Origin of the sequence: Pseudomonas sp. BIGb0381 (assembly GCF_024809815.1) — a bacterium.
Lineage (GTDB): Bacteria > Pseudomonadota > Gammaproteobacteria > Pseudomonadales > Pseudomonadaceae > Aquipseudomonas.
Genome location: NZ_JANUEN010000002.1, coordinates 574,917 through 690,259 on the forward strand (window position 1 = coordinate 574,917; position 115,343 = coordinate 690,259).

Annotated in this window: 91 protein-coding genes and 2 pseudogenes (2 of these 93 cut by a window edge); 48 read left to right on the plus strand and 45 right to left on the minus strand. The window is 62.3% G+C overall.

The genetic code is table 11. The annotated features are described in order from the left end of the window. On the plus strand, positions 1 to 235 hold the final stretch of the coding sequence (locus M2397_RS08955; protein WP_259242678.1) for an EAL domain-containing protein. The gene continues 2,375 nt to the left of window position 1, outside the view; 235 of the gene's 2,610 nt are visible here — the last part of the coding sequence; the start codon falls outside the window, past its left edge; the stop codon is at positions 233 to 235. Here the strand turns inward: M2397_RS08955 and M2397_RS08960 are convergent. Continuing rightward, complete coding sequence (locus tag M2397_RS08960) at positions 192 to 1,013, minus strand: helix-turn-helix domain-containing protein (protein ID WP_259242679.1); 822 nt, start codon at positions 1,011 to 1,013, stop codon at positions 192 to 194. The genes M2397_RS08955 and M2397_RS08960 overlap by 44 nt on opposite strands. 97 nt (positions 1,014 to 1,110) lie before the next feature. On the opposite strand from M2397_RS08960, the gene M2397_RS08965 reads away from it, so the two are divergent. Together M2397_RS08965 and M2397_RS08970 are read left to right on the plus strand one after the other, a co-directional pair. Continuing rightward, on the plus strand, positions 1,111 to 2,322 hold the full coding sequence (locus M2397_RS08965) for an MFS transporter (RefSeq protein ID WP_131696090.1): 1,212 nt from the start codon (positions 1,111 to 1,113) through the stop codon (positions 2,320 to 2,322). A gap of 109 nt (positions 2,323 to 2,431) precedes the next feature. Then, the gene (locus tag M2397_RS08970) at positions 2,432 to 3,607 is read left to right on the plus strand and encodes a GGDEF domain-containing protein (RefSeq protein WP_145337584.1); all 1,176 of its coding nucleotides are present in this window, start codon (positions 2,432 to 2,434) and stop codon (positions 3,605 to 3,607) included. Here M2397_RS08970 and M2397_RS08975 read toward each other — a convergent pair. Further along, complete coding sequence (locus M2397_RS08975) at positions 3,589 to 4,032, minus strand: MAPEG family protein (RefSeq protein ID WP_131696088.1); 444 nt, start codon at positions 4,030 to 4,032, stop codon at positions 3,589 to 3,591. The two genes, M2397_RS08970 and M2397_RS08975, sit on opposite strands and share 19 nt — an antisense overlap. Then, positions 4,025 to 4,330 (minus strand): DUF2834 domain-containing protein, encoded by a 306-nt coding sequence (locus M2397_RS08980; protein WP_145337582.1) that lies wholly within the window; start codon positions 4,328 to 4,330, stop codon positions 4,025 to 4,027. The genes M2397_RS08975 and M2397_RS08980 overlap by 8 nt, the downstream gene beginning before the upstream one ends. A gap of 83 nt (positions 4,331 to 4,413) precedes the next feature. Between M2397_RS08980 and M2397_RS08985 the strand changes: the two genes are divergently transcribed. Both M2397_RS08985 and M2397_RS08990 read left to right on the plus strand, forming a co-directional pair. After that, positions 4,414 to 5,199, plus strand: a complete 786-nt coding sequence (locus M2397_RS08985) for a helix-turn-helix transcriptional regulator (protein WP_259242680.1) — start codon at positions 4,414 to 4,416, stop codon at positions 5,197 to 5,199. Between the two features lie 56 nt (positions 5,200 to 5,255). Continuing rightward, the gene (locus tag M2397_RS08990) at positions 5,256 to 6,962 is read left to right on the plus strand and encodes an amidase (protein WP_259242681.1); all 1,707 of its coding nucleotides are present in this window, start codon (positions 5,256 to 5,258) and stop codon (positions 6,960 to 6,962) included. 304 nt (positions 6,963 to 7,266) lie between these two features. Here the strand turns inward: M2397_RS08990 and M2397_RS08995 are convergent. The 4 genes and pseudogenes from M2397_RS08995 to M2397_RS09010 form a co-directional block, all read right to left on the minus strand. Beyond that, positions 7,267 to 7,465, minus strand: a pseudogene (locus M2397_RS08995) (CPBP family intramembrane glutamate endopeptidase); the annotation flags it as partial. Further along, the gene (locus tag M2397_RS09000) at positions 7,465 to 7,935 is read right to left on the minus strand and encodes a RidA family protein (protein WP_167655848.1); all 471 of its coding nucleotides are present in this window, start codon (positions 7,933 to 7,935) and stop codon (positions 7,465 to 7,467) included. The gene M2397_RS09000 and the pseudogene M2397_RS08995, both read right to left, overlap by 1 nt. Further along, a complete protein-coding gene (locus M2397_RS09005) occupies positions 7,932 to 8,150 on the minus strand; it encodes a DUF6434 domain-containing protein (protein ID WP_259242682.1) in 219 nt (72 codons plus the stop codon). The genes M2397_RS09000 and M2397_RS09005 overlap by 4 nt, the downstream gene beginning before the upstream one ends. A gap of 102 nt (positions 8,151 to 8,252) precedes the next feature. After that, complete coding sequence (locus M2397_RS09010) at positions 8,253 to 9,347, minus strand: SMP-30/gluconolactonase/LRE family protein (RefSeq protein WP_145337578.1); 1,095 nt, start codon at positions 9,345 to 9,347, stop codon at positions 8,253 to 8,255. 222 nt (positions 9,348 to 9,569) lie between these two features. On the opposite strand from M2397_RS09010, the gene M2397_RS09015 reads away from it, so the two are divergent. Beyond that, a complete protein-coding gene (locus M2397_RS09015; RefSeq protein ID WP_259242683.1) occupies positions 9,570 to 9,998 on the plus strand; it encodes a nuclear transport factor 2 family protein in 429 nt (142 codons plus the stop codon). A gap of 23 nt (positions 9,999 to 10,021) precedes the next feature. Here the strand turns inward: M2397_RS09015 and M2397_RS09020 are convergent, their stop codons facing one another. Next, positions 10,022 to 11,347: a PLP-dependent aminotransferase family protein gene (locus M2397_RS09020; RefSeq protein WP_259242684.1), complete on the minus strand. Its 1,326-nt coding sequence runs from the start codon at positions 11,345 to 11,347 to the stop codon at positions 10,022 to 10,024. Between the two features lie 89 nt (positions 11,348 to 11,436). Here M2397_RS09020 and M2397_RS09025 point away from each other — a divergent pair, with 89 nt between their 5' ends. Further along, a complete protein-coding gene (locus M2397_RS09025; protein ID WP_259242685.1) occupies positions 11,437 to 12,327 on the plus strand; it encodes a DMT family transporter in 891 nt (296 codons plus the stop codon). On the opposite strand, the gene M2397_RS09030 is transcribed toward M2397_RS09025, so the two are convergent. Next, complete coding sequence (locus M2397_RS09030; RefSeq protein WP_259242686.1) at positions 12,324 to 12,881, minus strand: YceI family protein; 558 nt, start codon at positions 12,879 to 12,881, stop codon at positions 12,324 to 12,326. The genes M2397_RS09025 and M2397_RS09030 overlap by 4 nt on opposite strands. A gap of 87 nt (positions 12,882 to 12,968) precedes the next feature. Between M2397_RS09030 and M2397_RS09035 the strand changes: the two genes are divergently transcribed. Both M2397_RS09035 and yghX read left to right on the plus strand, forming a co-directional pair. Continuing rightward, positions 12,969 to 13,463 carry a PaaI family thioesterase gene (locus tag M2397_RS09035; RefSeq protein WP_131696078.1) on the plus strand — a complete coding sequence of 165 codons (495 nt, stop codon included), beginning with the start codon at positions 12,969 to 12,971 and terminating at the stop codon, positions 13,461 to 13,463. Positions 13,464 to 13,507: 44 nt separating this feature from the next. After that, positions 13,508 to 14,395, plus strand: a complete 888-nt coding sequence (gene yghX, locus M2397_RS09040; protein WP_131696077.1) for a YghX family hydrolase — start codon at positions 13,508 to 13,510, stop codon at positions 14,393 to 14,395. A 6-nt stretch (positions 14,396 to 14,401) separates the two neighbouring features. Here the strand turns inward: yghX and M2397_RS09045 are convergent, their stop codons facing one another. Next, complete coding sequence (locus M2397_RS09045) at positions 14,402 to 15,313, minus strand: LysR family transcriptional regulator (RefSeq protein ID WP_259242687.1); 912 nt, start codon at positions 15,311 to 15,313, stop codon at positions 14,402 to 14,404. Positions 15,314 to 15,440: 127 nt separating this feature from the next. On the opposite strand from M2397_RS09045, the gene ampC reads away from it, so the two are divergent. From ampC to M2397_RS09070, 5 genes and pseudogenes are all read left to right on the plus strand, one after another. Then, a complete protein-coding gene (ampC, locus tag M2397_RS09050; RefSeq protein WP_259242688.1) occupies positions 15,441 to 16,595 on the plus strand; it encodes a class C beta-lactamase in 1,155 nt (384 codons plus the stop codon). 53 nt (positions 16,596 to 16,648) lie between these two features. Further along, a pseudogene (locus M2397_RS30490) lies at positions 16,649 to 16,807 on the plus strand (hypothetical protein); the annotation flags it as partial. A 33-nt stretch (positions 16,808 to 16,840) separates the two neighbouring features. Next, entirely contained in the window at positions 16,841 to 17,329 is a 489-nt protein-coding gene (locus M2397_RS09060) for a GFA family protein (protein ID WP_259242689.1), read from the plus strand. A 94-nt stretch (positions 17,330 to 17,423) separates the two neighbouring features. Continuing rightward, positions 17,424 to 19,247, plus strand: a complete 1,824-nt coding sequence (locus tag M2397_RS09065; protein ID WP_259242690.1) for a serine hydrolase — start codon at positions 17,424 to 17,426, stop codon at positions 19,245 to 19,247. A gap of 18 nt (positions 19,248 to 19,265) precedes the next feature. After that, entirely contained in the window at positions 19,266 to 20,057 is a 792-nt protein-coding gene (locus M2397_RS09070; protein ID WP_145337569.1) for a MipA/OmpV family protein, read from the plus strand. A gap of 75 nt (positions 20,058 to 20,132) precedes the next feature. Here M2397_RS09070 and M2397_RS09075 read toward each other — a convergent pair whose 3' ends face one another. Then, complete coding sequence (locus M2397_RS09075; protein WP_259242691.1) at positions 20,133 to 21,410, minus strand: ATP-binding protein; 1,278 nt, start codon at positions 21,408 to 21,410, stop codon at positions 20,133 to 20,135. Beyond that, a complete protein-coding gene (locus tag M2397_RS09080; protein ID WP_259242692.1) occupies positions 21,411 to 22,118 on the minus strand; it encodes a winged helix-turn-helix domain-containing protein in 708 nt (235 codons plus the stop codon). It abuts the gene before it with no gap. 157 nt (positions 22,119 to 22,275) lie between these two features. Between M2397_RS09080 and M2397_RS09085 the strand changes: the two genes are divergently transcribed. Beyond that, on the plus strand, positions 22,276 to 23,475 hold the full coding sequence (locus tag M2397_RS09085; protein ID WP_259242693.1) for an MFS transporter: 1,200 nt from the start codon (positions 22,276 to 22,278) through the stop codon (positions 23,473 to 23,475). On the opposite strand, the gene M2397_RS09090 is transcribed toward M2397_RS09085, so the two are convergent. Continuing rightward, positions 23,431 to 24,033, minus strand: a complete 603-nt coding sequence (locus M2397_RS09090) for a tRNA-(ms[2]io[6]A)-hydroxylase (protein ID WP_131696068.1) — start codon at positions 24,031 to 24,033, stop codon at positions 23,431 to 23,433. The genes M2397_RS09085 and M2397_RS09090 overlap by 45 nt on opposite strands. Positions 24,034 to 24,181: 148 nt before the next feature. Here M2397_RS09090 and M2397_RS09095 point away from each other — a divergent pair, with 148 nt between their 5' ends. After that, positions 24,182 to 25,045 carry a universal stress protein gene (locus tag M2397_RS09095; protein ID WP_131696067.1) on the plus strand — a complete coding sequence of 288 codons (864 nt, stop codon included), beginning with the start codon at positions 24,182 to 24,184 and terminating at the stop codon, positions 25,043 to 25,045. Between the two features lie 70 nt (positions 25,046 to 25,115). Here the strand turns inward: M2397_RS09095 and M2397_RS09100 are convergent, their stop codons facing one another. Next, a complete protein-coding gene (locus M2397_RS09100; protein ID WP_259242694.1) occupies positions 25,116 to 25,586 on the minus strand; it encodes a DUF1289 domain-containing protein in 471 nt (156 codons plus the stop codon). A 396-nt stretch (positions 25,587 to 25,982) separates the two neighbouring features. Here M2397_RS09100 and acnB point away from each other — a divergent pair, with 396 nt between their 5' ends. Beyond that, positions 25,983 to 28,592, plus strand: coding sequence for a bifunctional aconitate hydratase 2/2-methylisocitrate dehydratase (gene acnB, locus M2397_RS09105; protein WP_131696636.1), 2,610 nt, complete (start codon positions 25,983 to 25,985; stop codon positions 28,590 to 28,592). A 120-nt stretch (positions 28,593 to 28,712) separates the two neighbouring features. On the opposite strand, the gene M2397_RS09110 is transcribed toward acnB, so the two are convergent. Then, positions 28,713 to 30,362, minus strand: a complete 1,650-nt coding sequence (locus tag M2397_RS09110; RefSeq protein ID WP_259242695.1) for a SulP family inorganic anion transporter — start codon at positions 30,360 to 30,362, stop codon at positions 28,713 to 28,715. A 144-nt stretch (positions 30,363 to 30,506) separates the two neighbouring features. After that, a complete protein-coding gene (locus M2397_RS09115) occupies positions 30,507 to 31,784 on the minus strand; it encodes a serine/threonine transporter (RefSeq protein WP_259242696.1) in 1,278 nt (425 codons plus the stop codon). Positions 31,785 to 32,229: 445 nt separating this feature from the next. Between M2397_RS09115 and M2397_RS09120 the strand changes: the two genes are divergently transcribed. The 9 genes from M2397_RS09120 (at position 32,230) to M2397_RS09160 (ending at position 39,331) form a co-directional block, all read left to right on the plus strand. Further along, positions 32,230 to 32,730 (plus strand): DUF4822 domain-containing protein, encoded by a 501-nt coding sequence (locus tag M2397_RS09120; protein ID WP_131700597.1) that lies wholly within the window; start codon positions 32,230 to 32,232, stop codon positions 32,728 to 32,730. Between the two features lie 52 nt (positions 32,731 to 32,782). Next, on the plus strand, positions 32,783 to 33,202 hold the full coding sequence (locus M2397_RS09125) for a hypothetical protein (protein WP_259242697.1): 420 nt from the start codon (positions 32,783 to 32,785) through the stop codon (positions 33,200 to 33,202). A gap of 260 nt (positions 33,203 to 33,462) precedes the next feature. Next, positions 33,463 to 33,987, plus strand: a complete 525-nt coding sequence (locus M2397_RS09130; RefSeq protein ID WP_131700595.1) for a cysteine hydrolase family protein — start codon at positions 33,463 to 33,465, stop codon at positions 33,985 to 33,987. 90 nt (positions 33,988 to 34,077) lie between these two features. Next, a complete protein-coding gene (locus M2397_RS09135) occupies positions 34,078 to 34,272 on the plus strand; it encodes a hypothetical protein (protein ID WP_131700594.1) in 195 nt (64 codons plus the stop codon). A gap of 140 nt (positions 34,273 to 34,412) precedes the next feature. After that, positions 34,413 to 35,366, plus strand: a complete 954-nt coding sequence (locus M2397_RS09140) for a 2-hydroxyacid dehydrogenase (protein ID WP_184742492.1) — start codon at positions 34,413 to 34,415, stop codon at positions 35,364 to 35,366. 129 nt (positions 35,367 to 35,495) lie between these two features. After that, a complete protein-coding gene (locus tag M2397_RS09145; protein ID WP_259242699.1) occupies positions 35,496 to 36,563 on the plus strand; it encodes a phosphotransferase family protein in 1,068 nt (355 codons plus the stop codon). Positions 36,564 to 36,573: 10 nt separating this feature from the next. After that, positions 36,574 to 37,341 (plus strand): SDR family oxidoreductase, encoded by a 768-nt coding sequence (locus M2397_RS09150; RefSeq protein ID WP_027608558.1) that lies wholly within the window; start codon positions 36,574 to 36,576, stop codon positions 37,339 to 37,341. 70 nt (positions 37,342 to 37,411) lie between these two features. Beyond that, positions 37,412 to 38,845 carry a PLP-dependent aminotransferase family protein gene (locus M2397_RS09155; RefSeq protein WP_259242700.1) on the plus strand — a complete coding sequence of 478 codons (1,434 nt, stop codon included), beginning with the start codon at positions 37,412 to 37,414 and terminating at the stop codon, positions 38,843 to 38,845. Between the two features lie 84 nt (positions 38,846 to 38,929). Beyond that, entirely contained in the window at positions 38,930 to 39,331 is a 402-nt protein-coding gene (locus tag M2397_RS09160) for a cupin domain-containing protein (protein WP_259242701.1), read from the plus strand. A gap of 81 nt (positions 39,332 to 39,412) precedes the next feature. Here the strand turns inward: M2397_RS09160 and M2397_RS09165 are convergent, their stop codons facing one another. Further along, positions 39,413 to 40,042 carry a DNA-3-methyladenine glycosylase I gene (locus tag M2397_RS09165; RefSeq protein WP_259242702.1) on the minus strand — a complete coding sequence of 210 codons (630 nt, stop codon included), beginning with the start codon at positions 40,040 to 40,042 and terminating at the stop codon, positions 39,413 to 39,415. Positions 40,043 to 40,274: 232 nt separating this feature from the next. Here M2397_RS09165 and M2397_RS09170 point away from each other — a divergent pair, with 232 nt between their 5' ends. From M2397_RS09170 to M2397_RS09180, 3 genes are all read left to right on the plus strand, one after another. Further along, positions 40,275 to 41,585 carry a C4-dicarboxylate transporter DctA gene (locus M2397_RS09170; RefSeq protein WP_131700588.1) on the plus strand — a complete coding sequence of 437 codons (1,311 nt, stop codon included), beginning with the start codon at positions 40,275 to 40,277 and terminating at the stop codon, positions 41,583 to 41,585. 149 nt (positions 41,586 to 41,734) lie between these two features. Further along, complete coding sequence (locus M2397_RS09175) at positions 41,735 to 42,436, plus strand: FadR/GntR family transcriptional regulator (RefSeq protein ID WP_131700587.1); 702 nt, start codon at positions 41,735 to 41,737, stop codon at positions 42,434 to 42,436. Positions 42,437 to 42,453: 17 nt separating this feature from the next. Further along, entirely contained in the window at positions 42,454 to 43,140 is a 687-nt protein-coding gene (locus tag M2397_RS09180; RefSeq protein WP_259242703.1) for a GntR family transcriptional regulator, read from the plus strand. Between the two features lie 69 nt (positions 43,141 to 43,209). Here M2397_RS09180 and M2397_RS09185 read toward each other — a convergent pair whose 3' ends face one another. After that, positions 43,210 to 48,078 carry an NAD-glutamate dehydrogenase gene (locus M2397_RS09185; protein WP_131700585.1) on the minus strand — a complete coding sequence of 1,623 codons (4,869 nt, stop codon included), beginning with the start codon at positions 48,076 to 48,078 and terminating at the stop codon, positions 43,210 to 43,212. A gap of 491 nt (positions 48,079 to 48,569) precedes the next feature. On the opposite strand from M2397_RS09185, the gene M2397_RS09190 reads away from it, so the two are divergent. The 12 genes from M2397_RS09190 (at position 48,570) to M2397_RS09245 (ending at position 65,395) form a co-directional block, all read left to right on the plus strand. Further along, positions 48,570 to 48,923 carry a hypothetical protein gene (locus M2397_RS09190; protein WP_131700584.1) on the plus strand — a complete coding sequence of 118 codons (354 nt, stop codon included), beginning with the start codon at positions 48,570 to 48,572 and terminating at the stop codon, positions 48,921 to 48,923. 211 nt (positions 48,924 to 49,134) lie between these two features. Next, positions 49,135 to 49,317: a hypothetical protein gene (locus M2397_RS09195; protein ID WP_259242704.1), complete on the plus strand. Its 183-nt coding sequence runs from the start codon at positions 49,135 to 49,137 to the stop codon at positions 49,315 to 49,317. Positions 49,318 to 49,626: 309 nt separating this feature from the next. Continuing rightward, positions 49,627 to 50,586 (plus strand): MoxR family ATPase, encoded by a 960-nt coding sequence (locus tag M2397_RS09200; RefSeq protein WP_003174327.1) that lies wholly within the window; start codon positions 49,627 to 49,629, stop codon positions 50,584 to 50,586. Positions 50,587 to 50,591: 5 nt separating this feature from the next. Continuing rightward, positions 50,592 to 51,524, plus strand: a complete 933-nt coding sequence (locus M2397_RS09205) for a DUF58 domain-containing protein (RefSeq protein ID WP_131700583.1) — start codon at positions 50,592 to 50,594, stop codon at positions 51,522 to 51,524. Continuing rightward, positions 51,521 to 52,015, plus strand: coding sequence for a DUF4381 domain-containing protein (locus M2397_RS09210; protein WP_131700582.1), 495 nt, complete (start codon positions 51,521 to 51,523; stop codon positions 52,013 to 52,015). Before M2397_RS09205 ends, M2397_RS09210 begins: the two co-directional genes overlap by 4 nt. Next, the gene (locus tag M2397_RS09215) at positions 52,008 to 53,096 is read left to right on the plus strand and encodes a VWA domain-containing protein (RefSeq protein ID WP_145337555.1); all 1,089 of its coding nucleotides are present in this window, start codon (positions 52,008 to 52,010) and stop codon (positions 53,094 to 53,096) included. Before M2397_RS09210 ends, M2397_RS09215 begins: the two co-directional genes overlap by 8 nt. After that, the gene (locus M2397_RS09220) at positions 53,093 to 54,832 is read left to right on the plus strand and encodes a tetratricopeptide repeat protein (protein ID WP_259242705.1); all 1,740 of its coding nucleotides are present in this window, start codon (positions 53,093 to 53,095) and stop codon (positions 54,830 to 54,832) included. The genes M2397_RS09215 and M2397_RS09220 overlap by 4 nt, the downstream gene beginning before the upstream one ends. Continuing rightward, positions 54,829 to 56,469, plus strand: a complete 1,641-nt coding sequence (locus M2397_RS09225) for a BatD family protein (protein WP_131700579.1) — start codon at positions 54,829 to 54,831, stop codon at positions 56,467 to 56,469. Before M2397_RS09220 ends, M2397_RS09225 begins: the two co-directional genes overlap by 4 nt. A gap of 272 nt (positions 56,470 to 56,741) precedes the next feature. Next, on the plus strand, positions 56,742 to 59,822 hold the full coding sequence (locus M2397_RS09230) for a hypothetical protein (protein WP_259242706.1): 3,081 nt from the start codon (positions 56,742 to 56,744) through the stop codon (positions 59,820 to 59,822). Between the two features lie 106 nt (positions 59,823 to 59,928). Next, on the plus strand, positions 59,929 to 61,170 hold the full coding sequence (locus M2397_RS09235) for an exonuclease SbcCD subunit D C-terminal domain-containing protein (RefSeq protein WP_259242707.1): 1,242 nt from the start codon (positions 59,929 to 59,931) through the stop codon (positions 61,168 to 61,170). Then, positions 61,167 to 64,805: an AAA family ATPase gene (locus tag M2397_RS09240; protein ID WP_259242708.1), complete on the plus strand. Its 3,639-nt coding sequence runs from the start codon at positions 61,167 to 61,169 to the stop codon at positions 64,803 to 64,805. Before M2397_RS09235 ends, M2397_RS09240 begins: the two co-directional genes overlap by 4 nt. Next, on the plus strand, positions 64,802 to 65,395 hold the full coding sequence (locus M2397_RS09245) for a glutathione S-transferase (RefSeq protein WP_259242709.1): 594 nt from the start codon (positions 64,802 to 64,804) through the stop codon (positions 65,393 to 65,395). Before M2397_RS09240 ends, M2397_RS09245 begins: the two co-directional genes overlap by 4 nt. Here the strand turns inward: M2397_RS09245 and M2397_RS09250 are convergent. From M2397_RS09250 to M2397_RS09265, 4 genes are all read right to left on the minus strand, one after another. After that, positions 65,392 to 65,517 carry a hypothetical protein gene (locus M2397_RS09250; protein WP_259242710.1) on the minus strand — a complete coding sequence of 42 codons (126 nt, stop codon included), beginning with the start codon at positions 65,515 to 65,517 and terminating at the stop codon, positions 65,392 to 65,394. The genes M2397_RS09245 and M2397_RS09250 overlap by 4 nt on opposite strands. A gap of 171 nt (positions 65,518 to 65,688) precedes the next feature. Then, positions 65,689 to 65,868, minus strand: a complete 180-nt coding sequence (locus M2397_RS09255; protein ID WP_145337551.1) for a hypothetical protein — start codon at positions 65,866 to 65,868, stop codon at positions 65,689 to 65,691. Between the two features lie 156 nt (positions 65,869 to 66,024). Further along, positions 66,025 to 67,200: a lactonase family protein gene (locus M2397_RS09260; protein ID WP_131700573.1), complete on the minus strand. Its 1,176-nt coding sequence runs from the start codon at positions 67,198 to 67,200 to the stop codon at positions 66,025 to 66,027. After that, on the minus strand, positions 67,187 to 67,477 hold the full coding sequence (locus M2397_RS09265; RefSeq protein ID WP_131700572.1) for a DUF5629 family protein: 291 nt from the start codon (positions 67,475 to 67,477) through the stop codon (positions 67,187 to 67,189). Before M2397_RS09265 ends, M2397_RS09260 begins: the two co-directional genes overlap by 14 nt. Positions 67,478 to 67,616: 139 nt before the next feature. Between M2397_RS09265 and M2397_RS09270 the strand changes: the two genes are divergently transcribed. After that, positions 67,617 to 72,473 carry a hypothetical protein gene (locus tag M2397_RS09270; RefSeq protein WP_259242711.1) on the plus strand — a complete coding sequence of 1,619 codons (4,857 nt, stop codon included), beginning with the start codon at positions 67,617 to 67,619 and terminating at the stop codon, positions 72,471 to 72,473. Positions 72,474 to 72,515: 42 nt separating this feature from the next. Continuing rightward, positions 72,516 to 77,171 carry a hypothetical protein gene (locus tag M2397_RS09275; RefSeq protein ID WP_259242712.1) on the plus strand — a complete coding sequence of 1,552 codons (4,656 nt, stop codon included), beginning with the start codon at positions 72,516 to 72,518 and terminating at the stop codon, positions 77,169 to 77,171. 94 nt (positions 77,172 to 77,265) lie between these two features. Here M2397_RS09275 and M2397_RS09280 read toward each other — a convergent pair whose 3' ends face one another. Both M2397_RS09280 and M2397_RS09285 read right to left on the minus strand, forming a co-directional pair. Beyond that, complete coding sequence (locus M2397_RS09280; protein ID WP_131700569.1) at positions 77,266 to 79,641, minus strand: RND family transporter; 2,376 nt, start codon at positions 79,639 to 79,641, stop codon at positions 77,266 to 77,268. Positions 79,642 to 79,656: 15 nt separating this feature from the next. After that, positions 79,657 to 80,685 carry a YCF48-related protein gene (locus tag M2397_RS09285; protein WP_178116777.1) on the minus strand — a complete coding sequence of 343 codons (1,029 nt, stop codon included), beginning with the start codon at positions 80,683 to 80,685 and terminating at the stop codon, positions 79,657 to 79,659. A 298-nt stretch (positions 80,686 to 80,983) separates the two neighbouring features. Between M2397_RS09285 and M2397_RS09290 the strand changes: the two genes are divergently transcribed. Further along, entirely contained in the window at positions 80,984 to 82,099 is a 1,116-nt protein-coding gene (locus M2397_RS09290; protein ID WP_259242713.1) for a Gfo/Idh/MocA family protein, read from the plus strand. A gap of 659 nt (positions 82,100 to 82,758) precedes the next feature. Here the strand turns inward: M2397_RS09290 and M2397_RS09295 are convergent. The 10 genes from M2397_RS09295 to M2397_RS09340 all read right to left on the minus strand — a co-directional run bounded on the left by M2397_RS09295 (position 82,759) and on the right by M2397_RS09340 (position 96,339). Further along, positions 82,759 to 84,462 carry an AMP-binding protein gene (locus M2397_RS09295; protein ID WP_259242714.1) on the minus strand — a complete coding sequence of 568 codons (1,704 nt, stop codon included), beginning with the start codon at positions 84,460 to 84,462 and terminating at the stop codon, positions 82,759 to 82,761. Positions 84,463 to 84,493: 31 nt separating this feature from the next. Further along, positions 84,494 to 85,792 (minus strand): acetyl-CoA C-acetyltransferase, encoded by a 1,299-nt coding sequence (locus M2397_RS09300; protein WP_259242715.1) that lies wholly within the window; start codon positions 85,790 to 85,792, stop codon positions 84,494 to 84,496. After that, positions 85,789 to 86,679, minus strand: a complete 891-nt coding sequence (locus M2397_RS09305) for a MaoC/PaaZ C-terminal domain-containing protein (protein ID WP_259242717.1) — start codon at positions 86,677 to 86,679, stop codon at positions 85,789 to 85,791. Before M2397_RS09305 ends, M2397_RS09300 begins: the two co-directional genes overlap by 4 nt. 3 nt (positions 86,680 to 86,682) lie before the next feature. Beyond that, positions 86,683 to 88,026, minus strand: coding sequence for a 3-oxoacyl-ACP reductase (locus M2397_RS09310; protein WP_259242718.1), 1,344 nt, complete (start codon positions 88,024 to 88,026; stop codon positions 86,683 to 86,685). Between the two features lie 151 nt (positions 88,027 to 88,177). Further along, positions 88,178 to 90,703 carry an acyl-CoA dehydrogenase gene (locus M2397_RS09315; RefSeq protein ID WP_259242719.1) on the minus strand — a complete coding sequence of 842 codons (2,526 nt, stop codon included), beginning with the start codon at positions 90,701 to 90,703 and terminating at the stop codon, positions 88,178 to 88,180. Between the two features lie 255 nt (positions 90,704 to 90,958). Next, the gene (locus M2397_RS09320) at positions 90,959 to 92,413 is read right to left on the minus strand and encodes an outer membrane protein transport protein (RefSeq protein ID WP_131699328.1); all 1,455 of its coding nucleotides are present in this window, start codon (positions 92,411 to 92,413) and stop codon (positions 90,959 to 90,961) included. A gap of 131 nt (positions 92,414 to 92,544) precedes the next feature. Continuing rightward, entirely contained in the window at positions 92,545 to 93,039 is a 495-nt protein-coding gene (gene praB, locus M2397_RS09325; protein ID WP_027608591.1) for an alkane oxidation protein activator PraB, read from the minus strand. Positions 93,040 to 93,161: 122 nt separating this feature from the next. Beyond that, positions 93,162 to 93,656, minus strand: coding sequence for an alkane oxidation protein activator PraA (praA, locus tag M2397_RS09330; RefSeq protein ID WP_259242720.1), 495 nt, complete (start codon positions 93,654 to 93,656; stop codon positions 93,162 to 93,164). A gap of 118 nt (positions 93,657 to 93,774) precedes the next feature. Continuing rightward, a complete protein-coding gene (locus tag M2397_RS09335) occupies positions 93,775 to 95,055 on the minus strand; it encodes an alkane 1-monooxygenase (RefSeq protein ID WP_167655820.1) in 1,281 nt (426 codons plus the stop codon). 294 nt (positions 95,056 to 95,349) lie between these two features. Further along, on the minus strand, positions 95,350 to 96,339 hold the full coding sequence (locus M2397_RS09340; RefSeq protein ID WP_237683125.1) for an alpha/beta fold hydrolase: 990 nt from the start codon (positions 96,337 to 96,339) through the stop codon (positions 95,350 to 95,352). Positions 96,340 to 96,615: 276 nt separating this feature from the next. Here M2397_RS09340 and M2397_RS09345 point away from each other — a divergent pair, with 276 nt between their 5' ends. The 3 genes from M2397_RS09345 to M2397_RS09355 are packed head-to-tail and all read left to right on the plus strand — an operon-like array spanning position 96,616 to position 99,890. After that, positions 96,616 to 98,154, plus strand: a complete 1,539-nt coding sequence (locus M2397_RS09345; protein WP_131699324.1) for an NAD(P)/FAD-dependent oxidoreductase — start codon at positions 96,616 to 96,618, stop codon at positions 98,152 to 98,154. Next, positions 98,151 to 99,041: an SDR family oxidoreductase gene (locus M2397_RS09350; RefSeq protein ID WP_131699323.1), complete on the plus strand. Its 891-nt coding sequence runs from the start codon at positions 98,151 to 98,153 to the stop codon at positions 99,039 to 99,041. The genes M2397_RS09345 and M2397_RS09350 overlap by 4 nt, the downstream gene beginning before the upstream one ends. A 15-nt stretch (positions 99,042 to 99,056) precedes the next feature. After that, complete coding sequence (locus M2397_RS09355; protein WP_184742521.1) at positions 99,057 to 99,890, plus strand: metal-dependent hydrolase; 834 nt, start codon at positions 99,057 to 99,059, stop codon at positions 99,888 to 99,890. Here M2397_RS09355 and M2397_RS09360 read toward each other — a convergent pair. Continuing rightward, positions 99,887 to 101,962 carry an EAL domain-containing protein gene (locus M2397_RS09360; RefSeq protein ID WP_131699321.1) on the minus strand — a complete coding sequence of 692 codons (2,076 nt, stop codon included), beginning with the start codon at positions 101,960 to 101,962 and terminating at the stop codon, positions 99,887 to 99,889. The two genes, M2397_RS09355 and M2397_RS09360, sit on opposite strands and share 4 nt — an antisense overlap. 207 nt (positions 101,963 to 102,169) lie before the next feature. Between M2397_RS09360 and M2397_RS09365 the strand changes: the two genes are divergently transcribed. Beyond that, entirely contained in the window at positions 102,170 to 102,499 is a 330-nt protein-coding gene (locus tag M2397_RS09365; RefSeq protein WP_131699320.1) for a DUF6388 family protein, read from the plus strand. Here M2397_RS09365 and M2397_RS09370 read toward each other — a convergent pair. The 10 genes in view from M2397_RS09370 to tssH are tightly spaced (at most 42 nt apart) and all read right to left on the minus strand, a layout consistent with a single transcriptional unit that may run on beyond the window. After that, positions 102,475 to 103,347, minus strand: a complete 873-nt coding sequence (locus M2397_RS09370) for a serine/threonine-protein kinase (RefSeq protein WP_259242721.1) — start codon at positions 103,345 to 103,347, stop codon at positions 102,475 to 102,477. The genes M2397_RS09365 and M2397_RS09370 overlap by 25 nt on opposite strands. Next, entirely contained in the window at positions 103,344 to 104,072 is a 729-nt protein-coding gene (locus tag M2397_RS09375; protein WP_259242722.1) for a PP2C family serine/threonine-protein phosphatase, read from the minus strand. Before M2397_RS09375 ends, M2397_RS09370 begins: the two co-directional genes overlap by 4 nt. Beyond that, positions 104,069 to 107,440, minus strand: coding sequence for a type VI secretion system membrane subunit TssM (gene tssM / locus M2397_RS09380; RefSeq protein WP_259242723.1), 3,372 nt, complete (start codon positions 107,438 to 107,440; stop codon positions 104,069 to 104,071). The genes M2397_RS09375 and tssM overlap by 4 nt, the downstream gene beginning before the upstream one ends. Positions 107,441 to 107,455: 15 nt before the next feature. Next, on the minus strand, positions 107,456 to 108,319 hold the full coding sequence (gene icmH, locus M2397_RS09385; RefSeq protein ID WP_178116773.1) for a type IVB secretion system protein IcmH/DotU: 864 nt from the start codon (positions 108,317 to 108,319) through the stop codon (positions 107,456 to 107,458). A 5-nt stretch (positions 108,320 to 108,324) separates the two neighbouring features. Further along, the gene (tssK, locus tag M2397_RS09390; RefSeq protein ID WP_145337532.1) at positions 108,325 to 109,653 is read right to left on the minus strand and encodes a type VI secretion system baseplate subunit TssK; all 1,329 of its coding nucleotides are present in this window, start codon (positions 109,651 to 109,653) and stop codon (positions 108,325 to 108,327) included. A 1-nt stretch (position 109,654) separates the two neighbouring features. Continuing rightward, positions 109,655 to 110,140 carry a type VI secretion system lipoprotein TssJ gene (tssJ, locus tag M2397_RS09395; RefSeq protein ID WP_259242724.1) on the minus strand — a complete coding sequence of 162 codons (486 nt, stop codon included), beginning with the start codon at positions 110,138 to 110,140 and terminating at the stop codon, positions 109,655 to 109,657. Positions 110,141 to 110,145: 5 nt separating this feature from the next. Further along, on the minus strand, positions 110,146 to 111,315 hold the full coding sequence (gene tagH, locus M2397_RS09400) for a type VI secretion system-associated FHA domain protein TagH (RefSeq protein ID WP_259242725.1): 1,170 nt from the start codon (positions 111,313 to 111,315) through the stop codon (positions 110,146 to 110,148). Positions 111,316 to 111,331: 16 nt separating this feature from the next. Continuing rightward, a complete protein-coding gene (locus tag M2397_RS09405) occupies positions 111,332 to 111,463 on the minus strand; it encodes a type VI secretion protein (RefSeq protein WP_131699313.1) in 132 nt (43 codons plus the stop codon). 42 nt (positions 111,464 to 111,505) lie between these two features. Continuing rightward, positions 111,506 to 113,038 carry a sigma-54-dependent Fis family transcriptional regulator gene (locus tag M2397_RS09410; RefSeq protein ID WP_145337529.1) on the minus strand — a complete coding sequence of 511 codons (1,533 nt, stop codon included), beginning with the start codon at positions 113,036 to 113,038 and terminating at the stop codon, positions 111,506 to 111,508. Next, positions 113,035 to 115,343 carry the 3' portion of a type VI secretion system ATPase TssH gene (tssH, locus tag M2397_RS09415; protein ID WP_259242726.1) on the minus strand. Its footprint extends 259 nt past the window's final position, so only the last 2,309 of its 2,568 coding nucleotides appear in the window; the start codon falls outside the window, past its right edge; its stop codon occupies positions 113,035 to 113,037. Before tssH ends, M2397_RS09410 begins: the two co-directional genes overlap by 4 nt.

Consider the following 115,343-nt stretch of genomic DNA (forward strand, 5'->3'; position numbering starts at 1 on the left):
GGCGATTATCCAAGCCATTGTCGGCTTGGGCCGTGCCCTTGCCCTGACGGTAACGGCCGAAGGCATTGAAACCGCTGAACACCTGGCCATGCTCAAAAGCGTGGCGTGTGAGGAAGGCCAAGGCTACTTCCTCAGCCGACCGCTGGATATCGACGCATTCAACAGCTTGCTGGACGACTACTGCGCCGACGTCAGCGGAAAAAATGACTCGGGGTCTTGCCAAACTGTTTCTTGAACATGCAGGTAAACGCACTCGGGCTTTCGTAGCCCAGCTCCAGGGCCACATCGATAATCTTCTGCCCCACCGCGATACGCTCCAATGCCAGCAGCAGCCGCGCCTGCTGGCGCCATTGGCCGAAGGTCATGCCGGTATCCTTGCGGAACAGGCGCTGGATGGTTTTCTGGTCGAGCGCCAGGCGCTCGCTCCAATCCGCCACGGTGGAGGCATCGCCCGGGTCATCCTGCCACGCCAGGCAGATCTGGTTGATACGCGGGTCGGCGGGCTGCGGCAGCGACAGCGGCAAAGCCGGCAACAGCGCGAGTTCGTCGAGGATCAGGTGCATGATGCGCGCATCCCTTGAGTCTTCGGCGTACGGCGGTTTCAAACTCACCGAGGCCTTGATCAGCTCGCTCAGCAACGGCGAAATACTCACCGCCTTGGTCTCGGTCGGCAGGTTGGGGAAGCTGTCGGGGCGAACAAACACGCTGCGCATTTTCAGGGCGCCCACGCAGCGCAGGGAGTGCACGTGCCCGCAGGGTATCCAGAAGCCGCGATTGGGTGGCACCGTCCATTGGTTGTGTGCCGAATGCACCACCATCACGCCTTCGGTGGCGTAGAGTAATTGATGCTTTTCGTGACTGTGCTCGGGTATCACCCAGTTTTCCGGATAATCGGTGGCCGAACTGATGACAGCCCAGTCGCCCTCATCGATCTCCTGCAAAAATTTATCCAGTGACTTGATCATTTCGCCCTTTTTACGATGGTTGCCTCCCGAATTACGCGAGACAGGCATTTTTGCCGAATCTAGCATAAGCTCTGAAACAAATTGAAATGGGCAGCCGGCTTAAGTACTCGCTGCCCCTGTTCACTGCCTTGTATGGAATGCCTGCATGTCGACCTTGACCGCATCACCTGCCGCCACCTCGAGTCCGCCTCAAGTAAGCCCGTTAGTCATGCGCATCCTCGGCGCCTGTGCCCTGGCGCACCTGATCAATGACCTGATCCAGGCCGTATTGCCGTCGATCTACCCGATGCTCAAGGCCAATTACGGGCTGAGCTTTACCCAGGTCGGCCTGATCACCCTGACCTTCCAACTGACCGCGTCCCTGCTGCAACCCTGGATCGGCTACCACACCGACCGGCATCCCAAGCCGTGGCTGCTGCCGGCAGGCATGGTCTGCACCCTGGTCGGCATCCTGATGCTGGCGTTTGTCGGCAGCTTCCCGGCGATCCTGCTGGCGGCAGCCCTGGTGGGCGTCGGCTCGTCGACCTTCCACCCGGAAACCTCGCGCGTCGCGCGCCTGGCCTCCGGCGGGCGCTACGGCCTGGCGCAATCGACCTTCCAGGTCGGTGGCAACGCCGGCAGCGCGTTGGGGCCGTTGCTCGCGGCGGCGATCATCATTCCCTATGGTCAGGGCAACATCGCCTGGTTCGGGCTGTTTGCCGTGTTCGCGATCCTGGTGCTGTATGGCTTGAGCCGCTGGTACCGCAACCACCTCAACCTGTTCAAGCTCAAGCAAGGCGGCAAAGCCACCCACGGCTTGTCCAAAGGCCGCGTGACGTTTGCCCTGGTGGTGCTGGCGGTGCTGGTGTTCTCCAAATACTTCTACATGACCAGCCTGACCAGCTACTTCACGTTTTACCTGATTGAAAAATTCCACCTGTCGGTATCGAGTTCCCAGATGTATCTGTTCCTGTTCCTCGGGGCGGTGGCCGTGGGCACCTTCGCGGGCGGGCCGATCGGCGACAGGATCGGGCGCAAGAAAGTCATCTGGTTCTCGATCCTCGGTGCCGCGCCGTTCACCCTGGCCCTGCCCTACGTCGACCTGTTCTGGACCGCCGTGCTCAGCGTGGTGATCGGTTTTGTTCTCGCCTCGGCGTTCTCGGCCATCGTGGTATTTGCCCAGGAACTGGTGCCGGGCAATGTCGGCATGATCGCCGGGATCTTTTTCGGCCTGATGTTCGGCTTCAGCGGTATCGGCGCGGCGCTGCTCGGCCTGCTCGCCGACAGCCACGGCATTGAGTACGTCTACACACTGTGCTCATTCCTGCCGCTGGTGGGCATCCTGACGATACTGCTGCCGTCGACCAAAGGCGTCTGAACCGCCGATCATCGAATAGCTGTATGCCACTACCTTTTGTGTTCTGAAAACCCTGTGTGTGCGCTTACAATCCCGGTTTAAACGCACACCCAGGCAGACCCGGCACGAAATGACGCTCGACCCTCCTACGATTCTGGCACTCACCGTTGCCCTGGCCGCCGCTGCTGCCCTGTACCTGGCCATAGAATGGCGCAGCGTACGCGAACCTTCGCTGCTGTTCTGGAGCGCCGGTTTCGCCACCATCACCGTCGGTTCCACCCTGGCCCTGCTGCGCATCAATGGCTATTTGCTCATCGGCATCTGGTTTGCCAACGGCTTGCTGGTGAGCGCGCATGTCCTGTTTTTGCTCGGTGTCGCGCGCTTTACCCACGTGCGCCTGTCACCACTGTGGCTGCTGATGCTGGCCGTGTGGCTGGGCATGCTGATGCTGCCGACCGACCTGCCGTGGTCCAAGGCCATGCTGGGCGTGCAGTCGCTGCTTGTGGCACTGCCGACCTTGCGTGCGAGTTTCCTGCTGAGGCCCCACGGCCGGTCATTGAGCATCGGCGCGGTGCAACTGCGTTATGTGCTGCTGGTCCACGGGAGTTTCTACGTGGCCAAGGCGCTGTCGGTGATGATCCCCGGCACCTTGATCGACCTTGCGGCGTTCAAGGGCGAGATCATCCAGGTGTCCCTGGTGGAAGGCGCGATGGCGATCATGCTGATTGCGCTGTCGATGACCGGTTCCGAACGCTACCGTCGCGAACAGCAGATCGCCCGCCTCGCCGCCCGCGACCCGCTCACCGCCCTCTACAACCGCCGCGCCCTCGACCTGCGCGCCCCGCGCCTGCTGGCCCAGGTGTCGGCGCAACAACCGGGCGCCCTGCTGCTGATCGACATCGACAACTTCAAGTCGGTCAACGACCTCCACGGCCATACCGCCGGCGACCGCGTGCTGATCGCCTTGAGCGAGATGATTCGCGCAGTCGTGCCCCGAGGCGCGCTGGCTGCACGTTTGGGCGGTGATGAGTTTGTGATCCTGCTCAATCCGGCCTCGACTGAGCAGATCGTCGAACTGGGCAGCAGCCTGCGCGAGCAGTTTCAGCAACTGGCCGCGCAGACGTTCGCCACGCCCGCGCCCGTGACCCTGAGCATCGGCGCCACCCTGTTCGACCAGCCGCCGGCCAGCCTGGCGGCGCTGATCGAACAGGGGGACACCACGCTGTATGAGTCCAAGCGTGGCGGGCGGGATAGCATTCGGTTGGTGGATCGGACGGGGTCTGGTTCCTACAGCGAAAGGTCGTAATTGACCGCCACACTGCACCCCGTCATTGCGCCCAGCCCGAACAGGCACGCGACCCCCAGCCCATACGCCAGCGTGCGCCACGGCTGCCATCCCGCCAGATACATCAGTGTATGGGCCATCCGCGCCAGGGTGAAACCGCCGAACAACCAGGCTGTGGGCGCACCGGCAGTGCCCAGCGCCACACACAACCCGCCGAGCACGAAGAACAACGGGATATTCTCCAGGTCATTGGCCCAGGCCCTGGACGCCCGACTCACCTGGGGTAACTCCACGGGATGTGCAGCACGCTTGAAGACTGCCGCATCTTCGCGGTTGGTGAAGGCCAGCCCGCGAAGCCGGAAAAAACCCTGATAGCAGGAAATGCCAAACATCTTCAGGCACAGCACCAGCACGCACAGGGCGTAGATGTTCAACAGCTCATTCATCCCGAAATCCCTTCAGCACGATGTAGAGCAACGGCCCCACCGAGACGAACACCGCCGTCAGCAAGAAGTACGGCAGCACCGACGCCAGCGACCGTCCCCGCGACCGTGCATCCCGGTACATCCACACACAGGCCAGCACGGCCATCAGGTACAGGTCGGTTACTACCTGCGCGGTGTCCGGGCGCGATATCAACTCTCGTCCGAAGGCCAGCAACGATTGCTCGGCCGTGAGCAGCGTGAACAGCGTGTACAGCGAAAAGCCCAGCAGAGCGGCAAGTGCCAGATAAGGTTTGTGCATGGTCTGTTCCTTGACGTGATCGAGGCCCACCCTAGTGATAAGGTTGCCTTCCTCGCAATGACCTCGGAGGTCATCGTCACGCCATGGATACCCCCGCTACTGCCGGCGAACACTTGCGCCAGCTACGCCGACAGGCTGGCCTGAGCCAACTTGACCTGGCCCTGATCACCGGCGTTTCCCAGCGCCACCTCAGTTGCCTCGAAACCGGCCGCGCCAAGCCGAGCCCAGGTACGTTGCAGCACCTGCTAACCGCACTGGAAACACCGCTGGAGCAGTGCAACCGCGTGTTCCTCGCCGCCGGCTTCGCGCCCCGCTATACCGCTACTCCGCTCGCCGCCCCGGCCATGGCTGCGATTCGCGAGGCGGTCAGCCATGTACTGCACGCCAACAACCCGGCCCCGGCGATCCTGCTCGGCAGCCACTGGGAAGTACTGGCGGCGAATGCCAGTACTGGTGTGCTGTTGGGGCTCGTGGGGGTCACGCCGCCAATGGAAGGCCTGAACCTGCTGACCACCCTGCTGCAACCCGGTGGCCTGGGCGACCACCTGATCAACGCCGAAGAAATCCGCACCCTGGCCTGGCAACGGGCAAGCCGCGAAGCGTTGGGCAACCCCGTATTGGCCGCGTTACTGGCGAGCTTGCCCGCCCCCGCCCCCGCTGCGCCGCCCACTGAAATGCCGCCGCTGGTGGTGACCCGCCTGCACTCCAGTCGGGGCGAGCTGAACTTCCTGTCCACCTTCACCACCTTCGGCATGCCCCAGGACATCACCCTCACCTCCCTGCGCATCGAACATCTGATTCCCGCTGACGCCACCACCTGGCAGGTGATGCGCGCCGCCTATGGGGAAAATGCCGCACTGGTTTTGTGAAATATCTGTACGTAGACTGCCGCCATACCTCAACTTAAGGCGGCGAAGAAAACGTCATGCAAGTTACCGAAGTCTCCATTGCCCAATTGCGCGCGGCACTCGAATCCGGCCAGACCACGGCCGTTGAACTGGTGCACGCTTACCTCGCGCGGATCGATGCCTATGACGGCCCGCAGACCGCTACCGCACTCAACGCCGTCGTCGTGCGTAACCCCGATGCCCTGAAGGAAGCTGAGGCTTCCGATGCACGCCGGGCCAAGGGCACAACCTTGGGACCACTGGATGGCATTCCCTATACCGCCAAGGACAGCTATCTGGTCAAAGGGCTGACCGCCGCCTCCGGCAGCCCGGCGTTCGCCAAGCTGGTCGCCCAGCGCGATGCGTTCACCATCGAGCGTCTGCGCGCCGGTGGCGCCATCTGCCTGGGCAAGACCAACATGCCGCCGATGGCCAATGGCGGCATGCAGCGCGGCGTGTATGGCCGCGCGGAAAGCCCGTATAACGCCGACTACCTCACCGCGCCGTTCGCCTCCGGTTCATCCAACGGTGCCGGCACCGCCACCGCCGCCAGCTTTGCCGCCTTCGGCCTGGCGGAAGAAACCTGGTCCAGCGGCCGTGGCCCGGCGTCCAACAACGGCCTGTGCGCCTACACCCCGTCCCGTGGGGTGATTTCGGTGCGCGGTAACTGGCCGTTGACCCCGACCATGGACGTGGTGGTGCCCTACGCCCGCACTATGGCCGACCTGCTGGAAGTGCTCGACGTGGTGGTGGCCGACGACCCGGACACCCGTGGCGACCTGTGGCGCCTGCAGCCGTGGGTGCCGATCCCCGACGTCGCCTCGGTGCGCCCGGCGTCCTACGCTGAACTGGCGGTCAACACTGAAGCCTTGGCCGGCAAACGCTTCGGCGTGCCGCGCATGTACATCAATGCCGACCCCGAGGCCGGCACCAGCGAAAAGCCCGGCATCGGCGGGCCGACCGGGCAGAAGATCAACACCCGTGACAGCGTCATCGACTTATGGAAAGACGCCCGCCGGGCGCTGGAAGCCGCCGGCGCCGAAGTCGTCGAGGTCGATTTCCCGCTGGTGTCCAACTGCGAAGGCGACCGCCCCGGCGCGCCGACCGTGTTTACCCGTGGTCTGGTGTCCAAGGAATTCCTGCACGATGAACTGTGGGAACTGTCGGCCTGGGCCTTCGATGATTTCCTGCGCGCCAACAATGATCCGGCCCTGAACCGCCTGGCCGATGTGGACGGGCCGAAGATCTTCCCCCACGACCCCGGCACCTTGCCCAACCGTGAAGACGACCTCGCGGCCGGCATGGACGAATACGTGCGCATGGCCGAGCGTGGCATCACCCCGTGGAACGAGATCAGCACTGTCCCCGATGGCCTGCGTGGCCTTGAGCAAACCCGGCGGATCGACCTGGAAGACTGGATGGACGGCCTCGGCCTTGACGCGGTGCTGTTCCCGACCGTGGCCGATGTGGGCCCGGCGGATGCCGATGTGAACGAAGCCAGTGCCGATATCGCGTGGAGCAATGGTGTATGGGTGGCCAACGGCAACCTCGCCATCCGCCATCTGGGCGTGCCTACCGTTACCGTGCCCATGGGCGTGATGGCGGATATCGGCATGCCGGTCGGGCTGACCTTTGCCGGGCGGGCCTATGAGGATTCGGCATTGCTGCGGTTTGCGGCGGCGTATGAAGCCACCGGCAGCAAACGCCTGATCCCGCCGCGCACGCCGCCGCTGGCGACACACTAACTGATTCACTGTGGGAGGGGGCTTGCTCCCGATGAGGGAGTGTCAGTTGATGCATCTGTGGCTGAACTACTGCCATCGGGAGCAAGCCCCCTCCCACATTTGGATCTGCATATATCAGGTAGATCTCGGTCTGCTTTTGCTCTGGCTTTTGCAGTCTTCGAGCCGACCGGAGTTGTGACTGGTGTACTCGGTTAAGTGTGGGAGGGGGCTTGCTCCCGATGAGGGAGTGTCAGTTGATGCAACTGTGGCTGACCCACTGCAATCGGGAGCAAGCCCCCTCCCACAGTTCTAACCGCATTTCAAGTCAGGCCATATAGGGCACGGCAATCAGCAGGATTACCGTGCCATGGCAGGCCGTTGCAGCCAACACGCCATGACGCATACGCACCAGCGCGCAGGCCAGCCCTTCGATCAGGGGTAAACAGCAACACCGGCCATCCCAGTTGGGTCACGCTCAAGGCCAGGAAGGCATGGCAGGCGGCAAACACCACGCCACTGATCATCAGTCGCGCGCGACCGCAATCATGTCGATCTCCACCGCCGCCGACTTCGGCAACTGCATCACCCCCACCGACGTGCGCGTATGCACCCCGGCACTGCCGAGGATCTCGTGCAACAGGTCGGACGCGCCGTTGGCCACTTCACTCTGCTGATCGAAGTCCTCGGCGCTGCGCACATACACGGTGATACGCGGGATGGCCTTGACCCGGCCCAGCGAACCGAGCGCCTGCTTGAGCAGGCCCAGGCAGCGCAATGCACTGATGCCGGCAGCGATTTGCGCCTGGGCCAGGGTCAAGGTGTCACCGACTTTACCCGGCAGCACGATCGTGTCGCCGACGCGAGGAATCTGCCCGCTGATGTACAGGTGGTTGCCGTCGCGCACCAGCGGCGTGTAGTTGCCGCCGACTTTGAACTCATCCAATTGATAGCCAAGGCGTTGTTGCACGGCCTGGTATTTTTCATCCGGTGTCATGGGCGCGAGTCCTCGTTGCGACGCTGCCACTCATCCACCACGTCGCCCATCGTCTTGGGTGTTGGGTTGCGAATCCAGGCCATGAAAGACCGGTCGAACTTGAACCCCGCGCCGCAGTGCTCACGCATGAAACGGCGTACGTTCTGGGTGTTTTTGTAGTGTGAAGTGACAGGCGTGCTGCGGGTGATGGGGGCGCTGTGCCAATCGAAGTCCATTTGCGTAACGCTCTGATGTTTCGGGAGCACGCAGCATAGCGCTAAATGGCCACTGTGAACGCCGGTGAACCGACGCTGACAGTGGATCTTTTTCAGCGCCTATCAGGCGAAATCCGCCCCTCGGGTATTGACGAACAACGCGTAGATCGAATGGCTGCCGGCCATGAACAGGCGGTTGCCTTCGCGGCCGCCAAAGCACAGGTTGGGGCAGCGTTCCGGCAGCGAGATATGCCCGATGGCCTTGCCCTGGGGATTGAATACGCGCACGCCGTCGAGCTTCTCCAGGTCGGCCTTGGGGTCGCCATTGCCGCCCCAGCCGCACCAGAGATTGCCGCTCTCGTCGCACTTGATGCCGTCCAGCGCTGCGTATTCAAAGCCTTCGATATGCTTGCGCCGCTCTCCCAGGGTGCCGTCGTCCTTGACGTCAATAGCCCAGATCAGCCGATTGGGCTTGGCCCGCCCTTCCACCACGTAGAGGGTCCTTTCATCCGGCGCAAAGCACAGGCCGTTGGGACCGTTGAGATCGTCGATCACCCGCGTGACCTTGCCGCTTTCAGCGTCGATGCGGTACACGCCATGGGGTTGGGTGGGGGTGATCTTGTGGCCTTCGTAGTTGTTGCCGGTCTGGAATGGCGGGTCGCTGAACCACACCGAACCATCGCGCTTGCACACGATGTCGTTGGGCGAGTTGAAGGGCTTGCCGTCAAAGCTGTCCGCCAGCACGGTGATGCGGCCGTTATGCTCGGTGCGGGTAATACGCCGCCCCTCGCCAGAGGTGGTCGAACCTTCGCACACCAGCAGGCGACCCTGACGATCGCGGCACATGCCGTTGGAGAAGTTGGCGTTTTCGCGGTACACCGACAGGCTGTCGGTCACCTCATCCCAACGCACGATGCGGTTGTTGGGGATATCACTGAGCAGCAGGTAGCGGCCATCGCCGATCCACACCGGCCCCTCGGCCCAGCGCAGGCCGGTCGCCAGGCGCTCAACGCTGGCATTGAACAGGCGCAGCTCGAGGAAACTGTCGTCGAGCACCTTGATCAGCGGGTCTGGATAACGCTGGCTCAACGGCTCGATAGCGTCTGCCAGGCGAGGCAGGTTACCCAGCACCGCCACCGACGCGGAAACCGCCAGGGATCGCTTGAGAAAGCCCCGGCGGCTGTGTTCGGGCCGGGCAGGCGAAGGGGGAAAATCCATAGGTATCTCCGTTATTTTATTGTTAGACGGTAGACTAGTTTTAACCCGTGATGAGACATCGTACAAGATTGAAAATCTCATCCAACCCTTACAATCCAAGGTTTTGCGCAAATATTCTAAATTTTGCTTTCCAAACCCTCTGCAACTATTGCAATGTTGTACGATGACACACTCGGTAACGTGTCGCCCGCACACCTCCCCAACAACAATAAGGAAACACCCATGCAAAACGTCAAAGTGCTGATCGGTTTTCTGTGCCTGTTCAGCGGGTATGTGGCCGCTGCCCCTGCCGCCGACAAAGACGTCGCCCAAGCGGTCGACCACCTGACCCAGGCGATGCTGCATAAAGACCTCAAGCAGCTCCAGAGCTTGACCGCCGAGAACCTCACCTACGGCCACTCAAGCGGCAAGATCCAGAACAAGCAGGAATTCATCGCCGACATCGAGACCGGACGCAGCGGCTTCAAGACCCTCGAAATGCAGAAACAGACCATCACCTTGAGCGGCGACACTGCGCTGGTACGCAACCACTTCTCCGCCCTGGCGGTGAACAGTGGCAAAGAAGTGCCGACCGAAATCGAGAACTTCCAGATCTGGCAGAAGCATAAAGGCCACTGGCTGCTGATCGGTCGCCAGGCGTTTAAATTCTGATGGCTAGCGGTGAGCCATCGGGCTCACCACTGCACCACCTTGCGCACCTTCACCAGCGCCTCGCGCAGCGCCGGCATGTCCACCGAGCCCAAGGCCAGGCGCAACGCGTGGGGCACGTGGGCCGAAACGGCGAAGGGCTCGGCGGTGGAGACGGAAATACCGTCGCGCTGCAAGGTCATGGCGACTTGATCGGCGCGGGCCTCTTCCGCCAGGGGCAGCCACAAGAAATACGATGACGGGTGGCTGGTGTAGGCCACCCCATTGAGCACCTGCGCCGCCAAGGCTTGCCGCGCCCGCGCATCCTGGCGCTTTTGGGCTTCCAGTTGCGCCAACGTGCCGTCCTCGATCCAGGCGACCGCAATCGCACTCATCACCCCCGGCACGTTCCAGGTGGTGGCCATGATGGTGCGCTCCAGGGCTTTCACCCAACCCGAAGGGGCAGCGATAAACCCCACGCGCAGGCCGGTCGCGACACTTTTGGACAGCCCGCCCACGTAGACCGTGCGCTCCGGCGCCAATCTCGCCACGGGCAGCGGCACGTCCTCGGCCAGGAACGCGTAGGCCGCATCCTCGATGATCATCAGGTTGTGCTGACGGGCAATCGCCACCAACTGCTCACGCTGCGCCAGGCTCAGCACCCAGCCCAACGGGTTATGCAGAGTCGGCATGCTGTACACGGCACGCACCGGGCGCTTGCGACACAGGCTTTGCAGGTGATCCAGGTCCGGGCCGTCGGCGGTGACCGGGATGGCGACGATCTCCAGGTGCAGCGTCTCGGCCAGCACCTTGAACCCCGAATACGTCAAGGCGTCGACGGCGATCACATCACCGGGCTTGAGCAAGGCCATCATGGTCACGGCCAACCCGTGCTGGGCGCCGCTGACCACCAGCACCTGTTCGGCCTCGACCGTCAGCCCTCGGCTCAACAGATGCCGCGCGACGGCGGCGCGCTCATGCAGGCGACCGGCGTGGGGCTGGTAACGCAGCAGCGCTTCAAGGTCGCCGGACAGCGCCAACTGGCGCAATGCGGTGCGCAGCAAGTCGGCCTGGCCCGGCAAGGACGGGTAGTTGAAATTCAGATCGAGCATGCCCGCCGCCACTCTCATCTGCCCGCTGCCCTGCCCCGGCGGCAGCGAGATTTCGCGCACAAAGGTGCCCCGGCCTGTCTCGCCACTGACCAGGCCCATCGCCTCCAGCTCGGCGTACACCCGGCTGGCGGTGACCAGCGCCAGGCCATGCTCGGCGGCCAACTGGCGGTGGGTCGGCAGCCGTGTGCCGGGGGGCATGCTGCCTGAGCGAATGGCCTCGGCGAAGCTGTCGACCAACGACTTGTAGCGGGCGCGGGGCATAAGCGATGTATCCATGACAATTTTTTGATTGTCTTTATCTTCGACCCTAGGATGCCTCCCACGCAACTCATCCTTTTCGGGCGCCCCTCATGGAACGTACGTCTCCCCTCAGCAGCCTGGATACCCGCACTCAAGGCTGGATCAACGGCTTCATCGGCGTGGTGATCTTCAGCGGCTCGTTGCCGGCCACGCGCCTGGCGGTGATGGAATTCGACCCGGTGTTCCTCACCCTGATCCGCGCCGCCATTGCCGGCCTGCTGGGGCTGGCTTTGCTGTGGCTGTTCAAGGAAAAACGCCCCGCGCGCCATCAATGGATGCCCCTGGCCATCGTCGCCCTCGGCGTGGTGATCGGTTTCCCCCTGCTCACTGCACTGGCGCTGCAATACGTGACCTCCGCACACTCCATCGTCTTTATCGGCCTGCTGCCGCTGGCGACCGCCGTGTTTGCTGTACTGCGCGGCGGCGAGCGTCCGCGCCCGGTGTTCTGGCTGTTTTCGATCCTCGGCAGCGCGCTGGTGATGGGGTACGCCTTTGCCCAAGGCTTGAGCGCCGCACCGGCAGGTGACGTGCTGATGCTGCTGGCGGTGCTGGTGTGCGGCCTGGGGTATGCCGAAGGCGCCAAATTGTCGCGCAGCCTGGGCGGCTGGCAGGTGATCTGCTGGGCGCTGGTGGTGTCGTTGCCGGTGGTGGTGCCGTTGAGCCTGGCGCTGGCACCGTCGAGCGTCAGCGGCATCAGCCTGCCGGCCTGGCTGAGCCTGGGCTATGTGTCGCTGTTCAGCATGTTGATCGGCTTTGTGTTCTGGTATCGCGGCCTGGCCCAGGGTGGTATTGCCGCAGTCGGCCAGTTGCAACTGCTGCAACCGTTCTTCGGTCTGGCGCTGGCAGCGGGCTTGCTGCATGAACAGGTCAGCCTGGGCATGCTGCTGGTGACGGTCGCGGTGATCGGCTGCGTGGCCGGGGCCAGGCGGTTCGCGCGCTAACGCTGGGGCGCGACCATCTTGAACTTGATGTTGATGTCGTTGGACACCACGCTGTTGCCGGCCCATTCGCCTTCACCGATCCTGAAGTCGCCGCGCTTGAGGATGAACTCACCGTCGAACACGCCAATGCCATCCAGCTCCTTGAGCACTACGTTGACCGCCACCGGGCGCGTGGCGCCCTTGATCGTCAGGTTACCGCTGATGTTGAAGCGGTTATTCCCCAAGGCCGTGACACCGGTGGACTCATACACGCCCACTGGATAGGTCGCGGTATCGAACCACGAGGCCCGTTGCAGCTCATCGTTCGCCTCCGGGCTGCCGGCATCGATACTCGCCAGCTGGATCTTGAGCAAGGCATGGCCGGTTTCGGGCTTTTGCGTGTCAAAGCTCAGCGTGCCTTCGAAGTCGCCGAAGGTGCCATACACCCGCTGCCCCAACTGCGTATAGGTAAAGCTGATCTGGCTGGCGGTGCGGTTGACGTCGGTGTACTCCGCCGCCTGGGCACAGCCGATGACACCCAGGGCCAGGGCCAACGTGAGAATTCGACGCTTCATGCCACGCTCCGCAAAAAAATGGATGTATTCCCATCAGGTGCCGGTCCTGCTAAACAGGCTAGTCGTTCACAACAATAAGGACGCTGCATGCCCACCCCTTCTCTACAGGACATCACCGCGCCGGAAGGCATCTGCTACGGCTGCGGCGGCAGCAATCCGCATGGCTTGCACATCAAGAGCCGCTGGGACGCCGATGGTGTCCATGTCGTCGCCGAACATCATCCCGAGGCAAAATACAGCGGCTGGCCCGACCTGGTCTACGGCGGCTTGATCGCCATGCTGGTGGACTGCCATTCCAACTGGACCGCCATGGCCTACCACTACCGTGCCGAACAGCGCGAACCCGGCAGCCTGCCGCGCATCGACTGCGTCACCGGCAACCTGGGCATCAAATTTATCAAGCCCACACCGATGGGCGTGCGCCTCACGTTGCGCGCTCGGGTCGAAGGCGAAGTGGGCCGCAAAAGCCGCGTGGTCTGCGAGGTGTACGCCGGAGAGGTGCTCACGGCAGTCGGCGACTCGCTGTTCGTGCGCGTCGACACCCGCGAACTGGCTGCAGCCGCCCATGGCCGTGAAAGCTGATCCTGGTCTACATTGACTGGCACCGCTAATCGAGGACCGAACCGATGACTCGTCTCACCGCGAAAGACTTTGCCCCCGAACTGCTGGAACTCTACGACGGCTATGCCCACGGCAAGATCAACCGCCGCGAATTTCTCGACCGCGCCGCGCTGTTCACCTTTGGCGGCCTCACCGCTTCGGCCCTGCTGGCGGCCCTGAGCCCCAACTATGCCCTGGCCGAACAGGTGAAATTCACCGACCCGGACATCGTTGCCGACTACATCACCTACCCCTCGCCCAAGGGCAACGGCACCGTGCGTGGCTACCTGGTGCGCCCGGCCAAGGCCGCCGGCAAGCTGCCGGCCGTGGTGGTGGTCCACGAAAACCGTGGCCTCAACCCCTACATCGAAGACGTCGCCCGGCGCCTGGCCAAAGCCGGGTTTATCGCCCTCGCGCCGGACGGCCTGAGCTCGGTGGGCGGCTATCCCGGCAACGATGAAAAAGGCGTGGCGCTGCAACAGACAGTCGACCCGACCAAGCTGATGAACGACTTCTTCGCCGCCATCGAATGGCTGATGCACCACGACAGCAGCACCGGCAAGGTCGGCATCACCGGCTTCTGCTATGGCGGCGGCGTGACCAATGCAGCGGCGGTGGCTTACCCGGAACTGGGCGCGGCGGTGTCGTTCTACGGGCGCCAGCCGCAAGACAAGGACGTGCCGCGCATCAAGGCGCCGATCATGCTGCATTTCGGCGAGCTGGATACGCGGATCAACGAAGGGTGGCCGGCGTATGAAAAGGCCCTGAAGGCTGCCGGCACGACTTATGAAGCGTATATCTACAAGGGGGCCAATCATGGTTTCCATAACGATTCGACACCGCGTTATGACGAGGCGGCGGCGAATCTGGCGTGGGAAAGGACGCTGGGCTGGTTCCGTAAATACCTGGCCTGAATGCAGTCAACATGTGGGAGGGGGCAAGCCCCTCCCACAGTGATCGTTCCCGCGTTCCTCCAGCAACCAGTCCTTGAATGCCAGCATCGCCGAGGTCTCGGCCCGCGACTGCAAACGCGTCAGCCAGTAGCTGCCGGTGCTGATGCCGACGTCGAAGGGCTGGCGAATCACATCACTCTCCAGTTGCCGCGAGAACATCATCGCCGGCGCCAGCGCCACGCCGCTGCCTTGCAGTGCCGCCTCCATCATCGCCAGCGACGAGTCGAACACGATGCTGCGCGGTACCAGGGTGTCGGCGGGCAACCCGGCAGCCTGAAGCCATAGGCTCCACTCATCCGCGCGGTAGGAGCGCAGCAGCGTGTGTTTCAACAGGTCGGCCGGCGTGTGCAACTGCTCGGCGAGTGACGGCACACACAGTACCGTCAGCGGCGCGTCCAGCAATTCCACCGCATCCGTGCCGTGCCAGGCACCTGAACCGAAACGAATCGCGTAATCCAGGCCTTCGGCCGCCACGTCGACACGGTTGTTGTGGGTGGACAGGCGCAGGTCGATGAACGGGAAGCGGCTCTGGAAGTCCGGCAGTCGTGGCAGCAGCCAGCCGACGGCGAAGGTGCCAACCGCTCCCACCGTGAGCACCTCGCGGTAATGCCCGCCCTCGAACTGGCCTAAGGTATGGGCAATGCGGTCGAACGACTCGCGCACCACCGGCAGCAGGGTTTCACCTTCGCGGGTGAGCATCAGCCCGCGCGGCAGGCGCTTGAACAAGGTGACAGTGAGCTGCGCCTCCAGGCTTTTGACCTGATGGCTGACCGCCGCCTGGGTCACGCACAACTCGATGGCAGCGCGGGTAAAGCTCAAATGCCGAGCGGCCGCTTCGAACGCGCGCAAGGCGTTCAACGGTAAATGGGAGCGGAGCATATCGACCCTAATATTTCTAATGGCTGCTGCGAGATATCATCGTTTGCCCAGGGCTGGCGAACTGCCTACATTTGCCTCGCCCGCGCAGGCTCTTCATTCAATCGATCATTCTCATGGAAGCGTTATCATGCCCCAACATTTATTGTCTGGCGTGCGTAATTTCACCGCCCTCGCGGTCTTTATCGCCGCCGGCAACTGCCTGGCCGCCACCGACCTGCAGGCAGTGGTGGATGCCAATGTAAAACCGCTGATGCAGCAGCAGTCGATTAACGGCCTGGTGGTCGGCGTGGTGCGGGACGGCAAGGCGCAATACTTTAACTACGGCGTCGCGGCCACCGACACCCGCCAGCCGGTCAGCGAAAACACCCTGTTCGAAGTCGGCTCGGTGAGCAAAACCTTCACCGCCACTCTGGCCGGTTATGCCGTGGCCACCGGCGCACTCAAGCTTTCCAACCCGGCCAGCCACTACCTGCCGGCACTGGGCGGCGGCAAGTTCGACCACATCAGCGTGCTTAACCTCGGCACCTACACCGCAGGCGGCTTGCCCCTGCAGTTCCCCGCTCAGGCGGATAACAGCCAGCACATGATCAGCTACTTCCAGCACTGGAAACCCGACTTCGCTCCTGGCACCCGGCGCCTGTATTCCAACCCGAGCCTGGGGTTGTTCGGCTATCTGGCGGCGCAGAGCCTGAAGCAGCCGTTCGATCAGGTGATGGAGAAAACCCTGTTGCCCGCACTCGGGCTCAAGCACACCTTCATCAAGGTGCCGCAGAGCCAGATGAGCCTGTACGCCCAGGGCTATGGCAAAGATGGCAAACCTGTGCGCGTCGGCCCCGGCGCCATGGACAGCGAGGCCTACGGCATCAAGACCAGCGCTGCGGACTTGCTGAAGTACGTTGAGGTGAACATGCACCCGGCGAATCTGGATAAAACCTTGCAGCAGGCGATTACCGTGACTCACACGGGTTACTACAGCGTGGACGGCATGATCCAGGGCCTGGGTTGGGAAATGTACCCCTACCCCATCCAGCTCGATGCGTTGATTGCCGGCAACTCCACACCCATGGCAATGGAGCCGCACACTGTCGACTGGCTGACGCCAGCGCAAGCGCCCCACGCCGACACCCTGGTGAATAAAACCGGTTCCACCAATGGGTTTGGCGCCTACGTGGCGTATGTGCCGAGCAAAGGTTTGGGCGTGGTGATATTGGCGAACAAGAACTACCCGAATGCCGAACGGGTAAAAGTCGCCCATGCAATCTTGAGTGCGATGGACCAATAGAGCCGGACGCAAAACCAATGCGGGAGGGGCCCTGTCCCTCGCACCTGTTAACACTGGATGGCACCAGTGAGATGGGCATCATCACCGGCCTCGTGGAAGCAGCGGGGTTGCAGGGACTGCACTTCAGCACCGATAAGCTTGTGCGTGAGCCGCAAGCGCTGCCGGGGACGATCCGCGCACTGATCGCGACCTTGATGCCGGAAAACGCCTAAGCTCAACAGTCACTTTGCCAGAGGAGACTCCCCATGCAGCTCGAAGGATCCTGCCACTGCGGCGCCGTGACGTTCAGCCTCACCAGTGCCCATCCCTACCCTTACCAGCGTTGCTATTGCTCGATCTGCCGCAAGACCCAGGGCGGCGGCGGTTACGCGATCAACCTGGCCGGCGACTCCAAGAGTTTGCAGGTGCGCGGACGCAAACAGATTTCGATCTACCACGCCCGGCTCAAGCCGGAGGGCGCCAGCCGTGCGCATGCGAGTAGCGCCGAGCGGCATTTCTGTTCGCAGTGCGGCAGTGCGCTATGGCTGTTCAGCCCGGAGTGGCCGGAGCTGATCCACCCGTTTGCCTCGGCCATCGACACGCCGTTGCCGGTGCCGCCGGCGCATACGCACTTGATGCTGGGCTCGAAGGCGCCGTGGGTCGAGGTCAGCGTGCGCAAAGGCGATCTGCAGTTTGATGAATACCCCGAAGAATCCATCGCACAGTGGCATGAACGCCATGGGCTTCGCCGTTAACAGTCTTTGACAGTTTCCCGACAAAGTTCGCAAAGATTGTTGGACGGCCCTTCCCTAGCATTCGAGCATCCAAACAGCCATTCGGGTGCTCCTCATGTTTCGCAGATTGCGCGGTATTCCGCTGCTGGGTTGCCTGCTGGGCAGCCTCGGTTGCCATGGGCAACCGCCGGCACCGCCGCCCATTCAGAAGGGTGACTACGGCGCGATCATCCGCTACCTGCAAGCCCGCATTCCCCGGGCGATCGCCCAAGAGCATATCGCCGGCCTGTCGATTGCCCTGGTCAATGGCCAGGAGCTGATCTGGGCCCAGGGCTTCGGCCTGGCCGACAAGGCCAGGGGCGTACCGGTCACGCCCAACACGGCGTTCCGTGCCGGTGGCATTTCCAAGCTGCTCACCGCCACGGCCGCGCTGCAATGTGTGGAACAACAACGGCTGGCGCTGGATGCGCCGATCCAGCAGACCCTGCGCGAGTTTTACGTGCGCTCGCGCTTTCATGACGACCAGGCCGCTGCCGACCGCGCTGTCACCCTGCGGCGTTTACTCAGCCACCAGTCCGGCCTGCCCAGTGAACACCTGCGTGACCTGCGCAGCACCTACGCCATGGGGCAGATGCCGATGCGCGTGTCGGGGGTTTGGCTGAGCAGCCCGCCAGGCTCGCAGGTGGCGTATTCCAACCTCGGTTATGCCCTGGTGGGCGCGGCCATCGAGCGCAGCAGCGGCAAAAGCTTTGAAGCCCAGTTGCAAAACAGCCTGCTCAAGCCGCTGGAAATGAACCAGTCGAGTTTTGTCGGCACCGCCAGCCAGCAGGCGTTCCGCGCCCTGGGCTACACGGACGGCGTTGCCAGTACCGATGGCCCGGTGCGCGACATCGCCGCCAGCGGCCTGTGGGCAAGCCCGAAAGACCTCGGGCATTACGTGCACATGCTCTTCGCCCAAGGCGTCTACAAAGGCAACCGCGTGCTGGGCAGCACTTCGATTGACGCGATGTTCACCCAGCAGAACACCGGCAATGCGCTGGACTTCGATTGCCAGATGGGCTTGGGCTGGTTCCTCGCCCCATGCGGTGACGAACCCGTCGGCCCCGGTATACGCACCTACCAGCACAGCGGTGGCGGCGACGATTTTGCCGCGCAGTTGAGCCTGCTGCCCGACCAGCAACTGGCCGTGATCATCATGGCCAATGACAGCAACGCCGAAGACCTGGTGGCCGGCCTGGCCACCGACACCCTGCGCCTGCTGCTCCAGGCGCAAACCGGCCAGGCGGTCTGCGCCGACGACTGCCAGGCGCCCAGCCACGGCCTGAAACTGCGCCACGTGCCGGCCGCCATCGACCGCAAGCGCCTGGCCGGGTTCTACGCCACCGCCTGGGGCGTGTTCCGGATCAAGGATGACGATCAGCGGCTGTCGGGCCAGTTGGCCGGCTACACCTTCGAATTGTTGCGCGACGACGACGGCTGGTTGCGCGCGCAGAAGAAAGTGCTCGGCTTCTGGCTCAAGGACCTCGGCGAACTGGGCCGCGTGCAACTGGACGTGATCAGCGTGCAAGGCCGCCAGATGCTCACCGCCCGCAGCCACGGCCAGCGCGTGGCTATCGGTGAGCGCATCGAGCCGCTGCCCTTGCCCTCGGCCTGGGCCGACACCATCGGCACCTATCAAGTGCTCAACACCCATGAGCCGGACGCCCCCCTGAGCGGCATCAGCGTGCGCCTGGAAGACGGCTTCCTGGTGATCCGCGGCCAACTGCACGACGAACCGCTGACCGACTACATCCTGCTGCCGATCGACAACGCCCATGCGGTCCTCGCCGGTAACGGCTACGGCCTGGGCGATACGGTGAGCCGCCAGATCAACGGTCTCAGCGCCTCGGGCTACGCCTTCAAACGCACCCGCTCCCCTCATAAACCCTTGGCCTTCTAACCCCATATGGAACCCTTTATGCGCTCAACCCCCCTGTACCTGTCGCTTTCCTCACTCTGCCTGCTGGCCGCTGCCGACCGCGCAATTGCCGAAGACTGGCAATACAGCCTCAAGGCCGGCATGGCCAACGTGCCCCGCTACAGCGGCAGCGATGAACGCATGACCGCGCCGGTGCTGGGCGGCAAAGTCGTCAGCCCCTGGGGGATCTTCCTCGACACCGACAAAGGCCTGGGCTGGGGCTATGAAGGCAACGCCTTGAGCTTCAGCACCTATATCGGTGCCAGCCATTCACGCAAGGACAAGAATCAAAGCCTGCACGCCGGCTCGAAGCGGCTCAAGGGCATGGGCGAGATCAAGGCCCGCCCGCAAGTGGGAGTGAGTGCCGGCTATAACCTGGGGGGTGTGATTGTCGGCGCAACCCTGGAGCACGCACTCAAGGAAGATGACCACAAGGACAGCGGCAAGGCGTTCACCCACCTGGAGCTGAGCCTGGGCACCACGCTCTACGACGGCCGCTACGGATCGGTCGATGCCAGCCTCAACAGTCACTTTGGTGACCGCAATTACCTGCAGACCTGGTACGGCGTGACCACCGGCCAGGCCGCGCAAAGTCGCTTCAAGGCCTACAAGGCCGGTGCGGGCAATATCAGCAATGGCATGAACCTGGTGTGGAGCCTGCCGATCAGCGAGCACACCCAGTTCTCGACCCTGCTGGATGTGCAATACCTGGCGGATGACGCGGGCAAGAGCCCGATTGTGGAGCGGCGCTTGCAGACCTCGGTGATGGGGGTGTTGGAATACACCTTTTGACCGGGTAAGCCCGTCAGAAAATGTGGGAAGGGGCTGGCTCCCTCCCACATTTGCCTCCCACTGTTCTCCGGATACCTATTCGGCATAAGCCCACGTCATGCGAAACGACGCCCCGCCCCACTCCGAATCCAACACCTGCACTTGCCCGCCATGCCACTGCGACACCCGCTGCACCAGCGCCAGGCCGAGGCCGAAGCCGCCGGTGCGGCGATCGCGGCTGGCATCCAGGCGTATGAAGGGCTGGAAGATCCTGGCCCGACCTTCCTCGGGCACGCCAGGGCCGTCGTCACACACACGCACTTCGTAGCCCTCGCCGAACTTGACCAGCGACACCTCGACCCGGCGCTCGGCATAACGGATGGCATTGCGCAGCAGGTTGATCACGGCGCGGGCCATGAAGCGCGGTTCGATCTGGATAACGTCGACCTCGCAGGTACGCAGCGTCAGCTGGATACCGGCCGCCTCCGCCTCCAGCGCGACGCTGCCGATCACGCTGTCGAGCCAGCTGTGAGCCTCGATGCGCTCGCGGGTAACCTGGGTGGCGCCGCGCTCCAGACTGGCGTAGGTGAGCAGTTCGGACACCATCTCCTCCAGCTCGCCGAGGTCGGCGTACATATCGGCGATCAATTCGCCCCGCTGGTGCGGGTCGGCCTGTTGCTTGAGCTGGTCGAGTTCGAACGATAACCGTGCAATCGGTGTACGCAGCTCGTGGGACACGGCATTGGTGAGTTCACGCTGGTTGGCGATCAGGCTTTCGATGCGCTCGGCCATCTGGTTGAAGTGCCCGGCCAGCGCACGCACGGTGGAGCTGCGCGGCAGCAGGATGCGCGAGCCGAGGTCGTTGTCGCCAAAACGTTGCGCGGCCAGGCGGATATGTTCCAGGTCGCGCCAATGCGGGCGCACCCAGAAATACAGGACGATGGCCAGGCACAGCCCGAGAAAACCATACGCCCACAGGTATAACCACTTGGGCTCTTCCGGCAGCTTGATTTCCAGCAGTTGCGAGCCACCGTCGATGGCCGTGAGAAACTCCATGAAGTCGCCGCGCACTACCAGCAGGCCCTGGTCCAAGAGCTTTCGTTCGCGCTCGGTGAGGGCCTGGGTTTCCTTCTGCACCAGCTTCAGCAGCAACCCATAATGAGGCTGCAAGTCGGCCAGCCGGGCCTGGCGCGCCTCGCCTTGCAGAGGACGCAATTGCTCCACCAGCCCATACGCCGGGCCACGCAGGGCTTCGCGATTATAGGTCTCGTTGGCTTCGGGGAGCAGCTCGTCGAAGGTGTAGTTGACCAGCCAGATCGCTCCTGCAAGGCCGATCGCCAGAATCACATACAGGCGCAGAAACAGGCGCAGCATCTAGACCTCCCACGCAAACGGATTGAATAGATAACCCTTGCCCCAGATGGTCTTGATGCACACCGGCTCACGGGGGTTGTCATTGAGCTTGCCGCGCAGCTTGCTGATGTACACGTCGACGCTGCGGTTAAGGCCATCGAAGGCGATGCCGCGCATGCGGTTGAGGATGTCGTCGCGGGAAAGAATCTTGCCCGCGCTGCTGGCCAGCAACCACAGCAGTTCGAACTCCATGGTGGTGAGGTCTATCTGCTCGTCCCCCAGGCTGACCACCCGGCAACTGCGGTCAATCGCCAAGCGGCCGAACGCGAGGGCGCCGCGCACCGTCGGCTCCGGCGCCTGGCGACGTTGCAGGGCGCGCAGGCGGGCCAGGAGTACCGGCGGCTTGATCGGCTTGATCACATAGTCGTCGGCACCCGACTCCAGGCCGAGGATGTGGTCAAGGTCGTCTTCCTTGGCGGTGAGAATCACAATCGGCGTGTCGGACACGTTGCGAATCTCGCGGCACACGTGCAAGCCGCTCTGACCCGGCAGCATCAGGTCGAGCACGACGATCTTCGGTTTGAACGCCAGGAACGCCGCGAACGCTTCATCGCCGCGGTGCACCACGAGCACCTCAAAACCATGCTGTGACAGAAAATGCGCGATTAGCCCTGCCAGCTTCTCGTCGTCCTCAACGAGCAGGACCTTGCCCAAACCCAGGTTTTCCATAAGTTCTCAGTGTGCAGACGCAGATTGAAGAGCGGGCATTATAGGTGGCAAGCTGGGCAACTAACGTAACTGGCCAGCTGGCGCCGACGAAGCTTCATGCTTTTAAGAGTTTTTAACAAATAGCCTGCAATCTTTAACGCCATTCACAGGGAGTTGTATGCGCAAGGATTACCTGGCGTTCTTCGTTTCACTGTTCCTGTCGCGGCTGGCGGACCAGATTCTGTTGTTTATCGTGCCGCTGATTGTGTTCCAGACCACCCACAGCGTGTCCTGGGCGGGGCTGGCGTTTTTCGTTGAGTCACTGCCGCGCTATCTGGCGTTCCCGGTGTGCGGGGCGTTGTGCGACAAGTATTCACCTGTGCGCATCCTGCATATCAGCCAGGTTTACCGGGCGTTGGCCTGTGTGGCGGCGGTGGCCTTGTATGGGATGTTCGACGGTATCTACTGGCTGGTGCTGCTGTCGGCGTTGTGCGGGGTGCTGACGACCCAGGGCATCATGGCCCGCGAAGTGTTGATGCCGTATGTCTTCCAGCAGTACAGCTATGCCAAGACCCTCTCCTACTCGCAGATCGCCGACCAGAGTGGCCTGGTGCTCGGGCCGCTGGTGGCCGCGCTGATGCTGGAGGTGTGGGCCTGGCATTGGGTGGTGCTGGGGGTTGCGGGGTTGTTTGTGCTGGCGGACCTGGCGATGCTGGCCTGGCAGCGTAAAACCACGGCGAGCCTGGAAACCCATCAGCAGCACCGGGATATCTGGCTGCAACCGCTGCGCATCGCCTTCGGGCATATCCGTAACCTGGTGGAGCTGAAGCGGATCATTACCCTGGCGGTCGGCGTGAACCTGATCATCGGCGTGACGCTGGCCACCTCCGCCGCCATGGTCACCGGCCTGTACGCCGCCGACAAGGACACCTATGCCCTGCTCCAGGCGGCCGGCGCGGGGGTGACCATCGCGATTCTGTTTTACCTGGCGCGCGCCACCTTGCCCTTGAAAGTGCTGGGCGGGCTGTCTTATTCGATGATCGGCGCCGGCGCGCTGATCATGGCGGTCAGCCCCAACCTGTGGGCGTACACCCTGGGTTTCCTGCTGGTCACTGGCTTCGACAAGATGTTCAACGTTTACCTGCGCAGCACCCGTCAGCGGGTCATTCCCGTGCAGGACTTCGGCAAGACGGTGGGCGTGATCACCTTGCTCAACAACCTGCCCCAGCCGCTGGCCGGCCTGGTGATTGCACTGCTGGCTGCGCCCTTGGGCACGCAAACGGTGATCCTGCTACTGACCGGGATCACCGCATTGATCGGCGTGGCCGTGGCCTCAGGCTGGCACGCCACTGTGAAAGCGGAACTCGATGTCGGGTGATTCGATCAGGTCCTGCTCCGCCGCCCTCACCCGCTCGATCACCTGGGCGATATCCTTGGCGTCGCCATACTGGTAGGCCAGCTTCAGGTAACCCTGGAAGTGCCGCGCCTCGCTTTTCAGCAGGCCGAAATAAAACTTGCCGAGTTCTTCGTCCAAATGCGGCACCAGTGCTTCGAAACGCTCGCAACTGCGTGCTTCGATAAACGCGCCGACGACCAGGGTGTCCACCAGCTTGACCGGCTCGTGGCTGCGTACCACCTTGCGCAAACCCGAGGCGTAACGCCCGGCATGCAACTGGCGCAGTTCGACTTTGCGCTTTTTCATCAGGCGCATGACCTGCTCGTGGTGCACCAGTTCTTCCCGGGCCAGGCGCGACATCATATTGATCAGGTCAACGTGGCCATGGTACTTGGCGATCAGGCTCAGGGCGGTGCTGGCTGCTTTGAATTCGCAGTTCTTGTGGTCGATCAGCAGGGTGTCCTGGTCGGCCAATGCGGCCTGCACCCAGGCATCGGGGGTGGGGCAACCGAGGAATTCGTGGATTTCGGGCAGGTTCATCGGGCTCACGGGCAAAGGATCACAAAAGGCCGCCGATTATACCGACCGCGCCGCAGACCACCAGCCACCGGCCTTGATGTGCATCAACATGACGTCTGGCGGGCAGCAACTATAGTTGTTCCACGCCCACCCTTTTGGAGATCCGACCATGCAAGCCATTCGCAGCATCCTGGTGGTCATCGAGCCCGAGCATTCGGAAAGCCTGGCCCTCAAGCGCGCCAAGCTGATCGCCGGGGTTACCGGCGCGCACCTGCACTTGCTGGTCTGCGACCGGAAACACGAGCACTCGGCGCTGTTGAGCCTGCTCAAGTCCGGTTTGCAGGAGGACGGTTACAGCGTCAGCACGGAGCAGGCGTGGAACGAAAGCCTGCATGACACCATTATCGAGGTGCAGCAGGCTGAAGGCTGCGGGCTGGTGATCAAGCAGCACTTTCCCGACAGCCCGCTGAAAAAAGCGCTGCTGACACCGGCGGACTGGAAGCTGCTGCGCTTCTGCCCGACGCCGGTGTTGCTGGTCAAGACGTCCACGCCTTGGGCGGAGAGAGTGATTCTGGCGGCGATTGATGTGGGCAATACCGATGCCGAGCACCGCTCGCTGCATAATTCGATCATTGATCACGGCTTTGATATCGCCAGCCTGGCGAAGGCGCAGTTGCACGTGATCAGCGCCCACCCATCGCCGATGTTGTCGGCGGCGGACCCGACGTTTCAACTCAAGGAAACCATCGAGGCGCGCTATCGCGAGCAGTGCAAGGCGTTCCAGGCGGAATTCGATGTGGATGACGCACACCTGCATATCGAGGAAGGCCCGGCGGATGTGCTGATTCCCTTCGCGGCGCATAAATGGCAGGCGGCCGTGACCATTATCGGCACCGTGGCGCGCACCGGGATTTCCGGGGCGCTGATCGGCAATACGGCGGAGGTGATACTGGATGCGGTGGAAAGTGATGTGCTGGTGCTCAAGCCGCAGACATTGATGGATCACCTGGAAGAACTGGCGACCAAGGCCTGACGCCGATCCCCCAGACAACCGAGATCCAATGTGGGAGGGGGCTTGCCCCCCCACATTTGGATGTGTGTTGTCAGTCAGCGAGCGCATCTTTCAGGAAAGCCGGGGCGATATAGCGCTGGTAATGCGCCTCGGACAGGATAAAGAACTCACGGTCGATGGCATCGCGCAGTTCCGGCAAGGCCCAGTCGCGAAACTCCGGCAACAGCACCATGCCGTACGCTTCCAGGTTATTGATCACCCGCGCCCCGCGGGCAATCAGCTGGTACGCCCAGCAGTACTCGGACTGGTGCGGCACGAAACGGATCTTGCGCTGCTCCAGTTGGCCTCGCAGGGTCTTGGAGTCGAAAATCTCGAGCTTGCCGGCCATCACCTGCACCAACAGTTGCTCCAGCCGCAGCCAGACCGCGCGTTTTTCTTCTTCGTTATAGCCATTCCACTGGATCACTTCGTGGTGGAAGCGCTTGCAGCCACGGCACACAAGATCGCCGTAAACCGTGGAGCAGAGGCCGACGCAGGGGGTCTTGATGGTTTGGTTGGACATGGGCAACAACACGCAAATCAGCGAAACAGTGCGCCATGTTAGCCCTTTGTCTAAGGTTGTTCACCCAGCAAACTTGGTGATGCAACTTACCTTTAGAAATTTTTTGCCGTAGAATCATCCGGCCTTGTAAGGCGCCAATAATCCGCTGGAAGCTGTTTTCAAAGCGTCACGAGCACAGTCGTTCCTTCAGAACGGTGTTGGCGATGGTTATCACCCGGTAGGTAATAGCCAGCGCCAACCCTCATCAGTTCCGTTCTGCAGGCGTAAAACTTTGAAAGCAGCTTCTGTAAGGAATGCCGGCAGCGCTGGCTTTGCGGCCCAAAAAGCCCCCGAGCGCATGCGTGCCGTTCATTTCTGGATGAGCGTCCCGTGGGACCACTGATGAGGGTAATAACTGTGCTTGAAGCCTACCGCAAACATATCGAAGAGCGTGCAGCACTGGGTATCGTTCCCCAGCCGCTTAACGCCGAACAAACCGCAGGCCTGGTCGAGCTGCTGAAGAATCCTCCGGCTGGCGAAGAAGAATTCCTCGTTGACCTGATCACCAACCGCATTCCACCAGGCGTTGACGAAGCTGCCTACGTCAAGGCCGGTTTCCTGTCTGCCCTGGCCAAGGGCGAAGCCACTTCCCCCCTGATCGACAAGAAACGCGCTGTTGAACTGCTCGGCACCATGCAGGGCGGCTACAACATCGTGACTTTGGTCGAGCTGCTGGACGACGCCGAGCTGGCGCCTGTCGCGGCCGCCCAACTCAAGCACACCCTGCTGATGTTCGACGCGTTCCACGACGTGGCCGAAAAAGCCCGCAACGGCAACGAGCACGCCAAAGGCGTGATCCAGTCCTGGGCTGACGGCGAGTGGTTCCGCAACCGCCCGACCCTGGCCGACAAGATCAGCCTGCGCGTGTTCAAGGTCACCGGCGAAACCAACACCGACGACCTGTCCCCTGCCCCGGACGCCTGGTCCCGCCCTGACATCCCGCTGCACGCCCTGGCCATGCTGAAAATGGCACGTGAAGGCATCGTGCCGGACGAGCAAGGCAAGACCGGCCCGATGAAGCAGATCGAAGAAATGCGCGGCCAAGGCTTCCCGATCGCCTACGTCGGTGACGTGGTCGGTACCGGTTCTTCGCGTAAATCCGCTACCAACTCGGTACTGTGGTTCTTCGGCGACGACGTTCCTTACGTGCCGAACAAGCGCGCAGGCGGCTTCTGCTTCGGCAGCAAGATCGCTCCAATCTTCTACAACACCATGGAAGATGCCGGCGCACTGCCAATCGAATTCGACGTGACCAACATGAACATGGGCGACGTGATCGACCTGTACCCTCATGCTGGCAAAGTCTGCAAACACGGCACCGACGAAGTCCTGACCACCTTCGAAATGAAGACCCCGGTCCTGTTGGACGAAGTTCGCGCCGGTGGCCGTATCCCGCTGATCATCGGCCGTGGCCTGACCGACAAGGCTCGCGCCGAGCTGGGCCTGGGCCCTACCGACCTGTTCAAGCTGCCTGAAGCACCGGTCGACACCGGCAAGGGTTTCACCCTGGCCCAGAAAATGGTCGGCAAGGCGTGCGGCCTGCCGGAAGGCAAAGGCGTTCGTCCAGGTACGTACTGCGAACCGAAGATGACCACCGTGGGTTCCCAGGACACCACCGGTCCGATGACCCGTGACGAGCTGAAAGACCTGGCGTGCCTGGGCTTCTCGACCGACCTGGTGATGCAGTCCTTCTGCCACACCGCGGCGTATCCAAAGCCGATCGACGTGACCACCCACCACACCCTGCCTGACTTCATCATGACCCGTGGCGGTGTATCGCTGCGTCCAGGCGACGGCATCATCCACAGCTGGCTGAACCGCATGCTGCTGCCGGATACCGTCGGCACCGGTGGTGACTCCCACACCCGTTTCCCGATGGGCATCTCGTTCCCGGCCGGTTCCGGTCTGGTCGCGTTCGCCGCCGCCACCGGCGTCATGCCGCTGGACATGCCGGAATCGATCCTGGTGCGCTTCAAAGGCAAAATGAAACCTGGCATCACCCTGCGTGACCTGGTTCATGCCATTCCTTACTACGCGATCCAGGCTGGCCTGCTGACCGTAGAGAAGAAAGGCAAGAAAAACGCCTTCTCCGGCCGCATCCTGGAAATCGAAGGCCTGAACGACCTGACGCTGGAGCAGGCTTTCGAGCTCTCCGACGCCTCGGCTGAACGTTCGGCTGCCGGTTGCACCATCAAGCTGTCGAAAGACTCCGTCACCGAGTACCTGAACTCCAACATCACCCTGCTGCGCTGGATGATCGGCGAAGGCTACGGCGATGCACGCACCCTGGAACGTCGCGCCCAAGCGATGGAAGCCTGGGTTGCCAACCCGGAACTGATGGAAGCCGATGCCGACGCGGAATACGCCGAAATCATCGAAATCGACCTGGCCGAAATCAACGAGCCGATCCTCTGCGCACCGAACGACCCGGACGACGCCCGTCTGTTGTCCAGCGTTGCCGGCGAGAAGATCGACGAAGTGTTCATCGGTTCGTGCATGACCAACATCGGTCACTTCCGCGCTGCCGGTAAGCTGCTGGAGCAGGTCAAGGGTCAGCTGCCAACGCGTCTGTGGCTGTCGCCGCCGACCAAGATGGACGCTCACCAACTGACCGAAGAAGGCTACTACGGTATCTACGGCAAGGCTGGCGCGCGCATGGAAATGCCGGGCTGCTCGCTGTGCATGGGTAACCAGGCACGTGTAGAGCCGAACTCGACCGTGGTATCGACGTCGACCCGTAACTTCCCGAACCGTCTGGGTGATGGCGCGAACGTCTACCTGGCTTCGGCTGAGCTGGCGGCAGTCGCCTCCACCCTGGGTCGCCTGCCGACCGTCGAAGAGTACATGGGCTACGCAGCGAAACTGGACACCATGGCCAGTGACGTCTACCGCTACCTGAACTTCGACCAGATCGCCGAGTTCCGCAAAATCGCAGCAAGCGCCAACATCCCGGTGATTCAAGCTTAACGGTGTGTTGATGTGAAAGACGCCGCGTATCGCAAGGTACGCGGCGTTTTTTTATGCCTGGAATACAAACACACTCAGTTCCGTCACTGACCCACCGCTATCGGGGGCAAGCCCCACGCGTCACGCTTTGCTCACCTCAAGCGCCAGCTGCACCGCGCCATCGACGCTCAAGCCACTGAGCAGCACATGGGGCGCCAATGCTTCAGGCAACCCCTGCAACACCTCACGGGCCTCATGCCGCACGCGGGCCAGCACCAGGCGCTTGCCCTCCCCGTGCACCTGGGCAAAAAACGCCGCCAGCGCTTCGATGCTGGTGCCGTCGAGGTCCGGCGATTCTTCCAGGCTCAACACCACCGCCTCGACCGGCGACTGACGCATCAGGCGCAAGGCCGCGCCCAGGATGCGCTCGGCATTGGCAAAAAACAGCGCTTCGCTGGGCCGTACGATCAATACCCCCGGCACGGCCAGGGCATCGACATGGTGCTGGCGGTCGACAAAGTCATGGCTGCCACCCAGGCGGCCCAGCACTTGAATGTCGGCTGACGACATCTGGCGCAGCATCAACATCACACTGATCGCGACCGCGAGCAGCAGACCATCCAGCACGCCCAGCACCAGCACCGCCGTCACCGCACAGATCACCAGCACGCGATCGCGGCGCCACAGGAAATAACGCCCCAGCGGCTGCAAGCTCAAGCCTCGACCCAGGGCATAGATGACGACCGCCGCCAGCACGGGCTCCGGCGTGAGCGCGACATAGGGCAGCACCGTCAGCACGATCAGCAATATCACCAGCGCCGCGACAATCCCCGCCAGGCGTGAATAGGCGCCGGCCGCCTCGTTGGCCGAGGTCGCCGAATACCCGGCACCGGCCGGCATGCCGTGGAACAGACCGGAGACCAGGTTGGCCGCGCCCAGCGCCAGCAGGTCACGGTTGGATGACACGCGGTCGCCATGCTTGAGCGCGAACGAACTGATAGAGCCGTAGGACTCTGCGTACAGGATCATCACCAGCGCAAACGCCAATTCCCCGAGGCGCAGCCAGTCGGCAAACGGCAGTACCGGCAAATGCCCCAGCTCCAGGCGCAGGTCGATCATGCCGATCTGCGCCACGCCATAGGCCTGCAGGTCCAGGTACTGCCCGGCAGCAATGCCGAGCACCACGACCACCAGGCCACCGGGCATGCGCGGGAAGCGTGCGCACAGCCACAACACCAGCAACGCCAGCGCCGCCACCAATGCCGCCGGCCAATTCCAGCGCGGTAGCTGCTCCAGCAACTGCGGCAGAAAACGGATCAGGTTGTTATCGGTCAGGTGCACGCCCACCACACTGGCCAATTGTTTAAGGATGATGGTCAGCGCCAGGCCGAAGGCGAAGCCACGCAACACCGGCTTGGCGATAAACGAGGTGACGCCGCCAAGCTTGAACAGGCCGGCCAACAGGAAAAACACCCCGGTCAGCAACACCAGCCCGAAGGCCAGGGACAGCCTCAGTGCCGGATCATCCCCCGCCAGGCTGGCCGTGGCGGCCGCCAACACCGCTGCCGACGACGAGGTGGCCGAGACAATCGCAAAGCGGCTGGTGCCGAACAGGCCGTAGCACACCAACCCGGCAAACAGCGCGATCACCCCGGCCTGGGGCGGCAGCGCGGCAATACTGGAATAGGCAACGGCCTCCGGCAGCAGCAAACCGGCAATGGATAAGCCGGCCAGCACGTCTTGTATACGGTTCGACGGTACGGCACCGGGTGCATCGGTTTCAGACTTCAATCGGCCCAACCCATCCTGGCAAAAAGCGTGCGTAAGCTTATCCCTCATTGTCCGGCTGCGGTTGAGCCGCGTCAGCTTTTACGCAGGCAAAAAAAAGCCGACTCGCGCAGTGCGCGAATCGGCTTGCTTGCGTGAGCCCTTGGTTCAGGACAGCAGCGAGTAAATCAATGCAGTAATTGCCACCAGGCCCACTGCGGTAACAAACACGTTGGACGCCTGCCCACGGTACTTGGCCATTGCCGGCACCTTGCGGATCGCGTACATCGGCATCAGGAACAGGATCGATGCAATGATCGGCCCGCCCAGGGTCTCGATCATGACGAGGATGCTGGGGTTCAGCGTGGCCACGATCCAGCACACCACCAGCATGAAGGCGGCGGTCATGCGGTCGAGGGTCTTGGCGGCCGGGCGGCGACCGCTTTTGAGCACCAGGCCCTTGAGGCCTTCGCTGGCGCCGATGTAGTGGCCCAGGAACGACTTGGCAATCGCCACGAACGCGATCAACGGCGCGGCAAACGCGATGGTCGGGTTGTTGAAGTGGTTGGCCAGGTACGACAGGATCGACAGGTTCTGCGCTTTCGCTTCAGCCAACTGCGCCGGCGACAGGGTCAGCACGCAACTGAACACGAAGAACAGCACCATCACCACCATCAACAGGTGCGCACGGGACAGGATCTGCGAACTGCGTTCATCGGCGTGTTCGCCGTACTGGCGCTTCTGGTCAAGCGCAAACGCCGAGATGATCGGCGAGTGGTTGAACGAGAACACCATCACCGGAATCGCCAGCCATAGGGTATTGAGCAAGGCCGAAGGCGCGGGGACCACATTCGCGGTGCTGAGGATCCCACCGTTCCAATGCGGGATCAGATACACCGCAAGGAACAGCAAGGCGACGATAAACGGGTACACCATCATGCTCATGGCCTTGACGATCACCTGCTCACCGCAACGCACCACCGCCAGCAGGCCGAGGATCAGCACAAACGCCAGCAACGCCCGTGGCGGCGGCATGATGTGCAACTGGTGCTCCATAAAGCTGCTGACCGTGTTGGTCAGGGCGACGCTGTAGATCAGCAGGATCGGGAAGATCGCGAAGAAGTACAGCAGCGTGATCAACGCACCGGCCTTGATGCCGAAATGTTCTTCGACCACATCGGTGATGTCGGAACCGGCACGACCGGAGAGTACGAAACGGGTCAGGCCACGGTGGGCAAAGAACGTCATCGGGAACGCCAGCACCGCCAGGATCACCAAGGGCCAGAAGCCGCCCAGGCCGGCGTTGATCGGCAGGAACAAAGTGCCGGCGCCAATGGCGGTGCCGAACAGGCCAAGCATCCAGGTGGTGTCCTGGCGGCTCCAGCTTGTGAGGGTTGCAGGTGTCGTTGCATAGCGTTCGTCGACGCTATTGGCCTGATCATTCATCCGGTCGGATCTCCGCATTTACACGGCCGGGACGAGTCAGAAAAACCTGACAGGCAGCGCCCCGACCATAGAAGGGGCCGGATTGTCCGGGATTCTCGTGAATAAGCAAAGACTTAGCTGAGGAACGGTTGACCGGTGCAGGCGCTCAGGAGCAGCCATAGCCAAGGGTGCCAGGGTGATGCCGCCGGCTTCTTGAATGACTGCCAAGAAGCTTCCAAGAGATCGACTTGAGCGGCTGACTTTAATATTCCTCGTACTTTTTAGAGAAACCTCCTACAGCAAAACCAGATAACTTTCATAGCCAATTAAAATTCAAACCCCCAAACCATTATAATTGTTACACAACCATACATCGCCATTGAGCGCACCAGAACCCCGAACTAACATCGCGCCGCCTCAATCGAAAAAAACAACAACATGCTATTTAAATAACAAGGATTCGAACATGCGAAGACTCACTGTTGTTTTTACTGGTTTGTTAATCACGGGCCTACTTTTCTCGTCCGAAAGTTACGCCAATCAAGCGGCACCTGAACCTGACATTCACGCACTGGCCTCCTCGCCCCAATGGCTGACCACCAAGGTTTATATCGAAGGCGAGCCGGACACCGACGTCAAGGCCAACTACCCCGGCGTGGTCGGCATATCGATGTGGGACCCGCAGCGCAATCGCTATGAGTTCTTCTACACCGATACAGGCCGCTCGAAATACGCCGATGGCGGCGGCGGTTATTTCCTTGTCACCGGCGACAAGCAGACCCATATCCTGGTCCCTGACGTTGGCCCGACCAGAACCATTGTCAGAAGGCTCGAAAAACTCGACAGCAGCGAATTCACCTATTCTCGCGAAGTGCCGCGCGACATGGTCAGCACTAACCCTCCCGTTCGAATTTATGTGGTGCACGCGCCCTACACCGGCCCCATGAAGACAGTCATGTCGAACTAATTAAACATTAATGTTTAGCGATAATATCGAATAACAAGCGAGGCACCTGACAATGAACAAGCGCAAACTCTTAATACCTGCACTGCTGGCCGCAACTCTGTTCCCCGGTGTAGCGACTGCACAAACGTCAACAGCCCCTCCGGTAAAAAACGCGGCTGCCACGCCGGACAACGCCGTCATGTTGACCGTGTTTCTTAAACACGATCAATCACGCCCGCTGGGCGAGTTGAAAGAACAACTGGCCAAGCAGGCGTTTCACAAAGTATTCCCGCCTGCCGGGGTGGAAGTGGTCAGTTGGAACATCACCATGGGCATCGGGCAAGTCGTCGTGCTGCGCCTGCCGGCGTCGCGGCTGGCAGAAGTCAACCTGGCGATTGAAAACACCGCATGGGGTGTCTACACCACGGAATTCTTCCCCACCTACAATTTCATGCCCATCGCACAAGCAGAGCAGGAAAAGGCACGCCAATGAGCTGTCGGATCAGTCCCTAGGGGCCGTACGAAACACCCTACTATCCGTTGACAGCCGCGCGCGTGACGCAGCATGATCGGGGCCATGAACCTGACTCAGCCATTCCTCACCCGCACCACCACCACGACCGCTCCAGGCGGGTCGTGCGGTTGCCGTGGGTGCTTGAACTAAACACTTCACGGATTCACCCCAAGGCCCCGCCAGCAATGGACGGGGCCTTTTTATTGCTCCGTCGCCTGGCATTCACAAGGAGCAACACCATGACTGACGCCCTATTAATCATCGATATGCAAACCGGCTTATACGACGCCCCGGACAAACCTTTCGAACGCGAGCGTGTCCTTGCCACCATCAACCAACTGATCGGGCGAGCCCGTGAAGCGAATAGGCCGATCTTCGTCGCCCGCCATACTGGCCCGGAAGGCTCGCCGATAGCAGCAGGCAGCCCGTATTGGCAACTGTGGCACGGGCTGCACGTAGACGAGGCCCGCGACCACCTCTTCAATAAAACCCGCCCCAGTTGCTTCCTGGGCACCAACCTGGCGCAGCAACTGCGCGCCGCAGAGGTCCATCAGTTGGTCATTGTCGGGATGAAAACCCAGTTCTGCATCGACACTACCTGCCGGGTGGCAGCAGAGCTGGGCTTCTCGGTGGTATTGCCTGAAGACGGCCATACCTGCATGGACACCCCGGCATTGAACGCCAAGGCAATTATCGAGCATCACAACGCGACGCTGGCGGGGGCGTTTGCGCGGCGTGTGAAAGCAGCTGACGTCAACTTCTGACAAGGCGATTGACGACAATTCATTTAAATCAGGAACGTTAATCCCAAACCGCCCCACCCAGATAACGCATCTAACTTTGGAGATTTCACCATGACCACTTCCTCCCTGAACCTGTCCAACGCCGGTCAGTTGGTCGACAGCGTATCGTCCTACATTGCCGCTCAAATCGATCCAAAAGAAAAGCCCAAGCCACCGCAGACAGATACGTTCCCGTTCAACGGCATTGAGTATTCCGCCGCGCCCAAACCTCGCAACACCATGATCCCCACACCGCGAATTGGCTAAAGCGCCGTGACTCATCAGGGTGGTGGATCCATGCGATGGGTTCATCGCCCCCTCACCGCGCCTTAAAGCCTCTCACGCCACCGTCACGGGAAATGTCGCATACTCTCTCTTCCATCCTGCCCCTTAGGAAGAGCCGCCTCATGCCCGCAACCGTTCTGGTCCTGGTTGAAACCATCAACGACTACCTGCCGATCATCGAGAGCAACGACTTTCATGTGATTCTGGCGCCAACCCCCTCCGAACGCGCCCAAGCCATCAAGACCCATGGCGGGCAAATCAAGGCCGTGCTCACCCGTGGCCCGCTGGGGCTGTACGCCGAGGAAATCGCCGCCCTGCCGCTGCTGGAGATTATCTGCGTGATCGGTGCCGGCTATGAGCATGTCGACCTGCAGGCCGCCAGCAATCGCGGGATTGTCGTCACCAATGGCGCCGGGGTGAATGCGCCGTCGGTGGCCGACCACGCCATGGCGCTGCTGCTGTCGCTGGTGCGCGGCATTCCCCAGACGGACGCAGCGGTACGCCGCAACGAATGGCCCAAGGTCATGCGCCCGTCCCTGGGCGGCAAGCAACTGGGTATCCTCGGGCTGGGTGCGGTGGGCCTGGAGATCGCCAAGCGCGCAGCCCTCGGCTTTGGCATGCAAGTGAGCTATCACAACCGCCAGCCGCGCGATGACGTGGACTACACCTACTGCTCCACTGCCGTGGAACTGGCGCGTGCCTCGGACTTCCTGATCCTGGCCACGCCCGGCGGCGCCGGCACGCGCCACTTGATCGACCGTCACGCCCTTGACGCCCTCGGCCCGAATGGTTACCTGGTGAATATCGGCCGTGGCAGCGTGGTGGTCACCGACGACCTGGTCGCCGCCCTTGAGCAACGCCGTATCGGTGGCGCCGCGCTGGACGTGTTCGACGATGAACCCAAGGTGCCGGATGCCCTCAAGCGCTTGAGCAATACCGTGCTCACGTCCCATGTAGCCGGGCTGTCACCGGAAGCCGCCCACGATACCGTGCAGCGTGTGGCCGACAACCTGCTGGAGTACTTCGCCGGCCGTCCGGTGCTCACCCCGGTCGTCCTGCCCCCGCCCGTAAAATGACCAATCAGGCACGCTGATCACCCTTCAACACGCTAACCTATTAAGCCGCCCCGACCTTGTCGCTGGGCGGTGGTGCGCATTAGATTAGGAAATAGTCCGACGCCTTTAGAATAAGCAGAAGGGATAAGCATGGCGCTTAACGACCAATCGACCCAGATTCGCCCAGGCGAAGAACTTGATGCCAACCTGATCGATCCCTACCTCAAGGCCCATATCCCGGGCCTGAGCGGCACGCCCACGATCAGCCAGTTCCCCGGTGGTGCGTCCAACCTCACCTACCTGCTGGAATACCCGGACCAGGAGTTCGTGCTGCGTCGCCCACCCTTTGGCCACAAGGCCAAGTCCGCCCACGACATGGGCCGCGAATACCGCATTCTAAATCAGCTCAAGGATGGCTTCCCGTATTGCCCCAAGGCCTATATGCACTGCACCGACGAGTCGGTGATCGGCGCCGAGTTTTATGTGATGGAACGGGTCAACGGCATCATCCTGCGCTCCGACCTGCCCGCCGAACTGGGTCTGGATGCCACCCAGACCGAGGCGCTGTGCAAAAGCTTTATCGACAAGTTCGTCGAACTGCACCAGGTGGACTACCGCGCCTGCGGCCTGGCCGACCTGGGCAAGCCGGAAGGTTATGTGGCACGCCAGATCGGCGGCTGGAGCGATCGCTACGAGAAAGCCCTGACCCCCGACGCGCCCAAATGGGAGGCCGTACGCGCCTGGCTCAACGACAAAATGCCCGCCGACCATCCCACCTCGAGCATCGTGCACAACGACTACCGCTTCGATAACGTGATCCTCGACCCGCACAACCCGATGCAGATCATTGGCGTGCTGGATTGGGAACTGACCACCCTCGGCGACCCGCTGATGGACCTGGGCAACACCCTCGCCTACTGGATCGAAGCCGGCGACCCGGCACCGGTACAACTGATGCGCCGCCAACCGAGCAATGCCCCCGGCATGCTCACCCGCCGCCAGTTCGTGGATTACTACGCCGAGCGCTCGGGCATCCAGATCGACAATTTCGACTTCTACTACACCTACGGCCTGTTCCGCCTGGCCGGCATCGTGCAGCAGATCTACTACCGCTTCTTCCACGGCCAGACCCAGGACAAACGCTTTGCGCAGTTCATCCAGATGAACAAGCTGCTGGAGCAGATGAGCCTGAATGTCATCGGTAAATCAGCCCTCTAAGGAATCGCTAATGTCCAAGACCCACCTGTTCGACCTCGACGGCAAGATTGCCTTTGTGTCCGGCGCCAGCCGTGGCATCGGTGAAGCCATCGCCAAGTTGCTGGCCCAGCAAGGCGCCCATGTGATCGTCTCCAGCCGCAAGCTCGAAGGCTGCCAGCATGTGGCGGATGCCATCATCGCCGACGGCGGCAAGGCCACGGCAATTGCCTGCCATATCGGCGAGATGGAGCAGATCACCCAAGTGTTCGCCGGGATTCGCGAGCAGTTCGGCCGCCTGGACATCCTGGTCAACAATGCCGCGACCAACCCGCAGTTCTGCAACGTACTGGACACCGACCTCGGCGCCTTCCAGAAGACCGTGGACGTGAACATTCGTGGCTACTTCTTCATGTCGGTGGAAGCCGGCAAGCTGATGCGTGAGAACGGCGGCGGCAGCATCATCAACGTGGCGTCGATCAACGGCATTTCGCCGGGGGTGTTCCAGGGCATCTACTCGGTGACCAAGGCCGCCGTGATCAACATGACCAAGGTGTTCGCCAAGGAATGCGCCGAGTTCGGCATTCGTTGCAACGCCCTGCTGCCGGGCCTGACCGACACCAAGTTCGCCTCGGCGCTGGTGAAGAACGACGCGATCCTGAAAATGGCCCTGGCGCAGATCCCGCTCAAGCGCGTGGCCGACCCGAGCGAGATGGCCGGCGCGGTGCTGTATTTGGCCAGCGACGCGTCGAGCTACACCACCGGTGTGTCGCTGAATGTGGATGGCGGCTTCCTGTCCTGAGTACGCCTGGGTTTCTACAGATCGATTTACGCGTAACCTTGGCGCAGATCGATCTGTCTCAGGATGAAACATGGAACTCCACATCGTCATCAACGGGCGCAAGGACCTGGCGGCCCAGCTTTATCAGCAGTTGCGTGAAGCCATCGCCACCGGGCGTCTCTCGGCGGGCGCGCAACTGCCACCCAGCCGCCTGCTGGCCGAGCAATTAGGTGTATCGCGCAAGACCGTATCCGACACCTACGCCACGTTGACCTACGAAGGCCTGCTGGTGGGCAAGATTGGCCGTGGCACCTTCGTCAACGCGTGGGCGCCACAGCCGAATCGCGTGCAGACCGCCACCGACGTAGCCTGCGCCGCCAACCTGGCGAAGTGGCAATCGCTGCCCTCGCCCATGCACCACCCCACACGCGACAGCACGTTGCGCTACGAATTTATCGGCGGCGCCACGAGCCGCAACCAGTTCCCCCAGGATGAATGGCGGCGCTGCACCCAGGACGCGCTGCGGCGCATCGCCCAGAACAGTGGGTTCTACAGCCAGCCCGAAGGGTTGCCGGCACTGCGCAGTGCCATTGCCGGGCATATCGCGTTTTCCCGTGGGGTCAAATGCCGCGACAGCGACATCGTGGTCACCAACGGCGCGCAGCAGGCGTTGGATCTGATCGCCCGTGTGGTGCTGGAGCCGGGCAGCATCGTCGCCATGGAAGATCCCGGCTACAGCCCCGCGCGCCAGTTGTTCATGGCGATGGGGGCGCGGGTCATCGGTGTTCCCGTCGATGAGCAAGGCATCCAGGTCGAGCAGATCCCCGATGGCGCACGGCTGATCTACGTCACGCCCTCCCACCAGTTTCCCCTCGGCATGCCCATGAGCCTGTCACGTCGAGAGGCACTGCTGGGGCGTGCCTTCGAGCTGGGTGCGATCATCATCGAGGACGACTACGACAGCGAGTTCCGCTACGAAGGCCGTCCCACCGATTCCCTGCAAAGCATGGACAGCCGTGGCGTGGTCACCTACGTCGGCACCTTCTCTAAAACCCTGCTGCCCGAGCTGCGCCTGGGCTACGCGGTGCTGCCACCGGCGATTTACGGCGCGGTGCTCAAGGCCAAGCAATTGACCGACCAGCACAGCTCCACGTTGCCGCAATGGGCGCTGGCCAAGTTCATCAGTGAAGGCTATTTGCTCAAGCATATTCGCCGCTGCCACACCGTGTACGCCGGGCGCCGCGAGCGCATTTTGCAGCGCCTGGCGGGCGACCTGTCGCCGTGGTTCGAGGCGGTCCCCACCGTGGCCGGGTTCCATATGGCGGCGTTGAGCAAAGTACCGGTGAATATCCCGTTGTTGATGGAACTGGCGCGCCAGGTGGAAGTCGGCCTGTACCCGCTGGATGTGTTCTTCCACGACACGCCGGTGCGCCCGGGCCTGATCATCGGGTTTGGGGCCATCGAGACCCTCGACATCGACCCGGCGCTGGACAAGGTGCGCGATATTCTCCAGCAGATTGGCTAAGGGGTTTTCCGGCGGATTGGTCATTGGTCGCTCGAAAATCCCGGCGTACGGTGGGCAGGTCTCGAACTTCTCGGAAACTTCGCCATGAAACGCCTGCTCGCCACCCCCCTGATGCTCGCCTCGCTCAGCGCCTTTGCCCATGAGCCCGTGTACAACCAGGAATCGATCAAAGTCCTGCAAGAACACGCGCTGACCACTGTGCCCGGCAAGAAAACTCTCATGCTCACCGTCGACTACGCCCCCGGCCAGGCCAGCGTGCCCCATAGCCATAAGGGCACGGCCGTGGCCTACGTGCTCGAAGGCGCGATCACTTCGCGGGTCAATGATGAGAAAGCGAAAACCTACAAGGTCGGCGAATCGTTCTACGAGCCGGCCGGCTCGCGGCATTTCGAATCCAGCAATGCCAGCCAGACCCAGCCGGCCAGGTTGCTGGTGGTGATGGTGCTGGATGACAAGGCCGAGGTGCTGACCCCGCTTCCAAAATGATCAACCGAACCACCAATCAGAGGTGTGGGTGGGGTGCTAAATGTGGGAGGGGCTTGCCCGCGATAGCGGTGAGTCAGCGACTCACGGGCGTTTGAACTGGCGGCGCAGCGCTTCAATCTTTGGACGGCACGCACACCCTTCAAGGTGATCATTGACCATCCCCATCGCCTGCATCAGCGCATACATCGTGGTCGGCCCGACGAACGTCCAGCCACGTTTCTTCAAGGCCTTGGACAGTCGCACCGAGGCCGGTGAGGTGGGGTTGCCCATCCAGTAAGCCAGGTCCACCACTGCCGGGCGCTCTTCGGGGCCGGGTTCGAATGCCCACAACCACTGCGCCAGCGAGCCGGTCTCTTCCACCAGCTCACACGCCCGGCGGGCGTTGTTGATCGTGGAAACGATCTTCGCCCGGTTACGCACGATGCCCGGGGCCTGCATCAGCCGCTCGATATCCGCCTCGCCGTAATGCGCCACCCGGCGAAAATCAAACCCTTCGAACGCGGCGCGAAACTGCTTGCGCTTGCGCAGGATGGTGATCCAGGCCATACCGGCCTGAAAACCTTCCAGGCAAATCTTCTCGTACAGCTGAACATCATCCGCCACCGGCACGCCCCACTCGTGGTCGTGATAACGGGGGTATTCCGGCGCAGCCGTGCGCCAGGTGCAGTGGGTCTGCCCGGTTTCGTCGGTGGTCAGTCCTGGGTTATCCATCCATCACCTCATGTGCCAGGCGGCGGATGATAAGCGAAAAAATTTGTGCGCCGCCAACCGCTCAAGCATCAACCTTCTCGACCAACTGGTCAGACCGCAACCTGCCAACCGGCGAATTATTACTTGTGATTTCAAAAATACCTGGCCTAGACTGGCCACGCACTGGACTTACCGGTATGACCACAACAATTAAGCCCCGGAACCACCGGGGCACCGAATAGAGATCTCTCCCATGCTCAGATGGTGCTCGCGTTCGATTTTCCTGCAAGTCGTGATTGGCCTGATGCTCGGCATCGTGTGCGGCCTGGCCCTTCCCGAATTTTCCTCGCAACTCAAGCCCCTGGGTGACGGCTTTATCAAGCTGATCAAGATGCTGATCGGCCTGATCGTGTTCTGCGTGGTGGTCAGTGGTATTTCCGGGGCCGGCGACTTGAAGAAGGTCGGGCGCATCGGCCTCAAGTCGGTGATCTACTTCGAAGTGCTCACCACCATCGCCCTGGTGATCGGCCTGATCATGGCCTTCAGCACCGGGATCGGCACGGGCGCCAATATCCATCTGGAACAGCTGTCCTCCGCCGGCCTCAATGAACTGGCCGACAAGGGCCAGCACATCAAGGGCACCAGCCAGTTCCTGATGGACCTGATCCCCAACTCGGTGATCGGCGCCTTTGCCGACAACAATGTGCTGCAAGTGCTGCTGTTTTCGGTACTGTTCGGCAGCGCGTTGAACCTGGTGGGCGAAGCGGCTTCCGGTATCACACGGCTGATCAACGAACTGAGCCACGTGATTTTCCGCATCATGGGCATGATCGTGCGCCTGGCGCCCATCGGCGTGTTTGGTGCGATCGCCTTCACCACCAGCACCTACGGGCTGGACTCCCTGCAACACTTGGGGAGCCTGGTGGGCCTGTTCTACCTGACCTGCTTCGCCTTCGTCGCACTGATCCTCGGCGTAGTGATGCGCGTGTCTGGGCTGCGCATGCTGCCGCTGCTCAAGTACCTGCGCGAAGAGTTGCTGATCGTGATGGGCACCGCCTCCTCCGATGCCGTGCTGCCGCAGGTCATGCGCAAACTCGAACACCTGGGCATTGGCAGCTCCACCGTGGGCCTGGTGATTCCCACCGGGTATTCGTTCAACCTCGACGGTTTCTCGATCTACCTGACCCTGGCCATCGTGTTTATCGCCAACGCCACCGGTACACCGCTGTCGATGACCGACCTGATGACCATCCTGCTGGTGTCGTTGATCACCTCCAAGGGCGCCCATGGGATTCCCGGCTCGGCGCTGGTGATCCTGGCGGCAACGCTCACGGCGATCCCGGCGATTCCGGTGGTCGGTTTGGTGCTGGTATTGGCAGTGGATTGGTTCATGGGCATCGGTCGCGCCTTGACCAACCTGATCGGCAACTGCGTGGCCACCGTGGCCATTGCCCGCTGGGAAAAAGACATCGATATCCAACGCGCCAACAAGGTGCTCGACGGCCAGCAAGGCTATGCGTTCCAGGCCAAGAAGCCGGTAGTGCCGGCGCACCAGGAGTTCTAACGCTGTCTCATGGGCAACACTGGCTAATGTGGGAGGGGGCTTGCCCCCGGATGAGGACGGTCAGTTGATCTATCTGTAACTGATCCACCGCCATCGAGGGCAAGCCCCCTCCCACATGACTGTATTAGCAACATTAAGGAAGTATCGACGTGATCAGCACCTCAACCGTCGTCAATTCAGTCGTAGAAAAACTCCGCGCCGCCCTGGCGCGGGGTCAGTGGCGCCGGGGCGAAATGTTGCCCGGCCAGCGCGAACTGGCCGAACAGATGGGCATCAGCCGCCCCAGCCTGCGTGAAGCGGTCATCGTGCTCGAAACCCTCGGCCTGGTGCGCTCCATGCCCGGCAAAGGCGTGGTTGTGCTGGAAACCAGCGTCAGCGAACCGCAATCGAGCGACGCCGTGGCCGACGCCAGTCTCGAAGACATCCTTCAACTGCGCTACACCCTCGAACCCTTTATCGTCGGCCTGGTGGCCCAGTCAATCAGCAGCAAGGAAGTCGGCCAATTGCGCCTGACCCTGATGGACATGCGCGAGGCCCTGGATGCCGGTGACGCCGAAGCCGGCATGAACGCCTACCTCGATTTTCACGAAGAACTGTTCGCGCTCACCTCCAACCCGATCTTCCAGAACGTGGTTCAGCAAACCAGCAACGCCCTCAAGCAAAGCGCCCAGGTACTGCGCAACTCCCCCGAGCACCTGGCGGAACGCCTGCAGGAAAATGAAGCGGTGGTCCGCGCCATCCGCAACAAGAACAGCGCCCTGGCCAGCGCCGAGATGCGTCGGCACATCCTCCAGGAAGGCCTGCGCATGGGCATTCACTTGAACATCCCGGACGACCACCTGGGCAGTTGATTTTTTGGAGACCGGCCATGACCGCTCACGCCCTGCAACACGACCCCTTCCTGCCGACCCTGCGCCTGGTGGCCGGTAAAAAGCCTTCGGTGGATGACATCTACCCACGGTTGTTCGACGCGATCCTCGAACAACGCATCGCCCCGTCCAGCCGCTTTACCGAAGAAGGCCTGGGCGAAAGCTTTGGCGTCAGCCGCAGCGTGATTCGTCGGGTGCTGGCCAAGCTGTCCCATCAGCAAGTGGTCATTCTGCGTCCCAACCAGAGGGCCCAGGTGGCGGCGCCGGATGCCCAGCAGGCGCGGCAGATCCTGGAAGCACGGCGCATGACCGAAATCACGGTGGTGCAATTGGCCTGCGCCCAGGCAACATCCACGCATATACGCCAGCTGCGCGAGCTGATAGCACGGGAACGCGACTGTATTGAACGCAACCAGCGAGGGCCGGCGATTCGATTGTCAGGGGAGTTTCACCTGCAATTGGCGCAGATGGCGGGCAACGCGCCGTTGGCGCAGTTCATCAACAGCCTGGTGCCGTTGACGTCGTTGATCATTGCCCAATTCGAAGCAAAAGCCTGCACGTATTGCGCGTGGCAGGAGCATGTGGCGATTGTGGATGCGGTGGAGCAACGCGACTCAAGCACCGCAGTGGCCCTGATGACCCAGCACCTGGATCACCTGGAAAGCAAATTACTCAAACACCACTGATATCCAGATAAGTAAATATCCAAATGTGGGAGGGGGCTTGCCCCCTCCCACATTGGTTTCACCCAGGCATCAAGCCGGTTGCAGCACCGACTGACCACTCAACGCCAGGTCCAGCAACTCACGGTTGGCCACCGCGTACATGGCGTAGTCCGTGCCGACCGCAGCACGAATTTCCACCATCATTGCGACCCAACGATCAGCCATGTCCTTGTGCTGCTCAAGCCACAGGGCCACGCGGGCTTCCATGTCTTGTGGCGCGTCGGCCATTTGCAGGACGGAAATGGTGATCGCCCGTTGCTGCCAGTCCACATCGTCGCGGAACGCTTCGCGAGCCTGGGCCTGCCAGTTGTTGGCCACGGGCAGATCACTGATCTGCTGCAGGTACCACGGCAGGTCCAGGGCGCTGCCGACGGCGAAGTAGGCCCTGGCCACTTCGGCGGCGTCGTGCCCGGTGACGTCGGCGGCTTCGATGATCGGCAGCAAGGTGTACAGGTGAGTAGTGCCTGCAACCATGCGCGCCAACAACTCCGGTACACCGGCTTCGGTGTAGGCCTGGTAGCGGGTCTGCCAGCCTTCGCGGGTCGGACCTTCCAGCAGTTCGTCGAGCTTGAGGCCCAACGCAGCCAGGTGCGGACCGAAGTGCGCGGTGTCACGGCCGGCGTCCTGCTCGTTGCGACGGCTGCGCAGGAACCAGCGCGTGGCGCGACGGCCCAGGCGCATCAGCTCATCCATCAACTGCAATTGCACGTCAGCGGAGACCTGGTGGTCCAGGGCTTCGATCTGACGGAACCAGTGCGGGAGGTGGAAGATGTCGCGCACGATCACATAAGCACCGGCCACGTTCGCCGGGCTCATGCCGGTCGACTCCTTGAGTCGCTGAACGAAGGTGATGCCCATGTGGTTGACCAGGTCGTTGGCGATCTGGGTGCTGACGATCTCGCGCTTCAGGCGATGGCGGCGCATGGCCTCGCCGAACTTGGCCACCAGGCTCGGTGGGAACGCAGTCTCCATGTCACGGGTGAGGTATTCGTCATCCGGTACCAGCGACTTGAGCAGCGCTTCCTTGAGGTCGATCTTGCTGTAGGAAATCAGCACCGACAGCTCCGGACGGGTCAGGCCCTTGCCGGTCGCGGCGCGCTCGGTGAGCTGCTCCTCGGTCGGCAGGTACTCGATGGCGCGGTCCAGCTTGCCACGGCCTTCCAGGTCGCTCATCAGGCGCTTGTACTCGGCAGCACGCTCGTAGGCACGTCGTGCAGCCAGGGACAGGGCCTGGGTCTGCTTGTAGTTGTTGCCCAACACCAGGCTGCCGACTTCGTCGGTCATGCTCGCCAGCAACTGGTTGCGTTGCTTGTCGGTCATGTCACCGGCCTGCACCACTTCGTTGAGCAGGATCTTGATGTTCACTTCGTGGTCGGAGCAGTCCACACCACCGGCGTTGTCGATGAAGTCGGTGTTGGAGCCGCCGCCATTGAGGCCGAACTCCACACGACCCAGCTGGGTCATGCCGAGGTTACCGCCCTCGCCCACTACCTTGCAGCGCAACTCGTTGCCGTTGACGCGCAGCGCGTCGTTGGCCTTGTCGCCTACATCGGCATGGCTTTCGGTGCTGGCCTTGACGTAGGTACCGATACCGCCGTTCCACAACAGGTCCACCGGCGCCTTGAGCAAGGCGTTCAGCAGTTCGGTCGGGGTCAGCTTGTCGGCCGAAATGTCGAAGCGTTCCTTCATCTGTGGCGAGATGGCAATGCTCTTCGCGCTGCGCGAGAAGATACCGCCGCCTTCGGACATGATGCTGGTGTCGTAGTCGGTCCAGGCCGAACGCGGCAGCTCGAACATGCGCTGGCGCTCGACGAAGCTGGTGGCCGGGTTCGGGTTCGGGTCGATGAAGATATGCAGGTGGTTGAAGGCCGCGACCAGTTGCAGCTTGTCGGACATCAACAAGCCGTTACCGAACACGTCACCGGCCATATCGCCGACGCCCACCACGGTGATGCTGTCTTCCTGCACGTTGATGCCGCGCTCACGGAAGTGACGCTGCACACCGACCCACGCGCCCTTGGCGGTGATGCCCATTTTCTTGTGGTCGTAACCGGCGGAACCACCGGAGGCGAACGCATCGCCCAGCCAGAAGCCGTAGTCGATGGCGATGCCGTTGGCGATGTCGGAGAAGGTCGCAGTGCCCTTGTCCGCTGCCACCACCAGGTACGGGTCATCGTCGTCATGGCGCACGACGTTGGCCGGCGGCACCAGAGCGCCGTCCTTGAGGTTGTCGGTGATGTCCAACAGGCCGGAAATGAAGATGCGGTAGCAGGCGATGCCCTCGGCCGCGATCTCGTCACGGCTGCCGCCCAATGGCAGGCGACGCGGCAGGAAGCCGCCCTTGGCGCCCACCGGTACGATCACCGAGTTCTTCACTTGCTGGGCTTTTACCAGGCCGAGCACTTCGGTACGGAAGTCTTCTTCACGGTCGGACCAGCGCAGGCCGCCACGGGCAACGTTGCCAAAGCGCAGGTGCACGCCTTCGACACGCGGCGAGTAGACGAAGATTTCAAACTTCGGCACCGGCTTGGGCAGCTCGGGGATGGCGCGCGGGTCGAACTTGAAGCTGAAGTACGACTTGTTCTGGCCGTTGGCGTCGGTCTGGTAGAAGTTGGTGCGCAGGGTGGCCTTGATCAGGTCCAGGTAGCGACGCAGGATGCGGTCTTCGTTGAGCACCTGGACGTCGTCCAGGGCCGTGAGAATCGCTTGTTCCAGGCGTTGCTGCTTGTCTTCCAGGTCATCGGCGGTGAGCTTGCGCGCCAGGTAGAAGCGGGTCTTGAACAACCGGGTCAACTCGCGGGCGATGTCGGTGTGGTTGTTCAGGGTGCTGGCGATGTAGCCGAGGTCGAAGCCCAGGCGGATCTGCTTCAGGTAACGGGCGTAGGCACGCAGCAGCGCGACGTCGCGCCATGGCAGGCCGGCGGTGAGCACCAGGCGGTTGAACGCATCGTTTTCGGCGTCGCCATGCACGATGTGCACGAACGCGTCCTGCAGGGTGTCGTTGAGCTGCTGGATATCCAGGTTCACGCCTTCGGCGGCGATGAACGCGAAATCATGGATCCAGAACTCGCGGCCGTTGGCATGGCGCAGGCGGTACGGGAATTCACCCAGCACGCGCAGGCCAAGGTTTTCCAGGATCGGCAACACGTCGGACAGCGCCAGCGGGGTATCCGCGTGGTAAAGCTTGCAATGCAGCTCACGCTGGCCGGACACCTGGCCCAGCGGCTGATAGAAGCTCATCACCAGCGGGTTGGCTTCGGTGAGGCTGAGCAGGTGCTGCATGTCGACCACAGCCGAATGCGCAGCGAAGCGCTCGCGGTAACCGGCCGGGAAGCCTTTCGGGAAATCCGCCAGCACGTTGGTGCCGTGGGCTTCGCCGAAGCTTTCCACTACCAGGCTGGAGTAGTCGTCCTGCCAACTGCGGCAGGCCTGCACCACTTCTTTTTCCAGTTGCAGCGTGTCGATGTCCAGGCGGTTCTTCGGGTCGACCCGCAGAATCAGCTGCACGCGCGCCAGCACGGATTCGGAGAAGAAGGTCCAGAATTCGCAGTCCGAGGCTTTCAGGCGATCCATCAGCACTTGCTGGATCTTCTGGCGCACTTCGGTGGAATAGATGTCGCGCGGCACGTAGGCCAGGCAGTAGCAGAAACGACCGTACGGGTCTTTGCGCAGGAACACGCGGATCTTGTTGCGTTCCTGGATCTGCACGATCGACATCACGGTGCTGAACAGCTCGTCGACCGGGGTCTGGAACAGGTCGTCACGGGGCAGCACTTCAACGACCTGGGCAAGCTCCTTGCCCAGGTGCGCCTTGGCCTGGAAGCCCGAACGGCGTTCGATCTCCGCGACCTTGCGGCGGATATAAGGGATGACGCGCACGCTTTCGCCATACACCGAAGAGGTGTAGAGGCCCATGAAGCGGCATTCCTTGATCACCTTGCCGTCGGCATCGATCTGGCGGATCGACACATAGTCCGGGTAAGCCGGGCGGTGGACGCGGCTTGGGTGCGCGGCCTTGGCGAACGACAGCACGGTCGGCTCGCGCAGGTACGACACGGCGTAGTCTTCGATGCGCAGGTCGTCGGCGGTCAGGCCGGCGCGCAGCAGTTTGGTCAGACCGAGGAACGAGCTGGCGTCATATTCGATATGACCGCCTTCCGCCTCGTCACGTACCACAAACTCTTCATAGCCGAGGAAGGTGAAGTGGTTGCCCACCAGCCATTCCAGGAAGTTCTTGATCTCGGCTTTCTCTTCGCCGTCGATGCCGAACGGGCTGGCGTCGATACCGTCGAGCAGCTCCTGGACCTTGGCCTTCATCGGTTCGAAATCGGCCACGGCCACGCGCACTTCGCCCAGTACCTGCTCAAGCTCTTTGCTCAGCACGTTGAGTTCGGCAGCGTTGGCACAGCGGTCGATTTCCAGGTACATCAGCGATTCTTGCTGGATGCCTTCGCCCTGGGTGCCCTTGGGCAGGATTTCCAGCAACTCGCCCTTGCTGCCACGGCGCGCGCTGAGCACGGTGGTCTGCAGGGTGTGGATGCTGTAGCCACGGCGGTTCAGCTCGGTGCGTACCGAGTCCACCAGGAATGGCAGGTCATGGTGCAGCACTTCGACCGCGGTGTGGGTCGACTGCCAGCCATGACGTTCGTAATCGGGGTTGTAGACCCGCACTTGCGGTTGGGTGTGATCAAAGCGCTCAAGCAGGCGCCAGGCAGACAGGGTGCAACCGGCCAGGTCGGAAAGGCGACGCTGGGTCAGTTCATCCAGGGAAATGATGCCGAAGAATTGTTCAGCGAACAGCGCCACTTGTGGCAGTGCCTGTTCACTGATGTGCTGCGCCAGTGCCGCTTGCAGTTGATGCTGGAAGTCGGCCTTGCTGGCTGCGGTGAAGAACGCCATCTGTGGTACTCCGCTTGGGCTTGTTATTGATGGAAGCGTCGCGTGTTATCCCCTGGTGGGGAGACCGTCAGCTCTGTTCGCAGGTAACGAGTTAAGCACCATAAACGAATCAGGGTGACAGGTGGGTGAAGCTGGACAAGACAGTCAGGTCACATACAACGTCCATAAGATGCGCACCTTGCCGGGTGACGGTACGACGGGCAGGTCAGGCGCCTGGCACATGCACATCCGTTGCGCAGCTTAACGAGTGTGGGAAGCCAGCTGCTTGCGATGCTGCGACATATTCGGTCATCGGTACGCAGGGTTGGGGTTGCGTCTTGGGCAACCCGGAATTCCCGGTAGAAAAACCGGCTATTTCCCCCGCCACGAGTACCGAAAATGACTGGTATTGCCCGTCAGGTCATGCGTTGGGTCTGACACAGGAAGCAGCACAAAATTCGCCGCAATGGCACAATTGCCTACGCAACGCCCTACCCCAGACAGGATTCCCCATGCTGCAACTGAAAACCGACGCCCTGATGGCCACCCCGTGCGACGACGAAGAAGACAACATGGCCATGCTCTGCTGCCACGGCAAGAACGGCGAGATGTTCATGCTGACCCGCTACCCCGACGAAGACGAAGTGGAGCTGACCTGGGACTACGAGCCTTCGACCCTGGACGGCTTGAAAGTCACCCTGGGGGACACAACCCTGCGGGTCGAACTGGCCGCAGGCGATGCCGATGCCCTGGGTGGCAAGGACCAACTGGAGATAACCCACGCCACCGCCACGGCGGATATGGCAGAAGTGGAACAAACCCTGCAGAACATTCTCAAGGGCACCGGCACCTACATCCGCACCTGAATCGCAGTTGCGCAGCCAGCAACGACGGTGCTTGACCGTTGGTCGCCACTGTTATTTCTAACAATACCCGGCCCCGTGTTTTAAGCCTTAGCTGATCAAAGCAACGGTAACTGCACGGGTGCCTTGATGAAACCCATCAGCGAGTTTCTGGCTATTGGCCACTGCTTCATCAGCGCTGGCGGCATCCGCAGCCAACACTGATTATTCGCACTTGATCCTGCTGATCAAAGACGACGGATCCAGGTCGCGAAATCTTCAGGACCGTGTCGATCCCTCCAGCACCTTCCAGCACCACGTGCCCAACATCAAGCCGCTGATAACGCCGACCAAGACCCGCACGCAGGGGGATGTAGAAGCCCTGCGCCGGCATCGACAGGACCGCTACTACACATGATCATCAAAGCCCCTGACGCGCCTCCGGTCGGCGACTGCACCGCCCCGTGGATTGCGAGCAAGGTGTATGCCGTGGTCGGCGTCGCCGTGAGTGACGGACGCGGCGGGGTGCCCTGCCCTTGAAGCAAAGGCGGTGAGCGGGCATGCCTGCTCACCGCCATTTGTGCCTCTCACACAATTTTCCTACAAGTTTTGCTAAAAATACCCCGCGCGCCGTTAGTCGCCACCCCCTGCCATGCATTAAAGTAGGCGCCCCAGGCTGTCGTTTGTTACATGACGCACAGGCTCATCTCTCCAGGAACCGTCATCGATGGAACATCGTGAAGCGCTGCTCGCGCTGCGAACCTTTCTTTCTACGCAGATTCTCGGCCAGGAAAAACTCATCGATCGCCTGCTGATCGCCCTGCTTGCCGACGGCCATATGCTGGTGGAAGGCGCGCCGGGCCTGGCCAAGACCAAGGCGATCAAAGAGCTGGCCGAAGGCATCGAAGCGCAGTTCCATCGTATCCAGTTCACCCCCGACCTGTTGCCCGCGGACATCACCGGCACCGAGATCTATCGCCCGGAAACCGGCAGTTTCGTATTCCAGCAAGGGCCGATCTTCCACAACCTGGTGCTGGCGGACGAAATCAACCGCGCCCCGGCCAAGGTGCAATCAGCCCTGCTGGAGGCCATGGCCGAACGCCAGGTCAGCGTCGGGCGCAGTACCTACGACCTGTCTCCGCTGTTTCTGGTGATGGCCACTCAAAACCCCATCGAGCAGGAAGGCACCTACCCGCTGCCCGAAGCCCAGCTCGACCGTTTCCTGATGCACGTCAAGATCGGCTTCCCCGACGCGGCCGTCGAACGGCGCATCCTGCAACAGGCGCGTGGCGAAGCCCTCAACGGTGAAACCAAGCCCGAGCGCCGGGTCAGCCAGCAGGCGATCTTTGCCGCGCGCAAGGAAATCCTCGGCCTGTACATGGCCGATGCGGTGGAGGAATACCTGGTGCAACTGGTCATGGCCACGCGCACCCCGGCCAAGTTCGACCCGGAAATGGCCGAGTGGATCGCCTACGGTGCCAGCCCGCGTGGCTCCATCGCCCTGGACCGCTGCGCACGCGCCCATGCCTGGCTGGCCGGCCGCGACTTCGTCAGCCCGGAGGATATCCAGGCGGTGCTGTTCGACGTACTGCGCCATCGCATCATCCTGTCGTTCGAAGCCGAAGCGGCCGGGATTGACCAGGACCGTGTGGTGCAACGCATTCTCGACGTCGTTGCCGTCGCTTGAAGTCGATGAACGCCAGCGATGGGGTGCGCGTCACGCTCAGCGAACTGATCGAGATGCGCCACCGCGTGCGCGAAGTGCAGCTGTTTTCCACGCCAAGCCAGCGCAGCCCGCTGATCGGCCTGCACCACTCCAAGTTGCGCGGGCGCGGTGTCGACTTCGACCAGGTGCGCGTGTACCAGGCCGGCGACGATGTGCGCACCATCGACTGGCGCGTCACCGCGCGTACACAGGAGCCGCACACCAAGCTGTTCCACGAAGAGCGCGAACGGCCGATCTTCATTATGGTGGAGCAAAGCTGCCGGCTGTTTTTCGGCTCGGGGCAGATGTTCAAGTCAGTACTCGCCGCTCAAGCCGCCAGCCTGATCGGCTGGGCGGCCCTGGGCCACAACGACCGCGTCGGCGGGCTGGTGTTCGGCGACAACGAGCACTACGAAATCAAGCCGCGACGCAGCAAGCAGAGCCTGCTGCAATTGCTCAACCGTTTGGTGCGCGTCAACCAGAGCCTGGACACCGAAAGCCGCCCGGAGGCCGACGCCCTGGGCATGGCCCTGCGCCGTGGCCGCGAAGTGCTGCGTCCCGGCAGCCTGGTGATTGTGATCTGCGACGAGCGCGCCCTCACCGAAGGTGCCGAGCAACAATTGAGCCTGCTGTCACGCCATTGCGACTTGCTGCTGTTGCCGATCTCCGACCCACTGGACCACGCCCTGCCCGCCGCCGGGCTGCTGCGCTTTGCCGAACGGGGCGCGCAGCTGGAACTGGACACCCTGAACTTCGACTTGCGCCAGGCCTACAAGGCCCAGGCCGAAGCGCGCATCGCCCGCTGGGAACTGCTCGCGCAGAAACTGCGAATCCTGCTGATGCCCCTGAGCACCCAGAGCGAAATGGTCGAACAACTGCGCGAATACCTCAACCCGCAACGCCCGGTTAAAAAGCAATGAGCAGCCTCGACCAACTGCAACCGCTGATCGCCCCGCCGCCCATTGGCTTCTGGCCCCCTGCGCCGGGCTGGTGGTTGCTGTTGCTGATGATCCCGCTGCTGGGCTGGGGCCTATGGTCGCTGCGCCGTTTGCTGCCGACTCGACGCCCCATGACCCGTGCCGAACAACCGCTGGACCCTTTGCGCATCGCCGCGCTGGCCGAGCTGGCATTGATGCCCAAGCCTTACGACGGCGCCCCCGCCGGGGCCTGGCTGCAACAGCTCAACGGCTTGCTCAAGCGCCTGTGCCGCAACGACTACCCCTATAGCCAAAGCCATACCCTCAACGGCCGCAAATGGCTGGCATTCCTCGACAACCGCTGCCCGGCCGCCGGCCTCACGCGCTGGATGGTATTGGTCGAAGGCGCCTATAAACCCGAATGCAAGCTCGACGACAAAGCTATCGCCGGCCTGACCCAAGCCGTCGATACCTGGATTCGCAAACATGTTTGAGTTCGCCTGGCCGTGGATCTTCGCCCTGTTGCCGCTCCCCTGGTTGATGCGTTTTATCCTCCCGGCGGCCGACAGCGGCGAGCCGGCGCTGAAAGTCAGCTACCTCGGCGACCTCGAAAACCTTGCGGGCCGCCGTGCACGGGTCAACCTGCCGGGCTGGCGCCAACAGGCGCCCTTCGTGGTGCTGTGGCTGCTGCTGTTGACCGCCGCTGCGCGCCCGGAATGGCTCGGCGAACCGCTGCCGATTGCCGCCAGCGGCCGCGACTTGCTGGTGGCGGTGGACGTGTCCGGCTCCATGGACTTTCCCGATATGCACTGGCAGGGCGAAGACGTGAGTCGCCTGAACCTGGTCAAGCATCTGCTCGGCGACTTCCTTGAAGGCCGCGAAGGCGACCGCGTGGGCCTGATCCTGTTCGGCAGCCAGGCCTACCTGCAAGCGCCACTGACCTTCGACCGGCGCACCGTGCGCACTTGGCTGGATGAAGCGCGCATCGGCATCGCCGGCAAGAACACCGCCATTGGCGATGCCATAGGCCTGGCGCTGAAACGCCTGCGCCAGCGGCCTGCGCAAAGCCGTGTACTGGTGCTGGTCACCGATGGCGCCAACAACGCCGGGCAGATCGACCCGCTGACCGCCGCGCGCCTGGCGGCCGAAGAAGGGGTGAAGATCTACCCCATCGGCATCGGCGCCGACCCTGAACAAACCGGTTCCCTGGGTATCCTGGGCGTCAACCCGAGCCTGGATCTCGACGAGCCGGCACTCAAGGCCATCGCTGAAGCCACCGCAGGCCAATACTTCCGTGCCCGCGATGGCCAAGAGCTGGAAGCGATCAAGCAAACATTGGACAAGCTTGAGCCCGTCGAACAGCAACCCACCCAGGCACGCCCGGCGCAGGCGCTGTACAGCGGACCGTTGGCCCTGGCGCTGATCCTGAGCATGTTGCTGGTGATCCAGGAACGCTGGCCGAACAACGCACTGCAACGCGCGTACAACAAACTGTCGAGCAAGGGGATCTTCCTGCAACAGCATCCGGAATGGCGCCAGCGTCTTAAACGCCTGCGTTTGCGGAGGCGTCGATGATCGCCCTGTGGCCGCACTGGTTCCGCCCCTGGTGGCTGTTGCTGCTGCCGCTGCTCGGCTGGTTGCTGTGGCAACTGTGGCACCGGCAGAAGCGCGCCGGACGCTGGCAGATGATCCTGCCGCCGGCCTTTCACGCCGTGCTGCTCAGCGGCGGCAACGGGCGCGAAAGCAAGTCGCCGTGGGTGTTGCTGGGCCTCGCTTGGCTGCTGGCCGTGCTGGCGTTGCTGGGTCCCAGTTGGCAACGGGTTGAACAAACCAGCCAGAAGCCCTCCGACCCATTGGTGGTGCTGCTCGAGCTGACCCCGGAAATGCTCGCCACCGACAGCCCGCCCAACCGCCTCGAACAGGCACGGCGCAAGCTCTTCGACTTGTTGCAGGCGCGCAGCGACGCGCAAACCGCCATCGTCGTGTATGCCGGTAGCGCCCACACCCTCGTGCCGCTGTCGGACGACCTGGCCACCAGCCGCAACCTGCTCGACGCCCTGCGCCCCTCGATCATGCCGGAGTTCGGCCACCGCGCCGACCTCGCCGTGGAGAAAGCCCTGGAGCTGCTCAAGCACGGCGGTCTGGGTCAGGGTCGCATGCTGCTGGTCGGCTCTTCGTTGTCAAAACAGGAACGCCAGGGCATTCGCCTGCTGCTGCAAGGCAACCAGGCGCCGAGCCTGTCGATCCTGGGCATCGGCAGTCGTGAAGGCACACCGGTGACCCAGGAAAGCGGTGAATTCCTCAAGGACGAGCAAGGCGCGATCCTGGTACCCCGCCTCGACAGCCCGACACTCAAGGCCTTCGCCAGCGAAATGGGCGGCCGTTACCGCGCCGCGCGCCTGGACGATAAAGACCTGCGCCAGCTCGGCGTGCTGGACCCGCCCCAAGCCCTGCGCAACGATGGCCAGTTGCAGCACCTCGACACCTGGGCCGACCAGGGTTACTGGCTGCTGCTGCCGCTGTTGCTGCTGGCCGCCTGCGCCGGGCGGCGCGGCTGGTTGTTCTTTTTACCACTGCTGCTCCTGGGCGCGCCGCAACCCAGCTATGCCTTTGAATTCCAGGATTTGTGGCTGCGTGCGGACCAGCAAGGCCAATACCTGCTCAAGAAGAAACGCCCCGCCGAGGCCGCAGAGCACTTCCAGGACCCGCAGTGGCAAGGCGTCGCCCTGTATGAGGCCGGCAACTATGCCGAGGCCATCAAACGGTTCGCCGAGGGCAATGACGCCTATTCCCACTACAATCGCGGCAACGCCCTGGCCAAGTCAGGTGAACTCGAAGCGGCCATCGACGCCTACGAACAAGCCCTGGAAGCCCAGCCCGACCTGCAACCGGCGCTGAAAAACAAGGCCCTGGTAGAAGCGCTGATCCAGGAACAGGCAGAACCCGAGCCTGAGAAGCCTGCAAAAAACGAGGATGACGAAACCACCCAACCCGGCCAAACTGCGCAACCGGGCGCCACTGGGCAAAATGCCACAGGTGGCGAGCAGTCGTCCCAGGGCCAGGGCGAAGCCGGCAGCGGCGATACCCAGGCCGGCACCCCGCCGCACGCCGGCGGCAACGACGTGCCGGGCAGCGAGTTGGGCGATGAGCAAACCACCACCCCGCCGCTGCGTCCCACCGACGCCAACCTCGACGGTGAACACCGCCAGGCCCTGGAGCAATGGCTGCAGGAGATCCCGGACAACCCCGGCGAACTGCTGCGACGCAAATTCTGGTACGAACAGCAACAGCATCAGGACAAGACTCGATGAGCCGCCGCACCACCCTTCTGCTTCTGCTCGCGTTGTCGGCAGGCCACGCCCAGGCGGCCAGCCTGGTCGCCAGCGTCGACCGCAACCGCCTCAATTCCGGGGAAACGGTGGAACTGACGGTGGAATCCACCGATGTCACCCAGTTCGGCAAGCCCGACCTGTCGCCCCTGGATGCGCAGTTCGAAGTCAGCGGCACACGCCAGCTCAACCAACTTACGACGCTGGGTGGCGATAACCATGCGACCACACGCTGGATCATTACCCTGCTGCCCAAGGAAAACGGCACGGTGGTGATTCCGCCGTTGCAAGTGGGCGAATACACGACCCAGCCGATCAGCCTGCAAGTGCTGGAAACCACCAGCCAGGACACCAACGCCGAGCTGGCCCCGGTGTTTGTCGAAGCCAACCTCGACCAGACCAGCGTGTACGTGCAGGCCCAGGCGCTGTTGACCGTGCGCGTGTACCACTCGGTGTCGCTGTACGACGACAGCAGCCTCACGCCGCTACAGATTCCCGATGCGCGCGTGGAGCAGTTGGGCGAGTCGCGCACCTATGAAAAGGTCATCAACAGCATCCGCCATGGCGTGATCGAAACCCGCTACGCGATCTACCCGCAACACAGCGGCACCCTGGAGATTCCCTCGCAGACCTTCAGCGCCACCCTGGTGGAGTCGCGTCCGCCCCAGGAAAATACGCTGCAAGGCACCAAGCCCGGCAAACTGATCCACGTGAGTTCGGCGGCGCTGCCACTGGTGGTCAAGCCCAAGCCGGCGCTGTACCCCGTCGATGCCCCATGGTTGCCGGCCCGCAGCCTCACCTTGAACGAGAGCTGGAACCCGGAGCCTGAGCATGTACAAGTCGGCGACTCCCTGACCCGCAGCCTGACCGTCAAGGCCGAGGGCCTGTCCAGCGCCCAACTGCCGGCCTTGCCCAGCACCGACATCAACGGCCTGCGCCGCTACCCGGACCAGCCGGTGCTCGGTAACCAGACCAGTGACCGTGGCCTGATCGGCAGTCGCGAAGACCGCGAGGCCCTGGTGCCCAACCGTGTCGGCGCCCTGGAACTGCCCGCCGTCGAGGTGGTGTGGTGGAACACCCACGAAGACCACCTGGAGCGCACCAGCCTACCGGCCCGCACCCTGCAAGTGGCCAACAACCCCAGCCTGGCGGTGGACACGCCGGCCACCCCGACCATCATCACCGCGCCGGACGACAGCCGCCTGTGGTTGTGGCAACTCAGCACACTGATCCTGGCCTGCACCACCCTGCTGGGCTTCGGCCTGTGGTGGCGTGCCCGCTGGCAACCGGCGGTGTTGCGCGCTGCGCAAACCGGCCCGAGCCCACGCACCTTGCTCGACGACCTCAAGCGCGCCACCCAGGCCAACGACCCCCAGGCCACGCGCCAGGCGCTGGATGCCTGGGCGCGGCAACAGCCGGAAACCCTGGCGGATATGGCAGCGCGGTTTGTGCCGTTGTCGGATGCGTTGGATGGGCTCAATGGCGCGCTGTACAGCGAGAGTGGCCAGTACTGGCTGGGCGAAGACCTGTGGCGCGCGATCAAGGCCATCCCGATGACCGAGCGTGAGCTGGACCCGGCAACCGATACCACCAGCCTGCCGCCGCTGTACCCCAAATAAGCTGGATTCAGCCCACGCCACGCAACCCCGTGGGAGCGGGCTTGCCCACGAAGACGGTCTGTCAGTAAAAAATCTGCTGCATGTTGATGTGCGTCGCCCCGTGCCTGCGTGCGGGCATCGACAGACGTCTTCCATTAATGACTGCCCACTCGTCGCTACTGTTAACTCTGACAGGTGCTGAATCGCATCTATTTGACGCTAAATCCTGTGTACGACCTGCCGCGCGTCACTCGCCGGTACGGGTCATTTCGCTACTCACAGGACGCCTGATCATGGATCAAGAACAGCTCTCCAACCCGCGGCTGCCTGCCGTACGCTCGCCCTTACATCCTGAACCTGGGTCTGACGACTTTTTCGACCTGACCACCCCCGAATACCATGCCCCCGTGCCGTTTTCCGAGCTCCCACTCTACATCCCCGGCATGACCACGCCTGTGGTCGGCTTCGACGGAGGGATCAATTTGGCCGCCCTGGACAACCATCGCGACGAGGGTCTGCTGTGCATCCTGTTGCCCTATCTGGACATGACGCAACTGGATTTCATCGAGCTGTTCTACCGCGATGTCATCACGCCCGTAGCGACTCACACGGTGACCAAGGAACAAGCCGACAAGGGCATTCAGATCCCGTTGTACATCCCCCGTACACGGTTTACAGACGGCCCCGTGGAACCGGTTTTTTTCCGGGTTACGCGAGTGCTTGGCGGAACGGAGGAGACTCGCCGCTTCAGGCTCAAAATCGACACTGTAGCGCCTGCCGGGCCGGATCCGATACCTAGCGAACCGTGGCATTCCAACCTTGGCGCGCCCGAGCCGGATACCGACTTCGTCGATGAAACAGCAGCCGGTCTGGGGGTGAAGGTGACAATTCCCTTCTACCCCCTCGACATCAACAGGCCCGCCAACACCCACCGCACGGTGCGGGACCGCATTCGCCTGAGCATTGGCGGATTTATCCTCAACCACCGGATCACCGAAGGCGAGGCGGCCGGCCGCGAGCCGATTGTAATCTGGGTGTATGCGGGCACCTGGGCGCAGATCGGCAGCGGCTCACACGTCTGCGAGTACGAAGTCGTCGATGAGGTGGGTAACTATTCCCCAGGCTGGTCACCGGCGGTGCTGATCGAGGTCGAGCTGGATGATGGCGCCGAACCGCTGCTGCCTGAGTGCTACATCTACGAAGCACCTGCGGACGTCCTTGATGTGGACGAGCAGATGGGGGCAGACGCCACCATCGAAGTCTCCGTTCATCGCTTTGACTATGTGGTCGGCGATCTGATTCGGGTCAGGGCTATTGGCCGCAATGCGCAGGGGGCGAGCGTCACCACCTACTACGAACACCGCGTCACCGTCACCGGGCGCAATGCCCGCATCCCCTTCCCGTTCGAGGATTTTGCGCCACTGGTGGGCGGGCGTGTGCAATTGTCCTATGAGCGCATACGCGCTGGCGTTCCAAACCGGCGCTCGCACACGACTATCGTGCAGGTCACCGGCACACCGATCAACATCAGCTTGCCAGCACCTCGCGTGGATGAGGCGCCGGACGGCGTCACCCTGCCGCCGGAATCGGCATATGTCACCGTGAGAATTGACGAATACACAGGCCAGGATCCTTTCGACCTGGTCACTCTGTTCCTGGTTGGCGTGTATGCCAACGGTTCGCGGTATTACCGCGAGGTTTACAAAGCGGCCGGCGAAGGGCCTATCACCTTCCGGTTGGCGAACGGGGTCAACGGCGATATCGCCAAACTCGAAGGCGGTACCCTCAGGCTTTCTTATACCGCCACTAACGCCCAAGGAACTCGTCCCTCGCAGGATCTGCTGCTCGATGTCGGATTACCCCAGGCTTCGTTGCCTGAACCATTCGTGGAACAGGCACCGCCCCCCGAGTATGTGTTCGATCCAGACCAGTCGAGCGGTGACGCACACATCCTGGTCCGGGCACACACCGATATACAAGAAGATGACATCATCACCTTGTACTTCGAAGGTAGCGCCAGCGGCGGCAGTGCGCCCCCCATCATCTTCCAGGTATTGCCGCACTGGGTTGGCCGCGATCTGCCATTTAACGTCCAGCGCCAGTATGTTCTGGCCAATCTCAACGGATCGGCGCGCATTTACTACACCCTCACCCGTCCGGGTGCGCGCACGCGATTATCCCATGCCGTCGTGATGAAAGTCGGTGCCATGCTGACCTTGGATGTACCTGAAGTGCTGGAGGCCACGAAGACAGGCCCGACGAGTGCGCAGATGAATCCGTTGCATATCGATCAAGCGGCGGTATTCACCATCCGCGTGAGGTATGCGCCGATGCTTTATACCGATGACATCACCGCCTTCCTGTTCGGCAAGCCCGGTTTCGCGATACCGGCCATCAAACCGAAGCCCGGCGACCCGTCCTTGGGGTATGTTGATTTCTATGCCTCCGGCAGGAATATCGCGGCTCATCTGGGGCAGGTACTCAGAGTGGGCTATAGCGTCCACCGCCAGGGTGCCCTCACAAACTCCGAGATACTGGACTTGCGGGTACTGGCGTTTGATGAGCTGACGCCCAATCCACTTCCCTTTCCAAGGATCAACGACATCGCCCCCGGCGGAACGCTGAACCTCAACACCATTGCCGGCGATGCGACCGCCGCCGTGGCCAAGTGGCCCCTGAGTGCGGCGGGCGATTGGGTGTGGCTGACCTGCAGCAGCGCAGGCGTAGATGACTTGAACCTGTTGACGGCGCACCCGCTTACCTCAGCGGAGGCGGCGAATGGGTTGCACAACCTGCCAGTACCGCGCAGTTGGCTGGAGTCGATCCCCAACAACAGTCCCATCCATGTGAAGTTCCAGGCAACGTTCGATGGCACCCTGGATGCCGAGAGCATCGTCACCTTTCCGATCACGACATACACCGTTGTGCAGCGGAGCAAGCTGTCGATGGAATGGCCTTTCACTACCGGCAGCTGGCACGGCTGGAGCCCAGATGGACAATACAGAGACACAAACAACATCGCCAATGAAGGCGTAGGGCTTGGGATTGGCTCGTATACCGACGGGCCTTACAACTTTTCCGGGCCGGTCATCGCGTATACAGTCCAGGTACAAGCCAACAAGACCTATGACTTGAGCTTTTCACTGCGCGCCATACGAGCCACGGGCGCAAACGCAACCAATATCTATCTCACCGTCAGTGGCAGCGCTATCGGCTCAGCCGTGAACACACAAAGACAGACGATCTGGCGCACCGGCACTGGTGTCTATACCGCGCCGGTCACAGGGTCGGTAAAGCTTGGTCTACACAACACGATCTCCAGTGGCGACGGGAATGACTTCTACATCGGGCATGTCACGATGAAGGAACGGTAACTAACTGAAACAACTGATCGTTCCCACCTCGCCCGGGAACGATCAGCCCTCTCCTCCAGGTTTACAGGTAAACTCCCCCCTTTTCAGCTTCCCCACGGAGTTCGCCTTGCGTCTGTTCCACACCTCCGACTGGCACCTTGGCCAAAACCTCCACGGCCAGGAACGCGACTTCGAACACGCCTGCTTCCTCGAGTGGTTGCTGCGCCAGATCGCGGCCCAGCATCCCGATGTGCTGTTGATCGCCGGCGACATCTTCGACACCGTCAACCCGCCGCTCAAGGCCCAGGAGCGGCTGTATGACTTCATCATCAGCGCCCACGAACAAAACCCGAAACTGACCATTGTGATGATTGCCGGCAACCACGACTCCGGCTCGCGGATCGAACTGCCCGCGCCGTTGATGCGGCGCCTGCGCACCCATGCGCTGGGCCGCGTGCTATGGCTGGACGACGGCCAGCTGGACGCCGAACGCCTGCTGATCCCCCTGCCGGATGCCAAGGGCAAAGTCGCCGCGTGGTGCCTGGCGCTGCCGTTCCTGCGCCCGGCGGAAGTTACCGGTGCGCACCTGGGCGATGATTACCTGCACGGGATTGGCCAGGTGCATGAATGGTTGATCGCCGCGGCTAACGCCAAGCGTAAAAAAGGCCAGGCGCTGATTGCCATCAGCCATGCGCACATGGCCGGTGGCTCAGTTTCGGAAGACTCCGAGCGCAGCCTGATCATCGGCAATGCCGAGGCGCTGCCGGCCAAACTGTTCGACAAAAGTATCGGCTATGTTGCCCTCGGCCATTTGCACAAGCCGCAAAAGGTCAATGGCGAAGAGCGCATTCGCTACAGCGGTTCGCCGATTCCGCTGTCGTTTTCCGAAATTGGCTATAAGCACCAGATTCTCGACGTGACGTTCCAGGGCGAACGATTGGTCAGCGTCGAACCGCTGCTGATTCCCCGTTCGGTCAACCTGCAACGCTTGGAAGCCGCGCCCCTGGCCGACATCCTCAAGGCCCTGGCGGACTTGCCCGATATCGACCTGCTCGCCGAAACCCAGCGCCACCCCTGGCTGGAAGTGCGCGTGCGCCTCGACGAGCCGCAACCGGACCTGCGCCAACAGATCGAAACCGCCCTGCAAGGCAAGGCGGTGCGCCTGGTGCGCATCGCTGCCGAGTACGCCGGCAAACGTGGCAGCGAAACCACCGATGATGAGCGCCTGATCGAACTCGACCAGCTCACGCCCCAGGAGCTGTTCAGCCGCGCCTGGCAGGACAGCTACGGCAGTGAAGTGGATGAACAGACCTTGAAGGATTTCGCCGTGCTGCTCCAGGAAGTGCAACAGGCAGGTGAACAGCCATGAAGATCCTCGCCATCCGCCTGAAAAACCTCGCGTCCCTGGCCGGGCCGTTCGAGATCGACTTTACCGCAGAGCCCCTGGCCAGCGCCGGACTGTTCGCCATTACCGGGCCGACCGGCGCCGGTAAAAGTACCCTGCTGGATGCCCTGTGCCTGGCGCTGTTTGGCGCCGTGCCACGCCTGGGCGATACCGGCCAGGCCAAGATGCCGGATGCCGACAGCGATATTTCCATCGGCGACCCACGCACCCTGATCCGTCGCGGCACTGGTGGCGGTTATGCCGAAGTTGACTTTGTCGGAGTCAGCGGCCGTCGCTACCGTGCGCGCTGGGAAGCCAATCGCGCCCGCGACAAGGCCAGCGGCAAGTTGCAGAACAGTCGGCAAAGCCTGATCGACCTGGACAGCGACCAACTGCTGGCCAGCCAGAAGACCGAATACAAGACCCAGCTGGAATTGGCCCTGGGCCTGAACTTCGAGCAGTTCACCCGCGCCGTGCTGCTGGCCCAGAGTGAGTTCAGCGCCTTCCTCAAGGCCAATGACAACGAACGCAGCGAACTGCTGGAAAAGCTCACCGACACCGCGCTGTACACCCAGCTCGGCCGCCGCGCGTTCGATAAGGCCAAGGAGGCCAAAGACGCGCACAAACACTTGCAGGACCAGGCCACCGGCGTGGTGCCCCTGGCCCCTGAAGCGCGCGCCGAACTGGACGAGCAATTCGACGCGGCCCAGCAACAGCTCAAGACCCAGCAGGCGCAGCTCAAGCAGCTGGAATTGCAGCACACCTGGCTCAAGGAACTGCGCGAATGGCAGGACCGCCAGCGCAGTGCCACCGAACAGTTGCAGCGCGCGCAAGCGGAGTGGGACAGCCAGGGGGCACAGCGCCAAGACCTGAACCGCCTGGACCAACTGGCGCCGCAACGACATCAGTTTGCGCGCCTGGCAGAACTCGACACCTTGCTCACGCCGCTGGCTACACAAATTCAGGCGCATATCGAGCAACAGGCCGAGTTGCAGACTCGTCAGGAACAGGCCCTGCAACAGCAGGCCTCAGCCCAAGCCGCGTTGGCCGAGGCCGTGAACCAACAGACCGACGCCGCCCCGCTGCTGCACCAGGCCTTCGCCGAACAGAACACCCTCGCCCACTTGACCAAGGACCTGGCCAAGCGCAGCGAGGATAAGCAGCAACACGAAGCCGCCTGCGCCGAAGGCCAGACGCTGCTCCAAGGCTTACAGGCCAAGCACACCCACGTTGCCGAACGCCTGCAACGCCTGGCCGCCGAACTTGAACGCAGCAGCGCCCTCGCCCCGCTCAGCGAGGCTTGGAACGCCTACCGTGATCGCCTGCAACAACTGATGCTGATCGGTAATCGCCTGAAGAAAGGCCAGGCCGAACTGCCGCAACTGGAACAACGTGCCACGACCGCCGCGGAAAAATTCGCCCAACAACGTGACGCGCTGGACCTGCTGTACCAGGAAGCCGGTGCCGAGCCGCACGCCGTGGCCGAGCAGGTCCAGCTGCTGGCCAGCCTGCTGCAAGACAATCGCAAGCAGCAACGCGCCTTCGAAGACCTGACTCGCCTGTGGGACAGCCAGCAGCAGTTGGACCAGCAAGCCGCTGCCGTCGCGCAAAAGCTCGTCGATGCCGCGCAGCAGCGCGAACAACTGAACCAGACCGGCCTGCAAACCAAAGCCGAACTTACCGTCGCCGAACAGACCCTGGCGGTGACCAAGCAGGTGCTGGAACGCCAGCGCCTGGCGCGCAGCGCCAGCGTCGAGGAACTGCGCGAGCAATTGCAGGACGGCCAGCCCTGCCCGGTGTGCGGCAGCCATGAACATCCTTACCACCAGCCCGAAGCTCTGCTGCACAGCCTTGGACGCCACGACGACCAGGAAGAAGCAGCGGCGCAGAATACCGTTGATACCCTCAAGGAAAAACTCACCGAGTTGCGCGGCGAAGTCGGTGGCTTGATTGCCCAACAGAAGGAGTTCCTGCAACAACAGGAGCAACTGGCCACCCAGCAGCAAGCGCTCAAACCCAGCCTGGACGCCCATCCGCTGGCGGCCTCGCTGTTCAACCAAGACCAAAGCAAACGCAGCCATTGGTTGGCCCAGCAACTCAGCCAACTGACCCAAAGCATCACCCAGGACGAACAACGCCAGGGCGCCCTGCTCAACCTGCAGCAAAACGCCGGGCGCTTGCAGCAGCAACTGCAAGCCGCCCAGGACGCGAGCCAGCAGGCGCGCCAATTGCTGGTGGACCAGCAGCGCGAGCTGTCCAACGACCGTGAACGTCTCGACGAAGAAATCACCGCCTTTGCCCACCTGTTGCCCGCCGACACACTGGAAGGCTTGCGCAGCGACCCGGCCGCGACCTTTATGCAGTTGGACCAGCAGGTCAGCCAACGCCTTGAACAGCTGGGTCACCAGAAGGATGAGCTCGCCGAGCAGCAGGAACGCCAGCAGGCCATCGAGAAAGAGCACACCCATCAGCTGCATCGCCAACAGCAACTCGACGCCCTGAACCAGCAATTTACCGAACTGGCAGCGCAGCAACAGGCCGCCCAGGAAAAACTCAGTGCCTTGCTGGGCGAGCACGCCAGCGCCGAACACTGGCAGCAGCAGTTGGAACAGGCCGTGGTGCAGTCACGCCAGCGCGAGGCCGACGCCAACCTACAGTTGCAGGACATCCGCAACCAGCTGATCCAACTGGCCGCCGACCTCAAGGCCCACCAGGAGCGCCAGCAATCCTTCGAAGCCGAACAGCACACCCTCGAGGCCCGTACCAACGAATGGCGCGCCCTGCACCCCGAACTGGATGACGAGGGCCTGGCGCGTCTGCTGGCTTTCGATGACGCGCACATCAGCGCGCTGCGCCAGCATCTGCACAGCAGCGAAAAAGCCGTCGAGCAAGCCAAGGTGTTGCTGCAAGAGCGCGAACAACGCCTCGCCGAACACCAGGCCCTGCACAACGGCAACCTGGACGCCGAACAACTCGATGGCGCCCTGGCCGCGCTCAATCAACAATTGGCCGAGGGCGAGAAACACTGCGCCGAACTGCGCGCGCGCCAGTCCGAAGACCAGCGTCGCCAGGACGCCAACAGTGCCCTGGCCGAGCAAATCACCAAGGCCTATGAAGAGTGGCAACGCTGGGCGCGCCTGAACGCGCTGATCGGCTCAGCCAGCGGCGACACCTTCCGCAAGATCGCCCAGGCCTACAACCTCGACCTGCTGGTGCACCACGCCAACGTGCAGCTGCGCCAACTGGTGCGCCGCTACCGCCTCAAGCGCGGCGGCAGCATGTTGGGCCTGCTGGTGATGGACACGGAAATGGGCGATGAACTGCGCTCGGTGCACTCGTTGTCCGGCGGCGAGACGTTCCTGGTGTCCCTGGCGCTGGCGTTGGGTCTGGCGTCGATGGCCTCAAGCACGTTGAAGATCGAGTCGCTGTTTATCGACGAAGGCTTCGGCAGCCTCGACCCCGAGTCCCTGCAATTGGCGATGGACGCCCTCGACGGGTTGCAGGCCCAGGGGCGCAAAGTGGCAGTGATCTCCCACGTGCAGGAAATGCACGAACGCATCCCGGTACAGATCCAGGTCAAGCGCCAGGGCAATGGCTTGAGCACCCTGGAGGTCAAGTGAGCGAGGCGCTGATGTATTCGTTCCGGCGCTGCCCCTATGCCATGCGCGCACGCCTGGCGCTGCGCTACTCGGGGGTGGCGGTGCGGATTGTCGAGGTGAGCCTCAAGGCCAAGCCGGCCGAGATGCTGGCGCTGTCGCCCAAAGGCACGGTGCCGGTGCTGGTGGTGGATGGCGAAGTGATCGACGAGAGCCTGGCGATCATGCGGTGGGCCTTGGCCCGGCACGACCCGGATAACTGGTTATTGCAGGGAGATCCGGCGGTACTTGAGCTGATCGCCGAGAACGATTCAACCTTCAAACATCACTTGAATCGATACAAGTACGCCGAACGCTACCCCGAGCAGCCGATGGAACACTATCGAGCCGAAGGCGAGGTGTTCTTGCAGAAGCTTGAGGGGTTGCTGGCCCAACACGCCTATCTGCTGGCCGACCACCCTAGCCTGGCGGACATGGCTCTTGCGCCGTTTATACGGCAGTTTGCCCACGTGGACCGCGAATGGTTTGCCGGTACGCCGTTCAAAGCGTTGCAACGCTGGTTGGAAGACTTCCTGCAATCCCCCCTGTTTATCGGCGTGATGGCGAAGGCTTAGCCTTCGATCAGGCTCAACAACCGCTCGCGGGCGATCTCCGGCTCGCCGTCCGACAACTGCACGGATGACAGGATCGGGGTGGAATAAAGGGCGAGGATAAGTGCGGCGAGTCGAAGTGCCATGCTGTCGATTCCATGAAAGAGGGCGTCAATATTTAAGCGTCAATTTAAACACATGGCAATACGCCACTACCTCATTTTTTTCTTTGACAGATACACAAACGCCAAACCACTCGAACGCGCGCTTACGTTCCAGTGGTTTGGCGTCTGCTTGTGTGCAGGGTCAATCAGCGCTCATTGCTGGGTCTTGTGATCCAGGGCGGCGTAGAAGTTGGCGCTTTGTTGCAGGTATTTCTGGGTGTAGGCACTGGTGCTGGATTTTGTGCCGGTGACTTCCACGCTGGCAGCGGCAGGCAGGGCCACGGTGGCGGAAACGGCGGAGGCGGCGATGACGGAGAAGAGATTCAAGTTCATGTCGGTAACCCTTGTATTCGTTTGGTTGGGTGGCCGGGGAAGGCCTTGGAACCCAACTTACGCCCGAGGGTTGAACCTTAGAAATGCTTTGAAACAGTAGCCGCTATTAATACAATTAATACTAAGGGTCAGGCCCCGCACTGCGAGGCCTGTGGCTTATTGACGCACCAGGAACTTGAGGTCGCTGGGGGCATCGATCGGCAATTTCTGCACGGTTTTACCCAGCAGGCCGGTCTTGGGGTCACGCTCGACCACCACGATTTCGTTGCTCTTCTGGTTGGCGATCAGCAGGAACTTGCCGCTCGGATCGAGGCTGAACTCCCTCGGGTGGTCGCCTTCGACGCTGCGGCGCTGCAGCTCCTTGAGGTGGGCGGTTGCCGGGTCCACGCCAAATACGATGATCTGGTTGGCGGTGCCGCGATTGCTCACGTAGAGGAACTTGCCATCGCTGGAGGCGTGCAGTGCGGCGCCGGCCTTGTCGGACACCGGTTGCCCGGCGGCGTAGTCGACCAATTGGGTCTGGCGAAGCGTGCCGTCGGCGTAATCAAACACCGCGACCTGGGCGCTCATCTCGGTGGTCAGCCAGGCATGCTTGCCATCGGCGCTGAACAGCAGGTGGCGCGGGCCGCTGCCCGGTGGCAAGGGCACCGATGCCGGGTTGGCAGGGGTCAGCGGCAGTTCGTGATTGGCCTTGGGGTCGTAGCGGTAGGCGAAGACCTTGTCCGCGCCCAGGTCCTGCACAAACACGTACTTGCCATCCGGCGACGACACCACCGAATGCACATGGTTGGAGGCCTGGCGCTCGGGATTGACGCGACTGGCCGGGTGCCCGCTCAACTGCACCGGGGCCGACAGCTTGCCGGCAGCGTCCACCGGCAGGATTGCCAGGCTGCCGCCCGGATCTTCCACCACCGAATAATTGGCGACGAACAGGTAACGCCCATCCGCGGCGACGCTGGAATGGGTCGGCTCATTGCCCAGGCTCTGCACCTGGTTGATCAGGGTGAGCTGATGACTCTTCGGGTCGATGCTGTAGCTGCTCACGCGACCGACCGGGTCTTGCTGGCCAGGGCCGTTCTCATTGACCACAAACAGATGCTTCTGGTCTTTCGAGACCGTCAGCCACGACGGGTTGGCGGCCTTCGCGGCCAGTACCGGCTTGCCTTGGAACTGACCGGTGCGGCTGTCGAATTGCAGGCGATAAATGCCTTCGCTGGAGCCGGCGGTGTAGCTGCCCACCAACAACTCATAGGTGTCAGCCGGTGCAGCCTGCACCGACATCGCGCCCACACTGCCGGCCATCAGCAGCGGCCAGAATTTACGCATCATCATGCTCGTCTTCCTCGTCGTTATTGTTGCCGGTGAAGGCGGCCATGCACACCAGGCGGTGCTCGCCCGAATCACCGGTGAGGGTCCAGCTTTGCAAGGCGTCATCAAAGGTCGCAGCCTCTATTTGCGCCAGGCTGAACGTCCAGCGTTTCTCGGCCCGACCGTCCATGCTCTTGATCAGCAGCTGTTGATCGTCGAGCGTGAAATCAAAGGCGTGCAGCCCATCGATTTCGAGCATGTCGCTGGTTTGGAGTTCAGTAAGCAGGGAGGCGGCAGTCATCAGGTTCATTCATCGCTGGAAAAAACGCTGATGATAGGCCAATCCGGCGATGCCGTCGTGCCGCGATAGCGGGCTACCGCACCGCGGCGGCCGGCGCTTGCCATTCTGGGGGCGAACTCCCCACAGAACGGAATCTCCTATGCCAGACACTTCAATCGCCCCGCCGACGGGGCCCCTGCAGTTCGCACACCGCAGCAACACCCCCGCCCTGGCGGTCTCCCAGCAGTTCGCCACACGCCCGACGTTGCGCCAGGTGGTCGAACTGCACCTGCACGAACGCCTGCAGGAACAGTTCCCATCGCTGCATCTGGACCTGTCCACCCTCAAGCTGGCCACCCCCAACCAACGGCGCGGCTGGGACCTCAGGCGCTTGACCGATGTGGTCCTCGAACACCTGGGCAATGGCACGGCCCTGAACCTGACCCAGGCGGTCGACCAGCGCCGCTGCTTCCTGTCCCAGCGCCCGCCCTCACGCTTGACCTTTGAGGCCAATGGCCCGCGCGAGCCGGACATGGCGGTGATCGAACGGCTGATCCTGGACCTGGCCTTCACCCTGCCCATCGCTTTTCAGCAAGCCCTGGCCACCTATTGGAACGGCGATGCCGACACGGGCACCAGCCGTTGGCAATGGCTCGGCGATCTGCTGGCGGATACCCTCAAAAGCAGCGCAAGTCTGCTGCCCACCGGCACGCCGCGAGACATGCTGGACAGCCTGACCCGCCAGCCTGACCGGCGCGAACGCCAGGCGGGGCCCGGCGGCTTTGTGCATGCTTACTGCCTGGAAGCCTGTGTGACCCAGCAGGAACGCGAAGCTCGCCTGTTGAGCAGCGACCTGCTGTTGGTACAAGGCCACCAGGCCTTGCTGTGCCAGGCGTCGGGCAGCGTCGAGCCATTTGCCTCATTGGAGGCCTTCACCCAAGCCTGGGGCCAGCGCCTGAGCCAGCGGTTGCAGGTCGACAAGGTGGTGGTCAGGCGCTACGAGCCCGATGGCAATCTCTTCGATACCCAGGCCGCCCTGTTGCTCAACCAGCAACTGGACGACCTCGAAGCAATCGCCCTGCCCGCCTCCGACGGCGTGCGCAGTCTGGAGCAGCGATTTGCCCAGGCGACGGACCCCAGTTCAGCCTTCATCGCTGCGCCGGCGCCCGACCCGACACATCAGGACGCCATCCGCACGGCGCTGCCCGCCTGGCTGCAGACCGCCACTGCCCAGCAGCGCTTCGCCTATCGCCAGGGTCTGTTGGAACAGGCACACCTGCAGCGCCAACAGACCGGGGCGTCGTTCCTGGACCGGGTCGAGAGCCTGCCGGCCTTTGCCTCCCGCACCCTGCGCGAGCAGATGCGCCGCGACCACCCCGGCTCCACCGTGGACCCGGACAACCTGCGGCTGACCTTCCACGTCCCGGTGGGTGACTTGCACGGCGGCTACCTGGCACCGGTGACCCTGGGCCTGACCGAGCTGGCCATCAAGAACCTCGCCGCCGCGCCTCACGGCCGCATGACCTTGCAGGACACGTCCGGGGCCGCCCTCCCGGCCTGGCTGACCGAGGACTACATCCTCGGGGAAAAAGGCCTGTTCCACAGCACGCCCGGCCTGATCCGCCAAGTGGATATCGGCCGGCACTACCCGCAACAGCTGCGCGGCCTGCTGCTGGGCGACACCCCACAGGTACGCCGGCGTGAGATGCTGTTCGGCCAGGCGCTGACGGTACAACTGCCGCGCCAGGCCCTGGAACTGGCGATTCGCGGGCAACAGGGCTTCAGCTTCCTGGGTTATCGCTACGTCAAGGCCGTGCTGCACGCCAACACGGCGGGGCGCGTGGTCGATACCCTCGACATCGTGATGCGCCCGCTGGCCTTCGCCCGCAAGCCCGCTGCCGTGCCGGATATCGTCGGCAATATGTTTATCGTCGAGGCCCGTGACATCGACGCCGGGCCGTCCATTCTCTACCGCCCGCTGTACTCGGACGCGTTGCAGCAATTCGCCAGCCGCGCGGCCCTGTTCGACGCCATCGCCCAACCCGGTTCACTGCAAGACAGCGTGCTGGCCTGGATGACCGACAAGGCCCGGCCGATCTACAGCCACGATGGCTTCCGCAGCCCGCATATCCTGCGCTTCGGCCAGGGCGACGACACGGTGCAGTGGCCAGCACCGCCGCCTGCACAGTTGGCACATGACGCCAATGGCGACGAGGTCCAGGGTTCCCTGGCCCAATGCCTGGCCACCGGCAACCTGACCCAGTATCTCTACGGCAGCAACGCCCGGGCGCTGGTGGACCTGGCGGACCGCGACTCGGTGTCCAATGCCGAAAGCCGTTGGGCGGTGTTGCTCGAAGGGGGCTGGTTGTCGTTCAACGCCCTGCTGATGCCGCTGTTGCGCGGGCCGGCGATGGTCGCCGGCTGGATGGTGCAACTGGCGGTCAGCCTCCAGCACGATATGGCCGCCCTGCAAGGCGACGATGCCGCCGCCCGCGAGCTGGCCTGGGTCGACGTGCTGCTCAATATCGGCCTGATCCTGCTGCACATGGGCACCCGGCAACACCCGACCATCGAGTTACCCTCGGAGCCCGCCTTGCCGGCCACCCTCGCGGCCCTACAGCGCCCCACAGGCCTTGCGCCACACCCGACCACACCGGTGGAACTGGGGCCGGTGGGCCTGCCCGCGGAGCCGCCGGCCGGCGACCGGACCCTGGTCGACTTCATTCACTCCAACGCCCGCGACGCCAGCCGTCGACGACTGCTCGATGCCCTGCGCGAGCTGCGGGTGCCATGGCCGGTGCCGGCGCCCGAGCCGCTGGAAGTCGGCATGTTCAAAGGGCTGTACCGCATCGACCAGCAATGGCATGCCTCGGTGGCAGGCCTGCTGTTTCGGGTCGCCATCGTGCCGGAATTCGGCGAAGTGACGCTGATCCACCCGCAAAAACCGCAACATCCGGGGTTTGCACTGGCACGCAATGCCCGTGGCCAATGGGGCCTGGACCTGGGCCTGAAACTGCGCGGTGGCGGGCCGAAAAACCGGCTCAAGGCCAAGCTGGCGCAGATCGACCAGCAGCGCACCCAAGTGTCGGATGAAATCAATCGCATCAGTGATGAGGTCAGCAGCCTGATCAAACGCCTGCAGCCTATCGACCAGGTGCTGGATGCCGCCCGCCTGAAGTTCGAGCAGGCCCACAATGCCTTGGGCCTGGCCCGCAACCGCTTGCGCGGCGCACCTGACGACCCGACGCGGGTGGCCGAGCACCTGGCCAGCGTCGCTCAGCGCTCTCGGGCCAGGGCCGGCTTCCAGGCATTTCAGGAGCGCTTCGACGTGGCCGCCGCCGAGTTGCTGCAACAACGGCGCACGTTGATTGAGGCCTACGCCCGGATGAAGGCGGTGGACAGCCGCTTTGACTACGAAGGGCTGTGCGTGGAGCAATACCAGTCGATCCTGGCCACCGATGAAATTCGTGTCAGCCAGTTGTCGTCCCTGTACCTGGCGACGTTCATGTCCGAGCAGGGTGAGTCGCTGATCGAACTGCAAAGCCGCGCCCAGGACGCGGGGGCAATCCGCTATGTCAAAGACCTGCTGGAAACCAACTTCGCCGTGTCCGAGCGCCATGCCCAGGCAATGATCGCCATCGAGGACACCCTGGAGGCGATGGCCACACGCTTGAAAACCGGCGCGGCCCAGCGCCTGAACTACCTCAACGGGCATCCCAAGCGCCGGTTCTACAACCGCCTCAATGCCACCCTCGAATCCCTGGATGTACTGACCGAGTTGAGCATCGACCAGACGATCCCGGCCACAACGCCCCAGGAGCAGTATTTCCTGGCCCGCCATGAGCACCTGCAATCCTCCCTGTCTTCCCTGGAAGACTCACACCTGGACCTGCTGACCACCGAGGGTTTCACCCCGACCGAGCGCAAGGAGGTGCTGGCCAACCTGGTCAGGCATTACAACCGGCGCCTGCAGATTTACCAGAGCCTGCTGGAGCTCGACTCGCCCCTGGTGCACCCGCGGCATATGCCGCTGTTGATCGAGCGCTTGTACACCGCGCGCGACAGCGCCGAGGCCGACCTGGCCGCGCTGCTGCGCGAAGATGAATTCCTGCCGCCGCAACCGGGCGCCTTCAAACCGGTGCGATCCCCGTCAAGAACCAAACGCGTATTCAAGTCACGGGACAAAGGCGCCTTGGTCGGTGAACTGGAGCCGGCACAAAGTGACCAGCCCTTCCCTACCATCGTGACCCGCAACCCCATTACCCAGCAGGTCAGCGGGCGCTTCATGGAGCACCCCAACGAGGGGTGGGTGGAGATTATCGAGGCCAGGCCCAGCCGCCCCGTCGAGCCACCCCAGGCCCCCGCGCTGTCCACGCTGCGCAGCCAGGCGCAACGGTTGCTGGAAGAAGTGCCGGCCATCGAGCGCTCTATCGAGTTCCAGAAGAAGAAACTCGGCGACCCGACGCGTCGAGATGATCTCAACCCGCGTGACTGGCACGACATGCTCGCGCACCAGGCCGAGCGCCTCGACAGCGTCGCCGTCGAGTTGTCCAGCCACACGGCCGATAAGCCGGACGTGCTCCAGACCGTCGAGCGCCTGCGCCTGCGCGCCGACGAGTTGCGCAGCCAAGGCCGCCAGCATTGCATCGAGGGCTACAAGGCTCAACGCCCGCGCCAGGAAAACATCGAGTTCCTGCGGGCCCATGCCGCGATCGATATCGGCCTGGTCCACGGCCCGCAACGCACCGCCGCCAAGGACTATGTGTCGGAGTTCGCCGTGCGCGAGAAGAACCGTCTCACGGTGCTGTGGTATGCCCACTTTCACTACAGCCAGGCCGACAGCCCACCGGGCGCTTATACGGCGGCGCATCTCAAGCGTCCCGAACAGCGCTTTGTCACCCTCAAGGACCTGATCGCCCAGGCCGGGGCAGACAACCGAAGCATCGTGCGCGACCTGTACAACCCGATCACCGCACCGCTGGACCAACGCCTGTTCCTGAGCCTGCTGCCCAGCTGAAATCCCGCCATGAACGGCATCGCTTTGCCAAAAAGGATGTTTATGCAAGCCCCTCATTCTATTGCCCACGCCGTCAGCGCTCGCTTCGCTGATCGACCGACACTGGACAGCGTGATTCGCCAGCAACTCGCCACGGCCATCGGCGCCGGATACCCCAGCCTGAGCCTGGACCTCAGCCGCACACGCCTGGCCAGGCCACAACGCCGAGGCTGGCTGCTGCAGCCCTTTATGCAGGTGGTCCACGACGCCCTGGCCAGTGGTGTGGCGTTGGACTTCAGCGACGTGAACGGCTCGCCCTGGTACCTCTCGGACGAGCCCCCCAAGCGCCTGAAGTTGCCCGGTGTGACCGGGGAAAAACTCGATATGCAGGTCATCGCGACGCTGGTCGACGAACTGCCACGCATCCTGCCCATCGCCCTGCAAAATGCGCTGACCGAATACTGGGATAGCGGCCCCTGGCGCTGGCTGGCTGGCGTATTGAGAGACGCCCTGCGCATCAGTGCCCTGAGCCAGGCCAGTCTGGACCCACCCGCCAGGGAGACCCTCGAGCAGTTGCTCGAGAGGCCGGACCGCGAGGCACGCATCGCACGTCATGGGGCGAATGCCGTGATTGCGTACAGCCTGGAAGCCACACTCACAACCGCCGAACGCAGCGTGACCCTGATCGGGCCGCAGTTGGCTCTGGTCCGCGCCTTCAACGGCAAGGTTTCGGTGCTGTTGTGCAGCCCGGAACACTCCGTCGAGACGTTCGAGAGCATGGACGCACTGATCCAGGCCTACGGCCAACAATTGAGCCGCCGGTACCAGGTCGATGACATCTTGATTCAACGCTACGAGCCCGACGGCGATCCCTTCGAGCACCAAGCGTCGATGATCCTCAATCGCCAACTCGAAGACCTGGGCAGCCTGCGCCTGCCCACCGGCCAGCCCTTCAGCACCTGGCAGGCGCTGTACGCCGACATCACCGACCCGGGGCGTTTTTTGCGCGATGCGCCGGCCGCCCCAGCGCGAACCCTGGACAGCTTGCGCCAGCACCTGCCGACCTGGCTGCGCGACGCCAGTTCCGACGACCAGGCCACGTACAGGCGCTATACCCTGGCGCTCGCCGGGGCCAAACGGCGGGCTGCGGGGCGTAACGCCTTCAGCGACATCGATGACCTGCGTACCTACACCGTCAACGCGCTGTTGCAAGCCTTGCAGCAGGATGCCGTGACCTTGGGCATGTCGGCGCTCACACCGCCCTCGGTCGCCGCCCTGCATCCCGATGACCTGCAACTGAGCTTCGCCATCGCCGCCGGCTATCCGGGTACCGCCGGGATCATCCGGCATGAACGCATGAGCCTGACCGACCTGGCCATCGACAACGTGTCCAGCCGCCCCAGCGGCAGCGTGACCCTCACCCACCGGCTCGGCTTGCCCCTACCGGCCTGGCTGACCGCCGACTACCTGATGGGGGCCGACGGCCCGGTGGCACGCGCGGACATCGGCCAGTACTACCCGCGCCTGCTGGAAACACATCTGCTTGGCGAAAGCGCCGAGGCACGCCAGCGTGAAACCCTGTTCGCCGAACAACAGGCCGTGCAGTTGCCCTTGCTGGCCCTGGAACTGAACCTCAAGCAGCAAGCGGGCCTGAGCGCCACGGGCGCGCGCCTGGTAGCGGCATTGATGGAGCCTGATGCTGCCAACCACAGGGTCGACCAACGGCCCGTGGTGATCCGCCACCTGGCGCTGCTGCGGACGCCCGGCGCCCAACCGGACACGGTCACCGCGATGTACTTGATCGAGGCCGAAGACATCCGCGTCGGCCCCCATGTGTTGTACCGCCCGCTGTATGCCGAGGCACTCCAGGAATTTGCCAGCCGCGAGGCCCTATTCGAGGCCATCGCGGAGAGCGGCCCCTTGCAGGACAGCGTGTTGACCTGGCTGAGTGACAAAGCCCGGCCCATCTACGCCAATGGCGGGTTCCGCGAGCCCCACTCGCTGCGCTTTGGCCAGGGCGACGAATTCGCCCCCTTGAGTAAACCGGCGCCGGCCACGCTGTCCGTCGATGGTATCAATGACGAGCTGCAACAATGCCGGGTGACCGGGCGCCTGATGAGCTACTTGTACAGCGACCACGCGCGGGCCCTGGTGGAGCAGGCCAATCGTGAATCGGTGTCCAACAGCGAAGGCCGCTGGCAGGTGCTGCGCGAAGGCAGCAGCTTGTTGTTCGGTAACCTGTTGCTGCCACTGCTGCGTGGGCCGGCCATGCTGACCGGCTGGCTGTGGGGCCTGATGGCCAGCCTGGACCAGGACATCCCGGCGCTCGCCTCCCAAGACCCGCAAACCCGAGAACTGGCGACCGTCGACCTGTTGCTCAACCTCGGCTTGCTGTTGCTTGAGGCCGTTCCCGTGGTGATCGCCGCACCCTCTGCGCTGGAGGTAGGGCTCAAGGACGAAGCATTGCCCGAGCCCCTGGCCCCGTGGATCGCCGAGCAGTGGCCGCTGCCGCCACCGCCCAGGATCCGTGAAGGCGCTGTCATCCTGCCGGGCGCGCCAGCGCAGACGGGCAAAACTCTACTGGACTTGAGTTTTACCCAGGCACGCCAGCGTCTGACCACGATCCAGCGCAGCCGCCTGACCAGCTTCCGCGCGCCTCGCCCGACGCCCCTGCCCCAACCGGTATTGAACGGGCCACGTCGCGGGCTCTACCTGGTGGAGAACACCTGGCATGCCCTGGTGGAGGACGAGTGGCTGCAGGTGGCCCTGGAGCCGGAGGGCGATATCCGCGTGGTGATGCCTGGCGACGCGACGCACCACGGCCCCTACTTGCGCAGCGAGAGCGACGGGACCTGGTCGGTCGACATGCGGCTGCGCCTGCGTGGCGGCATGCCGCCCAAGCGGATTGCCGCCGAACGCCAGCGCCAGGCGCAGCGCATCAGCGAACTCAAGCTCAGCTTCGAACAGTTCATCCAGGGCCAGGCGGCCCAGCAGAGTCGGATCGACATTATCCTGGGGGTGATGACCAGAACCGACGAGGACCCACGCTTCAGCGAAACGCAACGGGCCGACAGTCGCCAACGCTTCGATACGGCGCTGCAGGAACAGACGCAGGCCTACCAGCAACAGCTGGACAGCCTGCAAGAGCGCAGCGCGCTGGGGATTGCCTTGCCGCCCCAGTCGGTGGCGAGCTTATTGGAAAATATCGTCAACAACACGCGCAAACATGTGGTGGTGGCCGAAAAAGACCGTACAGCGCTTTACCACAACAACAGTCGCTTCACCGTCAAGGGCGCACGCCTGGCCGAAGCGGTACTGACCGACTTCGCGGCTTACCGCGAGTTCATCCGCGCAATGACTGCCATCAATGAACGCTCGGCCCATTGGCTCGAACGGCGTGACCGCTATCTCGACCAGCTGTTCAGCCTCGGCGACGCCGGGGCTGAATACTACAAGCGCCTGACCTGGGAACGCCCGCAGGAAATCAGTGCCTTGGCCGTCAAGGCCCTGCTGATGCGCAACTATGAACTGATGACCCATAAACACCCTGATCATCCCTTGGTGAGTGTACTGATCGATATCCTCGAGCCGCTTCAGGAGCACTTGCGTACCCACAGTGACCTGAACGACCTGGAACTGTCGGCAGAGGAACGCATCAACGTGCTGGAAAGCCTGGTGGAGCACTATGGGCGGGGCCTGGACTCATTGCAGGGAGTTGGCATCGTCAACGCTGATGAACTCGACGGCGACTATTTCCCCAAGCTGGTCACGCTGGTGAGGGAGCTGTACCAGGAGGCGGCCAGGCAGTTGGCCAGCGAAATCAAGCCGATTGCCCGGCCCCCCCGGCGCCCGAATCGGCGCAGCCCGACGGCCGTGGGCCGACCGCAGAAAAAAGTCATACGCACGCCCAAAAAAGGCACCTTTATCGGCGAAGTCAAACCCCTGGGGACCCTGGAAACCGTCGAGGTTCGCTCGGAAGTCACCGGCGAGGTGCTGGGTACTTATGCGCAACGAGGCGAACAATGGATCGAGTTCAAGGAATCGGTACTGCCGACAGCCGCACCGGCTCCCCGCAGCCTGAGCCTGGTCAAGGGTGAAGCCCGCAAGCTGCTGGCCATGCTGGAAGAACACCTCAAGCGCGGCGATCAATACATGAAAATCTCCAGGCATCCGGAAGAGGTCCAGGAGGTGCTGCAACATGAGTCGGTACGCTACGACAAATTGGCCAACGAACTGTACCGGGCCATCCAGGCCCAACCAGCCGAAGCCCGTACGCCCGCAGACCAGACGCTGGAGCGCGACATGCGCCAGGCCGCGGTGCGCCTGAATGAGCGTGGCCTGGCGCTACGCATTCAGCTGTGCCTCGAATTACCTCCCACCCACGGCAACCTGGAATTCCTGATCGAACAAAAGCGCGCGAACATGGCGCTGCTGGGCGAGCGTATCCAGCTCAGCGGCGACCGGCGGGACTTTGTCCAGGAATACGCGGTCAACGACCAGGGTGGCTACCCCTTGTGGTACGCCCATTTCCATTACCCGGCGGCTGACACGCCCAAGCAGAACTACACCGCCGCGCACCTGAAAATCCGCGAGCAACGCCGGGTGAGCTACTACTCGCAGCTGGCCAGGGCCCAAAGCCCCCAGGCGGTGGTGGATGTGCATCGCGGGTTGATCGGCAAGGCGCTGGCGGAGCGTTGGTTCCTGCCGCTGGCCTCCTGAAAAACTGTGGCGAGCCCGCTTGCAGTGCCGAGCGGGCTTTCTGTGGCGAGCCCGCTCACCGTAAGGGGCATGGAGATTGTTTTTTACCCAGGCTTTAGTGGGCAAACAACGAGTTGCCCTTCTGCCCCGCCAGCTTCTCGGGCTTGATCAGGAAACGCGCGAGTGCCGGCAGCAGCCACAGTGCACCGAACATGTTCCACAGCAGCATGAAGGTCAGCATCAGGCCCATGTCGGCCTGGAACTTGATGGCCGAGAAGATCCAGGTGCACACGCCGATGGCCAGGCACAAACCGGTGAACAGCACGGCTTTACCGGTGGACTTGAGGGTCTGGTAATAGGCTTCCTGCAACGGCAAACCTGCCCGCAGGAAGCTTTCCAGGCGGCTGTAGATGTAGATGCCGTAGTCCACGCCGATCCCCACGCCCAGGGCCACCACCGGCAAGGTCGCGACCTTGACGCCGATGCCCATGAACGCCATCAGCGCGTTGCCCAGCACCGAGGTCAGCACCAGCGGCAGCACGATGCACAGGGTCGCTGCCCAGGAACGGAAGGTGATCATGCACATGGTCGCCACGCACAGGTACACCAGGATCAGGATGGTCAGTTCCGACTCCTTGATCACCTCGTTGGTGGCCGCCTCGATCCCGGCGTTACCGGCGGCGAGGATGAATTCCAGGCCGTCCTTGTTGTTCTCCTTGGCGAAGTCCTGCACCGCATGCACCGCGCGGTCGAGGGTTTCGGCCTTGTGGTCGTTGAGGAACACCAGCACCGGCGCCAGTGAGCAATTGTTGTTGTACAGGCCATCGGCACGGGCGATGGAGTTGTTCAGCACGTCGGGGTTACGCGACAGGGTTTCCCACTTGAGGTTGCCCTCGTTCATGCCCTTGATCATCTGCTTGGACACGGTCACCAGCGAGATCGCCGACTGCACGCCTTCGGTGTTCTGCATTTTCCACATCAACTGGTCGATGGGCGCCATGGCGTCATAGCGCGAGCAGCCTTCGGCCTTGGTCTTGACCATCACCACCAGCACGTCGGAACTGGTGGAGTAGTTGCTGATGATGAAGTTGTTGTCTTTGTTGTAGCGCGAGTCGGGACGCAGTTCCGGGGCGCCCTGGTCGAGGTCACCGATCTTCAGGTTCTGGCTGTACCAGAGGCCGCCGCCAAACGCCACCAGCGCCAGCAAGACCGACACCGGCGCCACTTTGGCGCTGGCGAACTTCGACAGCAGGCGCCAGAACGGATGTTCGCGGTGCGCGTCCTTCTTGCTGCGGGCGATGGCACGCTTGCTGATGCCCGCATAGGAAATCGCCACCGGCAGCAGGATCAGGTTGGTGAACACGATCACCGCCACGCCGATGGACGCGCCAATGGCCAGTTCGCGGATTACGCCGATATCGATGATCAGCAGCGTGATAAAGCCCACGGCGTCCGCGAGGATCGCGATCATCCCTGGCAGGAACAGTTGCCGGAAAGTCCGCCGCGCGGCGGTCAGCGCGTTGTCTGCCTCGCTGGATTGCAGGGCGATACCGTTGATCTTCTGCACACCGTGGGAAATCCCGATGGCGAAGATCAGGAACGGCACCAGCATCGAATACGGATCCAGCCCGAAGCCGAAGAAGTGCATCAGGCCGAGTTGCCAGACCACCGCCACCAGTGTGGTGCTCAACACCGCAATGGTGCTGCGCAGGCAGTTGGTGAACCACAGCAATAGAACCAGGGTGATCACGAACGCAACGCCGAAGAACAGCACCACCATCACCAGGCCGTCGATCAGGTCGCCGACCTTCTTGGCGAAGCCGACGATGTGGATCTTGACGTTGGGGTTCTGGGCTTCGAACTTGTCGCGGATCTTGTCTTCGAGTTCATGGGAAAACTTGCGGTAATCCAGGGCCAGCAACTTACCCTGGTCCTGCGGGTCCGGGTAGGACTCCAGCAGCGGGATGTCGACGATACTCGACTTGAAATCGTTGGCCACCAGGCGCCCGACCTGGCCGGACTTGAGCACGTTGTTGCGCAGTTGATCGAGGCTTTGCGGCGAGCCGTTGTAGCTCTGCGGGATCACTTCACCGCCGGCAAAGCCTTCTTCGGTCACTTCGGTCCAGCGTACGCTGGGGCTCCACAGCGACTTGAGGCCCGAACGATCGACGCCGGAGATGTAGAACACCTCGTCGTTGATCTGCCTTAGGGTCTCCATGTATGACTGAGTGAAGATGTCACCGTCCTTGGCCTCCACCGAGATACGCACCGTGTTGCCCAGGTTGGCGAGGTCGTTGCGGTGTTCCATCATCTTTTCGATGAAGGGGTGCTTGAGCGGGATCATCTTTTCAAAGCTGGTGGACGGGCGAATCAACGTCGCCTGCCAGAACAGGAAAATGCTCACCAACAGGCAGATCACGATGACTGCCGGGCGGTTGTTGAAGATCAGGCGCTCAAGAAAGGTCGCTTTATCGTTGTGATGACTGCTCATGCGTTCCCCGCCTTCTTATTGTTGTGTCGGTTCGGCGCCAGTGGGTGTGGCGACGCGAACACCACCCTGCCCGACCAGAATCAAGTTGCCATTGCCTGCCGCCGTGACGGCCGACAACGAAATGCGGTCCGGGCGATTGAACACGCTGAAGGTCTGGCCGTCGTCATGGCTGACCACCACGCTGCCGCCATTGCCGACGACAACGATGGCGCCGTCCTCGAGCAACGTCGCCCCCGACAAACCGAACTCCAATGCGCCGCGTGCGGCATTCAGTTCGACCTGTTCCCAGGTGCTGCCGAAATCCGTGGAACGGTAAAGGTTGCCGCGCAAGCCGTAGGCCAGCAGGGTTTGAGGTTGTGCGGTGCTGATCACGCCAAACAGCGAGCCCTCGTAGGGGCCTTCGAGTTTTTCCCAGGTCTGGCCGTCGTCGCTGGAGCGGAACATGCTGCCCTGCTCGCCGACGATAAATAGGCCGGCGTCCTTGATCCGGGCAATAGCGTTGAGGTGGAACTGGTCTTCATTGTCGAGGCGGTCGCTGACGTCGTTCCAGGTCTTGCCGCCGTCGGTGGTCTCGATCAACGCCCCGTAGGCGCCCACGGCCAGGCCGTGGCTGGCGTCGTTGAACCAGATGTCGAGCAGCGGGGATTCACGCTTGAGGTCCTGGTATTGCTGGGTCCAGGTGGCGCCGCCGTCGGTACTGGCGAGGATTTGCGCATCATGGCCAACCGCCCAGCCCTGCTTGTCATCGACGAAATACACTGCCGTGAGCAACTGCTGGGTGGGGACTTTGGCTTGGGTCCAGGTGTTGCCCTGGTCATCGGAATAGAGGATGTGCCCGCGATCACCGACCGCCACCAGGCGCTTGCCGGCGTGGACGACATCGATCATCAGGCCTTTGGCGGCCTTGGGGGATTCAATCGCAAAAGGGGTATCGCTGGCGGCCTGGACGACAGTCGGCAACGCGACAGTCCCAAACAGCGAGAGCGCTGCGGCCAGCAACGCAACCCTGCGTGCGGCGCGTGGGCGGCAAACAACCCAACCCATGACAGGCTCACTCATAGACCTTTCTCCCATTTATTATTGTTAGGTCGTCTCGCCTTCCCGGGCCCTGAAACCTGCAATCTAGAGCGCCTGGAGGAAGCAGGGGCCATCCTATCGGGCTTTCGAATCGTCTGACAATCGGTGCTACGTTATCTTTTGTTAACTGACGGCGTTTGGCCATGCCTGAATAGGAGGGTATTAGCCAGGCTGATTAATGAATTTTTATTCCATCTATTGAATTATTTGAATTTTTATTCCATTAATAACCCTCCTGAAAACAATAATCCAAAGGACCACGGCTATGCGTGAACTCGGAATCGGCTTGATCGGCACAGGCTTCATGGGCCGCGCCCACGCCCTGGCATTCAACAATGCCCGGGCGGTATTTGAACTGCCGGTACACCTTAAGCTGGCCGCCCTGGCCGATGCCGACACCGAGCGCGCCCAGCGCTGTGCCACGGCCTGGGGGTTTGCCCAGGCCCACGGCGACTGGCAGGCGCTGATCGACGACCCCGCCGTGGATGTGGTGGCCATCACCACGCCAAACCACCTGCACTTTCCCATGGCGATGGCGGCCATTGCAGCGGGCAAGGCGGTGTACTGCGAAAAACCCCTGGCGGTCAGCCTGGAGCAGGCCGATGCCATGCGCCAAGCCGCCCGCAAAGCCGGGGTGGTGACGCGGGTCGGCTACAACTACCAGCACAACCCGATGATCGGCCTGGCGCGGCAACTGATTGCCAAGGGTGACCTCGGCGACATCATCAGCTTCCAGGGCGAGTTCAGTGAAGACTTCATGGCCGACCCGGCGTCACCGTGGTCGTGGCGCTGTGAAGTGGAGCATGCCGGTGGCGCCCTGGCGGACCTGGGCAGCCACTTGCTGTCGATGGCGCGTTACCTGGTGGGCGATGTGACCGGCGTGTGTGCCGACACCCAGACCGTCCACGCCCAACGCCCGGCCGTCAACGGCAGCGCCGAGCAGAAAGCCATCGCCGTGGATGACCAGGTGCACGCCCTGCTGCGCTTCGCCAACGGTGCGCGCGGTACGGTGAGCAGCAGTTGGCTCAAGCATGGTTACAAGAACCACCTGAGTTTCGAGATCAGCGGCACCAAGGGCACGTTGGCGTTCGATCAGGAGCGCTTGAATGAACTGCGCCTGTGCCGTGCCGGCCAGGACGGTTTCCAGCGTTTGCTGGCCGGCCCTGCCCTGCCCGGCTACGCGGCCTTCAGCCCGGCGGCGGGGCATCAGTTGGGGTACAACGAGCTGAAGACCCTGGAGGTGCAGGAGTTGATCATGGCCGTGACGGGGCAAGGCGCGGATGGCACCGACTTTGAAGCCGCGTGGGAAGTGGAGCGGTTGGCGACGGCGATTCGTGTGGCTGCCCAGGAAGAACGCTGGGTCAACGTGAACTCGCTCTGAACATGTAGGAGGGAGGCCCCACTACCTCTGTGGCGAGCGGGCTTGTCCCGCGTTGGCGTGCGAAGCGCCCCTGATGAAGACGAATGCGGTGTATCAGGCACTCCACTGCGGCTGGTTTTGGGGCTGCTCCGCAGCCCAACGCGGGACAAGCCCGCTCGCCACAGGGAGATTTGTCAGGGTCTGAAAAGTTGTGTAGATACCCATGCCGCCGATGGCGGAGCGTCAACCATCTACACAACGTTGTAGCAGCCAACGGTAACCACGATGCGAAGCGAGCCGCTCTTGATCTTGCTTTTGATCTTGATCTCAGGCGCCCCGTTAACCACGCTGGCCGGAATCCGATAGTGATTTGGGGGGTAAACCGGCAGGGATGCCGGTTTAGCCGCCCCGCGCCATGGATGGCGCGTGGCGGCGGCCCCCCAAATCACTGTCGGATTACGGGCACACCGAGCCTAGGCGAGGTGCCGAGTGGTGGGGCGTGCGTTTTTGGTTACTTTTGGCGCTCTTCCAAAAGTGACCCGCTGTAAGAGCGGAACCCTAGGTGGCCGTTACCGCAGCAACGGATATGTACTCATTCCAACCCCAGCACATGGTCGGCCCAGAGGCCGCCATCGGGAGCAAGCCCCCTCCCACATTTAGATCGCGTACACACATTTAAATCAGCGCAAGGCTCGACGCAGCACTTTGCCCACTGTCGTTTTAGGCAACTCGGTAGTGCGAAACTCCACATACCTGGGCACCTTGTAACCCGTCAGGTATTCCCGGCAATGGGCGAGGATCTGCTCCTGGGTCAGGTTCGGGTCCTTGCGCACCACGATGATCTTGACCTTTTCCCCCGTCACGCCATCTTCCACCCCAATGGCCGCCACTTCACCGACGCCCGGGTGCAGCGCCACCACGTCTTCGATTTCATTGGGGTACACGTTGAAGCCCGAGACCAGGATCATGTCTTTCTTGCGGTCTACCAGGCGGATAAAGCCGCGTTCATCCATCACGCCGATGTCACCGGTCGACAACCAGCCTTCAGCGTCGAGCACTTCGGCGGTTTCCTTCGGCCGCTTCCAATAGCCCTGCATCACCTGCGGGCCGCGCACTTGCAGTTCGCCCTGCTCGCCGATATCGGCCAGTTCGCCGTCTTCCCGCATAAACCGCACCCAGGTCGACGGCAGCGGGACGCCGATGCTGCCGGTGAATTCCATCTCGCGCATGCGCGCAATGTTGATCGGGCTGATGCTCACCACCGGCGAGCATTCGGTGAGGCCGTAGCCTTCGATGATCGGCAGCCCGGTGACTTCCTTCCAGCGCTTGGCCACCGCCGTGTGCGTGGCCATGCCGCCGGCAATCACCATGCGCAGGTCGGAGAAGTCCCGCGCACAGAACTCTTTGTTCTCCAGCAGGCCGTTGAACAGCGTATTGACCCCGGCGATGCCATTGAAGCGCTCCTTGCGCAGGATCATCTGCACCCGCTTCACATCCCTGGGGTTGGCGATGAGGATGTTGCGCCCACCCAGGCACATGAACATCAGGCAATTCACCGTCAGCGAAAAGATGTGGTACAGCGGCAGCAGGGTGACGTTGGTTTCCTGTTTGTCCTGGTCCAGCTGGTCGCCGACCCAGGCCTTGGCCTGCAACAGGTTGGCGATGATGTTGCGATGGCTGAGCATCACGCCCTTGGCGTCCCCCGTGGTGCCGCCGGTGTATTGCAGGAAGGCCAGGTCGTCGAGGTGCATGTCCACCGGGAAGTGGTTGAGCGCGCGGCCCTGTTTCAGCACCTGGTTGAAACGCACCGAGCCCCTCAGGTTGAAGGCCGGCACCTGCTTTTGCACGCGGCGCAGGATGAAGTTCATCGCCGCGCCCTTGAAGGTGCCAAGCAAGTCGCCAATGGCGGCCACCACCACGCGCTTGACGCTGCTGCCGGCAATGACTTTTTCCAGGGTGTGGGCGAAGTTTTCGAAGATCACCACGGTTTCGGCGCCGCTGTCCTTGAGCAGATGCTTGAGTTCGTGGGAGGTGTACAACGGGTTGACGTTGACTACCACCGCGCCGGCCAGGATGGTGCCGAGCAAACAGATCGGGTACTGCAAGCAGTTGGGCATCATCAGCGCCACGCGATCGCCCTTCTTCACCCCCTGGCCCTGCAGCCAGGCGGCAAACGCAATGCCTTGCACCTGCCAGTCGGCGTAGGTCATTTCGGTGCCGATGCTGACGTAGGCCACCCGCTCGCGAAATTTCTCCAGATGCTCCAGGAACACCTCGCGCAGCGACGGGTAGTCGTCGATAGCGGCATCGATGTCTGCCGGGACGCCGGGCAGGTAAGCGTTCAACCACACCCGTTCGGCGTGTTCCAGGCTGATAGCGTTCATGGCAGTCTCCTTGTTGTTGTTTTTGTTGGCGCTACTTTTCGACGATGGCGGTAATGCCCAGCCCGCCCGCCGCGCAGATGGATATCAGGCCGCGACCGCCGCCCCGCTCGTGAATGGCCTTGGCCAGGGCCGCCAATTGCCGGCCACCGGTGGCGGCAAACGGGTGACCGCAGCCGAGGGAGCCGCCGTTGACGTTCATTTTGGCGCGGTCGATGGCCCCCAGTGGCGCGTCCAGGCCGAGCCGTTCGCGGCAGTAATCGGCGTCTTCCCAGGCCTTGAGCGTGCACAGCACCTGGGCGGCAAACGCTTCGTGGATCTCGAAGAAATCGAAGTCGGCGAAACTCAGCCCTTCGCGCTTGAGCATGCGCGGTACGGCGTAGGCCGGCGCCATCAGCAGGCCTTCGCTGCCGTCGACAAAATTCACCGCCGCTGTCTCGCCCGTGCGCAGGTAGGCCAACACCGGCCAGCCATTGGCGGTCGCCCACTGTTCGCTGGCCAACAGCACCACCGAGGCGCCATCCGTCAGTGGCGTGGAGTTGCCCGCCGTGAGGGTGCCGTTCTGGCGATCGTAGGCCGGGGACAGCCCGGCGAGTTTCTCCAGGCTGGCGTCGGCGCGCAGGTTGTTGTCCCGCACCAGGCCGCGATGGGGGCTGATCAGGTCGTCGAAGAAACCGCGCTGATAAGCGGCATCCAGGCGCTGGTGGCTGGTGAGGGTCAGCTCATCCTGGGCCAGGCGCTTGATCTGCCAGCGCTGGGCCATTGCCTCGCAATGCTCGCCCATGGACAAGCCGGTGCGCGGCTCGCCATTGCGAGGCAACAGCGGCTTGAACAACATCGACGGACGCACCTTCAGCAGCGCCTTCAACTTATCGCCCATGCCCTTGGCGCGGTTGGCCGCGAGCAAGGTGTGACGCAGGGATTCATTGATGCCGATGGGCGCGTCGGAGGTGGTGTCGGCGCCACCGGCGATGCCCACCTCGATCTGGCCGAGGGCGATTTTGTTCGCCACCAGCAAGGCTGCTTCCAGGCCGGTGCCGCAGGCTTGCTGCACATCGTAGGCCGGGGTCTGCGGGGACAAGGTGGTCGACAGCAGTGACTCACGCGCCAGGTTGAAATCCCGTGAATGCTTGATCACCGCGCCGGCGGCAAACTCGCCCAGGCGCTGGCCGTGCAGGTTGTAACGGTCGACCAGGCCTTGCAGCGCCGCCACCAGCAGGTCCTGGTTGCTGTCGTGGGCGTACACCGTGTTGGAACGGGCAAACGGGATGCGGTTGCCGCCGATAATCGCCACGCGGCGGGTCGGGGCCGGATTGAAGCTGTAGTCACTCATGTAGGGCTCTCATTCCAGACAAATAGCCCGCGCATATGCGGTTTTTCGCCGGCGAAATTGCGCACTTCGAATTCGCGGCGAGGGCCGCTCACGGGGTGTTGCCACAGGGCGACCTGGCCGGGCAAAAAGATCGGCAGTTTGAAGTCGCAATGGGCTTGGGCCTGATCCAGGCCACCGGGCGGTTGTTGCGCGGCCAATGCGCGGCCGAGGGTCCACATGCCATGGGCGATGGCGCGGCGAAAGCCGAAGAGCCTGGCGCCGATCAGTGAGGTGTGGATCGGGTTGAAGTCCCCCGAGACCTTGGCGAAGCGCCGCCCCAGATCGGCCGGCAACACCCAGCGCTGGGTGCGCAACAGGCCTTCCTCCTGCAACGCCAGCGCGTCCTCCCACGGCTCGCCGACGGGACTTTTGACCTCGCGGCGCAGGTACAGGCTGTCGCTTTCCCACACCAGGGTGCCGCTGCTGTAGGCGCGGGTGGCGATGCTCAGCGCCTGGCCCTTGGCATGGGCCACCCAGCGTTCACAAAAGACGTCCAGGCGCAGCGCCTGGCCTTCCCGCAGCCGCTGGTGCTGCCGGATGCGGTTGGCCAGGTGCACCATGCCGCTGGCCGGGTACGGAAAACTCGGACGGGTCAGCAGCATCAGGTGCAGGGGGAACGCCAGCACATGGGGGTAAGACAACGGCACACCCTGCTCGCGGCGAAAACCACAGGCACGGCCATAGGCGGCGATACCGGCGGCGGACAACTCCACCGCCGAGCGCACCAGGCGCTCCTTGGGCAACAGCGGGGCGCCGTCGAACTTGGGCTTGCGCAAGCCACGCACGCCGTCCAGCAACAGGCGCGTGCGTGATGGCGGTGGGTCGATGATCTGCGTCACGTAGTCCATGGCTCAGGCTCCCAGCAGGCTTTGGCCGCACACGCGCACGACCTGGCCGTTGACCCCGCCGGACGCAGGATGCGCCAGCCAGGCAATGGTTTCGGCCACATCGATCGGCTGCCCGCCTTGGGACATCGAGTTCATGCGCCGCCCCGCCTCGCGAATCATCAGCGGGATTTTTGCGGTCATCTGGGTCTCGATAAACCCCGGCGCTACGGCATTCACCGTGACCTGTGCCGCCGCCGCATGCGGCGCCAGGCCTTGCACCAGGCCAATCACGCCGGCCTTGGAGGTGGCGTAGTTGCTTTGCCCGAGGTTGCCGGCAATGCCGGAGATCGACGACACGCACACGATGCGCCCACCGGGGTTAAGGCCCTGGCATTCCAACAGGGCGTTGCTCAGGTTCAACGGCGCTTCAAGGTTGACCGCCAACACGCTGCGCCAGGCCGCCTCCGTCATCTTGGCGATGGTCTTGTCGCGGGTGATCCCGGCGTTGTGCACCACCACGTCGAAGGCGCCGTATTGGCTGACGTGGGCTTGAAGCTGGGCAGCGGCGTCCGCCGCCGTGATGTCCAATGGCAGCGCCGAACCGTCCACACTGGCGGCCGCCTGTTGCAGCGATGCCTGGGCCTGGGGCACGTCCACGCAGACCACATGGGCGCCGTCGCGGGCGAGTACCTGGGCAATCGCCAGACCGATGCCACGGGAAGCGCCGGTGACCAGCGCGCGTCGGCCGGCGAAGGGTTTGTCCCAATTGACGCTGACATGACCATCCACGGGTTTTTCCAGGCGCACCACCTGCCCGGAGACGTAGGCCGAACGGCGCGACAGGAAGAAACGCAGGCTGCTGTCCAGCGCGTTTTCCGCACCCGGCGCCACGTACAACAACTGCACGGTGATCGCCCGGCGCAGCTCCTTGGCCAGCGAGCGCACCAGCCCTTCGAGGGCACGCTGGGCGATGGCCTGGGGCAAGTCCGCGCAGTGCTCGGGCGCCGTGCCCAACACCACCACTCGACCGTGCTGGCCAAGGCGTTTGGCGTTGGCGTGGAAGAATTCGTACAGCTCATCCAACTGTTTCAGGTCGACCACAGCGCTGGCATCGAACACTGCGCCCTGCACCTTGACCGTGGACGGCGCCTTGAGCGTCGCCGGGGTGGCGGTGACCGTGTCGGTGGCGCTGAACACCTGTTGCACCTGCGCAACCATGCGCCCTGCCCCGGCGACAATCACCGGGTTGGCCAGGCCTGGCTGGCCGCTGCGATGGCGCTGCAACGGCACGGGCTGAGGCAAGCCCACCGCCTGGGCCAGGCGACGGCCCCAGGGGGAATTGACGAACGATAGGTAGCTGTCACTCATATCCGCATTCACTCACAACACATTCTGACCTTGTAAACCCGATCCAATGTGGGAGGGGGCTTGCTCCCGATAGCGGTGGTTCAACCAATGAGTCGGTGACTGATGGATTGCTATCGGGAGCAAGCCCCCTCCCACATTGACCGCGTTTGTCCTAGTTGACCGAGGCGTTTTCGCTTTGGCTGCTGCGGCGCTTGGGCGCCGGTTCCAACGCCTGCTTGCGCTGCTGCAACGCCTCCAGCAAACCGAAGTCCTGGGGGAAGTCATCCACCTGGATAGCGTGGTCGGCGTATTCCACATAGCGCGCCAGCAAGGCGTCTTCGTCGTCGCTGATCAGGTCCAGCGCCCGCGCCTTGACGCGCCAGACGGTAAACGCGGTGGTGGAGATCGGCATTGGTTCGAGCAGGCCTTGCTTGATGGCCGGCTTGAGTCGGGCGTCGATCAACTCCACCTGCGGCAACAGGCGGAAGCCCAGTTCGCCATAGGCCAGCTTGTCGATTTCCGGGCGCGGAATGTAGGAATTGGCCAGCAGGCGGTCGCGGGTTTCGCCGGGGGTCTGCACCACATCAGCCACCTGGGCCAGCAGGTGGTCCGAGGGTTTGCGCAGCGGAATACCGAACGGGAACGTCAAGCCTCGCAGCACCGCAGCCGCCGCCGTGGAGGGGTAGTTATCCAGCACTTCGGCGAGGGCTTCATGGGCACGCAGCAACGCGTCCTGTGCCGCCCAATGCACCAGCGGCAGGTCTGTCTGGGGCCGGCCGTCGTCCTCAAAGCGCTTGAGCACGCAGGACAGGATGTACAGCTGCGACAGAATATCGCCCAAACGCCCGGTGATACTTTCCTTGCGCTTGAGGGCACCGCCCAGCACGCCCATGGAAATATCCGAGACCAGCGCCAACACCACCGACAGACGATTGGCCTGGCGATAGTAGGTTGCCAGCGCCGGGTCGGTTTTGGCCGGTGCGGAAATCAGCCGCCCGCCTGTCAGGGCATGCACCGCCGCACGTACGGTGTTGGCCAGCACGAAACTCACATGGCCGAACATCGCGCTGTCGAATTCCTCCAGCGCCTTGCGCCGGTCCGCGTTGCGGGCGGCTTCCATTTCGCGGAATACATAGGGATGGCAGCGGATCAGGCCCTGGCCATAGATGATCAGGCAGCGCGTCATGATGTTCGCGCCTTCCACCGTAATGGCGATGGGGCTTTGCTGGTAGGCGCGGGCGAGGAAGTTATTGGGGCCCATGCAGATGCCCTTGCCGGCAACAATGTCCATGCCGTCGTTGACGATCATCCGCGCGCGTTCGGTGACGTGGTATTTGGCGATGGCCGAGATCACCGAGGGTTTCTCACCCGCATCCAGGGACGCCACCGAGACCTTGCGCACCGCATCGCAGGCATATAGGTGTCCGGCCATGCGTGCCAACGGCGCCTGCACGCCTTCGAACTTGCCGATGGGCAGGCCGAACTGTTTGCGCATCGCGGCGTAGGCCGTGGTACCGCGCACCGCGACCTTGCCCAGGCCGACGTTGGCCGACGGCAGGGAAATCGCGCGGCCGGCGGCCAGGCATTCCATCAACATGCGCCAGCCGTTGCCCACTTGCTCGCGGCCACCGATGACCCATTCCAGCGGGATGAACACATCCTTGCCGGTGGTCGGACCGTTCTGGAACACCGCGTTGAGCGGCCAGTGACGACGGCCGCTGTTCACGCCGGGATGGGAGGTAGGAATCAGGGCGCAGGTGATGCCCAGCGAACCTTTCGGCCCCAGTAAACCGTCCGGGTCTTCGGCGCGAAACGCCAGGCCAAGCACCGTGGCGATCGGCCCGAGGGTGATATAGCGCTTGTCCCAGGTCACACGGAAACCCAGTACTTCCTGGCCTTCATGGGTGCCTTTGCAGACGATGCCCAGATCGGGAATCGCCCCGGCATCGGAGCCCGCATACGGGCTGGTCAGGGCAAAGCACGGGATGTCTTCGCCCCGGGCCAAGCGCGGCAGGTAGTAATTGCGCTGGGCGTCGGTGCCGTAGTGCAACAGCAACTCGGCCGGGCCCAGGGAGTTGGGCACCATCACCGAAATCGCCGCCGCCGAGCAGCGCGTCGAGAGCTTCATCACCACCTGGGAATGGGCGTAGTGAGAGAAGCCTTTGCCGCCGTACTGCTTGGGAATGATCATGCCGAGAAAGCCGGCATCCTTGGTGTACTGCCAGCCTTCGGGGGACATGTCCTGCCAGACCTGGGTAGTTTCCCAGTCGTTGGCGATGTCGCACAGGGTTTCCACTTCATTGTCGAGGAAGGCTTGTTCCTCGGCGCTGAGGCTCGCCGGGGCGGCTTGCAGCAGGCGCTGCCAGTCGGGCTTGCCGCTGAACAGCTCAGCGTCCCACCACACCGTGCCGGACTCGATGGCGGCGCGTTCGGTGTCGGACATCGCCGGCATGATCGTGCGAAACAGGCCGAGGGCCTTGCTGGTCAACAACGTGCGGCGCAGCGGTTTAATGGTCATCAGCAAAGCCGGTAACACCACCAGCACCGCCGCGACGGTGGCGCCGAACGCCGCCACCACGTTGAACAGGTAACCAATCGCCAACCAGACCAGGCCAGCGCCCAACCACAGGGTGGCGGCAGCTTGTCGATACGCCAGGGCAATCGCGGCTGCGACACCCACCAATAACCAGATAACCATGGGGATACCTCTACTCGATTCAGGGCGTGGTTTACGTGCGAAAGGTCGGATCGACCTGCGGCGTAAAGCCACACTACAAACTTGGAAAGCCAAATTCAAATTTTGTTTTGAAATTTTTATTTAATGCTTGGGCGAAAAAATAGCGGCTGAATGAATCAGCCTGGGAACGCCAATACTCAAGGAACTGTCGACGTGGAATGAGGGTGAAGGCATCAAGATGCGCTTGGTGCCTTTTCCATCACCCTCTATGAAACATCAGAACGCGTAGGTGGCCGACACGCTCACCACATCGCCCGACGACTCCGCCTTGCCATTCAGGCTTGCGCCACCCAGGCGATCGACGTTTTGAGTCTTGAGCTTGACCTCTTGCACGAACTGGTGGGAATAGGCCAAGTCAAGACTGAGGCCTTTGATTGCTTTCACATCGTAACCAGCCCCCAACGACAGGAATGTACGGTCGCCATCCGGGATTCGCGGGTCGCGGGTCGAATTGCGTGTAGGTGTCTGGTCAAGGGCTACACCTGCACGCAAGGTCAACTCATCGGTCAAGCGGTAGTCTCCGCCGAGGGAGTACATCCAGGTGTTCTTGTAGTTGTAGGGAATGGACACAATGGTGGTGCCACCGGACTCGAGTGTCAGGTCTTTGAAAGAGGACCACTCAGTCCAGGTCACACTGGCCCCCAGGGTGAAGCGATCGTTGAACTGGTGCACCCAGTCCAGGCCAGCCGTGGCAGGAATGTCCAGTTGGACACTGGCATGGGCGCCGTCCGGCGCCAGCTCTAACCCTGGATAAGCGGTATTCACCAACGTACCGCTACCGCCAAACGGGCTTGGCTGGGTCATCAGGTTGTAGGAAAACTGATCGGCGTAAATATTGTATTTGCCGGTCATCTTGTTCTTGATCTTGGCGTGGTAATTCAAGCCAAGGGTATCTCGTTCCGTGGGTTTCCAAACAATGCCGGTAAACCAGCCCGCTGAAATGTTGTCGACCTTCACACGCATCAAGGCACTGCCGACATCAGACGGAAAATTGATCCCGCCCAGCACGGAATCGGACACCGCGGCGGCAGACAACAAGTCCACGTTTTGGCTGACGAAGCCCTTGCTGTGTTGCACGATCACGCCACCGCCGATAGAGAATTGGTCATTCACCTTAAAGGACAGGGATCCGGTCAACCCTACGGTTTCAATTTTGGTGTCCACCGCAAAGTCGCGCAGTTTCGAGTCCTGATCCCAAGTGGAGCGCATACCTTGCGGCACAACCTGGCTCAGGCCGAAAGCGAACCGATCCCCCAGGGGCATGACCATGAAACCGGTTGGCAACCAGGCAGTGAACCCGCCTTGACCACCGTCGTTGTTATTCACCGTAGTCGCTGCAACGTCGGGAAACCCATTGGCGTCCAAGGGCGTATTGGAAATCGGGTTGCCTGCATAATCAGAGGCGTCACCTTTGTACTTGATCTTGATGCGGGCATAGTCGACGGTAAATTGCGCCACGTTGTGTTCGACAAACGCCATGGCCGCCGGGTTGTTGTACGCGGAACTGGGATCGTTCTTGAACAACGAACCACCGGCAAATGCCCGGCCCCAACCGGGTGCGCCGTAGGTCGGTGTTGAAAAACCGCCGGCCTGTGCAGGCGCATTCACCATCGCCCCGCCTATCAGTGCCAGCCCCAACAAAACCTGCACGTGTTGTTTCTTATTATTCATGCGGCACTCCTTATTGTTATTTCTCTGAGCCGGCCCCGCCGGTTTGTTTTGCTTCCGGCAGTTCACAAACTGGCGCCCGATCGAGGCGCCAGTCTTTCAACAGGTGATCAGCCCGGTGTGTCCGTTGCCCATCAAGGCACGATGGTAAATGTCGGGCTTGGGGTAACGCTGAGGCTCACCACGGTGCAGCTGCCGCTCAGGGTCTGGTTGGAGGCGGTCAGCACACCACCGCTGTAGCCCACGGTAATGGTGGACGGACCGCAATTGGACGCCGGGTACAGAACCGACGCGGCGATGGTGTAACCAACGTTGCTGACCGAGCCCGCAGCGGCACCGGTGGCGGTCAAGGTCCATGGCAGACCGGTGATTTTCGGCAGCGCACAAAGACCACCGCCGGTCACCGCCACGCCAGTGATTTTTGCGACACCGCTGGCATCGACGTTCCCGGTAAAAGTTGCGCCGCAGTTAACAGTGGCCTGGAACGAGGATGGTGACTTCACCGAAATGGTGCCTGGCGCAGTGAAGCTCGAGTTCACCGGGGTGATGCTATAGGCATTGGCCATCGAAGCAGCGCCCATGCAAACAGCCAAAGCAGACAACGACACGAGGGTTTTCAAGCTTTTCATTGTTTTTCCTCACATGTAATGGCGAGTCATTCGCCAGGGGGTAATGGCCATGAACGAGAGGTCACGGTGAAACTGCAGAACTTCCCTTTCCAGCCAAATTTCAATTCAATTACCGCAGCACGTTATTCAACAACTTTGAAGTTCGGCGGCATCTTGATCGACACCGTCTTGATCTTGCAGTCTTCGCCAATCGGTACATTGGCCGCTTCCAACTTGCCGGTGGCGTTATCCCAGGTGCCATCGGCGGTAGAAGGCCCGCACTTGCCGCCCAGGCCGAAGGCGTGAACATCGACGCTGATCTTCGACATGGAACCGCTCCTGGTATCTTTGGCGACCAGAATCCACGGCAAGTTGATGGCTTCGACCCGGCTGCACTTGAGGCCACCGTCGAATTCAACTTTGTCGACATTGACCGAGGTACCGTCAGGCGCCACTTTGCCGGCTACCTTGATGGTGCAGTCGGCGCTGATCAGCGCGCCTTTGGAGAAGCTGATCGGGCCTTGGGCGGTAAACGCGCTGCCGGCCGGTTCGATACGTGCGGCCTGGGCCTGGTGATAGGCGATCAAGCCCAGCGCGGCGAATACGATATGGGTGGTGAACTTGGCAGGTGTTTGCATGGTGTACGTCCTTCCCTTTAATTATTTTTGTTCGGGTCAAAGCACTTTCTCTGGGCGATAAAATCCTGCGCGGCAATCAGGCCCCGAGCACACAACAAAAACTAAGTGTTATTTCAGATCAAAACGGCTTGGCACTGCCGCTGTACTTTTCCAGGTACTTCAAACGCTGTGAAGGTTGAAGGTTGGTCAGGGTGATATCCCCGGCATAGTGATTAAGGACTCGATGGTCCATGCGTCGTCGCCACAAGTAAGGCACATACGCCCAGACAATCATGCTCGCGTAGCCATAAGGCAGCTGTGGCGATTCATCAAAGTGACGCAACGACTGATAACTACGGGTGGGGTTGGCATGGTGATCGGAATGCCGCTGCAACTGGAACAGAAAGATATTGGTGACAATCCGATTGCTGTTCCAGGAGTGCCGAGGCGAACAACGCTCATAACGACCGTTGGGCAACTTCTGGCGTTTAAGGCCGTAGTGCTCCACATAGTTCACCACTTCCAGCAACGAGAAGCCGTAGATGCCCTGGATAATCAGGAACGGAATCACCGCTGCCCCCAACCAGGCAATCATCGCGCCCCACAACACCACGCTGTACATCCAGGCACTGAGCACAGCGTTTTTCCAATGCCAGGCCGGCAGGCCGAGTTTGCGCAGGCGCTCGCGTTCCAGGTTCCAGGCCGAATGTGCGCTGAACCACACCGAGCGCGGCAGGAAGGCCCAGAAACTTTCACCCAGCCGCGAGCTGGCCGGGTCTTCCGGCGTCGCGACGCGCACGTGATGACCACGGTTGTGTTCGGTGTAGAAGTGCCCGTAGAAAGTCGGCGCCAGGGTGACCTTGGCCAGGAACACTTCCAGGGCATTGGGCTTGTGCCCCAGTTCATGGGCCGTGTTGATGGCGATGCCGGTGGCGGCGCCGGTCGACATGGCCATGCCCAGGTAGGTGAACCAGCTCGGTTCGCCATGCAGTTGCGTACGGTCGGTGATGTAACCGGCGGCGTGGACCAGCCAGCTGGAAGGCTCAAGGTTGGCGGTGGCATGCAACAGGCCGCCCTGGATGATCCAGTCGATGCCGCCGGCGGCCAGCCATCCGGTAATCACTACCGACGAGATGACGAACAGCACACCGGTGTAGACGATCCAGCGGTAGTAGCTTTGGGACTCGAGGTGGCCAACGGCGGATTCGGGCGGGTTACTCACGTCTTCACCGAGCAGGCCGTCGATCAATGGGATCAGGCCGAAGATCACCAGCACGCCGACCCACCACAGTTGTTGAATGCCGGTGGTAATGGCGAGTGCGCCGGACAACAGAGGGGTAGCCAACGGCATGATGCCCAACCACCACAGGTGGCGCTTGCCGTCGGTCCAAACGCTTGGCGCTGCCAGAGTCTGGTTCATGGCAGCCTCCGTGGCAGGCAGGCGGAAAACAGGTTCAGGGAGCACTGGGTGCCCCGGGAAATCAACCATGCGATAAAAGACGTTTTTTTCATTTTTATTCGCTCTTAGGCATTTCAAAAATCATTTCAAAATAAATATTGAAATATTTTTTTAAATAAATAACGCGGAATCGTTAGGTCGTCAACTACTTTTTCGAAGCCTTTTTGGCGTGACCGAGCAGTCTCTTTTTCAGCCGTCTGGTCAGGTCTCTAGGGCAAGCATTTGCGACGTTTGACCCCACGATGAAGGCCACGATTATTTGTTCGCCAAGGCAAAGGGCGGATGCAGGACCGTGGCCGTTTCCACAGGGCGCACGCGCTTGGCCACGTGCAGCACGGCCTCGACCACCCGCGCCGTGGCGGTGATCGGCAGCATATGGCCGCGCCCTTCCACCACTTGCAACTTGAGGCCTGGCACTTTGTCGGCGAGGGCCTGGCCATGGGTGCGAAAGTCCAGCACCTTGTCCCGCGCGCCATAGATAAGGCCGATGGGCAGGGTCAGTTGCGGGTAGCGCTTGACCATCCCGGGCAGGCAGTCGTTGACCAACGCAATCTCGCTGGAGGCGGCGTAAAAGTTGTCGGGGCGCATCCCCAGCAAGCCGCCACCCTGGGTGGCAAAGTCCGCGGGAGCGGCGTCCGGCGCAAACACGCCCTTGACCACGGAACGTCGGGTCAACAAGCCCATGGGCACTGTGAGGGTGTTGGCCACAAAGCGTCGCAACCAGGCCGGTCGTACCGCCAGCGACCAGAACACCAGCGGCAACGTGGGCTGGGGATGGGTCAACGGTGCCACCAGCACAAGGCCCGATACCGTCTCGGGATGATCGAGGGCCAGGGCCAGGGAAATCGCGCCGCCGAGGGAATGCCCCAGCACCACAGGCTTGTCCAGGCCAAGCTGGTTGATGAAGGCCGCGACTTGCCGCGCCTGGGCCGGCAAGTCCGCAGCGGTACCTTTATGCCGCGTGGAATAACCCGACCCGGGTCGGTCGAGGGTGATCACCCGAAAGTGCTCACGCAACTGGCCGGACAAGGCATAGGTCAGGTTGCGACTGCTGCCCATCAGCCCGTGAATCATCACCAGGGGTGGGCCCTTGCCCTCTTCCACATAATGAAAGCGCTCGCCATCCACCTCTACGAAGCGCCCGTTGATTGGAACAGCGGCTTCGATGCGCCGTGTCATCCAGGCGCTGAAACCCCATAGCACCGCACTCGCACCCGCCGCAGCGGCAACCCACTCCACAGCCATAGCTCGGTCCTCAGCTTCCCTATTGCCGGCGACCTGACCGGAATTGATCAAGGCCTCGGCCAACGTCCACACCCTGGACCTGACGGCGTGCGTACCACGCTCGTCCGTCGGACAAGTCGCACACAAGGCACAAGTTCCTAGCGTAGGCGCTATTTTCAGGTAGATTATTTAAAATCTTTTTTTAAAATAATTAATTCAATTTTTCTTTGCAATGGTGTTCTATCTAAAAGACAAAACAAAAACAGGAGCACATCCGATGCCCACGAAGGTCCGCCTATGAATGCCCATAGTGATTCCATCGACATCGCCATCATCGGCTCTGGCTTTGCCGGCCTGTGCATGGCCATCAAGCTCAAGGAAGCGGGGTTCACCCACTTCTTTATCGCCGAGCAGGCCGATACCCTCGGCGGCACCTGGCGGGACAACCATTACCCAGGTTGCGCCTGCGATGTGCAGTCCCATGTGTATTCGTTTTCCTTTGCGCCCAACCCGGACTGGACTCGGCAGTTCGCGCCGCAAGCAGAAATCCGCGCCTACCTGGAACACTGCGCTGCGCGCTTCGGGTTGGCGCCGTACCTGCGCTTCGGCATGGGTCTTGAGCGCGCGGTGTTCGACGACCAGCAACAGCGCTGGCAGTTGAACTTCAGCGATGGTCGCCAGGTAAGCGCGCGGGTGCTGATATCCGGGATGGGCGGGCTGTCGCGTCCGGCGCTGCCGGACATACCGGGGCTGGAGAACTTCAAGGGCAAGCGTTTCCACTCCCAGCAGTGGGATCACGCGTACGCCTTGAAAGGCAAGCGCGTGGCGGTGATCGGCACCGGTGCCAGTGCCATTCAATTCGTGCCGCAGATCGCGCCGCAGGTGGCCCACCTGGACCTGTTCCAACGTACCCCGCCGTGGATCATGCCCAAGCCCGACCGAGCCATTTCGTCCTTCGAACGTTGGATGTTCAAGCACCTGCCTTTCACCCAGCGCTTGGTGCGCGCTGCCTTTTACTGGGCCCTGGAAGGCCGCGTGGTGGGCTTTTCCCTGCACCCGCGCCTGATGAAAATGGTACAGAAAATAGCCCTACGCCACCTGCACAAACAGGTGGCCCGCCCTTCCCTGCGCAAGGCCCTGACGCCGGACTACACCATCGGCTGCAAGCGCGTGCTGATCTCCAATGACTACTACCCGGCGCTGTCGCGCAGCAATGTCGAGGTGGTCACCGAGCCGGTGCTGCGCATCGAAGCCGACGGCGTGATCACCGCCGACGGCCTCAAGCATCCGGCTGATTGCCTGATCTTCGGCACCGGCTTCCAGGCCACCGACCCGCTGCCCCGCGACTGCATCATCGGTCGCGACGGCGTGGACCTGATGGACACCTGGCGCGACGGTGCACACGCCTATAAGGGCACCACAGTGCCGGGCTATCCCAACCTGTTTCTGATCATCGGGCCCAACACCGGCCTGGGCCATAACTCGATGATTCTGATGATCGAGGCGCAGGTGACCTACATCCTCGACGCGCTCAGGCAGATGCAGCGCCATCGCATCGCCACGGTGGACGTCAAACCGACAGTGGAACAGGCCTATAACCGTCAATTGCAAGACAAACTCAAGCGCACCATCTGGAACACCGGCGGTTGCCAGAGCTGGTACCTGGACCCACGTACCGGCAAGAACACCACCCTGTGGCCCGCTTCAACATGGCGCTTCAAGCGGGTCACCCGGCAGTTTTCACTCAAGGACTATGTGGTCGACCTGTTGCCCCTCAACACCCCGCTCCGTCCGGCAGCGGCGCCCCACTCCAGCGCAGAAGGCAGCCTCTCATGAAGTCATTCAACGGCCGCGTGGCGGCGATTACCGGCGCGGCGTCCGGCATGGGCCGCGCATTGGCCCTGGCACTCGCGCGCGAAGGTTGCCACCTGGCACTGGCGGACAAAAACGCCCAGGGCCTGGAGCAAACCCTGGCACTGATCAAAACTTCAACCCTGGCGCCGGTGACGATCACCACCCAGGTGCTGGATGTTGCCGACCGCCAGGCCATGGAGGCTTGGGCGGCGCGCTGCGTGGCCGAGCATGGCCAGGTCAACCTGGTGTTCAACAACGCAGGCGTGGCCCTGTCGAGTACCGTCGAAGGCGTGGACTACGCCGACCTGGAATGGATCGTCGGCATCAATTTCTGGGGCGTGGTCCATGGCACCAAGGCGTTCCTGCCACACCTCAAGGCCAGCGGCGAAGGCCATGTGATCAACACGTCCAGCGTATTCGGCCTGTTTGCCCAGCCCGGCATGAGCGGTTACAACGCGACCAAATTCGCCGTGCGCGGCTTTACCGAAGCCCTGCGCCAGGAGCTGGACCTGCAACGCTGCGGCGTCTCGGCCACCTGCGTACACCCCGGCGGTATTCGCACCGATATCTGTCGCAGCAGCCGCATCGACGCGAACATGACCGGCTTTCTGATCCACAGCGAACAGCAGGCCCGCGCCGACTTCGAAAAACTCTTCATCACCGACGCCGACCAGGCCGCCAAGGTGATCCTGCAAGGCGTACGCAAAAACAAACGTCGTGTGCTGATTGGCCGCGACGCATATTTCCTCGACCTGCTCGCCCGTTGCCTGCCGGCGGCCTATCAAGCGCTGGTGGTGCTCGCCAGCAAGCGCATGGCCCCCAAGCAACGCAGGCCAGTGTTTGAAACCAACGACGAGCCCCGTCTCTGAACAGGAGCACGAATTATGTTGCCAATCCGCCGCGACCTCCATTTTGCCCTGCCCGCCGAGCGCATCACCGACTGGCACGAACAGGGTCCGTTCATCACGCATTTCTTCAATGCCTTGTCGCTGCTGTTCCCCCAGGGCGAGCTGTTTTTCATGGACAGCGTGCGCCACTACCGCCAACGCATCGACGACCCGGAGCTAAAGAAACAGATCCAGGGATTTATCGGCCAGGAGGCCATGCACAGCCGCGAACATGTGGCCTACAACGACCTGATGCAAGCAGCCGGACTTCCGGCGCACACCCTGGACCGTCGGCTGAAGTTCATCCTCGATCTGCAGAAGAAACACTTCGCGCCGTCGTTCAACCTGGCGATCACCATTGCCCTTGAGCACTACACGGCGATGCTCGCGGAGATCCTGCTGAGCGATCCGTCACGCTTTGGCGATTCGCTCAAGGGTTACCAACAGATGTGGTATTGGCACGCCCTGGAAGAAACCGAACACAAAGCCGTGGCATTTGATGTGTGGAATACGGTGATCGAGCCTGGGCCCAAACGCTACCTGCTGCGCACGGGCGCCATGCTCACCACCACAGTGTTTTTTTGGCTGGTGGTGCTGGATTTTCATGTGCGCCTGTTGATTGCCGACCGCAAGGCGGGTGGGCACCTCAAAGGCTTCTGGCGCATGTTGAAATTTCTTTATGGTTCCAAAGGAGTTTTCCCACGCATGCTGCGGCCGTGGTTGCACTACTTCAAACCCGGCTTTCACCCCTGGGATCACGACAACCGTGCACGCCTGACAGGTATCGATAGCTTGGTCGAGGAGATCGAACAGACCCAGCGCGGCTACTAGACCTGCGCCATGGCCGCACGCTCGCGCACAAAACCTTCCAACTGATCGCCCGGCAGCGCCTTGCTGAAATACCAGCCCTGAATGATCAGCTCGGCGCCGGTGTTCAAGAAGGCCAACTGCTCGGCGGTCTCCACGCCCTCCACCACCACGCCCAGGTTCAGCGCTTCGCAGAAACGCAGCATGCCAGTCAGGACCTGGGCGCCCTTGGGATCGTGCTGCGCCACCACGAAACTGCGATCGATCTTGATGAAGTCCACCGGGAACTGGTGCAGGTAACTCAAGGCCGAAAACCCGGTGCCGAAATCATCGATATAGACCTTGGCGCCGATGGCCTGCAATTTCTGGATATTCTGCCGCGTGGCCGGGATGTCACTGACCAGCGCGTCTTCGGTGATCTCCACCGACACCTGGCCATGGGCCTGGGCGAGGATCTCCACCAGGCGTTCGCCGTGGGCGGCGTCGGTCAGGGTGGCGCTGGAGATATTGATGGTCATCGGCAGAGCAAAGCCGAGCTTCTGCCATTTCTGGTACTGGCGAATCGCCTGGGATGCCACCCACACATCCACGTCCGGCATCAACCGAGCCTGGGCCAGCCACTGCAGGAACTCCCACGGTGAATGCACCGTGCCCTGCGCATCGCGGGCGCGCATCAGCGCTTCGCAGCCCGTACACAGGCCGGTGCGGGTCGAGACCTGCGGCTGGTATTCAAGATAGAACTCATAGTCGCTGATCTGCTGGATGCGGCTCAGTTCATTGGCCTGGCGCGCCACGGTCTTGTGGGAGGCCAGGACCGGGTCCAGTTCGCGCAGCCGGCCTTTTTCTTCCAGGCCGCGGAAGGTCATATCCAGAGACTTGAGGTACACCGTGCCACCTTCGGCAACCTGGCGATGAATCGCGCGCACATAGGGTGCGTACACCAGCGTGCCCAAGCCCAATAACGCCAGTTGCAGCGCTACCGCCGCCAGGTCGCCGTGGGTACTGAGGTAGGCATTAAGCAGTACCGGCGCAGTGAACGGTACACTGGCTACCGCCGGCGACACCCACCCCATCTGCACCACCGTCAACGCCACCATGGCGTTGACGGCGGGCACTAACAGAAACGGTATGAACAAGCGCGGGTTGAGAATGATCGGCAAGCCGAACAGCAGCACCTCGCTGACGTTGAATAGCGAGAGCGGCAAACTCGCCACCGCCAGCAGACGCATGGACTGGCTCTTGGAAAACAGCAGGATCGCCAGCAGCAGGCACAACGCACCGCCCGAGCCGCCGATAAAAGCAAAGCTGCCCAGCAGGCCGCTGTTCAACACATACCTGATCGGCTCGCCCGCCGCCGACGCCGCGTTATTGAGCACCACGGCCTGGTCCAGCACATCAAACAGTGGTTGCATGGCGTAGACGCCGTGGATCCCGAAAAACCACAGCAATGAGTTCATCAGGGTCACGAACAAACCGCTGCCATAGGGCGACTCCAGAGCATCCAGCACCTGAGGCCCCTGGAGCTGCGCCACAGACGGAACCTGCAACAGCGAGGACAGCACCACCACCAGCAACAGGGCCGTGATGAGGCCTGGCACCACCATATTGATCGTGCCCCTGAGGTTGTGCCCCACCAGGTCCTCGTTGACCAGGCGGGTCCAACGGAAACGGTGCAGCCAGGCAATGGCCGGCACATTGAGCAACGGCGAGGCGATAGCAATGAACAGTACGAACGTCGCCGAGGCTCGGGGGTATTCGCGCAGTATGAACGTCGCCACCACCACATGGGCCAGGCACAGGAATGCCACCGGCAACTGTGGCAGGCGGTGCTGGATAGCCAGCATGTAACCGATGGAGGCGGCAACCAACAGCGGGATCACTGAGCTGATCTGGTTGTGCAACCCGGCCAGGAATGTCACTACCTGTGGGTCGAAGCCCAGCACTCGGGCGCATTCGGACAGGATCAGAAACCCTGCCGACACCAGCAGGCACGGCAGGATCCACAGCAGCCCTTCACGGATGGCACGCAACGACTCGGTGCTGGCCAAAGCCGCCAGGCGCTGAGTAAGGAAAAGTTTGAATAGCGTTTGCGCCATGCCCCATCCCTCTGCCCATCGCTCTCTGCCCCCAGGGGCAGGCCCAAAACCCCTGTAACGCTACACGCCCTGATGCCGTGAGCGAAAGACTTTTGCCACACTACCGGTCATTATTCCAAATCAATTTAGGCCCTTGTGGACGATTGGCGCCCCGACGCCGAGAACATGCCGAGGGCCCCGATACCGTTCCCTTTCAGGAGTTAACCTTTGACACCACCTGGCGATAACCACCAACGCGCCCTGGATAGATTCCTGAGCGAACATCCGGGCGTAGCCCTTGAACTCAACACCCTTAACCCGCTTGCCGCCCAAGCCAAGGGCGAAACCCTCGCACAGTACCGCGATGAACGCCTGCATGAAGCCTTCGAGGCTGAAGCCGAACGCCAGGGCCTGTTTGCCTGGGAATTGACCCTCAAGCTGACTGCGGACTCCCGCGAAGCCTTTGAGGCCCAACGTCTTGAAGTGCACAAGGAAGTGGCGCAGATGGCCGGCCTGAGCTGGGCCGAGTACTGTCAATTGCATGACTTGCCCGGCTGAACCCGCAACGGCAGGTACCAGTGCCGCCTGCCATCCAGCGCCTCGCGCAACTCGGCGACGGAAACGCTGCGCCACTGCGGATCCATGGCCAACGCTGAGTGCAGCGCCGACCAGCAATGCCTGGGCAATCGGCGCGGCCGCGGCAGTGGTCGATCGGGCTGGCGCTCGCCCAGGCGCTCGCCCTGGGCCAACTCATAGATCACGCAGGCCGCGCCATACAAATCGGCGCCGGCTGACAAGCCCCCACCCGCCATCAGTTCCGGCGCTGCATACGCGGGCGTCCAGGCGTTCAAACGGCTGCGGTTCAAGCCCGGCAGCCCGGCTGTCTGCTGCATTTTCGACCGGCCCAGGCCGAAATCGAACAAACGCAATCCCTGCTCACCCATCATGATATTGGCGGGCTTCACATCGCCATGGAGAATGCCCTGCTGGTGGGTGTACGCCAGCGCGTCCAGCAGTTGCAAGGCGATGGGCTGCAGCTCCTGCCAGGGCACTCCTTGTGGACACTCCACCAGCAGCCGATCCAGGGTCATGCCGTGCAGCAACTCCATGGTGAAGAATGCCACCTGGTGCAGCGTGTCGACTTCGAAGGAAAACACCCTCACCACATGGTCATGCCGCAAGCGGCGTGTGAGGGCGAACTCGCTGTACAGCAGCACATGGGCGTCAGGGCACGCGGAAAATGTTTCGTCCAAGCGTTTCAGGGCCACGCTGGAGGCGGGCTCACCGAACGCCTCATGCAGCAGGTCCCGGGCGCGATAGACCACCCCCATGCCGCCTGTACCCAGCTTGCGCTCAAGCTGATAGCGCCCGGCAAGCAAGTTCGGCGGGCTTGCCTCCTCGCTCATGGCTGGATCACGACGGCCGTAAGGTCATCCCGCGCCGGCCCACGCAACACGTCGCTGAACAATCGATCCACCACCCACCATGGCGAGCCTACGCTCATGGCGCCGCCCAGTTCGCCAAGGCTGAGCCCCTGGTACAGGCCGTCGCTGCACAACAAAAATACATCCCCAGGCTGGGTACTGAGTTCCAGTACCTCCAGGCTCAGCGCCTGTCGGGCGCCGATCGCACGGGTCAAGGCCCTGGCGCCCGGATAGACCTGGGCTTGTTCCAGGCTCAACTGCTGCGTATCCATCAGTTGCTGCAACACGGTATGGTCACGGGACAGCTGGTACAGCCGCTGCCCGCGCCACAGGTAGCAACGGCTGTCGCCCACCCAAATGCAGGCCGCACGCTGGTCTTCGAGCAACAGTACAACCACGGTACTGCCCATGATGCCTGCCAGGCCGTCGGCCGGCGCAATCGGCGCCTGCCCCAGTTGGCTGTCGAGCCCGCGCAGGCAGCGCCGGACTGCCTCGACACGCTGATCAAAACTGCCCTGATCTGGCAGCGCGGCAAGACTGCTGATTACCCATTGACTGGCCACATCCCCGGCCTGGTGGCCCCCCATTCCATCGGCGACCGCCCAACACCCACGCTGTGGGCAATCGAGGAACGCGTCCTCGTTGCGCGAACGCAACTTGCCTTGAACCGTGCGCCCGGCGCTTCGCCAGGTGTGCGCCGGGTTCACAGTTGCTCCGGCAGGCGGAAGGTGCGCCATGCCGCCATCTGGAACGGGCTCGGGTTGCGCTGGCTGGTCAGCAGGTAATTGGCGCGCAGGCCGGCCAGATCGGCCTTGAGAAGGTGCGCATCCCTGCCATTTGCCGGCTCACTCTGCAACAGGTCGAAGAAGCGGAACAACGACCACTCGCCACTGTTTTTTTCGATCCCCAGCGGTCGCTCCGTACCCCGTTCCAGCACCAGGCTGCTGCGACTGCCAGGCGCCTCGCCTGGCCAGTGGAAAGCCATAGGCACAATCGGCCCATGACGGTATTCCAGTTGTTGGTCACCCACCCGCAGGATCGCCCGGCTGACGGCTTGATCGAGACTGTAGGGCGCCAAGGTGAATCGAACGGCCCACTCCCCCTGCTCCTCGGTGAAAAAACCTTGCCGAATCATCTGGGCCCTGGCCAGTTGGTCCAACAGCGAGCGCGATATCGGCACGCTGCGACCGTCCAGCCCCCGCAGTCGATACCGGTTGCCATCAACGCTGACAAAAGGCCGCAGGTACGTTTCATAAAAGCGTGCCATAGCACCTCGGGGTTTGAAAAATGCCTGGAAATCGCCCAAGGCAACGTCACTGGTGGCATGCGCATTGAACGGGTAGCGACGCTGGATGGCCTTGGCGTAAAAACCATAGAGCTCGCTTTGGTAACGCTGGTTCACGTAGACATAGGTGCCATCGAGCAGATGACGCCAGACGTGGTCGGCAATGTCTTCGAGCCAGCCCTTGAGCGGCAGCGGCAAGCGTGCGGCGGCATTACGCAGGTTGGCCAGAAGAGGCTGCTGCCCTTCCATGCGCTGCTTGACCAAGGTGAACGCTGCCTGCTCCGGGGAACTCTCCCGGCTCAGCGACGACAATTGCAGGTGTAATTCGTCGAGCAGCCGAAATGCCTGTGTCAATTCAGCCCCCGGGTTCTGCTCTTCATCGAGTAGCTGGTGCAGCGGTTCGAAGCGGCGCTGCAGCGCACGCCGGGCCGTGTCAGGCAGTAGTTGGCCCTGCAACGGTTTGACCATCGCACCGGACACCGCGGCACTTAACTCACCGGCCTGCTGGCTCAGCGCCTCGACCCGATCGTGGGCCGGTAACAGCCGAGTGTTTTCGCGAACCTGCTGCAACAGGCGTACCAACGCCGACTGGGCGGATATCAGGCTCGCCAACTGCTCGGCGCTGTGCCGCAGATTGTCATTTTCCTGCAGGCGGACACGACCGAGAGCCTGACTCCAGGCATCGGCGTACTCACTCAAATAACGCTGTTCCAGGGCCTGCAGCAACCGGCGCATATCCACGGTGCTGAGGTCGGTACCTTCCCCAAGCACCCAGTTATCCTGGGCAATGGCATTGACCAGCGCAGGGCCCTGCTTTTCGAAATACTGCTGGTACCTTTTGGTGTAGAAGCCGGGTATGGGCGGTTCAAGGTTGGCGAACACGCCGCCATCGGCCAGTCGCAGAGGCTCCAGGCTGCGGGCTTGTTCGCGCAGCGCGCGGTAGACCACCTCTGCCAGCGACTCGCCGCGTAATGCCTGGCGGGCCTGGGCCACCAGTGCATCGTTCAACGGGGCTGCGAACGGTTGCTCCAGCAACCGCCCGAGGTGTTCGTTCAAACGCTTCTGCATCGAGGTATCCCCCGCATAACGGGCAGACCAATGGCCTGCCATGTACTCCGCCAACCACGCGTTATCACGCCGTTCGCGCAGGTTGAGCATCAGGTACGCCCGCAAGCTGTCCAGCAATCGCTCGCGCTCGCCAAGGCTGGCCTGCACCTGTTCTTCGAGCAGGGTTGCCACGTGCGGCAGCAACTGATGGCGCAAGCTCTCGTCATAGGCATTAGTCAATAACGGACGACTCACCTGCCCTTGATACAAGCCGGCTCGATCGACCCAGCGGACCTCGGTGACGGGTGGAAACACCCGTGTCGCTGCCAGACGACTGTCCAGCAGCGCCAGCAATACCCGGCTCTCGTCCGCATCAGGTTGAGCAGGCGCAGGCATGTTCAGCGCCTGCAACTGCACCAGACGCTGATGATTGAACGAATAACTGTGCCCCCATAACCACCCCGCCATACCGATGACCAGCGCCGTGGCCAGCGCCAGTCCCCCTTGGCGTCGATGCAGGCGACGCCGCTCGGGGGTATGCAGCCCGGCAAGATCGGCCTCGGCGAAAATCACTCGGCGGAACAAGCCCTGGACAAACTGCGAGCGCGTATCGCCCACGTTCGCACACGTCAGGTAGAACCCTCGCAGGCCATTGATACGCTGATAGCGCGGGGCGGAAAACGCCGTCTCGACAAACAGGCCCAAGCGGTCGCCCAGGCGTGCGACCTGCCGAGGAAAATCCAGCATACGACCGCGGCGCTCGCCGCTGCGCTCCTGATGCAAGCGTGGGATCAGCTCCGCCCCCAGGCGTTGCAGCAGCGCCTCGAAGGCCTCGCGCACCTGAGCAATGTCAGTTCCGGTCTTGCCCGCCACCAGGTGCCCGCCCAATATGTCTTCCGTGCCGTCGCCCTGCTGCGCATCAAAGAACTCGGCGAACCCTGGCAAACGGTCGGCCCGGGTCAACACCAGATAAACCGGCACATCTACATGCAGCGTCTGCTGGATGTCCTGCAAGCGGGTATGGACATGACGCGCATGGAGTTCCAGGTCGTGCTCATTGCCCCCCCAAAGCGTGTCCACCGACAACGTCACTACAACACCGTTGAGCGGGCGAGCCCGGCGGCGCGACCTGAGCAGACCGAGCAGCGTCGACCATCCCGCCGCATCCACCGTACGGTCAGGCTGGTCCAGGTAGCGCCCGGCAGTCTCCAGCAGCACGGCGTCATCGGCGAAGTACCAGTCGCAGTAGGCCGTTGTACCCGGGGTTGGCGACTCGGCCCGATCGAGTGGAAACTGCAATCCATTGGCGGCCAGCAGATGGGTCTTGCCACTGCCTTGATGGCCGATCAACAGGTACCAGGGCAGCGTATTTCGCCAACGCTCACTGCGATCACCGTAGCGGCGGGAGGTTTTCAGGGTCTGCAGCGCCTCCTTGAATCGCCCGCGTACCTGCCTCTGCTCATCGTGGATCAGCCCCAGGCGCTGATGATGCGCCTGGTGTTCCGGCTGGTTGAGCCGTGCGGCGCGACGCGCGCCAACCACCACCATCGCCAGCCCCCACAGCAGGAACAGGCAACAGATGGTCAGCAAACGAGCCGTCGCGCCTTGCCAGAACCGATAGTCATCCACCGCCAGCAAGGGCCCGAAAAACCACACCAGCAACGCGCTGGACAGCACCAGCAACAGGCTCCATAACCAAATCTTGCGCAGCACCGTGCCCGCGCCCTTGAAGAATGCGTTCATTCATTGCTCCCAGCGTTACAAGGGCGTCTGAGCCTGGTCCGACGCCAACGATTGAAAAGGTTGCAGCACCGTCATGCGCTCCGTGCCCAGCACCCAGGCAAACCCTGAGTACATCACCAGCAAACAGGCCAGCCCGACAGCCATGAGCCACTTGGCACAGAGCATGCGCACCGGCACGGCGCGGACTTTCCCTGCGTGCGATGGCGCGGCCATCGAGAGCCGATCTCCCCGCACATGCCTGATCTGCCGGTACAGCGCGTCGCGTACCCCTTCAAGCTGAGCGCCTCCCCGCTCCATCACGCGGTATTGGCCTTCGAACCCCAGCGACAGGCACAGGTACATCAGCTCCAGCATGGCCACGTGCTTGACGGGGTCGCGGGACAATCGCTCCAGCAGCAGGAAAAACTTCTCGCCGCCAAAGGTTTCGTTGTGAAAGCGACTCAACAGGCTGGACCTGGACCAGTCGCTGCAACCGCCCCACGCGGTGGTGACCACCGCCTCGTCAATGAAACTGCACAGCACATAGCGCGCCGACATCACCTGACCTTCCTCGCCCCCCAGGTGCAGGGCGTGCGCTTCAAACGTCGTGATGCCCGAAGACAACCGGTCGTTGAGGGTCTGCAGGCTCTCACGGCCGGAGCTGCCCTTGAGCTGCACCACCTGCAACAACAATTCCCAAGCCGCTGCCACCAGGGTGTTGGGGCCCACATTCACACTCTGCGAGCTGTGCAGCCGGGCGGTATAGATCATCCTGTCCTCCAACTGCTCGAAGCGCGGCGGCGATGGGAAGTCCGTCACAGCCCCCTGCGCCGGACCGCGTCCCTCGCGGTCAAGCAAGACGGTTTTCTCGTCCTGCGGGTATTCACTGTCCATCATCATGGGGTTCAGTTCCTGATAGCCCAGAAGTTGAGTTCCAGCTCGGTAAACTCGCCGCTGGCATGCAAGGCGAATCCACCTGACTGCTCCAACTGCGCGATATCCGGGGCGCTGAGTTCGAGCATGAAATAGGTCTTGCCCGCGTGGAACGGAATCTGTCGCGGCGCTACCGGCAACGGTTTGATCCTGATACCGGTGAGGTGCAGGTTGACCAACTCGCGGATGCGCTCCACCGGGCCAATCTTGAGATGCGCCGGCAGCCGATGACGCAGAGTTTCCGAATCACACTGGGCGGTTGCCGCCAGGATGAACGTCGCCGTCCCCAGCAATTTGAGGTCACTCACCGGGCATACCAGCACACCGTACTGACGTGGTTGCAGCGTCAACTCGATGGCATGCTGCTCCAGTACCCGCGACAACACTGCGCGCAGGTGCTCCATCAATTCGCGAAAGCTCGCACCTTGATCACCATGCTGGTAACGCACCTCCAATTGGGCGCGCTTGCTGTCGGTGGCGAACGTGGCCAATTCACCAAGGATCGACAGCAGCTCGCGATACAACGCCTCCGGGCGCACCTGGGCCTGGCTCAAAAAGTGGCGCAACATCAATTCAGCGCGATTGATCAGCTGCAGCATCAGGAGGTCGCCAACCTGCGCCCCGGCCGACGCGCCGTTACCCTGGATGCGCGCGGCAATCGCATCTCCACGGCTGGCCAACAGACTGATGACCTCCTTGACGCACGACGACACATAGCCGGAGCCCTGCAAAAAAATGAACGTCGGCACAAAATCGGTATCCAGTCGCACGCCGCCTTCACGGGTGCAGTCCAGCACCTGAGCGACCTGCAGCTTCACGTTGAACGGCTCACCGGGATGTTCCCCCAGCATCAGGCGCAGATCCGGACGCGCACAGCTGATCTGGCAACGGGCATCGACACCGGCATTGGAGTCCCCGATCTCCATTTCACAGGCAACATAGCGCGCCAGGATTTCGTGTTGCTCCGGCCTGCGCACTTCAACCTGATTGTCGGTGACCAGCGGCAACGCCAGGTACACAGCTTGCCGGCCGACGTTGGCAGGCACTTGCAATACCAGAGGTTCCATCGCGCCATTGAGCTCGAACAGGCTGCCGTCCGGCAATATGCCGCTGGCCTGGTTGACGACCACCTTGCCCAGGTTGAGGTACTGCACATCGATGTCCAGGGTCAGGAACCCCCAGGCGTCGCAGCCCAGCAAGCGCGTACGGTTGAGCTGCTGATGGTAGTAGCGGTCGTTGTGCTGCAAGTGCTGGGGCCGCAGCAACATGCCTTCCTGCCAGATAACGTTATGGATGTGCATCTCAATCCTCCGCCCGCTCGGTTTGCGGGGCGGCAATACGAACACCGCTCTGGTCCAGCATTATTCGGGCCCGTGTCCGTTGCTGGGGGGCAACAGGCAGCACCAGTCGCCATTGCACATTGGGCAGGTCGCGATAGGCCGCCAGTACGCCGACATAGCGGCTTTGCGGCTCGATACTGAGCTTGAGCATCAACCGCTCACCGGGCCGCAGCTCCAGCTCTTCGCTGCTGACCCAGTCCTTGGGCAGGGTCTGCTCGGCCCGCCCATAGAGGCTGAAAAAGTCGGCATTCTCGAATGCCACGGGGTGCCGCAGTTCAAGCAAATGCACCACCACAGGTGAAGGACGGCCATGAAGGTCGGGGTTGACCTCGTCACTGGCCATCAACGCCAGGTCCAGCTTGGTCAAGGTCGAAAAGGGTGAAACGCTGCTGCAGCCGGCCAACATGCCCAGTGCCAGCAGTGTTGATGCAACGGTGGTTAGATACATGAACGTCATCCCGGGTAAGCCGCATGCAGGCTGGAGACCAGGCGCACCTGCTCTTCGTAGGCCTTGCAGAAGTCGTTGCGTAATAATTGATCGCCCAACGACGCCTCGTCGGTCAGCCGTCGGTAATAGCGCTGGTACGCCCGCCAATGAGCGCCATCGGTGAGGAGCCTGGGCGGCTTGTCCTCGCGCTCGAAGCACAGCAGCAGGTGACCTGGAGCAAAGGCCGCCAGCGCGCTGCGAACGACGGCACGGCAGGCCACCACCAAGGCCAGCTGATGAATCTGCAAGTCCCGGCAGGCGTGGGCTACCGCCCGTTCGGGCGGCAGACGCCCCCACTCACCGCCCCCCAACAGCGCCGTCAAGGCCGCCTGGGCGTCTGGGCAATCCACCAAGGGGTTCTGCCGCATAAGCGCCGGGGAGGTCCAATCCAGATGCACCTCACTACTCAGCTCGTCGCGAGTTCGCAGGCTTTGCTGCAAACCTTCGATGGCTTGCCTGAACAACCCGGCCACCTTGATCGCAAGGGCCTCGCGGGCCGGCGTATCGAGCGCCCCCACCTCCATGCCCAACACCTCGCCGAACTGCGCCCAGAACGTCTCAGGGACTGCGGATGCAGCCGTAACGGGCTGTGCAGGTACTACGTCACTGACAGGCTCAGCCCATTGCGGTACGACCAGATGGTCCTGGTCCACGGTTCCCGGACAGAATGCCTGGGCGGTCGACTCCGTCAACGTGTTCAATGCCTCCAGCTCTTGCGATGACTCGCCGCGTCGTTGTTCGCGATCCAGCGCCTGAATCGGGTCCAGCCCCAGGAAAGCATCGTCTGGAATCACCTCGCTCCGCCCGAGCGGCGGTCGTTGATGCTCGACCAGTCGCGCACGAATTTCCAACGCCCCCAGTTGGTATACGTCTGCATCACTGATCTGCCGCGCGTGCCCCTTGCGCAAGCGCTCCAGGCTGCCGGATACGCCAATACCGTTGCTGCTGATATCCGTCAAAAAGTAATGGCCGTCGCGAAAACTGACCAAGCCATGGTGGCTGGAAATCAAGCGCGCGGTGTCGGGGATGACCCAGTCACACGCCGTCCCACGGCCGATCACACCGCCGACGCCATCAAAGGTTTTGCGGGCTGGCGGCTCGCCACTGGCGGAACACACTTCAAGCACTAATTGCATGGCAAGGCTCCCCTGTTCAATGACCACGACGGCTCGCCTGGGGGTCACCCAGTGGACGGTAGTCAGCATCGTCAAAGACATAATTGGCGTTACAGCCACCCAGCAAACACAGCACAAGCGTCACGGCTTGCCACGGACGAAGAGGCATCAGGAATCTCCCATGAAAGTAAGGTATCCACGCATACGCTATTCAGCATTCCTCTCGGGCATCGCCAACCGGAATCTTCAAGCGCGCCAGACGGTAGAGCAGCGTGCGGCGCGCGACGCCCAACTCCCGCGCGGTACGGGTACGATTGCCACGGTTCTTGTGCAGGCAATCAATCAGGAACACCCGCTCCACTCGCTCCAGGCGTTGACGCAACGTTGCATCGACAGCATCGTTGGCGGGTGCCGATGACAGGGACAGGTGCGCCGGCAGGATCACACCGTCGTCACAGAGCAGTACCGCGCGCTCCACCAGGCATTTGAGTTCTCGCACATTGCCGGGGAAGCCATGGCTGGACAGTTGATCCAACGCCGTACTTGACCAGCCCACCGATACGCGACCCAGCGCAGCGCAGGCCTTTTGCGCAAAATGCCGAGCCAACAGCAACGCATCGCCATCACGCTCACGCAAGGCCGGTAACTCAATGGGGAACTGCGCGAGCCGGTAATACAGGTCCTCGCGAAAGCTGCCTTGGGCCACCATCGCAGGGAGATCACGGTGCGTCGCAGCGATAATGCGTACATCGACCTTATGGGCCGTACTGGCACCCAATGGGCGAATCTCGCCTTCCTGCAAAACCCGCAATAACTTGGCCTGCAACGACAACGGCATATCGCCGATTTCGTCGAGTAGCAATGTGCCGCCGTGAGCGGTGTCGAACAAACCGGTGTAGTTGCGTTCAGCCCCCGTGAACGCCCCCTTGCGATAACCGAACAGTTCACTTTCCAGCAGCCCTTCGGGAAAGGCTGCACAATTTTGCACCACGAAGGCTTTACCACCGCGTGGACCGGCGGTATGGATGGCGCGCGCCACCACCTCTTTGCCGGTACCGGTCTCGCCATGCAGCAGCACGGTGTAGGGCGTATTCAGCACCTTGCCGATCAAGCGGCACGTCTCATCCATGGCCTTGCTGTTGCCGATCAATCCGAACGTGGCACAGGTGCCCGGCGTGCGGCACGTAGGTGGAGTGACACTCACCGCAGGACTCAGACGCTGCATCAGTGCAAGTTGCCTCAAGGCAAAGCTGCCCAGTTGGGTCAATGAGTGGGTGTAGTGCTCCAACTGTTTCGGACGCTGGCTGGCGCACAGCAACACGCCCGCGAGAGTCCTGTGCTGACCGAACAACGGCATGCACGTCAACGATTGCCAAGGCGTCGCCATCGCAGGAAGGAACTGGCTTTCATAGAAGCTGTTTTCCAGATGCTCAAGGCTCAAGGCAGTGCGCTGACTGAGCACATACTGCAACACCTGCTCATGTTGGAAATCCGCGTCTGAAGCCAGGTCGTCGGGCGGCCGCACGCCTGGCAAATGCTGGGCAATCAGGGCAAGCCGACCTGTCGCCTCGTCGCGCCAATACAATTGGCTGAGTTCGCACTGGCTCAGTTGAGCTACCGCCGCGACACACAGGTCCGGCAAGGTTGTCGCGTCACCTTCGATCCCCAGACGGGTGAACCAACTCAGCATCGCGTCGGCGTACTCCGAGGGATGGGGCAACCGGTTGAAAGAATTTTCCGTCATTGGCTGACCTCACAGACAGGACAACCGCTGCCATCCAGGCCGGCATGCACCCGGGACAGCGATTCGCCCCCGGCCATGGCCTCCAGCAACCGATCCGCCACCTGCGCCAGCAAGTGTGCGTCGATCCATTGATCGATAGAGCGGGCACCGCTGTCACCCTCAGCGCAACGCTCGGCGACGCAAGCAACCAGTTCGGGCGTATAGCTGAAGGTGAGCTTGCGCAGTTGCAACCTTTGTCCCAAGTGGTCCAGCTTGAGCCTTGCCAGGTCATGCAGAACCTCGCCCGTGATCGGGTAATACGGCACGACATGCATTCGCGCCAGTAAGGCAGGCTTGAAGTGCTTGCGCAGCAACGGGCGAATGGCTTCGTGCAGGACCTCCTCAGCAGGTCGCCGGTCGCCTGCGCACAATTGATCGATGCACTCGCTGCCCAGGTTGGAGGTCATCAGGATCAGCGTGTTGCGAAAATCGATTTCCCGACCTTCCCCGTCATTGGCCAGTCCCTTGTCGAAAATCTGATAGAACAGGTTCACTACTTCCGGATCAGCCTTCTCGACCTCGTCCAGCAGCACGACCGAATACGGGCGTTGGCGCACAGCCTCCGTCAACACGCCGCCCTCGCCAAAACCGATATAACCGGGTGGAGCACCAATCAGCCGGGAAAGGGAATGTTTTTCCTGGAACTCCGACATGTTAAGGGTGGTGACAAAACGCCGCCCGCCGTACAGCAGGTCGCCGAGGGCCAGGGCCGTCTCGGTCTTGCCCACGCCACTTGGGCCAACCAGCAGGAATACGCCGACCGGGGCATCCGCCTTATTGAGCCCGGTGGCAGCCGCGCGCAAGTTGCGTTCAAGTATCTGCACGGCGTGTTCCTGGCCGAGGATGCGCGAACGCAATGCATCGGCAAAGCCCAACACCCTTTCACTGCTTTCCAGGGCCAGTCGTTCGACAGGAATACCGGTCCAGGCGCTGACGACCTGTGCCACCAGACCTGGACAAACCTCGAGGCTGGCCAATGGCTGGCCGTTTTGTTGCGCGTGCAGTACCTGGCGCTGTTGGGCCAAGGCATGTTCAAGGGTCTCAGTGTTCTGCCCTGCACCACGAGCAGCATCCAATTGCTGGCGCAGCGCTAGCACCTGCTGCGCCGATGCTCGCTGTTCCAACCAGTGTTGCTCCAGATGTTCACGCTCGCGCTCCACGGTCTCCAGGCGCAGGTTCAACGCGTGCAAGGCCTGCTCGTCCACAGGCAACCCGGCATCCCTGTCGCGATTCAACGCCTGGCGCTGGCGCGCGCCTTCCGCCTGCTCGGCGTAAAGGCGTTGCAATGCCTCGGGCGCCGTCTCCCAGCTGGTTCTCATGCGGGCGCAGGCGGTGTCCAGCACATCCACGGCCTTGTCGGGCAACTGCCGCCCAGCCAGGTAGCGCGCGCTCATGTGGGCTGCCGTGACAATGGCATCATCCCGCACATACACGCCATGGCTGCGCTCATACGCCGGAACCAGGCCGCGCAGGATCGAAACCGCCTGCTCAACACTGGGCTCGCCGACCTGCACAGGCTGGAAACGCCGCGCCAATGCCGGGTCTTTTTCGAAGTACTTCTTATATTCCGACCAAGTGGTGGCGGCGATGGTGCGTAACTCGCCACGGGCCAGGGCGGGCTTGAGCAGATTGGCAGCATCGGACCCACCTGCCTGGGCGCCCGCGCCCACCAATGTATGCGCCTCGTCGATAAACAGGATCACCGGTGTTGGTGAGGCGTTGACTTCATCAATCACGCCTTTGAGGCGCCGTTCGAATTCCCCCTTGATCCCCGTGCCGGCCTGAAGCAGGCCCATATCCAGGGTCAACACCTGTACGTGTTTGAGCGGCTCCGGCACCTCTGCGCTGGCGATACGCAGGGCAAGCCCTTCAACCACGGCGGTTTTACCCACCCCGGCTTCGCCAACCAGGATCGGATTGTTCTTGCGCCTGCGCACAAGTATGTCGATCAATTGGCGAATTTCGGCATCGCGACACAACACCGGGTCGATACCGCCTTCCCGGGCCTGACGGGTCAAGTCATGGGTAAAGCGCGCCAGCAACGCATCGCTGCTCGACACAGGGTCGACCTCAGGCGCCAGGCTCAACAAATAACTGCACACACGCTGTGCCTCCAACCGGTTCAGTACCGCCTGATAACCACTGCCGGCGTGTTGTAACGGATGACGCAACAGCGCCAGTAACAGAGCGCCGTGATCAACGTCCGCCTGCCGCAGCTCCAGGCGGGCCAACATCAGGGCTTGCTGCAGCCATTGCACCAGGGCCT

Excerpts from the sequence above, each read along its gene's own strand:
- M2397_RS09405 (WP_131699313.1), bottom strand. The coding sequence starts at position 111,463 with ATGCCTCTTCGTCCGTGGCAAGCCGTGACGCTTGTGCTGTGTTTGCTG.
- M2397_RS09180 (WP_259242703.1), top strand. The coding sequence starts at position 42,454 with ATGACCGCTCACGCCCTGCAACACGACCCCTTCCTGCCGACCCTGCGC.
- M2397_RS09165 (WP_259242702.1), bottom strand. The coding sequence starts at position 40,042 with ATGGATAACCCAGGACTGACCACCGACGAAACCGGGCAGACCCACTGC.
- M2397_RS09240 (WP_259242708.1), top strand. The coding sequence starts at position 61,167 with ATGAAGATCCTCGCCATCCGCCTGAAAAACCTCGCGTCCCTGGCCGGG.
- M2397_RS09075 (WP_259242691.1), bottom strand. The coding sequence starts at position 21,410 with ATGCTGCGCCTGTTTCTGCGCCTGTATGTGATTCTGGCGATCGGCCTT.
- M2397_RS08990 (WP_259242681.1), top strand. The coding sequence starts at position 5,256 with ATGCAAGTTACCGAAGTCTCCATTGCCCAATTGCGCGCGGCACTCGAA.
- M2397_RS09125 (WP_259242697.1), top strand. The coding sequence starts at position 32,783 with ATGAACAAGCGCAAACTCTTAATACCTGCACTGCTGGCCGCAACTCTG.
- yghX (WP_131696077.1), top strand. The coding sequence starts at position 13,508 with ATGACTCGTCTCACCGCGAAAGACTTTGCCCCCGAACTGCTGGAACTC.
- icmH (WP_178116773.1), bottom strand. The coding sequence starts at position 108,319 with ATGATGATGGACAGTGAATACCCGCAGGACGAGAAAACCGTCTTGCTT.
- M2397_RS09220 (WP_259242705.1), top strand. The coding sequence starts at position 53,093 with ATGATCGCCCTGTGGCCGCACTGGTTCCGCCCCTGGTGGCTGTTGCTG.
- M2397_RS09255 (WP_145337551.1), bottom strand. The coding sequence starts at position 65,868 with ATGAACTTGAATCTCTTCTCCGTCATCGCCGCCTCCGCCGTTTCCGCC.
- M2397_RS09080 (WP_259242692.1), bottom strand. The coding sequence starts at position 22,118 with ATGGAAAACCTGGGTTTGGGCAAGGTCCTGCTCGTTGAGGACGACGAG.
- M2397_RS09285 (WP_178116777.1), bottom strand. The coding sequence starts at position 80,685 with ATGGGTTGGGTTGTTTGCCGCCCACGCGCCGCACGCAGGGTTGCGTTG.
- M2397_RS09145 (WP_259242699.1), top strand. The coding sequence starts at position 35,496 with ATGGCGCTTAACGACCAATCGACCCAGATTCGCCCAGGCGAAGAACTT.
- M2397_RS08960 (WP_259242679.1), bottom strand. The coding sequence starts at position 1,013 with ATGCCTGTCTCGCGTAATTCGGGAGGCAACCATCGTAAAAAGGGCGAA.
- M2397_RS09045 (WP_259242687.1), bottom strand. The coding sequence starts at position 15,313 with ATGCTCCGCTCCCATTTACCGTTGAACGCCTTGCGCGCGTTCGAAGCG.
- M2397_RS09295 (WP_259242714.1), bottom strand. The coding sequence starts at position 84,462 with ATGAACGCTATCAGCCTGGAACACGCCGAACGGGTGTGGTTGAACGCT.
- M2397_RS09160 (WP_259242701.1), top strand. The coding sequence starts at position 38,930 with ATGAAACGCCTGCTCGCCACCCCCCTGATGCTCGCCTCGCTCAGCGCC.
- M2397_RS09350 (WP_131699323.1), top strand. The coding sequence starts at position 98,151 with ATGAAGTCATTCAACGGCCGCGTGGCGGCGATTACCGGCGCGGCGTCC.
- M2397_RS09360 (WP_131699321.1), bottom strand. The coding sequence starts at position 101,962 with ATGGCGCAAACGCTATTCAAACTTTTCCTTACTCAGCGCCTGGCGGCT.
- M2397_RS09355 (WP_184742521.1), top strand. The coding sequence starts at position 99,057 with ATGTTGCCAATCCGCCGCGACCTCCATTTTGCCCTGCCCGCCGAGCGC.
- M2397_RS09025 (WP_259242685.1), top strand. The coding sequence starts at position 11,437 with ATGGAACGTACGTCTCCCCTCAGCAGCCTGGATACCCGCACTCAAGGC.
- M2397_RS09095 (WP_131696067.1), top strand. The coding sequence starts at position 24,182 with ATGCAAGCCATTCGCAGCATCCTGGTGGTCATCGAGCCCGAGCATTCG.
- M2397_RS09120 (WP_131700597.1), top strand. The coding sequence starts at position 32,230 with ATGCGAAGACTCACTGTTGTTTTTACTGGTTTGTTAATCACGGGCCTA.
- M2397_RS09275 (WP_259242712.1), top strand. The coding sequence starts at position 72,516 with ATGCAAGCCCCTCATTCTATTGCCCACGCCGTCAGCGCTCGCTTCGCT.
- M2397_RS09215 (WP_145337555.1), top strand. The coding sequence starts at position 52,008 with ATGTTTGAGTTCGCCTGGCCGTGGATCTTCGCCCTGTTGCCGCTCCCC.
- M2397_RS09140 (WP_184742492.1), top strand. The coding sequence starts at position 34,413 with ATGCCCGCAACCGTTCTGGTCCTGGTTGAAACCATCAACGACTACCTG.
- M2397_RS09260 (WP_131700573.1), bottom strand. The coding sequence starts at position 67,200 with ATGATGATGCGTAAATTCTGGCCGCTGCTGATGGCCGGCAGTGTGGGC.
- M2397_RS09115 (WP_259242696.1), bottom strand. The coding sequence starts at position 31,784 with ATGAATGATCAGGCCAATAGCGTCGACGAACGCTATGCAACGACACCT.
- M2397_RS09315 (WP_259242719.1), bottom strand. The coding sequence starts at position 90,703 with ATGGTTATCTGGTTATTGGTGGGTGTCGCAGCCGCGATTGCCCTGGCG.
- M2397_RS08965 (WP_131696090.1), top strand. The coding sequence starts at position 1,111 with ATGTCGACCTTGACCGCATCACCTGCCGCCACCTCGAGTCCGCCTCAA.
- praA (WP_259242720.1), bottom strand. The coding sequence starts at position 93,656 with ATGCAAACACCTGCCAAGTTCACCACCCATATCGTATTCGCCGCGCTG.
- M2397_RS09280 (WP_131700569.1), bottom strand. The coding sequence starts at position 79,641 with ATGAGCAGTCATCACAACGATAAAGCGACCTTTCTTGAGCGCCTGATC.
- M2397_RS09070 (WP_145337569.1), top strand. The coding sequence starts at position 19,266 with ATGCGCTCAACCCCCCTGTACCTGTCGCTTTCCTCACTCTGCCTGCTG.
- M2397_RS08975 (WP_131696088.1), bottom strand. The coding sequence starts at position 4,032 with ATGAATGAGCTGTTGAACATCTACGCCCTGTGCGTGCTGGTGCTGTGC.
- tssJ (WP_259242724.1), bottom strand. The coding sequence starts at position 110,140 with ATGTATCTAACCACCGTTGCATCAACACTGCTGGCACTGGGCATGTTG.
- M2397_RS09210 (WP_131700582.1), top strand. The coding sequence starts at position 51,521 with ATGAGCAGCCTCGACCAACTGCAACCGCTGATCGCCCCGCCGCCCATT.
- M2397_RS09130 (WP_131700595.1), top strand. The coding sequence starts at position 33,463 with ATGACTGACGCCCTATTAATCATCGATATGCAAACCGGCTTATACGAC.
- praB (WP_027608591.1), bottom strand. The coding sequence starts at position 93,039 with ATGAAAAGCTTGAAAACCCTCGTGTCGTTGTCTGCTTTGGCTGTTTGC.
- M2397_RS08985 (WP_259242680.1), top strand. The coding sequence starts at position 4,414 with ATGGATACCCCCGCTACTGCCGGCGAACACTTGCGCCAGCTACGCCGA.
- M2397_RS09135 (WP_131700594.1), top strand. The coding sequence starts at position 34,078 with ATGACCACTTCCTCCCTGAACCTGTCCAACGCCGGTCAGTTGGTCGAC.
- M2397_RS09170 (WP_131700588.1), top strand. The coding sequence starts at position 40,275 with ATGCTCAGATGGTGCTCGCGTTCGATTTTCCTGCAAGTCGTGATTGGC.
- M2397_RS09155 (WP_259242700.1), top strand. The coding sequence starts at position 37,412 with ATGGAACTCCACATCGTCATCAACGGGCGCAAGGACCTGGCGGCCCAG.
- ampC (WP_259242688.1), top strand. The coding sequence starts at position 15,441 with ATGCCCCAACATTTATTGTCTGGCGTGCGTAATTTCACCGCCCTCGCG.
- M2397_RS09005 (WP_259242682.1), bottom strand. The coding sequence starts at position 8,150 with ATGGACTTCGATTGGCACAGCGCCCCCATCACCCGCAGCACGCCTGTC.
- M2397_RS09190 (WP_131700584.1), top strand. The coding sequence starts at position 48,570 with ATGCTGCAACTGAAAACCGACGCCCTGATGGCCACCCCGTGCGACGAC.
- M2397_RS09090 (WP_131696068.1), bottom strand. The coding sequence starts at position 24,033 with ATGAACCTGCCCGAAATCCACGAATTCCTCGGTTGCCCCACCCCCGAT.
- M2397_RS09335 (WP_167655820.1), bottom strand. The coding sequence starts at position 95,055 with ATGAACCAGACTCTGGCAGCGCCAAGCGTTTGGACCGACGGCAAGCGC.
- M2397_RS09035 (WP_131696078.1), top strand. The coding sequence starts at position 12,969 with ATGCCCACCCCTTCTCTACAGGACATCACCGCGCCGGAAGGCATCTGC.
- M2397_RS09265 (WP_131700572.1), bottom strand. The coding sequence starts at position 67,477 with ATGACTGCCGCCTCCCTGCTTACTGAACTCCAAACCAGCGACATGCTC.
- M2397_RS08970 (WP_145337584.1), top strand. The coding sequence starts at position 2,432 with ATGACGCTCGACCCTCCTACGATTCTGGCACTCACCGTTGCCCTGGCC.
- M2397_RS08980 (WP_145337582.1), bottom strand. The coding sequence starts at position 4,330 with ATGCACAAACCTTATCTGGCACTTGCCGCTCTGCTGGGCTTTTCGCTG.
- M2397_RS09320 (WP_131699328.1), bottom strand. The coding sequence starts at position 92,413 with ATGAATAATAAGAAACAACACGTGCAGGTTTTGTTGGGGCTGGCACTG.
- tssM (WP_259242723.1), bottom strand. The coding sequence starts at position 107,440 with ATGAACGCATTCTTCAAGGGCGCGGGCACGGTGCTGCGCAAGATTTGG.
- M2397_RS09300 (WP_259242715.1), bottom strand. The coding sequence starts at position 85,792 with ATGAGTGACTACAGCTTCAATCCGGCCCCGACCCGCCGCGTGGCGATT.
- M2397_RS09100 (WP_259242694.1), bottom strand. The coding sequence starts at position 25,586 with ATGTCCAACCAAACCATCAAGACCCCCTGCGTCGGCCTCTGCTCCACG.
- M2397_RS09310 (WP_259242718.1), bottom strand. The coding sequence starts at position 88,026 with ATGAGTGACAGCTACCTATCGTTCGTCAATTCCCCCTGGGGCCGTCGC.
- M2397_RS09340 (WP_237683125.1), bottom strand. The coding sequence starts at position 96,339 with ATGGCTGTGGAGTGGGTTGCCGCTGCGGCGGGTGCGAGTGCGGTGCTA.
- M2397_RS09185 (WP_131700585.1), bottom strand. The coding sequence starts at position 48,078 with ATGGCGTTCTTCACCGCAGCCAGCAAGGCCGACTTCCAGCATCAACTG.
- M2397_RS09020 (WP_259242684.1), bottom strand. The coding sequence starts at position 11,347 with ATGCCCCGCGCCCGCTACAAGTCGTTGGTCGACAGCTTCGCCGAGGCC.
- M2397_RS09225 (WP_131700579.1), top strand. The coding sequence starts at position 54,829 with ATGAGCCGCCGCACCACCCTTCTGCTTCTGCTCGCGTTGTCGGCAGGC.
- M2397_RS09250 (WP_259242710.1), bottom strand. The coding sequence starts at position 65,517 with ATGGCACTTCGACTCGCCGCACTTATCCTCGCCCTTTATTCCACCCCG.
- M2397_RS09205 (WP_131700583.1), top strand. The coding sequence starts at position 50,592 with ATGAACGCCAGCGATGGGGTGCGCGTCACGCTCAGCGAACTGATCGAG.
- M2397_RS09150 (WP_027608558.1), top strand. The coding sequence starts at position 36,574 with ATGTCCAAGACCCACCTGTTCGACCTCGACGGCAAGATTGCCTTTGTG.
- M2397_RS09230 (WP_259242706.1), top strand. The coding sequence starts at position 56,742 with ATGGATCAAGAACAGCTCTCCAACCCGCGGCTGCCTGCCGTACGCTCG.
- M2397_RS09010 (WP_145337578.1), bottom strand. The coding sequence starts at position 9,347 with ATGGATTTTCCCCCTTCGCCTGCCCGGCCCGAACACAGCCGCCGGGGC.
- tssK (WP_145337532.1), bottom strand. The coding sequence starts at position 109,653 with ATGCACATCCATAACGTTATCTGGCAGGAAGGCATGTTGCTGCGGCCC.
- M2397_RS09370 (WP_259242721.1), bottom strand. The coding sequence starts at position 103,347 with ATGAGCGAGGAGGCAAGCCCGCCGAACTTGCTTGCCGGGCGCTATCAG.
- M2397_RS09200 (WP_003174327.1), top strand. The coding sequence starts at position 49,627 with ATGGAACATCGTGAAGCGCTGCTCGCGCTGCGAACCTTTCTTTCTACG.
- M2397_RS09030 (WP_259242686.1), bottom strand. The coding sequence starts at position 12,881 with ATGAAGCGTCGAATTCTCACGTTGGCCCTGGCCCTGGGTGTCATCGGC.
- tagH (WP_259242725.1), bottom strand. The coding sequence starts at position 111,315 with ATGCAATTAGTGCTTGAAGTGTGTTCCGCCAGTGGCGAGCCGCCAGCC.
- M2397_RS09065 (WP_259242690.1), top strand. The coding sequence starts at position 17,424 with ATGTTTCGCAGATTGCGCGGTATTCCGCTGCTGGGTTGCCTGCTGGGC.
- M2397_RS09290 (WP_259242713.1), top strand. The coding sequence starts at position 80,984 with ATGCGTGAACTCGGAATCGGCTTGATCGGCACAGGCTTCATGGGCCGC.
- M2397_RS09270 (WP_259242711.1), top strand. The coding sequence starts at position 67,617 with ATGCCAGACACTTCAATCGCCCCGCCGACGGGGCCCCTGCAGTTCGCA.
- M2397_RS09410 (WP_145337529.1), bottom strand. The coding sequence starts at position 113,038 with ATGACGGAAAATTCTTTCAACCGGTTGCCCCATCCCTCGGAGTACGCC.
- M2397_RS09000 (WP_167655848.1), bottom strand. The coding sequence starts at position 7,935 with ATGACACCGGATGAAAAATACCAGGCCGTGCAACAACGCCTTGGCTAT.
- M2397_RS09060 (WP_259242689.1), top strand. The coding sequence starts at position 16,841 with ATGCAGCTCGAAGGATCCTGCCACTGCGGCGCCGTGACGTTCAGCCTC.
- M2397_RS09345 (WP_131699324.1), top strand. The coding sequence starts at position 96,616 with ATGAATGCCCATAGTGATTCCATCGACATCGCCATCATCGGCTCTGGC.
- M2397_RS09085 (WP_259242693.1), top strand. The coding sequence starts at position 22,276 with ATGCGCAAGGATTACCTGGCGTTCTTCGTTTCACTGTTCCTGTCGCGG.
- M2397_RS09015 (WP_259242683.1), top strand. The coding sequence starts at position 9,570 with ATGCAAAACGTCAAAGTGCTGATCGGTTTTCTGTGCCTGTTCAGCGGG.
- M2397_RS09305 (WP_259242717.1), bottom strand. The coding sequence starts at position 86,679 with ATGGACTACGTGACGCAGATCATCGACCCACCGCCATCACGCACGCGC.